Here is a 114,991-nt window from a genome sequence, read left to right on the forward strand (position 1 = left end):
GCGGGAAACCAGATCCAGGAAGTCATACGGCAGATGCGCCCAGCGCGCGGTCATGAAATCGATGGTTTCCACCGCCCGCAACGCCACCACATAATCGTAGCGGCGGCCATCGCCGGTGACGCCTACAGATTTCACTGGCAGGAACACGGCAAACGCCTGCGAAGTCTTGTCGTACAAGCCATGTCGGCGCAATTCCTCGATGAAAATATGATCCGCCAGCCGCAGCAGGTCGGCATATTCCTTTTTCACTTCGCCCAGGATGCGCACACCAAGCCCAGGGCCTGGGAACGGGTGCCGGTAAACCATCTCCGGCGGCAAGCCAAGCTCCACACCCATTACGCGCACTTCGTCCTTGAACAGTTCGCGTAACGGCTCAATCAGCCCCAGCTTCATGTTCTCAGGCAAACCGCCGACGTTATGGTGCGACTTGATCAAATGCGCCTTGCCAGTCTTGGCGCCAGCGGATTCGATCACATCCGGGTAAATGGTGCCTTGCGCCAGCCATTTGGCGGCGGTGAGCTTGGCAGACTCTTCATCAAAGATGTCAATGAACAGGCCGCCGATGATCTTGCGCTTTTTCTCCGGGTCAGTGACGCCCGCCAGTGCGGCGAGGAAACGCTCCTCCGCATCCACACGGATGACGCGCACGCCCATATGCTCGGCGAACATCGCCATCACTTGGTCGCCTTCACGGTAGCGCAACAGGCCGGTGTCGACGAACACGCAGGTCAGTTGCTCGCCAATGGCCTTGTGCAGCAGCGCCGCCACCACGGAAGAGTCCACGCCACCGGACAAGCCGAGGATGACTTCATCGTCACCGACTTTTTCCCGCACGCTGCGGATGCTGTCCTCGATAATGTTGGCGGTTGTCCACAAGCCGCCGCAACCGCAGATGTCGCGCACGAAACGTTGCAGGATGCGCTTGCCTTGCTTGGTATGGGTCACTTCCGGGTGAAATTGCAATGCATAGAAGCGGCGGGTTTCATCCGCCATCCCGGCGATCGGTGCGGAATCGGTGCTGGCCATCAGGGCAAAGCCTGCTGGCATGGCCGTGACCTTGTCGCCGTGCGACATCCACACATCCAGCAGCCCGAAGCCTTCCGGCGACACATGGTCTTCGATTTCCTTCAGCAAGGCGGTGTGGCCACGGGCGCGGACTTGCGCATAGCCGAACTCGCTGTGGCTGGAGGATTCCACTTCCCCGCCCAGTTGCACCGCCATGGTCTGCATGCCGTAGCAAATGCCCAGCAATGGCAGCCCCAGGGCAAACACGGATTCCGGCGCGCGTGGCGGGTCAACATCGGTCACCGACTCAGGCCCGCCGGACAGGATAATGCCTTTGGCACCAAACGCGGCAATGGCGTCCGCCTCCACATCCCACGGATAAATTTCGCAGTACACACCGACTTCGCGCACCCGGCGGGCGATCAATTGGGTGTACTGGGAGCCGAAATCGAGGATCAGGATACGGTCAGCATGGATATTCTGGGTCATTCCGTTACACCCGGTAGTTAGGTGATTCTTTGGTGATGGTCACGTCATGCACATGGGATTCGCGCATACCGGCGCTGGAGATGCGCACGAATTGCGGTTTGGTGCGCATTTCGTTCAAGTCCTTGCAGCCGACATAACCCATGCTGGAACGCAGGCCGCCCATCATCTGATGGATGATCGGCGCCAGTGGCCCTTTGTATGGCACGCGGCCTTCAATGCCTTCCGGCACCAGCTTGTCGGCGGCGTTTTCAGAGCCATCCTGGAAATAGCGGTCGCTGGAGCCTTTCGCCATCGCCCCGAGAGAACCCATGCCGCGATAGGACTTGTAGGAACGCCCCTGGAACAGCTCCACTTCCCCCGGCGCCTCTTCCGTACCAGCGAACATGCCGCCCAGCATCACGGAATGCGCGCCTGCCGCAATCGCCTTGGCGATGTCGCCGGAATAACGGATGCCGCCATCGGCAATCAGCGGCACACCCATGCCTTCCAACGCTTTCGCCACATTCATGACGGCGGAAACCTGCGGGACGCCGACCCCGGCCACAATCCGGGTGGTGCAGATGGAGCCAGGGCCGATGCCGACCTTGACAGCGTCCGCGCCCGCCTTGACCAAATCCAGCGCCGCTTCACCCGTGGCGATATTGCCGCCGATCACCTGCACCTGCGGGAAGTTGTCCTTGACCCACTTGACGCGGTCCAGCACGCCTTGCGAATGGCCATGCGCCGTATCGACCACAATCACGTCCACCCCGGCTTCCACCAGCGCGCCGACCCGCTCTTCGGTGCCGTAGCCGACCCCGACCGCCGCGCCAACGCGCAACCGGCCATGCTCATCCTTACAGGCACTGGGGAAATCGGTGGATTTTTGGATGTCCTTGACCGTAATCAGGCCGCGCAACTGGAACTTGTTGTTGATGACCAATATTTTTTCAATGCGGTGCTTGTGCAGCAGCGAAAGGATTTCCGCCTTCTCGGCACCCTCCTCCACCGTCACCAGCCGCTCTTTGGGCGTCATGACGGCGCTGACCGGCTCATCCATCCGGGTTTCAAAGCGCAGGTCGCGGCCTGTCACAATGCCCACCAGGCTTTCACCGTCCACCACCGGCACGCCGGAAATATTGTTGGCGCGGGTCAGGGCCAGCACTTCGCGCACGGTGGTCGTCGGCGTCACCGTAAACGGGTCCTTGATGATGCCGCTCTCGTATTTTTTCACCATCCGCACCTGATCGGCCTGCGCCTGGATGCTCATGTTCTTGTGGATGACGCCCATACCGCCTTCCTGCGCCAACGCAATCGCCAAACGGGCTTCCGTCACCGTGTCCATGGCCGCCGACAACAGCGGAATGTTCAGGCTGATTTCACGGGTCAGGCGGGTCTGCAGATTGGCATCGGCGGGCAAGACAATGGAATGCGCGGGTGCCAAAAGAACGTCATCAAAAGTAAGGGCTTCCTGGAGGATACGCATGGGGCTTATGTCCATCTGTGAGAAATAAGCGGTTCATTATAAGGTTTGACCTTAAGCCGGTAAACTGTTATCAATACGCCCCTGAGTAATTCAAAAATTTTGATTTAACTCATTGACATAAGTTCTAGGAGAGGAGGAAATCACTGATGAAATTGAAAGCGTTGTTCATTGCACTGACATTATCTGTCGCCACTTCCGCGTTTGCTGCCAACGATAAAAAAGCTGATGAAGCGAAACCAGCCGAAGCAAAAGCAACCGACGGCAAATCCGCCGAGGCCAAAAAAGACGAAGATAAAATCGCCCTTAAAGATAGCGTTTCCGCTGAAATCAAATCTGCCTACGAAGCTGCCGACAAAGAAAATTCGGCCAGCAAGAAAGCGGGTTTCGAATGGTTCATGGACGACAAAAACATGTCCCAGATTTTGGAAGATGGCGTCAAGGCCGCCAATGACGGCAAAGATGAAGACGCCATGAAAATCTTCAAGAAGGTTGAGGCGGCTGGCAAAGCCGGGCAGGAACAGGCGAAAACAGCCAAAACCGCCGCCCCGCACTTCTAAGCCTCCGCTGCATTTCAGGAAGCCGGGCAATGTCCCGGCTTTTTTGTTATGTTTCCCCCATGCAAGCAGAACGGACCATCCTCAGCATTTCCCAACTCAACCACGAAGTCGGCCAGCTTCTGGCGCAGGGCGTCCCCCCTCTGTGGGTGGAGGGCGAAATTTCCAATTTTGTCCGCGCGGCTTCCGGCCATCTGTACTTCAGCCTGAAAGACGCGGGCGCGCAGGTGCGTTGCGCCATGTTCCGCAACCGTGCCCAGTACCTGAAAACCAACCCACGCAATGGCCTGAAAGTGCTGGCGCGCGGCAAGGCAGGCCTGTACGAACCACGCGGCGAATACCAATTCATCCTCGAACATCTGGAAGACGCGGGCGAAGGCGCATTGCAGCGCCAGTTCGAGGAACTCAAACGCAAGTTGCAGGCGCAAGGGCTGTTCGACCCAGAGCATAAACGCGCATTGCCCGCTTTTCCGCGCTGCATTGGGGTGGTCACCTCCCCGACCGGGGCGGCCATCCGCGACATCCTGAATGTACTGAAACGGCGCTGCCCACAGGTTCCCGTGCTGGTGTACCCGGTGTTGGTGCAGGGGGAAGGTTCGAAGGAACAGATCATCAACGCCATCCGCCAAGCGGATGACGGGCAACGTTGCGACGTGCTGATACTGGCACGCGGTGGCGGCTCCATCGAAGATTTGTGGTCGTTCAACGAGGAAACCGTCGCGCAGGCCATTTATGCCTGCCAGACGCCAATAATCTGCGGCGTGGGGCATGAAATCGACTTTACCATCGCCGATTTCGTCGCTGATGTCCGCGCGCCGACCCCATCCGCCGCCGCCGAACTGGTCAGCCCGGACATGCCAGCCCTGCAAGCCCATGTGCAGCGCTTGTTCCAGCAATTGCAACGCAACCAGTCGCGCCGCCTACGGCAGGCTGAAGACGCTTACCGCCGCCTGCGGCAACGGCTGGGGAACCAGCGCCCCACCCAGCGCCTGCAACAGAAAACCCAGCGCCTGGACGAACTGGACATGCGCCTGCGCACCGCCCATACCCGCAGCCTGCAACAACAACGGGAACGGCTGGCAAGCCTGCATTCCCGCCTACACCGCCAGTCCCCGCTCCGGCGGATACGCCAGCAGCAGGAACAGCTCGTCCGCCTCCGCCAAGGCCTGACGTTGCGCATCCGGCAACAGCTGGACAATGCCCGCCACCGTTTGCACATGCAGGCTGGGCAATTGCAGGCATTCAGCCCGCTGGCGACATTGGGGCGCGGTTACGGCATTGTGCGCGACGCGCAAACCCACCAAATTGTACGCAGCGCCTCCACCCTCCGCCTGGGGCAAACCGTCAGCATCGAATTGCAGGAGGGTGGCTTCGACAGCGTGGTCGCCAACATCAGGTAAGCTGTTCCCAATCCGCGTGCTGGCGTCGCCAGAATTGCCAGGATGGCGCAGGCTGGCAATGAAAAATACGCCCGTCACACGCGCTCAGGCTGACGCTGAACCGGCCGCCCCTCACGCCCGCCAGCGCTGGCGCGAACCAGTTTTCTTCCAGGGCATCCAACGCCTGCCGCCAAGACTGCAAGTCATCACCCGCAGCGGGAACCAGCAAATCCTCCAGCACAATCCGGCAACCAGCGGAACCCAGCGTGCAATCCGCCAACCGGCTGGCCGCTTGCAGGCGGCTGCGGGTCGCCGCCGCCAAGATCTGCGCTGTCATGGATTGGCCAACGACATCCCCTTGGCCAGCCGCTGGCGGTGAGGGCAAGGCGGCGGGATTGGCCGCGCCCCACAGCCAAAGGGCGTTCACCGCCGGGACACCACCAGAATGCAGCAGCATCTGGATTTCATTCAGCAGGCGATGCCAGTAGCGCTTGTCCCCTTGTGGCAGCAACGGAAAAATGCCCTGCCCCAGCGCCTGGGAAAGGGGCGTTGTGCGCAGCCCCGCCTCCCCTGCCCTATCACCCAGCAGATACCAGCGTTGCGGATGTTTTGCGGCCAACTTCAGGCCGTCATCTTCCAAGTGCGGGTTGAGCAGTGCCAACAGCGCTGCCATTTCCTGCCCGGTCAACTGCGGCAATTCCGGGCGCAACAACACCTGGTCAATGCCGCTTTGCAGCCACACCGGGTCGGCGCACAGCAGCGGCTGTTCCGGCGGTGCCCCGAAGTCCAGCCAATAGCGGTAATAGGCGAAGGGCGTTTCGCCATCAATGGGGAATCCGCTGTGCTGGAACAGGGTGTGTTCCAGCCCAATGACGGGCAGGGCCTCCATCCTTGCATTGGCGCACAGGCGCAACAAATGCTTCGCTTCGGGCTGGAAGGCAAAGTCCTTGCGCCACAACTTCAGCGACTGGAACAAGCCAGGAATGAAAAAACAAAGGTGGGGTTTGGCGGACATGTCACTCACCCGCGTTGGCCGCCAACCAGGAATGGACGCTTGCCTCCACCTGCGCAAATTCCGCTGACAGCGCCTGTTGCACTTCCCCAGCGTCCAGCCCGCTATCGCCATCCTTGATCTGGCGCAGCAACGCCTCCAGTTTGACGGAGCCGAACAGCCGCACCGAACTGATCGCTTTGTGGGCATGGCGCGCCGCCGTTTCCCAGTCCCCAGCTTGCAGCGCATCACGCAACTGCTGCTCTTTCCCGGCAATGTACGGCAAGGAAAACTCAACAATCTCAATGGCTTTTTCGCGGCCTAACCGCCCCGCAATTTCATCCAGCACGATAAACATCTGAGGCATCATCTGTTCCCCTGCCCTTAATGCCGCCGTTGGGACGCAGGAAGGCCGCTGCTTTCTTCGTCTGGAATATGCAGGTAATACCCCTTGCCCCTGATGGTGCGGATATAAACCGGTTTGGCGGGATTTTTTTCAATCTTATTCCTGATCCGGCTGATATGGGTATCAATTGAGCGGTTGAGCGGGTTGTAAGGTATCCCCATCAGCTGTTCTATCAGCTCTTCACGGCTTAACGGCAGGCCCGCGTTCAGGTAAAACATTTGCAGTAACCGGCATTCCAAGGCCGTCAACAAGGATTCGCGCCCATCCCCAGTAGTGACTGTCTGGTTGACTTTGTCCAGGGTCAAACACCCCATCTGGATCAGCTTGTCCCGCGAATTGTCGCTTGCAGGACTGAGCAGGTTCTTGATCCTCAGCAACAATTCCCGGTCATGGAACGGCTTGACCAGATAATCCTGGGCACCGCACTCAAGCCCTTGCAAGCGTTCATGCGGCTGCACTTTTGCCGACGTGATAATGACCGGAACAGTCGGATAGTAACTCACGAGCCATTTCAACCAATACATGCCATCCTTCCCAGGCAGCATGAGATCCAGGATGACCAGCCGGGGGGAATGGTGCTCCATCATCTTCGGAATCCCCTCGCCCTCCAACAGCGTAATGACGCTATACCCCTCCTGCTGCAAGCTTTCTTGCAGGAAACGGCATAACACCTCATCATCTTCGATCAGCAGCAACTGCTTTCCCACGGGTTCCCTCAACATAGTAAATTCCATTGTTCATATTGGTTCTGGTGGATAAAAAATAGTGTAGTCGATTGCCTACCTGTACGAAAAACAAGAGTTTTTATTGGGAAAGCTTATCCGGTCGCGGTTCTCCTGCTCCAATGGCGGACTGCCGCCTCCAAGTGCTCAACTTCAAAGGGTTTGGTTAGGTAATCATCCATTCCCGCCTGCAAGCAACGCTCCCTCTCGCCAGCGATGGCATGCGCGGTCAGGGCGATGACAGGCAACCCTTGAAGGTGCCGGTCAGCCCGGATCAGCCGGGTGGTAGCATAGCCATCCAAACCCGGCATGCCAACATCCATGAACACCAAGTCGAAGTGCCGCTCCCGCAGCAAGCGCAACGCCTGTTCACCGCTGTCAGCGACTTCCACCTTGACGCCCAGTGAGCGGATCAGCTCACCGCCAAAGAAACGGTTCATTTCATCATCATCCACCAGCAATGTGTACAGGCTGCTGCGCTGGGACGATGGTGGGGCGGCGGGCGTTTCAGCCGATACGCCTGGTGCATCCTGTAACGGGAACCCCAATGTAAAGTAAAAGCAGCTTCCCTGCCGGAAACGGCTTTCCACCTGCAATTCCCCCCCCATGCGCTGCACCAGCTTGTAGCTGATGGCCAAGCCCAGCCCAGAACCGCCATATTGCCGCGCAGTGCTGCTGTCAACCTGCGAAAAGGGCTGGAATAGTTTTTGCTGGTCTTTTGCACTGATGCCAATGCCCGTGTCACGGACTTCAAACAGCAGCCGCGCCTCTGTCTCGCTGACCTCCAGAGGGCTGACCGTCAAGCTGACGACGCCCGCGGGCGTAAACTTGATGGCGTTGTTGAGCAGGTTCAGCAGCACTTGCCGCAGGCGGGTAGGGTCGCCCGTCAAGCGTTTTTTCAAGAGATGGAACTGGTTGCTGATGTCCAGCTTCAACTGCTTGCCATGCGCCTGCCCCACCAGCAACTGCTCGGCTTGGTGCAGGACATCCGCCAGCCGGAAGGGGATGCTTTCCATCCGCAACAGGCTGCTGTCCAGCCGCGCCAGATCCAGGATGTCATTGATCAGGGCCAGCATGTGTTGCGCGGAGGTGTTCAGGCGGGTCACATATTCGCCCTGCGCTCCGGACAACTGCGTCAGTTTCAGCAAACGGCCAGCATTCACCACCGCACTCATCGGCGTGCGCAGTTCGTGGCTCATGGTGGTGAGGAATTCATCCTTGGCTTGGTTGGCGACTGCGATGCGCTCGGCTTGTTCGCTTTTTATCCGCACCTGTTCGGCCTGGGTCAGCGACAGCATCACCAACGCCACCAACAGGATGAAATACATGCTGTCCGTCAGCATCGGCACATCACCGATCAGCCCCGCCCCCCGCAACAAGGTTGGGATGAAGCCCAGCAACACCAGCAGCACGCCCGTCCGCAGCATGAAGGGAAAGCGGAATCCCTGCTGGTAGCGGATAATCACCGCCACTGCAAACAAAGGCATCGCCAGCAAAGCCAACACCCCGGTGAAGGCGGTGCCGTATCCCAGCCACCATTGCGTTGGGATCAGCAACAAGCTCACCCAGAACACCAGTCGGGACAAACGGTAAAAGCGCGGCAAATGGCGGCGTGTTTCCATCCAGTTATTGGACAGGCTGATGCCAGCGGCAATCGCTATCAGGCCAAAAGCGTCGCCGGGTGCCGCCAGATATTGGGGAACAAAGCCGAAGTAATGCCAAACGCCAGAATGGCTGCCCATTTCCAACACAAACCCGAGAATAAAAACCGACAGGGCCAGAAAACTCCGGTCACGCAAGTAAAAGAAATACAGCAGATTGTAGAACGCCAGTGTCAGCAAGCCACCGATGACAAAACTGTATATGGGATACGTGAGCATGACTTCGGCCAGCATCTGCCGGGGCGAATACAGGCTCGGTTTGATCACCAGCGGTGCCTGCCGGTCTTGCACCCGGAAATACAGCCGCGACTCGGTGTTCGAGGGCAATAACAGCCGGTATTGGCTGAAACGGGAATACGCCATCCGTTGTTGCGGCGTGAATGTTCCCGCATCACCACCAACTGCGCCCAAGTACACCTGCACCTGCCGGGAAAGGGAACCGGGTATCCTGAAATACCAATCCTTTTTGGCCGACAGGTTGTGTATGTCCACCCGCAACCAGTAAGCGGAACGCGTCAGGAACAAGTCCAACCCGCCATCGCCAGGTTCAACCGGAAAAAACTGCTTCCCGACAGCCAGAACATCCGGCAAGGCCAGGTTTCCGGCGGGGTCTTCCAGCATGGCGGCATAATCCAGCAGCGACAACGATTCAGGTTGCTCCGCCAGCGCGTCGGTCAGCACCAGTTCCGGCGGTTCGGCAAAACCCGCCAGCGGCAACCACAACAGCAGCAACAGGCAATATCCGGCGTAGCGGGTCATACCATCCACATCCTGTTAGGAAACCATGGCAGTTCTTGCCGACAGGTTCTTTTGCAACATCACCTTTAACACCTCGCACTGAAAAGGTTTCGTCAAATAATCATTCATGCCAGCCGCCAAGCAACGCTCCCGTTCGCCAGCGACCGCATGGGCGGTCAGGGCGATCACGGGCAGCCCCCGGCAATATGGGCTGGCGCGAATCCGGCGGGCCGTGGCGTAACCGTCCATACCCGGCATGCTGACATCCATCAACACCAAGTCGAACGTTTGTTTCTGCATGGATTGCAGCGCCTGCTCACCGCTGCCCGCCAGGGTGACGGCGACACCCAACGACTCCAGCAGCTTGCCGCCGAAAAAGCGGTTCATTTCATCATCATCCACTAGCAGGACGCGCAAACCGGACAAGGATGGTGGCCGGGGGCTCCCCGCGTCAACTACTTGCTCAAGGTTGAGGGGCTGTAATGGAAACGCCAGGGTGAAAAAGAAACGGCTGCCACGTCCTGGTGCGCTTTCCACCTGCAACGTCCCGCCCATGCGCCTGACCAGCTTCAGGCTGATCGCCAGCCCCAGCCCGGAACCGCCATATTGGCGCGCGGTGCTGCTTTCCGCTTGCGCAAACGGTTGGAACAGCTTCCGCTGTTGCGCCGCTGACATGCCGACGCCGGTGTCACGCACCTCAAACCGCAGGACGGCGTTATCCGCCGACATGGCCTGCGGCGTCACCGTCAAACAGACCTCGCCCTGCTGGGTAAACTTGATGGCGTTGTTCAGCAGGTTTAACAGGATTTGCCGCAACCGGCCAGGGTCGCCCAGCAACTGTTTGTTCAAGGGGTGGAATGAGTTGTTGAACACCAGCTTCAGCTGCTTGCTGTGCGCTTGTTCCCCCAGCAATTGCTCAATCTGTGACAGGACATTGCCCAATTGGAATGGCCTGCTGTCAATCTGCAACAGGCTGTTATCCAGCCGCGCCAAATCCAGGATGTCGTTGATCAGGGCCAACATATGGCGGGAAGAAATGTTCAAACGCGCCACATACTCCTGTTGCAACCCAGACAGCGTGGTCAGCTTCAGCAACTGGCCAGCATTGACCACCGCCGTCATCGGCGTGCGCAACTCATGGCTCATAGTGGTGAGGAATTCATCCTTGGCCTGATTGGCAACGGCAACCCGTTTGGCCTGTTCCTGCCGCTGGCGCAGTTGTCCAGCCTGGACAAGCGACAACAACATGAGCGCCAACGCCAGACCCATGAGCGGCCATTCCGCCAGCTCCATCGACTCGGCGACCAACCCCAGTGTGCGCAACAGGGCAGGCAGCAGACCCAACAGGAATACCGAGCCTGCCAACATCAGGCCACGCGGCAAACGTACCCCGCGCCATTGGCACAGCACCAAGGTGGCGCACCCCAACAGCAGCAACGCAAACGCCCACACGCCCAGCAGTGCCAAGGTATAAGGCAACATTGGCGACGCCGCCGCCAAGCCAATACTTAACCAGAAAGCCACCCGCCACCAGACATCCAAGCCCGGCAGGTTGACAGGTGTCATCAACCATTGCCTGGTCAGGCTGACACCGCTGGCGCTACAGACAAAACCGGCGAGGGTTCCTGTTGCGGTGAGGTGGCTACGCGCCCAAGCGAACGCCTGCCATAAACCCAGATGGCTGCCCATTTCCAGGGCGAACGCCACGGACAACACTGCCAGCGCCAGAAAGCCCTGGTCGCGCAAGTGCAGGAAATACAGGAAATTGTAGAGCGCCAACACCAGCAGGCTGCCAAGAATGAAGCTGGGGGCGGGATAATATTGCATAGTCCAGGCCGCCAAGCTGGCGGCGGTGAAAAGCTCCGGGGCAATCGCCAGCGGCGTCTGCGTATCCTGCACCCGGAAATAGAGGGTGTGCGCTGATCCCGGTGGCAACGGCAGATGGAACTGGAAGATACGGGCATGCGGCAACGGCTCCAATTCCACGAAACCTGCGTCACCATGGGCAGCGCCCAAATACAGCCGGACGGAACGGTTCAGCGAACCCCATTGCATGAAATACCAGTCCGTTTCCTGCGAATAATTCTGCAAGCTGGCTCGGAACCAGTAAGCGGAACGGGTGAAGCCCGCTTCCCAGTGCCGCGCCGTCGTCGCCAGCGGCTGGAAACTGGCGGCGCGACCCTGCACGTCCTGCAACGTCAAGTCGCCTGATGGGTCAGCCAAAACTTCAAGGGCAGGATTCAAATCAAAATGGCCTTCTTTATCCGTCAGCTCAAGCACCGACGCATTGACGGTTGAAATTTTAAGCAACAAACCGACAATGAGCAAACAATACAGGCAGGAACGGATGAACATTTAATGTCTCATGGCGCTCTTTGGGATTTTCAGGGGCAGGCAAAAGCCGCTACACTCGGCTCAACCTGTTACTTGGATAGTGTAGAAGGAAAAAATACATGAGGGAGCCTTTTCTGGTTCAAGGATTAGCCAGCCTGTTTTTATTGCTATATTTTTCAACTGCCTGCGCAGAAACTGACCCACGTTTAGACCTGAAACCCACCGGCGTCAGCGTGGAGTGGTATCAGCACAAACTGGATTTGAACGTGACCGATGTCAAAACCAACCTGCCGGGCATCACCAGCGCCATGGTGGATTCCGTCAAAGGGCAGCTCAACACCACGGATGACGTCAAGCTCGCCAATGTCCGGTTGGACTATCAGTTACGCCCTTACCTGAATGTCTATGGCTCCATTGGCAAGATCACGGATGACACCCAGGTTGATTTTTCCAAGCTGGGGCTGGGCGTTTCCGACCTGACCGTCGACAGCAAGGGGACTGCCTACACCGTTGGCGCAATATTGGTTGGGAAATATGACCGGCTGTTGCCATCCCTGCAACTGATGCACAGCCGCATTGACCTGGAAGGTGATGGCGATGACGTCCAGGTGAACGCCTTAATACCGGCGGTAGGCGTCCAGACTGGTTATGGCATATTCAACACAAGCCTTGTTTATCAGTCGGTTAAGGCGACCTACTCCGGCACGGTCAGTGCGCCTTTCATTGGGGAAGTTCCCGTGACGGTCGACACCGAAAACAAGGATGACCTTCAGGTGATGGCGGGCTGGTACGGGCAGCTAGGCAAAGACCTATACCTGAGCACCAATGTTGGTTTGAATGGCCAGAAACAACTCCAGTTGCAGCTTAACAAGCGGTTTTAAGCCTGGATTCCGCTCAACTTCTAGGTTCCTGAAACCCGTTGGCCGTCACCGGTGCCGCCTATTCGCTGCCGCCAGCAATTTGGTTCAGCCTGTTTGCATCCAGGATACGGATGGCTTGGTGCATTTCCTCCACCACGTCCTCCCGCTTCCAGTGGGCAAACAAACGGCTAATGGTTTCGATGGTTAGCCCCAGCAACTGGGCGATTTCGAGACGGGAAAGCACCAGCGGCGTCCATTTGCCAGCGGGCGCATCTTCACACCAAGACAGCAGGAAACCGGCCAGCCGCTCGGCTGAACGCTTGGCCCCAAGCTCCAGCAAGCGTTCGTCGGCATGCTGCAATTCTTTGATGCAACGCACCATAATCAACCGCTCCACTTCGGAACGCTGTTCGCCCAACAAACGCAGGCGCCCGACCGGGATGCGGCAAACAGTGGCGTATTTGAGCGGAACGGCGCTGTGGTTGTAGAGAACATCGACCAGCCCATCGAAACCGAACAATTCACCGGGTTTGACAACACGGATAATTTGATCCTTGCCGTTCAAGGTGGTCTTGAACAATTTAACGTAGCCATCACGCACGATATAGAAATGTTGTGCGCTGGAACCCGCCCGATAGATGATTTCGGCTGCTGAGTAATTCAATGATTCACTGCCAACCGCTTTAAGCGCCTCACGGGATTGTTCCCCTACCCCGGCAAAAACGGCCAGCTCATCCACCGGGCAATACCTGCCTTGTTCCCCATTTGTCTGTCGTTCCATTGGCAATGTCCCTCTGTAACAGCCCTCCATGTTAGGGTTTGCGGATACCATCGCATTGCGAATCCGCAAACAGCCCAGGGTTTTATTGCCTAGCCTGACGCCTATATTTTTTCTGAAGATTAAGCCCATCCAGTTGGGGGATAAAAAAAGCGGCCTGTTGTTCAGGCAGGCCGCCAACCGGTCTCTCACTTCACGTGAGGCGTCAAACTCAAAAAATCATTTTTTCGGCGCGTAAATGTCCGTGCACGTCCCTTCCGCCACTTCCGCCGCAAAATTCAAGGTCTCGGACAGCGTCGGATGCGGGTGGATGGTCAGGCCAATATCGTGTGCATCTGCGCCCATTTCCAACGCCAGCACCGCTTCGGCAATCAGTTCGCCTGCATTCCTGCCTGCGATGCCCACGCCTATCAGCTGGCCGTTTTCCTTGTCGAACAATGCCTTGGTCAAGCCATTGCTGGCATCCATCGACAGCGCGCGCCCGCTCGCCGCCCACGGAAAGACGCCTTTCTCATAGGCCACGCCTTCCGCCTTGCACTGCTCTTCGGTCTTGCCCATCCAGGCCACTTCGGGGCTGGTGTAGGCGACCGAGGGAATGGCTTTGGCGTCAAAATACGACTTGCGCCCGGCAATGACTTCGGCGGCGACCTTGCCTTCGTGCGTGGCCTTGTGCGCCAGCATCGGCTGGCCCACGATGTCGCCGATGGCGAAGATATGCGGCACGTTGGTGCGCATTTGCCGGTCGACCGGGATGAAGCCGCGCGCATCCACAAACACGCCCGCCTTGCCTGCGTCAATCAGCCCACCATTGGGTGAACGCCCAACCGCAACCAGCACACGGTCAAACGTATCCTTTTCCGGCGCATCCTTGCCTTCAAACGAACACATCAGCCCCTCCGCCGTCGGTTCAATCGCGGTGACTTTGGTGTTGAGGTAAATATTTTCGTACTGCTTTTTGATCTGGTTGTGCAACGGCTTCACAATGTCGCGGTCGGCACCCGGCATCAGGCCCGGCGACAGTTCCACCACCGTAATGTTGGAACCCAACGCATGGTAGACCGTGGCCATTTCCAACCCGATAATGCCGCCGCCGACAACCAGCAGGCGTTGCGGGACTTCCTGCAAGGCTAGCGCATCGGTGGAGTCCATCACGCGCGGGTCGCCCCACGGAATAAACGGCAGCTTGGTCACGCGCGAACCGGCGGCGATGATGCAGTGGGCGAACTTTACGGTCTGCTTGCCGCCATCTCCCGCTTCCACTTCGATAGTGTTGGCTGAAGTGAAACGGCCATAGCCTTGCACGACCGTCACCTTGCGTTGCTTGGCCAGTGCCTTCAAGCCACCAGTCAGCTTGCCGACCACGCCGTCCTTGTGCGCGCGGATGGCATCAATGTCGATTTCCGGTTCGCCAAACTTCACGCCGTATTGGGCAAACTCCTTCGCCTCATTGATCACCTCAGCCGTGTGCAGCAACGCTTTGGACGGGATGCAGCCGACATTCAGGCACACCCCGCCGATATTGCTGTAACGTTCGATCAGCACCACTTTCTTGCCCAAGTCGGCAGCGCGGAAGGCAGCGGTGTAGCCGCCGGGGCCGGAACCGAGAACCACAACCTCTGTTTCCAGGTCAGCACTGCCACTAAATGTCGCCGCCTGCGGAGCCGGAGCCGCCACTTGCCCCTCCCCTGATAAGGGGAGGCTGGGAGGGGTTTCTTCCGAAGCTTTAGCTTCGCTAACTTCCAGCAGCAAAATCAGCGAACCTTCCGAAACCTTGTCGCCAACCTTGACCTTGACCTCTTTCACCGTGCCGGACAAAGGGCTGGGAATTTCCATCGTGGCCTTGTCAGACTCAATGGTGATCAGCGATTCTTCCGGCTCGATTTTGAAACCAGGCTCCACCAACACTTCGATGATTTCGACATTGTCGAAACTGCCGATATCGGGGACTTTGACTTCGACGATATTGCTCATACCAGCAGCCTCCGGATATCGCCCAGCATTTTCGCCAGATAGGTGGTGAAACGCGCGCCATCCGCCCCATCGATCACCCGGTGGTCATACGACAGCGACAACGGCAACATCAGGCGCGGCGCGAATCCCTTGCCGTCCCATACCGGCTGCATGTCGGATTTGGAAACGCCGAGGATGGCGACTTCCGGCGCATTCACGATTGGGGTGAACTTAGTGCCACCTATCCCACCAAGGCTGGAGATGGAGAAGCAGCCACCTTGCATATCAGCAGGTTTCAATTTCTTTTCACGCGCTTTGGTAGAGATTTCCTTCAATTCTTCGGAAAGCTGCATGATGGACTTTTTGTCCACGTCACGGATGACCGGCACCACCAGACCATCCGGCGTGTCCACCGCCACACCGACGTGGTAGTAGTGCTTGCGGATCAGGTTTTCGCCTTTCGCATCCAGCGAAGAATTGAAACGTGGGTATGCCTTCAGCCCGGCCACCACTGCTTTCATGATGAACACCAAGGGCGTGATCTTGACACCGGATTTGGCGTTTTCCTCATTCAACTGTTTGCGGAAGGCTTCAAGGTCGGTGATGTCGGCCTGATCGAACTGGGTGACGTGCGGAATGTGCACCCAGTTGCGGTGCAGGAATTCGCCGGTCAGCTTGTTGATGCGCGACAACGCAACCGTTTCGGTTTCGCCCCACTGGCTAAAATCGATTTCCGGCATCGGCGCCACGCCCAGCACATTGCTTGGCAACGCGCCCTTGCCCGGCACGCCGCCCAGGCTCATGACATCCTTGACATACGCCTTGACGTCTTCCTGGGTGATGCGGCCTTTGCGTCCTGAACCTGTCACCTTGTTGAGGTCGACGCCCAGTTCGCGGGCAAACTTGCGCACGGATGGCGTGGCGTAAGCCTTGCTGAAATCAACATCTTTCATGCTGCCCTGCATGGCGGATGTTGGGGAATCGGCCATTTGCGGGCGGAGAGCCGCCTTCGCAGCAGGGGCAGGCGTTGACACAGGTTCTGCTACGGGAGCCGGGGCTGGCGCGGCCGCTTCAGGCTTGTCCGCTTTCGCAACCTCTTCTTCCACATCCATCATCAAAATCAGGCTGCCTTCCGACACCCGGTCGCCCACCTTGATTTTCAGTTCCTTGACCGTGCCAGCAGCTGGCGATGGGATTTCCATCGAGGCTTTGTCCGATTCAATCGTGATCAGCGAGTCTTCCACCTTGACGCTGTCGCCGGGGCTGACCAGCACTTCGATGACTTCCACATTGTCGAAACTGCCGATGTCTGGCACATGTATTTCCTGGATTGCCATGTTGCGCCCTCCTTATGCCAGACGTGGGTTGGTTTTTTCAGGGTTGACGCCATACTTTTCCATCGCCTTGACCAGCTCGGCGGCGGGCAGGGATTTTTCATCCACCAGCGCCTTCAGGGCGGCAATCACGATGTAATGGCGGTCAACCTCGAAATGCTTGCGCAGATTGGCGCGGGTGTCGCTGCGCCCGAAACCGTCCGTACCCAACACGCTGTACGGCATCGGCAGCCAGGCGCGGATCTGGTCGGCGTACTGGCGGATATAATCGGTGGCGGCAATCGCCGGGCCACGCTGGTTTTTCAGCAATTGGGTGACATAAGGGACCCTGGCGTCTTCCAGCGGATGCAGCATGTTCCAGCGGTCAATGTCGCGGGCTTCGCGCGCCAGTTCGTTGAAGCTGGTCACGCTCCAGACATTGGCATCCACGCCCCATTCCTTGTCCAGCATCTCGGCGGCGGCGATCACTTCCCGCAGGATGGAGCCGGAACCGAGCAACTGCACTTTCTTGCGCTTTTTGCCTCCGCCGCTGAACAGGTACATGCCCTTGACAATGCATTCCTCAACACCGGCGGGCATGGCGGGATGCGTGTAGTTTTCGTTCATCGCGGTGATGTAGTAGTACACATCCTCCTGATCCTGATACATGCGCTTCAGGCCGTTCTGGATGATCACCGCCATTTCATAGGAGAAGGTCGGGTCGTAGGAAACACAGTTCGGGATCAGGCCAGCCTGGATCATGCCGTGGCCATCCTGATGCTGCAAACCTTCGCCTGCCAGCGTGGTGCGCCCGGCAGTGCCTCCGATCAGGAAGCCACGCGACCGGCAATCGCCCGCCGCCCAAGCCAAGTCGCCGATCCGTTGGAAGCCGAACATGGAATAGTAAATGTAAAACGGCACCATATTGACGCCGTGGGTGCTGTAGGCGGTGGCGGCGGCGATCCACGACGACATGGCGCCCGCTTCGGTAATGCCCTCTTCCAGGATCTGGCCGGACTTGTCCTCCTTGTAGAACATGACCTGATCCTTGTCCTGCGGCTCGTACAACTGGCCGACGGAGGAATAAATGCCCATTTGCCGGAACAGCCCCTCCATGCCGAAAGTGCGTGCCTCGTCCGGCACAATCGGCACCACATGCTTGCCCATGCCCTTGTCGCGCGCCAGCAGGGTCAGCAGGCGCACAAACACCATGGTGGTGGACATTTCACGGTCGCCAGTGCTGTCCAGCAGGGATTGGAAAATGGATAGGTCAGGCACTTTCAGCGGGACTGCATGCGTCTGGCGTTGCGGCAAGAAACCGCCCAGCGCCTTGCGGTGCTCCAACATGTATTGGATTTCTTCACTATCCGGGGCCGGACGGTAGTATTTGGCCGCAGCAGCGTCTTCATCACTCAACGGGATATTGAAACGGTCTTTGTAGGCGATCATTTCCTCGCCTGACAATTTTTTCTGCGAATGGGTGCGGTTCTGGCCTTCACCGGCGGAGCCCATCCCATACCCCTTGACGGTATGCGCCAGGATGACGGTCGGCTGGCCTTCGTGGTGGATCGCCGCATGGTAGGCGGCATAGACCTTGTGCGGGTCGTGGCCACCCCGGTTCAGCCGCCAAATGTCGGCGTCGCTCATCTTGGCGACCATTTCCAGCAGTTCCGGGTATTTGCCGAAGAAATGGTCGCGGACGAATTTGCCGTCCTTGGATTTGTAGTTCTGGTATTCGCCATCGACGGCCTCCATCATGCGCTGTTTGAGCAGGCCGCCCTTGTCCATGGCGAGGAGCGGATCCCAATAGGAACCCCACAACAATTTGATGACATTCCAGCCTGCGCCACGGAACACCGCCTCCAATTCCTGCACGATCTTGCCATTGCCGCGCACTGGGCCATCCAGGCGTTGCAGGTTGCAATTCACCACCCATACCAGGTTGTCGAGCTTTTCACGCCCGGCCAGGGAAATCGCCCCCAGGGTTTCCGGCTCATCCGATTCGCCGTCGCCGACAAACGCCCACACCTTGCGGTTGGCGGTGTCCGCCAGCTTGCGGTATTGCAGGTATTTCATGAACCGGGCCTGATAGATCGACTTGATCGGCCCCAACCCCATGGACACGGTCGGAAACTGCCAGTAGTCCGGCATCAGCCACGGATGCGGGTAGGAGGAAAGGCCGCCGCCATCCACTTCCTGGCGGAAGTTGTCCAACTCCGCCTCCGTCAGGCGGCCTTCGAGGAAGGAACGCGCATACATGCCCGGCGCGGCGTGCCCTTGCACATACACCAGGTCGCCGCCGTGCTGCGGGGAGGGCGCATGCCAGAAATGGTTCATGCCGATGTCGTAAAGGGTTGCGGCGGAAGCGAAAGTGGCGATATGGCCGCCCAGCTCCGCGCTCTTGCGGTTGGCGCGCACCACCATGGCGGCGGCGTTCCAACGGATGTAGGAGCGCAGGCGCGATTCAATGGTGCGGTTGCCGGGCGTGTGCTGCTCCAGATGCGGCGGGATCGTGTTGATGTAGGCGGTGTTGGCAGAATATGGCAGGTTGGCGCCATTTTGCCGCGCGGCGGCGATCAGTTTTTCCAGCAGGAAGTGGGCGCGGCCAACGCCTTCTTGTTCGATGACGGCTTCAAGCGAGTCTATCCATTCCTGTGTTTCCTGAAAATCAATATCTTGCAGTTGGCTATTCATTCCCATTCCTCATATTTCCTGCGGTGCGGCCGGCTTTGATCATCATATTTTAGTCACCGGATTGGCCAACATAGCATATCACTATCCATTTTGAAACAAGATGCAGGTATGGCTTTTTATTTATTTACTTTTCATGTGGTTATATACAATAAATCTTTTGGAAAAGATTTCTGTCCATTTGTTATCAGTTCCGCTAAGCTCTTGCCATGACCGATGATATAGAAATAATCCCTATAGGCGGACGCTTCCGTGGGTTCCTTCCTGTGGTGGTGGACGTGGAAACTGGCGGCTTTGACTGCCGCAAGGATGCGTTGCTGGAGCTGGCGGCGGTAGTGTTGCGTATTGACGAAAAAGGCGAGCTGTCCCGCCATCGCACCTACAACTGGCACATCGAACCGTTCCCCAACGCCAATATGGATCCGAAATCGCTGGAAGTGAACGGCATCAAGCCCTTCAGCCCATTGCGCATGGCGGTGCCGGAAGAACGGGCGATGGAGGATTTTTTCAAGGTCATCCGCAAGGAAGTGAAGGTCAACCGCTGCAACCGGGCGATCCTGGTGGGGCACAATGCGCCGTTCGACCTGAATTTCATCCACGCTGCGGCAGACCGCATCAAAACCAAGCGCAATCCGTTCCATCCTTTCAGCACCCTGGACACCGTGACGTTGGGCGCTGTGGTTTACGGCCAGACTGTGCTGGCGCGGGTTGCGCAAATGGCGGGCATGGGCTGGGATAGCGATTCGGCGCATTCAGCCGTGTATGACGCCGAAAAAACGGCGGATTTGTTCTGCCATTTCGTCAATACCTGGCAGACGCTGGACGCCGCCTTCAAAGCGGTCGAGAATTAAACCCTCTCCCACCTTCCCCATCAGGGAAGGCGGAAAGCATCCATCACTTGCCTGACTTCAGTTTTTCCCAATAGTCATTATAAAGTTTCATCGTCTCGCCCACGTCATTTTGGAATTCTCCTTTCTTGACCACCTCTGATGGTGGGAAAATCACCGGGTTATTACGGATCTCGTCCGGCAGCAATGCTTGCGCCGCCTGATTGGGCGTGCTGTAACCGAATTCCTCCACAACCTGCTTGGCGACTTCCGGACGCAGCATGTAGTCAATGAATTTGAGGGCGTTGTCGACATGCTCCGCCCCGGAGGGGACCGCAAAGCTGTCCACCCAGAAACTGGCGCCTTCCTTGGGGTAAATGTACTTGATGTCGGGGTTTTCCTTCTGCGCCATCACAACCTCGCCGCTCCAGATCATGCCCAAGTTCACATCACCCGCCAAGAAAGGCTCACGCGGCGCATCAGCATTGAACACCAGCACATTGGGCATCAACTTCTGCAAATCCTCGTAGGCAGTCTTGATTTCATCCGGGTTGGTGGTGTTGGTGGAAAAGCCGTTCTTTTCCAGCCCCATTTGGAACACTTCGCGCACATCGTCAACCAGCAGCAATTGCCCTTTCCACTTCGGATCCCACAGGTCGGCCCAGGCGGTGATGGTGGAGGGGTCGATTTCCTTGGCGTTCACGCCGATCCCCGTGCTGCCCCACAGGTAGGGGATGCTGTACTGGTTGCCGGGGTCATAAGGCTTGTCCATCAGGTCGGGGGAAAGGTTGCCCAGGTTTGCCAGCTTGGCGTGGTCAATCTTTTGCAACAAACCCTCATCGCGCATTTTCGACACCAGGTAGGTGGACGGCACCACGACATCGTAACCCTTGCCCTTTTGCAGCTTGAGCTTGGAGTACATGGTTTCATTGTTGTCATAGGTGGAGTATTCAACCTTGACGCCGGTTTCCTGGGTGAACGCCTCCAAGGTGCTTTCAGGAATGTACTCAGCCCAGTTATAGACCACCACCTTTTCTTCGGCGTGCGCAACGGTTGCCGCCAACAGGCACAGGGCGGCGGTCAGGGAGGCTTTATTCATGTCAGTGCTTTCTCCTTAGCAACAGGGTCGAGACAGTCACCATTAGCAGCGAAATCGCCAGCAACAGCGTCGCCAACACGTTCACTTCGGGGGAAACGCCCACTTTCACCATGGAAAACACCCGGATCGGCAGGATTTCAAAGCTGGGGCCGGTGACAAACGAGCTGATGATCACATCATCCAGCGAGAGGGTAAAGCTCAATAGCCAGCCGGAAACAATCGCCGGGAACACCAGCGGCAGGATAATCAAGCGGAAAATGCGGCCTTCCCCCGCCCCCAAATCCTGCGCCGCTTCCAGCAGGTATTTGTCGAAGCCCTTCAGTTGGGCGTAGACCGTAATGACCACAAACGGCAGGCAGAAGGTGATATGCGCAATCAACAGCGACCAGAATCCCAACTGGACGCCCAAGGCGATAAAAATCACCAGGAAGGTGATCGCCAGCACAATATCCGGCGACATCATCACCACGAACAGCAGGCCGCTGGCGGTGCCTTTCAGCGGAAAATGGTAGCGGTGCAGCGCCAGCGCCATCAATACGCCAATCAAGGTGGCGGCGCTCGCCGCCAGCGCAGCGATCAGCAACGAATGCAAGAACGCCTGCATCAGCGCCTCATTTTCAAACAGCTTGCCATACCATTTCAGGGTAAACCCTTTCCATTCATAACCATATTTGGAATCGTTGAAGGAATTGATCACCAGAATAATGATCGGCAGGTACAGCCAAGCGAAAATACTGCCGACAAAACCCCACTTAAAGGCTTTCATCATCCAACCCCCCTTGCCGGTTGATACGCCTGTTGGCGAGGAAATACAGCCACATCAGCAACGCCATGATGGCGATCAGCGCCACGCTGAACGCCGAGCCAAACGGCCAGTCACGCACCACCAGGAACTGGTTTTTGATGATGTTGCCAAGCAACAGGTTTTTCGCCCCACCCAGCAAATCCGCCACGTAGAACATGCCCATCGCAGGCAGGAACACGATCAGGCAGCCAGCGATCACCCCCGGCATGGTCAGCGGCAGGATAATATGCTGGAAACGTTGCCAGAATCCAGCTCCCAGGTCGTGCGCCGCCTCAATCAAGGTTTTATCCAGCTTGTCGAAGCTGGAGATCAGCGGCAGCACCATGAAGGGCAACAGCACGTAAGCCAGCCCGAAAATGACCGCAAACGGGGTGTACAGCAATTGCACTGGCTCGTCGGTCAGCCCCAGCGCCAGCAACAGCGTATTCACCAGCCCTTTGTTGCCAAGAATCAACTTGATCGCATAGGTGCGGATCAGGCTGTTGGTCCAGAACGGCACAATCATCAGGAACAGCAACACCCCGCGCCATACACCCGGCAATTTGGCCACAATCCAGGCGAACGGATACCCCAGCAGCAAGCAGATCACGGTCGTCACCGCCGATAGCCACAGGCTATACCAGAACACCTCGGCATACAGCGGTTCCAGCAAACGCCCCCAGGAATCCAGCGTCAGCGGCCATACCACCAGATGTTGCGGGTCTGGCGATAGGATGCTGGTCAGCACAACCAGCACATGCGGAACCAGCACAAACAACCCCAGCCACACCAGGGTCAAAATAATGGTGATGCGGCGGAAACTCATGGGCTTTCCATCCGTTCCGACGGGATGACGTGCTCCCAACCGGGAACCCAGTCCACCCCCACTTTCTGGTTGATGCTGTAGTCGAAATCGGGGTCATCTTCGTCAAAGAACTCATGGGCAATCACGCTCTGGCCATTTTCCAGCCGAATCAGCGAGTTGAGGGTCTGGCCGGTATAGTTGCGTTCCAGCACCACACCGGGAAACCCTTTACGCTCCACTGCATCATGGCGGCAGTCAATACGCAGGTCTTCAGGGCGCAACATCACATGCACTTTGTCGCCCACGCCAAAGCGGTGGTCACAGCGGATTTCACGCGCACTGCCATTGATGCTGGCCTGATAACGGTAGTCGCCCAATTCCTGCAAAATCTCGGCGTCGAACACATTGATTTCGCCAATGAACTGCGCCACGAACAGGTTGCGGGGGGATTCGTAGATTTCGCGCGGCGTGCCGACCTGCTGCGCTTGGCCATTGTGCATGACCATAATCCGGTCGGACATGGACAACGCCTCCTCCTGGTCGTGGGTGACGTACACGAACGTGATGCCCAACTGGCGCTGCAACTGCTTGAGCTCCAGTTGCATCTGCTGGCGCAACTTGTGGTCAAGCGCGCTGAGGGATTCATCCAGCAACAACACCTTGGGATAGTTGACGACAGCGCGGGCAATCGCCACCCGTTGTTTCTGCCCGCCGGACAACTGGTGCGGCTTGCGGGTCGCATAATCGGACAGGCGCACGATGGACAAGGCATCCGCCACCCGCACAGCGATGTCCTGCGCATTGACGCCCGCCATTTTCAAACCGAACGCCACATTGTCGAACACGCTCATGTGTGGGAACAACGCGTAACTCTGGAACACAGTGTTCACCGGGCGCTGTTCGGGCGGGATGCCGACAATATCCTCGCCATTGAGCAGGATACTGCCTTCGTTGGCTTGCTCAAAACCGGCGATCAGGCGCAACACCGTGGTCTTGCCGCACCCTGAAGGGCCAAGGATTGTGAAGAATTCACCATCCTCAATCACCAGACTAAAATCAGACAATACTTCCTGAGCCGCAAAACGTTTGTTAATGTTGCTCAGGGTCAGGATGGGTGGTCGGTTCAAGTAACGCTCCTGTCATCAAAAACCTGAATGTTGTGGGGGTGCGCAGCCATTATATTTCCCATGCCAGCACATTCAATGGATAATGCCACGAAAAAGAGGAACGCCTAAAAAACAATGAAGATTACCCAACGTTTACGCTGGCTGCTGGCGGGTGGCATCCTGTTGCTGACCCTGCTGGTGCTGGTATTCCTGTTTTTCGCCACCAAAAGTTTTCTCGACTTGTGGGATCGCCTGCAACAACTTCCGGAGTGGCTGTTTTACACCTACAGCGGGCTGATCGGGGTCGTCCTATTATTCAGCGGCTGGCTTATGTTCAAGCTGATTTTTGGCGGGCCGCGCGCCAAACCCATCGCAGATCCCGGCAAACCCAAATCCGTCACCGAAGTTTCCCTGACCCAGGAAATCAGCCAAATCAAGGAGGCGGGACTGGACACTTCCAGCCTGCAAGCCGAGCTTGACCGCCTGCATGCCCGCAAGGCGGCTGGTCAGGTCAATATCGCCTTGTTCGGCGATGTCAGCACCGGCAAATCGTCGATCGTCAAGGCGTTGTTGCCAGGAGCCGGGGTGGAAACCAACCTGCGCGGTGGCTCCACCCGCGACATCCGGGAATATGTCTGGAGCACGCCAACCGGCGACAAACTGCACATGACTGATCTTCCTGGCCGCAATGAAGTGGAAGGGACACTCAACGCGTTTGCCCGTGATGAAGCCATCCGCGCCCATATCGTGGTGTACGTGGTGGATTCCGACCTCACCCGCACCCAGTTTCAGGACATCCAGGAACTGATGGCGTTCGGCAAGCCCATCCTGATCGCCATCAACAAGAGCGACCAGTACACTGCACTGGAACAGCGCCAGATTGCCCAGCGTATCCAGGAACGCTTCAACACTATGCCGACAGCCAGAACCCAGCTCCCGGAAGTGGCCTTTATCCAATCAGGCGGTATGGAAGAAGTGACGCGCATTTATCCCGATGGCCGCGAAGAAACCCTCCAGCGCCCCCGCAAAGCCAACGTTTCCGAGCTGACCGAGTACCTGGAACTGGCAATCAACCAACATCTGGCGGCACTGGAACAAGGCCGTGATGACAGTGTGCTGAATCTGGTGCAAGAAAAGCTGGATTCGACCCGTGCCGATTATCGCCGCCAACAAGCTGAAAAAATTGTGCGCAGCTCCACCCACAAGGCCATACTGGGCGCACTCGCTTCCGTCAGCCCCGGCACAGATTTGGTGATTCAGGGTGTGATCGGCACGCGCATGGTACAAGAACTCTGCAAGCTATATGACAGCCCGGTCAGCCAGCTCGATATTGACCAGTTCCTGAGCTTCAGCCAGGGGCAGTTGAAAAAGAGCGTCCCGCTGCTGCTGGCGGTGGCTGGCAACGCCCTGAAAGCCTTTCCTGGTATCGGCACCGTCGCTGGCGGGCTGGTGCATGCAGTGGCCTACGGGCTGATTTTCGACGCGCTCGGGCATTCCGTCGCGCATACGCTGGAACAACGCGGCGCGCTCAAGGCAGCGCCCGCAGCCGCCACTTTTCAGGAGATGCTGAGTGGAAATTTGGAAGAACGTACAAAAACATTTGCCCGACTGGTTATTGAACAATATAAAACTCGGCAGGACAGCTGAAGAAGAGGTTCCCCCCGTACCCTCCTCCAATGGCGACGCGCATTTGCAACTGGCGACCGAGAGCCTACGCCAACTGCTGGATGATTCCCGCATTCCAGATGATGTCCGTGACAGCTTGCGCGACGATTACACCCAAGTGCGCGGGATGCTGGACAAGCTGGAGCATGGCCATCTGCACATCGCAGTGTTCGGGCGCGTCAGTGTTGGCAAATCCTCCCTGCTCAACGCTTTGCTGGGCAAACCGGTGTTCAGCGTCAGCGTGCTGCACGGTGAAACCCGTAGCGTCAACATGCAGCAGTGGCAGGAATACAGCGACAGCGGCATTTTCCTGATCGACACCCCCGGCATCAATGAAATTGACGGTGAGTCACGCGAAAAGATGGCGCATGAAGTCGCCAGCCGATCTGACCTAGTGCTGTTCGTGGTGGAAAGCGACCTGACCGACGTGGAGTTCCAGGCGCTGAAAACTGTCACAGCGATGCTCCGCCCCACCCTGCTGGTGGTCAACAAGGCTGACCGCTACACCGAAGACGAACAGCGCCAGTTGCGCGGCATCCTGCGTAGCCGCACCCAAGGGCTGGTCGCCCCGGAGAACATCATTTTCACCACCGCCCAAGCCAGCCGCCAGACTGTCATTTACGTGGACGAAAACGGCGAGGAACATGAAGGCGTGCGTGAACGCCCCATCAATATCAGCGCCCTCAAAACCCGCCTGTGGGATCTCGTCGAAGCGGAAGGCAAAACACTGGCGGCGCTCAACGCCTCCCTGTTCGCTGGTCATTTGAGCAAGGAAGTCGGCAAACGCATCCTTGCCATCAAACGCGAACTCGGGGAAAAGACCATCCGCCTGTATTGCTTGGGCAAAGGCATCGCCGTCGCCTTGAATCCAATCCCAGTCGCCGATCTGTTGGCCGCTGCGGTGATTGACGCAGGCATGATCATCCACCTTTCCAGGCTATATGGCCTGCCGATTTCCCGCAACGAGGCCAGCGACCTGATACGCACTATCCTGGCGCAAATGCTGTTGCTGATGGGGTCAGTGTGGGCAGTGCATCTGGTGTCTTCCGCCCTCAAGCTGGGTACTGGCGGGATTTCCACCTTGCTCACGGGTGCCACTCAGGGCGCTGTCGCTTGGTACAGCACACTGGTGGTTGGGCGCGTGGCTGAAGAATGGCTGGCCAATGGCAAATCCTGGGGGGATAGCGGCCCGAAACTGACGGTTGAGCGGATTCTGGATTCGCTGGATCGTGATTCGGTGCTGACGGAAGCCCGTGAAGAAATCCTGGTCTATTTGCGCAAGACCATCAATGGCTGACAGCCCAAATAAAACAGGGCAGCCAAAAGGCTGCCCTCACCTGCCCGTGTCAGACCTGTGTCTGTTTAGAAAAATGTAAATGGCGCCACAAAGCCACGTACATTATCCATACCTTCTTTGAGGCCGGAGGTATGGACTTGAATCTTGTCACCCGCCATCACGATAGGATCCTGCATTTTCCCCTGATTGATGTCTTCAAGGCGGACTGTGTAGGGTTTGTTGTTACGGAACAGCGTGATATTGTCCTTGACCGCCAGATGATCCAAGCCTTCAGCCAACGCAATCGCCTGGGTCACAGTCGTATCACCCGCCAATGGGTATACGCCTGGTTTTTTGACCGCTCCGGAAACAGTCACTGTATTGGCAGTGGACGCCTTCACCAGAACATTCACCTGCGGGTTATGCATGTAATCCTTTTCCAGACGGGAGGCAATTTGGCGCTCCAACTGGCTGGCCGACAAGCCTTCTGCATGAACAGTCCCGATCAAGGCCAAAGTGATATTGCCGTTGTCATCCACCCGCACCTCCTTGGAAAGATCTGGCACCTTGAACACGTCAATTTCCAGCAAATCCTGTGGCGCAATGCGGTCACTGCCAGAAGTGCCAGTAGGCAGGCTGCCACCAGAAGCTGCAACCGTGGCAGCTGGCAACGTGGAATAGGTAGGCGCGCCACCAGAACAAGCGGCCAATGCCGCAACCATCAGGAGGGTAAACAAATATTTCCACATCATTTTCATTGGGGGGTCTCCCTGATAATAATATTATTAACAATTAAGTTGGGATAAAAAGGGGGTTATGTTTATCCAGATACTACGTTTTTCCAGAACAACCTGCGAACCACTCCGGTGCAAGCGTCATCAATCCGCAGACAACAGGATTATAGGCTAATATTATTGCATCCATTAAAAATCTGTCACTGAAAATTTCAGCTGTAGCCAACAGGATTTTGCTGCTGCCAGTTCCAGCTATCCCGGCACATGTCCGCCAGCGTTTTCTCTGCCTTCCATTGAAGCGTCTTGCCCGCTAATGCGGGATCTGCATAGCAACAGGCAATATCTCCTGGTCGCCGGGCGACAATACGGTAAGGAATGTCACGTCCGCTGGCTTCGGCGAATGCCTTCACCATATCCAGCACGGAGTAGCCCTGCCCTGTCCCCAGGTTGACTGTCAGTAGGTTCGGCGTATCGCCGCGCAGAAAAGCCTGCAATGCTTTTACATGCCCCCTGGCCAGATCGACCACATGGATATAATCCCGCACACCGGTGCCATCATGGGTAGGATAATCACCGCCGAACACGGATAGGGACTCATACTGCCCAACCGCCACCCGGGCAATATAAGGCATCAAATTGTTAGGGACACCACGGGGGTCTTCGCCAATCCTGCCACTAATATGCGCACCCACCGGATTGAAATAGCGCAACAAAGCGATTTTCCATTCAGGATCAGCTTTATAGAGGTCGCCCAGCATTTCCTCAATCATCAGCTTGGAGCGGCCATAAGGGTTGGTCGCGGACAAGGGGAAATGTTCTTGGATTGGCGTTGTATGCGGATCGCCATAAACGGTGGCAGAGGAACTGAAAACGATATTCTTGACGCCGCCCCGCTGCATCGCCTGCAACAAGGCGACTGTACCCGCAACATTATTGTCGTAGTATGCCAGCGGCTTTTCCACGGATTCGCCCACCGCCTTCAGGCCCGCGAAATGAATGACACTGTAAACTTTGTTTTCCTGAAATATCTTATCCAATAGTCCAGCATCACGAATGTCGCCCTGATGGAAGGGGATATGTTCCCGGCCTATGATCTCAGCAACACGGCGCAGAGACTCCGGCGAGCTGTTGCACAGATTATCCAACACTACGACTTGGAACCCTGCCTCCAGCAGTTCAACGCAGGTATGGGAACCAATATAACCTGCCCCTCCTGTCACCAAAATGGTATGGTTTTTCATGTCAGCCCTCTAAAATTGACAGGCGCAAACCAAGCTGCGCCCGCCATAGGGTAACAAAAGCTGCTCAGGATTTGTCAGCTTTTGCTGTCTGCTTGTCCGGAGTTTTCTCGGATTTCGGCGCTGCTTCAGCTTTTTTACCTTGCTCACCCGTTTCGCCCGCCGCGCCTTTGGCCTTGTCGTCAGGTTTTGCGTCATCCTTGGCGGTTTTTTCCTGATCCGTTTTTTCAAGCGTGGAGGAGGCTGTCACATCGTCAGTCAGGGAAATATCCTTTTCAATCTTCTTGTAAATCCCATCGCCAATGCCTGGCACTTCCTTCAGTTCTTCCAGGGTCTTGAACTCGCCATGTTCAGTGCGGTAGGCAACAATGGCTTCAGCTTTCTTGGAACCGATGCCATCCAGCGCATCCAAAGCGGCTGCATCAGCTTTATTGATATTGACAAGCGACTCGGCCATAACTGCGGGGGCGATGAACAGGGAAGCGATTACGGTAGCGGCAAACACTGCTTTTTTCATGAGTTGTCCTTTTTTTGAAATTGTACTTGGGGTCACGATTGACGCACTAATTGTCTCCGTAAGCTCTTTTATACGCATCTTTTCCAGATAATCGGCAAAGAAGTCGATTCCAGCTAATCTGCGTTTTGTTTTGACCCTACCCGCGAATGACAGTCCTGAAAGCGAGTGCTCTGGTCAAGTAAAACCGGACACATTGTTAAGCGCATTTAGTCAGTTGTTGTGCCTCAAATTCAATCGGTGTTTTATCGCCGATGGTCGTATGCAACCGTCGTGAGTTGTAATAAGTGATGTACTCACGGACATCCCGATGGGCATCCTCCCTGATTGCATAGCGATTGCCATCCAGCCATTCGCGTTTGAGGCTGCCAAAGAGGCATTGTTAGTGGATCATTGTCCCAGCAGTTCCCCTTGCGGCCCATGGAGCGCGGCCACCCCCCATCACCTGACATAACACCGTGACAGGGTAAGCGGTACTTTGCCCCTGGATGAAACCGTATTTCACTGCATTTCTTTCGCAAAGAAGGCGCGAGCCTTTTTTAGGATTTCACGCTCCATCTGTAATTGTTTGTTTTCACAACGTAAACGGTGTGGTTCCGTACATTCTCCGGTGTCAGGCGTTCGCCACTGGCTTCCTCCTCGGCTATCTCAGTCCGGTGGAATTTGAGGCTAAATCTCTCGCATCTTAAGGTGTCCGGGATTGCCGGGTCAGATCATTCTTAGGGACAGCGGCCTCACCCACAGCAGGGGTCGCTTCAATCTTCACCTTCTCGGCAGGACCGTCACAGTAGCTCCAGATAGCCTCCCAACGTGATGGGAAGTTATTGTCCAGGAACTTGATCTGGAAACGCCCCCAGTATTTGGTCATCTTGCCATAGATGCCAGGGCGCTCGCTCTTGCATTCAACCTTGGACTTGTTTTTGGCCCAGTAGCCGTCATAAACATCGCGGTTCTGGTAAACCTTGGCCAGCCCCAGGAGATAAACCACGCCGGGATCTTCCTGCGGGCCATAAGCGAATACGGTGGTCGGGCCGATTTCATCCGCATAGATGATGCGGCCGACATTACTGTTCCAGACTTCATCAGCCCCGGCGGAATTGGCACCAGCCGCCAGCAACGCCGCCAGCCCCAGTGATTTCAACAGTCTGTTTTTCATTACGCTTGCACTCCCTTCATTAAATGTGGCCGAGGCATTATACCAAACTCTTGCTGACGATTTCGTACACATCAGCCGACAAACCGCTATGCGCCCGAATCCGCTCCAGTTGCGCTTTCATCAGGGCGCGGCGGGCTGGCTCGTAATGCCGCCAGTTCATCAGCGGACGCACCATGCGCGAGGCGATCTGCGGGTTCATCGCATCCAGTTCCAGCACATTGTCGGCCAAGAACACGTAACCATCGCCATCTTGGGCATGGAAATGCAGCGGATTGCGCATGGCGAAACTGCCGATCAGGGCGCGCACCTTGTTGGGGTTGCGCAGGTCGAACAGCTCATGCCGCATCAACTGCCGCACCTGCTGCAAGGTTCCCGGCAACGGCGCGGACGCCTGCAACGCAAACCATTTGTCCATCACCAGCGGATCCTGCTGCCAGCGGTCATGAAAATGCTGCAAAGCTTCCTCCCGCTGCGGGCAATCGATGCGGCTGAGTACGGACAGCGCCGCCATCGCATCAGTCATATTGCCTGCCTGCTGGTATTGCTGGAAGCACAGCTCATGGATGCTTTCATCCGGAATGCGCCCCAGATAGGCCAGACAGACATTTTTCAGGCTACGGCGGCCAATGCTGGCGGCATCCGGGGAATAGTCGCCCTGTTCATGCAATTCAGCATACCAGTGCTCGAAATCCAGCCGCAGCGCCTTCGCCAGCGTGGCGTGGATGAATTCGCGCACCTCATAGATCGCCGCCGGATCGGCTGGCTGTGCCACTTCTGCAATATCCGCCTCGGAAGGCAGTTGCAGCGCTTCGGCGCGCAAGGCGTGATCCAGCGAACCATCATTCAGCACTGCCTGGAACGCACTGATGAATTCATGCCCCAGCCCGAACGCTTCCTGCCGCTGATGCGCTTGCAGCAGCTCAAGGCTGGTTCCCATCGCCAGCCGCTGCCCGGCGTCCCAGCGGTTGAAAGCGTCGCTGTCATGTTTCATCAGGAACGCCAGTTCAGCCTCGCTGTAAGGGTATTCCAGCTTTACCGGCGCAGAAAAGCCACGCAGCAGGGAAAGCACTGGTTGTTCCGGCACCTTTTCAAACCGGAAGGACTGCTCCGCCGTACCCAAGCGCAGCACCTGCGTGCCGATGATGTCCCGCCCCTGGCCATCCAGCAAGCCGACCGCGACCGGAATCAGGAACGGCAGCTTCTCGGCGGCCTCCGGCGTCGGCGGGCAACTCTGGGTGAAATGCAGGATGCAAGCCTGCGCGGCGGCGTCATATTCCATCCGCACGCTTACCTGCGGTGTGCCCGCCTGGTCGTACCAGCGCTGGAACTGGCTGAGGTCGGTGGCATTCGCATCCGCCATCGCCGCCAGGAAGTCCTCCGTCGCCACCGCCTGCCCGTCATGACGCTGGAAATACAAATCCATGCCCTTGCGGAAACCATCGCGCCCCAGCAAGGTCTGGTACATGCGCACCACTTCCGAACCTTTCTCATACACGGTAACGGTGTAGAAATTGTTGATTTCCATATAGGAAGCCGGGCGGATTGGGTGCGCCATCGGGCTGGCGTCCTCGGCGAACTGGAAGGTGCGCAGCGCCCGCACATCCCCGATGCGCTTGACCGGGCGCGAATGCAAGTCGGAAGTGAACTCCTGGTCGCGGAACACCGTCAGCCCTTCCTTGAGCGACAACTGGAACCAGTCGCGGCAAGTCACGCGGTTGCCCGTCCAGTTGTGGAAATATTCATGGCCAATGACGGATTCAATGCTGACGTAATCCATGTCGGTGGCCGTCGCCGGGCTGGCGAACACCAGCTTGGAATTGAAGACGTTCAGCCCCTTGTTTTCCATTGCCCCCATATTGAAGTCATCCACGGCGACCACCATGTAGATGTCGAGGTCATACTCCAGCCCGAAGCGTTCCTCATCCCAACGCATCGCCCGTTGCAGCGATTGCATGGCGTGGTCACATTTGTCGATATTGTGCGCTTCGGTATAGATCCGCAGGGTCACGTCACGGCCAGAAGCGGTGATGAAATGGTCTTCCACATGTTGCAGGTCGCCCGCCACCAACGCAAATAGGTAGGCAGGCTTACGGAACGGGTCTTCCCAGCGCGCCCAATGACGCCCGCCCGGCAGATCCCCGCTCCCGGTCAGGTTGCCGTTGGACAGCAGCACCGGGTATTTCTGCTTGTCGGCCAGAATCTGGGTGGTGAACACCGTCATGACGTCTGGCCGGTCGGGGTAATAGGTGATCTTGCGGAAACCCTGCGCCTCGCACTGGGTGCAGAAATTGCCGCTGGACTGGTACAGCCCCTCCAACGAGGTGTTTTTCTGCGGATAAATGCGGGTGACCACCTCCAGCGTGCACAACGCGGACACATTGGGGATGCTGAGGCCTTCATCCGTCAGGGTGTAATCGCCCCCGTTGAGCGGCAGCCCGTTGAGGCGCAGTTGCAGCAGCTCCAGTTCCTCCCCGTACAACTCCAGCGGCGCATCCGCCGGTGTTCCTGGGTTACGCCGATAATTGGCAACGCTGGTGACGCGGGTGGCATCTTCGCCCAGTTCAAACACCAGGGAGAGCGCGTCAACGTTATAAGCTGGTGCAGCATAATCCCGCAGGTGAATGGTTTTAGGTTGTCCTTGTCTCATTGTTTATCTCTTTTGTATGACCAACATGGTACAGGCCATTGAGGATAGCAGCATATTCAGGATGTTGCGGCGTAATCAGCCCCATCCGCAGCAGCAGGTCAATATTGACCAGATTGCAATTGTCCTTGAAATCCTCAGTCGCTTCAGTCAGGTAGGCGATCTCGGCCAGCGGCAGCAGCTCAAAGCCGATCACCTCACCATCGGTGTTTTCCGGCGTAAAATCTTCCGGCAGCCACAGGTCGTAAACATGGATGGTGGAATTGTCCAACCCGCGCCAACCTTCCTGCCGGTAACCGAGGGTTCCCACCGCCAGCGCCTGCCGCGCCAGTTGCGCCGGAATATTCGCCTCTTCCTGCGCCTCCTTGATGACGTTTTCCAGCAAACCCAGGCCCACCGGCTGGCCGCCCGCCACCATCTGGTCGAGCTTGCCGGGCCAGAAGGGCTTGTCCAGGGAACGGGTCCCGACCCAGACGTGGACGCCATCCGCCTTTTTCACCAGGCCGTTCAGGTGCACGCCGAAGGTTTTCACACCCAGGAACTGGGTGGCGGCGCGCTCAATTTCCAGTTCCGCATGGCCGCCAAAACTGAGCGTGACCGGGTAGGCTTCCTCCACCCAAGTATCAATAACGCCAGTTTCATGGAGGGCGCGGAACACCGGGGCAACCGCCTCCGTGCGTGAGAGGTAATCATCCAACCGGGCGTTCAAGGCCACATGCGCCGCCGTTACCGTGAACACCTCCGGCCAGTTGGCGAGCCGTTCGGCGAAAGCCGGATGCACTTGGCCGTATGCCTTGCCGCCAATCAGCAAAGTCCGGTAATGGGTTTGGTCAAAATTATTGCAAGCCTGGATGCGTTCAAGGTAACTCATGGTGTATCAGCGGTTGTTCGCGGGAAAATTTGTTGAAACTGGAGTACATGGACCAGCTCAACCAGAGTACAGTCAGCAAGCTGAGGACTGCAAGCACCCGCCAAGTCTTGCGGGAAAGCAGGTTCAGGCGTTCGCGTTTCCGCATGTTGGCGTAGATTTCCCGGTGGATATAACCCTGCGCCTGGTTGAACCCGGCAAAATCGATCGTGAAGGTGTCACCTTCATAATGCCGCAGCAATTCCTCCACCAGCGGCGCTTCACGCACGTAGATGGAATGTGCCGATTCAATCGCCCCGTTCCTGTCCAGGTCAGTGACCCCGCTGACTTTGCGCAGGCGGCCATCGGCCTTGTCCTGCAATTGCCAAGTGATGGAGCCTTTCCCCGGAGAAACAGCGGTGTGCGCCACGGTCTGGATGGTGTAGGTTTTTGTCATTGTTATAAACCAGAAAGCCGAAAAACTGCCGCCATTTTAGCATGGGAAAGCGGGCTTTACGCCAGCTTGCGATGAGTTGCGCTACAGAATGGGCGTATCCAATCCCCCCCTATGGCTTGGCCCTCATGATGGGAATGAATCTGTCCGGCAGTTTTGACGGTGCCAGCTTCGGTGCCCAGGCATGGCCATACACCACTTCATAGGTCGCCGGGTAATGGCCATCTGCCAGACGAAAGCTTTCGTAAGCCTGCAAAAACGCCTGCAAACGCGCCTTGCCGGTCAGGCCGTGGTTACGCCCGGAGGTGGCGTTGTTGGCGCCGATGCCCTTGAGGTCGCGCAACAGCCCGCGCACATCGGCGTAGGTCAGGGTGACCATTTCCATATCCATCACCGGGTCGCGGAAACCGGCCTGCAACAGCGCGTCGCCGACATCATGCATATCAACAAAACGGCTGGTGTGGGTAAAGCCGTCCACCTGCCCCCAGCTTGCGCGCAATTCCTTTAGCGTGTCGGGGCCGAAAGTGGAAAACATCAACAGCCCGTCCGGCTTCAACACCTGCACGCATTCACGGAACACGGCGGGCAGGTCATTGCACCATTGCAGCATCAGGTTGGACACCAGCATATCGGCGCTCTGTGGCCGGAATGGCAAATGCGCGGCGTCAGCGCACACCGCCTGCGGCTTGCGGAACCAGCCGCCACGTTTGCGGATTTTCTGCGCCATGCCCAGGGAAAGGTCGACGCCGACAACCCGCGCCTGTTTGTAACGCCGGAGCAAATGCTCCGTCACGAAACCGGTGCCGCAGCCCAAGTCCAGCACGGTTTCCGGCTGCATGCGCACCAAGTCCAACCGCTCGGTCAGGCGTCCGCCGATTTCGCGCTGCAACACCGCGTTGGCGTCATAGGTGGAAGCCGCGCGCTCGAAACCACTGCGGGTTTTGCGTTTGTCCAACTGATAGGGGCTGGTAGTGTCAGACAGCATCCAGCAATGCCCCGCGATGGTTCATGAGAATCTCCAACAAGGTGACAAGCGGGGAAGTATACAGTGGTTAGAGGAAGAGAGGGATGCCCTGTCAAGCCTGCGCTTGCCCTCAATCAGCAACTCAGGCTGCTTTCGTCACAACAAAATCAACATGCACAGCATCATAGGGAAACTCAATTGCCCCTGCTGCCGTCTTGTTGAGGACGCCACAGGCCAGTAATGCCTGCACATCCGCATGGACAGCCCGTACATCACGGTTTAGCCGCCGCGCCAATTCACGAATGGCCATTGCCCCTGCCCCTGTCATCGTGCGGATGATGTCCCAGCGTTTGAGGGTGAAGGTTTTCCATAAGTCTTCTGCACTAGAAAAGGTGATAAAACTCCCCTGCTCCTGACCATCAAAAGCAGCCAGCATGCGCTCACGGGTTTTTTCCAACGCTGCAACTTCAATCGTAATGGTGTTCATGTGTCTGCCTCCAGTGTCCGACATCGGTAAGAAAATCATCAACCAACTGCCGCAGCCCTGTAAACGGGTATGGCACTTCCTTTTGACCCAAATGTTTATGGTTGCCTTTGCCAACTTCATTGTCATAGCGGAGAACACACTCACCATCCACCACAAGTGCCAGTCGATACTTGAAAGGGTGGTCGCTGCCAACAATAGGCTGTGGAACCTGCCAAATCACCAAATCGAGAAAGCTGGTTTCCGACAAAACACGGCGTTCATTGAGAAGTGATTTGGCTTTGGATTTCATGTTGCTCAGGATAGCAACACGCTAGTGTGTTGTAAAGGAAAGCAACATCATGGTCAGCTATTGCCATTAGCATCTGAAAGCATGGCTATTGAATTATTGCTTGCAATATTCATCCGGATCCTTTCCAAGCTTGTCAGCCAAACTTTTGCAAGTGTCCAAGAATGGCTCTATATGTGTTTCGGGGTCTTGGTCGCTTCAGGTGCTGGCGAGACAAGTATATCCCATTGATAATAAAGGTTTAACGATCATTGTCTTCGGCGGACTTTTTGCCAAGACCCCGAAACACATAATGAGCCATTACTTATTGAATTTTGCCAGCCCGAATACAGTAAAGATAAGCGATCTGATAATTTTTTGACGTGATTGGCATCACGCTTTGGGGGGAGGTGCGTAAAAAAATTCAGCCGTAGTGTCGTCAATGCTCATCCAAAAAAGCCCTGACATGTTCCATGAAAAGCTCCGGGTGGGTGACGAAGGGGACGTGCGCCGCGCTGTTCAGCAGCGCGATGTGCTTATACCCCATTTCCGGCAGCGCGTCAGCCAGCGAAGCCGGAATCAGCTTGTCGAGACGCCCCAGCATCCACAGGCTGGGTTGCCTGACCGGCATCTGCGAGAAATCAGCCGTACCCAGGATATTGAGGCCATCCTCCAGCGCTGCCAGGGTGGCGGGATGCGCCATAATGGTTTCGCGCAGGGCGTTGACCACGCGGGAATCAATTTTGGTGCTGAGAAATTGCAGGGCGAAAAAGCGCCTGACCGTTCCCAGATAATCGGTTTGCAGGCTTCTGCCGAAATTGCCGAGCAAATCAGCCGTCACCCCGTGCGGCCAGCCGCCGGACGCCACAAATTTCGGCGTACTGGCGATCAGCACCAGCCCTGCAACCCGCTCCGGCACGGCGTGCGCCAGCCCTTGCGCGATCAGGCCGCCCAGCGACCAGCCCATGATGAACGCGCCCGGCGGGATATGGTCGGCCAGTTGGTCGATGGCGGTTTCCAGAATGCCAAGCGGCAGTTTGCGGCTATGGCCGTGACCGGGCAGGTCGATGCAAGTCACCCGGGCGGACTGCGCCAGCACCGGCAGCACCGGCTGCCAGATGCGGCTGTTCATACCCCAGCCATGCAGGAGGACGACAGGCCTGCCCTGCCCGGTGGTGTTGGTATACAATGCTTTCACGTTTTAACCTGAATAATAAATGGATACGTCATGGCTTACCTGCTGATTGTACTCGCCTACCTGCTCGGTTCAATTTCAACTGCCATCATCACTTGCCGGTTGATGCGGCTGCCCGACCCGCGCACGGTTGGCTCCAACAATCCGGGCGCGACCAATGTGTTGCGGCATGGCGGCAAGAAAGCGGCGGCCATCACCCTGCTGGGGGACTTGCTCAAAGGGCTGGTTCCGGTGCTGGTGGCGCGTTTTGCGTTTGGGATCACCGATTATGGCTGGCTGATCCTGATCGGCATCGCGGCGTTCCTGGGGCATCTGTACCCGGCCTACTACGGGTTCAAGGGCGGCAAAGGGGTGGCGACCGCCATCGGCGTCTTCCTGGGCGTGAATGTGTGGGGCGGGCTGGCGTTCGTCGCAACCTGGCTGCTGATGGCGAAAGGTTTCAAGATTTCCTCACTGGCGGCGCTGATCGCCACCGCGCTCTCCCCGCTGTACTTCTGGCTGCTCACTGGCCACGGCTGGCTGACCGCAGGCGTGGCGTTCATGGCTGTGCTGATTTTCTGGCGGCATCAATCCAATATCCGCAACCTGCTGACGGGCAAGGAAGACAAGATTCAGTCGCGGGAAGGTGCCGAAGCTGACAGCGCCGCCGGGGAAGAGTAAGGGATAGCCTCCCGCAACAGGCGCTCCTGCAATTGGGAAGCAGGCGGCGTCGCCTGCCGTAGCGCCCGGCGCAGGGTGGTGCGGCTGGCGAGGATGTGAAGGCCCTGCTTCGCCCGCGTCACCGCCGTATACAGCAGTTCGCGCCCCAGCAGCGGCGAATCCTCGACCTCCGGCAAAATCAGCAACACTTGGGAAAATTCCGACCCCTGGCTTTTATGGATGGTCATCGCCCAGGCCGTTTCGTGCGCAGGCAAGCGCACCGGTGCAACCGCCCGGTACTGCCCCGCCTCCCCCGCCGGAAACCATACCCGCAACCCTGCATTGGCATCCGGCAAGGCGATGCCGATGTCGCCATTGAACAGGTTTTGCCGGTAATCGTTCTGGGTGACCATGACCGGCCTGCCGACATACCAGGGCTTTTGCGCCGCGTCATGGGCGGGCAGGCGACGCTGCATCACGCCATCCACCCAGGCATTCAGCGTCTCCACCCCCAACCGCCCCTTGCGCAACGGCGTCAGGATGCGCAGGGCGTTGAAGGCGCGGAACACCGCTTCCTTATCCCCCGCCCTGACCGCCGCCACATAATCCCGCCAACTGTGTTGCAGCCAGCCAGCATCCAGGCCAGCCTCTGCATCGTCCAGGGTCACATCGCCGTAAGCGGGTGAATCCAGCACTTCCAGCAAGCGCCCTTCATCCGCCTCACGGATGGCCTGTGCCAGTTGGCCGACGCCATCCCCAACGGCAAAACGGTAACTGGTCTGCAACGCCAGCATTTGCCCGGACAACGCCTCGCCGTTGCACAGGTCGCGGAAAATCGAGCCGGTTTCCACCGACGCCAGTTGGTCTTTGTCGCCCAGCAGGATCAGTTTGGCTTCCGGCGGCGTCGCCTCAAACAAATGCGTCATCAGGGAAATGTCGATCATGGAGGCTTCATCCACAATCACCACATCCGCAGGCAGCGGGTTGGCCGCATGATGGCGGAACCCGTTCCGGTTGGGGATGTAGCCCAGCATCCGGTGCAGGGTGCTAGCCTGGTCGGGGATGCAGTTGGCGATTGCGTCCGGCAGGGCCAGCCGCTGGCGGGTTTCACGGATGGATTCCTGCATGCGCATCACCGCCTTGCCGGTAGGTGCCGCCAGCAGGATGCGGGCGGGGTCGGCCCCACCTTCCAGCAGGTGGGCGAGAATCCTGGTGACGGTGGTGGTTTTGCCAGTTCCTGGCCCGCCTGCAATGATCAGGAAGCGGTTGCGCCGGGCCAGTTCGACGGCGCGTTGCTGCAAATCGGCAGGCGCGTCGTCCGCATTGGCAGGCACGCTGTCCATCCTTGCCCGAATGCAGCCTGCCAGGCGCTCTTCGTACAACCAGTAGCGGTATAACCAGGCGTGCGAGCCGCCCACAACCAGCGGCTTGTATTCCCCCTCGCCGCCCACCACCGGCGAGCCGCGCAAAGCGTCTATATCCGCGACCGGCGCATCTGCCAACGGCGCGGCGATCACACCGTCACGGGTACATGCGCTAACGTACTGGATCAGCGCCTGCAAGCTGCGCGTTTCCACATGCCCCCCATCCAGCCGGGACAGCAACCCGGCCAGATGTTCGTCAAGCGGATGCGACGGCGATTGGCTCAAAGCGTTTTCACATGCTCTTTGAGGAAGGCGTTGAAACGTGCGCCGATTTCAGGGTGGCGTGAGGCATATTCGATATTGGCGCGCATATAACCCATCTTGGAGCCGCAATCATGGCTCTTGCCAGTCAGGTGGAAGGCGTTGACCTGGTATTCGCGCATCAGCAAACCGATGGTGTCGGTCAACTGGATTTCATCACCAGCGCCCAACGGGGTGCGCTTCAGCCAGCCCCAGATATGCGGCGACAGCACGTAGCGCCCCACCACCGCCAAATTGGATGGCGCTTCATTCACCCGGGGTTTTTCCACAATGGCGCTCATCGCCACCGACTCGCCCGGTTCCAGCGCGTAGCCGTTAATGTCGACCACCCCATAGGAAGACACCTTTTCCATCGGCACCGGCTCGACCATGATCTGGCTGAAGCCAGTTTCATCGTAAAGCTCCAGCATCATGGCCAGATTGTCCTTGGCCAGGTCGCTGGCGGCGTCGTCAATGATCACGTCAGGCAGCACCACCGCCACCGGCTCATTGCCGACAATCGGGTGGGCGCACATGATGGCGTGCCCCAAGCCCTTGGCCTGACCCTGCCGCACATGCATGATGGTGACATCGACCGGGCAGATGGAGCGCACTTCATCCAGCAACTGCCGTTTGACGCGCTTTTCCAGCATGGTTTCCAGCTCGAAACTGGTGTCGAAATGGTTTTCGATGGAATTTTTACTGGAATGCGTCACCAGCACGATTTCCTTGATGCCTGCGGCGACGCATTCGTTGACCACATATTGGATCAGCGGTTTGTCCACGATCGGCAACATTTCTTTAGGGATGGCTTTGGTCGCGGGGAGCATGCGCGTTCCCAGGCCTGCAACCGGAATGACGGCTTTACGGACTTTATGTTTATTCATGAGTAAAACTCTCTGGCTTTTCCGAAACGATTGGCGGAGCATCATTTTAACATTGTTCTTCCCCTATAATGCCAAAACTTCTCCCCCGAACGGTTATCGTGGGCAAAACGCTTGGCCAATCCCTATTTTGTCTACAAAACAAAAGAAAAGCTTCATTTTTCCTGCAAAAACTGTATACTTAAGCCAGAGATTGTCAACAATCCACATGAGACCCTACTATGTTAGCACCACACACAATAGCAGAAGGCACCTTGGCGGATGTAGCTTCCACCAAACTGACGCAAGCCATCATTACGGGGGAACTGCTCCAAGGCCAAAAGCTCAACGAATCTGATCTGGCGGAACGCTATGGCATCGGCCGCGGCCCCTTGCGCGAAGCCCTGCGGCAACTGGAAGGCATGCGTCTGGTCAGGCGCATTCCCCATGCCGGTGCCCGCGTCGTGACGCTCGACCGGGAAATGATGGCGGATTTGTACGCCGTGCGCGAGGCGCTGGAAGGCATGGCCTGCCGCACCGCCGCACTGCGCATGACGGACGCCGAAATCGCCCACCTGCAAAGCCTGCTGGACAAGCACGCCGAGCAGATCGAAGCGGCTGAAGGGCAGATTTATTTCCAGAACGAAGGTGATTTCGACTTTCACTACCAGATCGCACTGGGCAGCCGCAACCAGATGCTGATCGACCTGCTGGCAGGCGAGTTGTACCAGTTGTTGCGCATGTGCCGTTACCGCACCAGCCGACTGGCGAAACGCACCCGCCCTGCCTTGCAACAACACCGCCAAATCGTTGAGGCGATCGCCGATCGTGACAGCGAACTGGCTGAAATGCTCATGCGCCGCCATATCAGCGGGGCATGGCGAAGTATTAGTGACATGATGGACAAGGAATATGACAGCAACACACTCTCTTACCCCCGGTCAAAAATTGCGTCAGGCAGTTGAAGACAACATCCCCCTGCAAGTTGTCGGGGCCGTAACCGCCAACAGTGCCATCCTGGCCGAAAAGGTTGGCCACAAGGCGCTGTACCTGTCGGGCGGTGGCGTGGCAGCTTCCTCACTGGGCATCCCGGATCTGGGCATCACCACCCTGCATGATGTGGTGGAAGACGTGAAGCGCATCACTGGCGTCACTTCCACACCGCTGCTGGTTGACATCGACACCGGCTGGGGTGGTGCTTTCAACATCGCCCGCGCCACCCGCGAAGTCGCCCAGGCCGGTGCTGCCGGTTTCCACATTGAAGACCAGGTTATGCAGAAACGCTGCGGCCATCGCCCCAACAAGGCCATCGTCAGCCTGGAAGAGATGGTTGACCGCGTCAAAGCCGCTGTTGACGCCCGTACTGATGACAGCTTCGTCATTATGGCGCGCACCGACGCACTCGCCGTGGAAGGCATGCAATCCGCCATTGACCGCGCCATGGCGTGTGTGGAGGCCGGTGCCGACATGATTTTCCCGGAAGCGATGAACAAACTGGAGCAGTACGCCGAATTCACCAAAGCGGTGAATGTGCCGGTGCTGGCCAATATCACCGAATTCGGCGCAACCCCGTTGTACACCACCACTGAGCTGGCAGGCGTTGGCGTCAAACTGGTGCTGTACCCACTGAGCGCCTTCCGCGCCATGTGCAAGGCTGCTGAAAATGTTTACCGTCACCTGCTGGAGGAAGGCACGCAGAAAAATGTGCTCGACACCATGCAGACCCGGATGGAACTGTACGACACCATCGGTTATCACGCATATGAACAAAAGCTGGATGCGCTTTTCGCTAAACAAGGTGCTGAATAAGGGATCACAGAGGAGAGAAAACATGACAGAGCAAGTTTTACCCAAGCCCAAGAAATCCGTCGCCTTGTCCGGCACTGCTGCTGGCAACACCGCCATCTGCACCGTTGGCCGCACCGGCAACGACCTGCACTATCGTGGCTATGACATCCTGGAATTCGCTGAACACGCTGAGTTCGAGGAAATCGCTTTCCTGATCGTACACGGCCACTTGCCCAACAAAGCCGAATTAAGAAGCTATAAAACCAAGCTCAAATCCCTACGCGGCCTACCGATGCCGGTCAGGCAAGCGCTGGAAGCACTGCCCCCCTCCACGCACCCGATGGATGTCATGCGCACCGGCTGCTCCGTCATGGGCGCTTGCCTGCCGGAAAAGGAAAGCCACCCGGAAGCCGAAGCCCGCAATATTATTGACCGCCTGATTGCCAGCTTTGGTTCCATGCTGCTGTACTGGCATCACTACGCCATGAACGGCAAGCGCATTGAGGTGGAAACTGACGACGAAACCGTTGGCGGTCATTTCCTGCATCTGCTGCATGGCACCAAACCCAAGGAAGAGTGGGTGCGCGCCATGCACACCTCGCTGATCCTGTATGCAGAGCACGAATTCAACGCCTCCACCTTCACCGCCCGGGTGATTGCTGGCACCAATTCCGATATGTACTCCTGCGTTACCGGTGCCATCGGTGCCTTGCGCGGCTCGAAACACGGTGGTGCCAACGAAGAAGCCCATCGCATCCAGACCCGTTACCACAGTGCGGATGAAGCGGAAGCGGATATCCGTGAACGGGTCGCCCATAAGGAAATCGTCATTGGCTTTGGCCACCCGGTTTACACCCTTTCTGACCCGCGCAACGTTGTCATCAAGCGTGTCGCCAAGCACCTCTCGGTTGGCAACCGCAATATGCAGATGTATGACATTGCTGACCGCCTGGAATCCGTCATGTGGGAACTGAAGAAAATGTTCCCCAACCTGGACTGGTTCTCGGCTGTTTCCTACGGCCAGATGGGCATTCCAACCGACATGTTCACGCCGATATTCATTATCGCCCGTGTCACCGGCTGGGGCGCACATGTCATTGAACAACGTCAGGATGGCAAGATCATCCGGCCTTCCGCCAATTACACCGGGCCAGAAAACCTGACCTTTGTGCCGTTGGAAGACCGGGTACAAAACTGATGTCACCTGCGCCACCCGTGAAACATCCTGTTAGCAGGATAGCGCGGGTGGCGCTCGTCGTTCTGATCTTCAAAGCCAATTAATTAGCCAATGCCCCTGTAAGGCAATGACCGCCATACAGACCCTAGGTGGACAAATAAATGAATACTGAATACCGCAAACCATTATCCGGAACTTCGCTGGACTATTTCGACACACGCGCAGCAGTCGAAGCCATCCAGCCCGGTTCCTATGACAAACTGCCTTACACCTCCAAGGTATTGGCAGAGCAACTGGTGCGCCGCTGCGAACCGGCAGCACTGACCGATTCCCTCAAACAACTGATCGAGCGCAAACGCGACCTGGATTTCCCCTGGTATCCGGCACGCGTGGTCTGCCACGACATCCTCGGCCAGACCGCGCTGGTCGACTTGGCTGGCCTGCGTGATGCGATTGCTGACAAAGGCGGTGAGCCATCCCTGGTCAACCCGGTCGTGCCTACCCAGCTGATTGTTGACCATTCACTGGCGGTGGAAGCCCCTGGTTTCGACCCGGATGCCTTCCGCAAAAACCGCGAAATCGAAGACCGCCGCAATGAAGACCGTTTCCATTTCATCGAGTGGACTAAAACCGCCTTCAAAAACGTCGACGTGATCCCGGCCGGTAACGGCATCATGCACCAGATCAACCTGGAAAAAATGTCGCCAGTGGTTCAGGCGCGTGAAGGCGTTGCTTTCCCGGACACCTGCGTCGGCACCGACTCCCACACCCCGCACATCGACTCGCTGGGTGTTATCGCCATTGGCGTAGGCGGTCTGGAAGCCGAAACCGTCATGCTCGGCCACCCTTCCATGATGCGCCTGCCGGACATCGTAGGTGTGAAGCTGGTTGGCAAGCGCCAGCCGGGCATCACCGCCACCGACATCGTGCTGGCTATCACCGAATTCCTGCGTAAGGAACGTGTGGTTGGTGCGTATGTGGAATTCTTCGGCGAAGGCGCTGACAGCCTCACCATCGGTGACCGTGCCACCATTTCCAATATGTGCCCGGAATTCGGTGCCACTGCCGCCATGTTCTACATCGATGGCCAAACCATTGATTACCTGAAACTGACGGGCCGTGAACCTGAGCAGGTCGCTTTGGTAGAAAACTACGCCAAAACCACCGGCCTGTGGGCTGACCAGATGACCAAGGCCGAATACGAGCGCGTACTGGAATTCGACCTTTCCAGCGTGGTGCGTAATATGGCTGGCCCTTCCAACCCGCATCGCCGCCTGCCAACTTCCGCCCTGACCGAGCGCGGCATTGCAGACGAAGCCAAACTGGCCTCCGGCAAGACCGAAGAAGCCGATGGCCTGATGCCGGATGGCGCTGTCATCATCGCCGCCATCACTTCCTGCACCAACACGTCCAACCCGCGCAACGTGGTTGCAGCCGGTTTGCTGGCCAAGAAAGCCAACGAGTTGGGATTGGTACGCAAACCGTGGGTGAAATCCTCTTTTGCACCCGGCTCCAAGGTTGCCGAACTCTATCTGAAAGAAGCCAACCTGCTGTCAGAGCTGGAAAAACTGGGCTTCGGCATTGTCGCCTTCGCCTGCACCACCTGTAACGGTATGTCCGGCGCGCTCGACCCGAAAATCCAGCAGGAAATCATCGACCGTGACCTGTATGCGACGGCAGTGCTGTCCGGCAACCGTAACTTCGACGGCCGTATCCATCCGTATGCAAAACAGGCGTTCCTGGCTTCCCCGCCGCTGGTGGTGGCTTACGCCATTGCTGGCACCATGCGTTTCGACATCGAAAACGACACGCTGGGCACCGACAAGAACGGTAACCCGGTTACCCTGAAAGATGTCTGGCCATCTGACGAAGAAATCGACGCTATCGTGGCGGCTTCCGTCAAGCCGGAACAATTCCACCAGATCTACATCCCCATGTTCGACCTGGGCGAAGTGGAAGCAGCCAAAAGCCCGTTGTACGACTGGCGCCCCATGTCCACCTACATCCGCCGCCCACCTTACTGGGAAGGCGCACTGGCGGGTGAACGCACCCTGAAAGGCATGCGCCCGCTGGCAGTCCTGCCGGACAACATCACCACTGACCACCTGTCGCCTTCCAATGCGATCCTGATGAACAGTGCGGCAGGTGAATACCTGCACAAAATGGGCTTGCCGGAAGAGGACTTCAACTCTTACGCAACCCACCGTGGTGACCACCTGACCGCGCAACGCGCCACCTTCGCCAACCCGAAACTGATCAATGAAATGGCAGTTGTCGATGGCGAAGTGAAACAGGGATCCCTGACCCGCGTTGAACCAGACGGCAAAGTCATGCGCATGTGGGAAGCCATCGAAACCTATATGGACCGCAAGCAGAACCTGATCATCGTTGCCGGTGCTGACTACGGCCAAGGTTCTTCGCGTGACTGGGCGGCCAAAGGTGTGCGTCTGGCAGGCGTGGAAGCCATCGTGGCGGAAGGTTTCGAACGTATCCACCGCACCAATCTGGTGGGTATGGGCGTGCTGCCACTGGAGTTCAAGGCTGGCGATACCCGCAAGACCTATGCTATCGACGGCACGGAAACCTATGATGTGGAAGGTGAAATTGCCCCACGCGCTGACCTGACGGTGGTCATGCACCGCAGGAACGGCGAAACTGTGCGCATTCCAGTCACCTGCCGTCTGGACACAGCTGCTGAAGTGCGTGTCTACAAGGCTGGCGGTGTGCTGCAACGCTTTGCACAGGACTTCCTGGAAGGAGCAGCGTAATGTCCCAGGTTCCGCAAATCAAAGTCCCCGCCACATATATCCGTGGCGGCACATCGAAAGGTGTGTTCTTCCGGCTGGAAGACCTGCCGGAAGTGGCGCAGGTTCCGGGCAAAGCCCGTGACCGCCTGTTTCAGCGTGTGATTGGCAGCCCCGACCCTTATGCTGCCCATATCGACGGCATGGGCGGCGCGACTTCCAGCACCAGCAAGTGCGTGATTTTGTCGAAAAGTTCACGCCCTGATCATGACGTGGATTACCTCTACGGCCAGATTGCCATCGACAAGGACTTCGTGGACTGGAGCGGCAACTGCGGCAACCTGTCCACCGCTGCTGGCGCTTTCGCAATTCATGCTGGGTACATTGATGCCGGGCGCTTGGCACAGGATGGTGTCTGCACCGTGCGTATCTGGCAGGCCAATATCAGCAAGACCATTATCGCGCATGTGCAGGTTCGCAATGGTCAAGTGCAGGAAACCGGCGATTTCGAGCTGGATGGAGTGACCTTCCCGGCGGCGGAAATCATTCTGGAGTTCATTGATCCGTCCGATGACAGTGAAGACGGCGGCAGCCTGTTCCCGACTGGCAATCTGGTCGATGAGCTGGAGGTCCCCGGTGTCGGCAGCTTCCCTGCCACCATGATCACCGCCGGTATTCCGACCGTGTTTGTGAATGCGGCGGATATTGGTTACACCGGCACTGAACTGCGTGAGGCGATCAATACCGACCCGGCAGCGCTGGAGCGTTTCGAGAAAATCCGCGTGGCGGGCGCTTTGCGCATGGGTTTGATCAAGACCCCTGAAGAAGCGTTAACCCGTCAGCACACGCCGAAAATTGCGTTTGTTGCACCACCGGCCGACTATGTGGCCTCCAGTGGCAAGACCATCAGCGCCTCTGAAATCGACTTGCTGGTGCGCGCCTTGTCGATGGGCAAGCTGCATCACGCCATGATGGGCACCGCAGCGGTTGCCATTGGCACCGCAGCCGCCGTACCGGGTACGCTGGTGAATCTGGCTGCCGGTGGTGGTGAACGCAATGCGGTACGCTTCGGGCATCCATCCGGCACGCTACGGGTCGGTGCGGAAGCACAACAGGTCAATGGTGAGTGGGCCGTCACGAAGGCGATCATGAGCCGCAGTGCGCGTATTTTGATGGAAGGCTGGGTGCGCATTCCCGGCGATAGTTTTTAAATAATGTAAATTTACTGCTACTTTAGAATTCCGGCCCCGCCTCCTGCTAGAAAGGCGGGGCCGAAGATTAAACCCGATGGAGGAGTTGACGATGAGTTATAAAGCCGAATATCAGCGGTCGATGGATGACCCGGAAGGTTTTTGGAAAGAAAAAGCCGAAGCCCTGAGCTGGTTTAAGTTTCCTGAGAAAATCCTGTCCCAGGATGAGCATGGCATTTACCACTGGTTCGCCGATGGTGAAATGAACACTGCCTACATGGCGCTGGATTATCACGTCGAAAATGGACGTGGCGACAATATCGCCATGATTTATGATTCACCGGTCACCGACACCAAAACCCAGTACACCTTTACCCAGTTGCGTGACGAAGTCGCCAAAACTGCCGGTATGCTGGCCGGATTGGGCGTGGAAAAAGGCGACCGCGTCATCATTTACATGCCCATGATCCCGGAAGCGGTCATCGGCATGCTGGCCACCGCCCGCATTGGTGCCATCCACTCCGTCGTGTTCGGCGGCTTTGCCCCGCCAGAATTGGCCGTCCGCTTGGAAGACGCCCAGCCGAAAGTCATCCTGTCCGCCTCCTGTGGCATCGAAATCAAGCGCGTCATTGAGTACAAACCGCTGCTCGACAAAGCGATTGCGCTCTCTTCCCACAAACCCAGCAGCTGCGTCATGTTCCAGCGCCCACAGGCGACCGCCACCTTGGTGGAAGGCCGTGACTACGACTGGAAAACCCTGCTGGAAACTGCCGAGCCTGCTGAGTGCACGCCAGTCAAGGGCACTGACCCGCTGTACATCCTGTACACCTCCGGCACCACTGGCAAGCCTAAAGGCGTCGTGCGTGAAAACGGCGGCCACGCTGTCGCCATGAACTACAGCATGGAAGCCATTTACAATATGCAACACGGCGATGTGTTCTGGGCGGCATCCGACGTGGGCTGGGTGGTCGGCCATTCCTACATCGTATACGCCCCACTGCTGCGCGGTTGCACCACGATCGTGTACGAAGGCAAGCCGGTCATGACCCCGGATGCGGGCGCGTTCTGGCGCATCACCGAAGAGTACGGCGTCAAGGGCCTGTTCTCTGCGCCAACAGCGTTCCGCGCCATCAAGAAAGACGACCCGAATGCTGACATGGTGGGCAAATACGACATCAGTTCGCTGGAATACATCTTCTCCGCCGGTGAGCGCCTTGACCCGCCAACCCAGGAATGGATGATGGAGAAAACCGGCAAGCCGGTCATCGACCACTGGTGGCAGACTGAAACCGGCTGGGGCATCACCGCCAACCTGCAAGGCATCGAACCAATGCCGATCAAGTTGGGTTCCTCCACTGTGCCGACCCCTGGCTTCAATGTGCAGATTCTGGATGAAAACGGCCATCATCTGGGCAAGAACGAGCAGGGCTACATCGCCCTCAAGCTGCCCCTGCCGCCTAGTTGCCTAGCAACCATCTGGGGCAATGTCGAGAAGTTCAAGGAAAGCTACCTGAACAGCTTTGAAGGCTACTACGCCAGTGGCGACGGTGGCTACATCGATGACGACGGCTACGTTTTCGTCATGGGCCGCGTTGACGACGTCATGAACGTTGCCGGTCACCGCCTGTCTACCGGCGAAATGGAAGAAGTCGTGGGCGGCCATCCGTCCGTTGCCGAATGTGCGGTTATCGCCCGTGATGACGACCTGAAAGGCCAGATTCCAATCGGTCTGGTTGTCCTCAAGACTGGTGCCGACGTTGACGAGGAAACCCTGTCCAAGGAACTGGTGCAGATGATCCGCAGCAGCATCGGCGCGATTGCCTGCTACAAGGACACCTACATCGTCAAACGCCTGCCGAAAACACGTTCCGGCAAAATCCTGCGTAAGAGTATGCGCCAGATGGTGAATGGCCAGCCGTATGCGGTGCCATCCACTATTGATGATGTGACGATCATGCCGGAGATTGAAGCGCAGTTGCGTGAGAAAGGTGTGATTAGCTAAACAGCCCTACGTTTTTCATTTGATCAGGTCGCCTCCTGAACAAGGGGGGCGGCCAAACATCAGATACACACCTCCCCCGAAAAGGGGAGGCGTGCGTATCGGTCAGTCTTCTTTGTATTCTTTGTGGCAGGCCTTGCAGGATTCGCCAACTTTGCCGAATTGTGGCTTGATTGCCGCCATGTCGCCGCCTTTGGCGACTTCAGCCAATGAGGCGGCCTCTATCTGGAAGGTTTCCATTTTTTTCTTGAAGTCGTCCATGTTCTCCCAGATTTTGGATTTGGCTTCCGTCTTGCCCATATCGCTGCCTTCGATGAAGCCGTTGATGGGAAACTTGCTTAGGGTGGCGACAGCCTCAGCGTTTTTCAGGAACTCCTCAGCGTTGAATTCCTTCTCCCCCTTGACCATGCCCGCCATCGGGCCAAAATGATACTTGATCATGTGGAAAGCATTCTGGCGGTAACCAATGGCCATTTCTTCCGGCGATTTTGCTTCGTCTTCATGCGCCATGACGCTGGAAACAAAACCAATGCTGATGACGGCGATAGTGATTGCTGCTGTTTTCTGAAACAGGTTCATGTTAGCTTCTTCCATTGTTGGTTTAAGGGTAGTCCAAATAATTTGGAGCCATTATTTTCGCAGTTTCTGCCGCATTTGTTCAATAAATGCGTATGCTGGCGAGTAATGGTTGTAAATTGGCGTCAGCTTCCCATTGAAGGTGCGCTTGAAGCGGTTGATGCCCTGCATGACCGGGTCGCTGGCGTCCACCACATATCCACCCCAGTCGTAGGTGTGGAAACCTGCCGCCTTGAAGTGCCGCATCCCTTGCCAATGCAGGCAGCGGTTGGCGAACCCCAACGCGCGGCGCAGATCGGCATTATCGCTGTAATTTTGATGGCCTGCGGATATCAGCAGATTGACCACGCCGGATGAAGGCGACAACAAGTAAAAATGGCAAATGACAGGCTTTCCCTGGTGATCCACACTGAAAATGCAGTAATTCTCCCTACCGATGGCGTTGGCGTCTTCTTCCGCAAAGCTGGAGAGTCCGCGCCGCTGCGCAAAGGCGTTATACAGCGGCATAAACAATTCCAGTTGGGTGGCCAGATTGAGCGTGAACTGTTGTTCCTGTTCGCAGCGCCGGATCTGGCTGCGGGTGTCTTTAGGAAAATTCTGGAAAATGCTCTCTTCAGGCGGGGTAAGGTCAGTCAACAGGGTATGCCGGTGCTCTGTGCGGAAGCAACGGGGCTTGGTTTCCGAATAGCAATCCATGTAGGCGGTAGGCAACAAATGCTCTGCCCAGTTGGAATGGCTGGCAGAGGCGAAATAGTGTTTCCGGATCGGGACGCCAAATTTTGTTTGTTCTACAAGCATAATTATTGTTTGAATAGTTGTTGAAATACATCGGATTTTTGTATTTGATCGGCCACCAGCTTATGCCCATTTCCGTTCCAATGCCAGTCCAATGGGACGAAGTCGACAGCTTGCCCATCTTGTTGCGCCTGATAAAACGTTGGGTGCATATCCAGCACTTCGTAGCCATGCCCCTTAGCTGCTTGCGCAAAATACTGGCGCATCAGGCCGAAATAGCTGTTGTCCGCCGCCTGTTGCATGGCTGGGTTGCGGACTTCACGCATGCCGTCCAGGACGAACAGGATTTTGTCCGGCGGCAACCCGCTCTTTTGGGGCAAGTATTGGAAAAACAGGTCAACCACCCGCTTGGAGTCGGCTAGCTTTTCCGCATCCACAATGGCGTCCACGCCACCGAAGCGCACCGGGGCTTGGGCTTTGGAGGCCAGTTTTTGCAGCATGTCATCAGGGCTTAACTGCATCGTCAGATACAGGTAGCGCACCAATGCGGAATGCCGCAGCAAGTCGCGCAGCGCCCCACGGCTACCGTTGTATTCCAGCAATTGGAGGCGGGCGTTGCTATTGGCTTTGGTGAACAGGTGCATGCCAGGGCTGGACAGCTTGCGGTATTTCAGCAGGCTTTCATCGAAATCATTGGCGATAACGGCAAACGCCATGGCTTTGGGCTGAAATTCCTGACGGGCAAAATCGGCGAAGGCAAGGTATTGGGAAAGCGGGGCGCTCTGAATGCCGATGCCATAAAACCTGCCCCGCTTGCCCAATTGCTGCTGGATCAGCGCCTGTGCAGTTGCGGTGTTGGCGACTTGCTGGGCTTCAACGAAACTGTCACCGATCAGCATCATCAGCGGTTTGTTGGTCGGCGCATAATCCTGGTCACTGAGGAAGCCGTAATTGTTGGCGTGTTTGTCCTGCACAACCTGGAAATTCCAGCCTGCGCTGTAGCGGACAGTGGAATTGGGTGGGTAATGGATAATTGGGTGGGCGGCATTGACCGGCATCGCCATGAAGGGATCCCGAACCGGCAGGAAATGCATGGCCAATTCCAGGCTTGCCAGCGCAACCGTCAGCCCGATCAATATGGACAGTAGCCGAAACAGCCATTCTTTTGGCGGCGGTTTGCCGTTATGCATGGATTCCATTCCCGTTGAGCGTTCTTAGCCACACAGCCTAAGCTGTGGAAGAAAAATCTCCCCGGCATCAATTGGATAGGTGGTAGCAAGGAGCGGATAAGGCCACTTTAATGCATAGGCTTACCCCCCTACACGGCAATTTATCTTGAAACTCCAGAGGTGTTTCGGAGACCTGGGTTTTACAAAACTTAACATTTCTTTCCTTGAACGAAAACTGAACGCAGGCTGATAATTGCGCGTGTCATTTTTGACCTACGTCATAAATTTATTTGAGGAGTTTGCAATGCAAGCAACAAGCGTTGACGCAACAGCCAACATGGAAGTGGCCGACATTATTGACAAAAAAAATCAGGTGTTTATTGACGCCAACAAGGCGCGCCTGGCCAACCTGGGCCAATACTCCACCGAAGCGTTGGAATGGCTGATGATGGAGCACTATCAATTTTCCTTTGCCAATGTTCACTTCCTCACCGACGCATCAGAAAAAACCGCTGCGTTTGACACGGATGCCGTCGCCAACGAACTGGTCCGTAACTGTGCCGAAGAAAACGGCCACGCCGCCATGTACCGCGCTGCATTGAAAAAAGTGGATTGCGATGTGGAGCAACGCGAAGACTTCGCGCCCACCACCCATTTCCTGGCCACCATTGACAAGCTTTCCAATGGTGAACCCTCTGCCGTGCTGGGCACGATGTTCGCCACTGAAACCGCCGCCATTTTCGAACATGAAGTCTTCCGCGACATTTCCAAGGAAGTCATCAAGCGCCGTAACTGGGGCGCTGTCGGTGACGACTTGGTTTGGTTCCATGATATGCACCTGGGCGGCGTTGAACAGAGCCACCGCGAAGAACTGGGCGTATTCCTGCGTGGCATCACACCGGCTCAAGGCATTGCGGCCAAAGACGGTGAGCGCCCAACCATTGACACCCAGAAAGCCCTGGCAGGTGCTGAAAAAGCGATTGAAACCATGAAGGTTTGGTGGATTGACCTGCTGGCCGAAGCCACCGCCATCAGCCAATCGCGCGCCCGCGCGGTCGCCTAACCCTGCCACCAGTGGAGGCAGGCCATCCGTCATGAAGCCACCCGCTGATCAGACTGTGCTTCAAAAAAACAGCTCTCCGCCTCAACAGGCGGGAGAGCCTGTTGTTGTGGTTGGGGCTGGAGCCGCTGGGTTGGGCTGCGCATTGGCGACTGCTGCCCGAGGCACCGAAGTTGTGTTGGTGGAAAGCAGCGCCAGTACGGGCGGCACTGTCAGCCAGGCATTGCTGCACACAATTGGCGGATTGTTTGACGACCAGGGCGGATTGCTCAACCCCGGCTTGTGCGCCGAACTGGTTGGGCGGCTTGTTCAGGCCAGCCCGCAGACCAAAAAGCGCCGCATTGGCAAAACGTGGGTGCTGGACGTCGACCCGGCCATCTACACCCAGGTTGTGACGGGCTGGGTCGCGGAAACGCCTGCCATCAAAGTGTTTTACCAAGCCAACATCAACAGTATCAGCATTGCTGACGGCTGCATCACCCAGGCCAGCATCCGCCACCACGAGGGTGCGGTTACCCTGCATCCACACGCCTTGCTTGATGCCACCGGCAATGCCGACATTGTGCGCCGCATTGACCCCAGCTTGGTCAGCGAAGGCTTGGCGCTGGCGGGTTACATCCTGCAAATACGGGGAGTTGCGCCCAATGCGCTCCAGTTTCCCCAAAGCATTGCGCTGCTACGGGAAATCCGCAAAGCAGCGGCGGCAGGGCAATTGCCGGAAGCATGCGCCACCGTCTGGCTGGATACGGGGGTTTACCCGGATGAAATTTACGCCAAGTTCAATCTCAGCGCATCCAGCTGGCAGCCAGGGCAGATGCAGCAGGCGGCGGCGCAATTGCTGGCGTTCCTGCACACATTCCCGGCATTCGCAAGCGCCGCCATTCACGCCCATGGGCAGTTGGGCATCCGCGATGGCGGGCGCATCCAGGGCGAATACTGCCTGACGGAAGCCGATGTCGTCACTGGCAGGCAATTTGCGGACGCCGCCTGCCAAGCTGCTTGGCCGATTGAGCACTGGCATCCGGACAAAGGCGTCACCTTGGAATACCTGCCTGCTGGGCAGTCCTACGCCATCCCCTTGCGCTGCCTGCAAGTCGCCGGTTTCCGCAACCTGTGGGCGGCTGGCAAATGCCTTTCCGCCGAGCCGCGCGCGCAAGCTTCAGCACGGGTGGTCGGCACCTGTTGGGCAATGGGCGAAGCCGTTGGCAAACACCTTGTTGGGAGCTCTGAATGAAACTGAATCTGGCCGAACATTTCTTTCATAAGGCGGAAACGCAACCGGATCATCCCCTGATCCTGGGCCAAGAAGCAGGTGACATCACCAGCTATGCAGGATTCCGGGATGAAATTCAGGGGCTGGCGGAACAATTGCGCAGCGCAGGCATCCGGCGTGGCGACAATATTGGCCTGCAATACCCCAGTGGCGGCCACTACATCGCTTTCGTCTATGCCGTCTGGACGTGTGGGGCTTGCGTGACCCCGTTGCCGCTGGAGCTGACCGCCGCTGAAAAACAGCAGGTGTTCGAACATGTGCACATGGACGCGGTGATTTCCCACAGCCGCCTGTTGGCGCAGGTAAAAGCCAACACACAAGGGGACGCAACGCCGCTCATGCACCAGGCTGTTTTCGTCCAGGCCCAATCCAGCTGTAGCGCACCGCCTGAACTGGCCGGGGTGAACGCCGCCTTTATCCGCTTCACTTCCGGCACTACCGGCAACGCGAAAGGCGTGGTGCTGTCGCATGAGGCCATCTACGAGCGCATTCACGCCGCCAACAAGGTGCTGAAGATCAATGAACAGGACAGAATCCTGTGGCTATTGTCGATGGATTACCATTTCGCCGTCTCGATCGTGGCCTACCTCAGCTTCGGCGCCAGCATTATCCTGCCCAAGAACAGCTTCGGCATTACCTTGCTGAACGCCGCCAGCAACCACAACGCCACCTTTATTTACGGCTCCCCCACCCACTACATGCTGATGGTGCAGGATGACAGTGGGGCCGTGTTGCCACCTGCCTTGCGGCTGGCGATTGTCACCACCACCGCCTTGCGCGCTGAAGCCGCCGACGCCTTTTACGGGCGCTTCGGGCGGGTGCTGAATGAAACCTACGGCATTATTGAGCTGGGCCTGCCCGCCATCAACACCAGCCAGTCACGCGACAAACAGGGTTCCGTCGGCCAGATCACCCCCGATTACGAGCTGCGCCTGGAATGCCAAGACGGGCAGGAACACGGCGAAATCACCGTCAGAAGCAAAGGTATGCTGGACGCTTACTATTCGCCCTGGCGTCCCCGTGCCGACATTCTGGCGGAACAGGGCGGCTGGTTCCATACCGGCGACCTGGGCAAGCTGGATGAGGATGGCTTCCTCTACATCGTTGGCCGCAGCAAGGAAATGATCAGCGTCGGCGGGATGAAATTTTTCCCGGAAGAAGTCGAGACAGTGCTGGAAAGGCACCCTGCCATTCAGGCGGCCTGCGTGTTTGGCGTCAAGAACCAGCAATGGGGTGAACCGGCCTGGGCGCACTTGGTGCTAACCGAAGGTGAAACTGCACCAGATAACGACGCCCTGCGCGCTTACTGCCGACAATTCCTGACCAGCCACAAGATTCCTGGCCGGTTCCAATGGGTCGGACAGTTGGCCTATACCGCCAGCGGCAAAAAGATCCGCAACCCCGACAAATTAAACCTTTCCCAATGAGAACGACCATGGACATACAGGAAACCCTACGCCATTACATTATCAATGAAGCGCTGAATGGCCAGGAGCCAGCAGGCTTTGATGATGATTATGACCTGATTGACTCAGGCACCATTGATTCGCTGTTCATGATGAACCTGGTGGCCTATCTGGAACAGGAGCACCACGTTGAGTTCGGCATGAATGACATGGTGCCCAAGCATTTCAAGTCCGTTAAGGCATTGGCTGAATTTGTGAAAAGCAAGACGAATTGAGGGCGTGACACATGCATCCTGACCATTATGATGTTGTCATTTGCGGCGCTGGCCTGGCTGGCCTGACCCTGGCGTTGCAACTGCGCAAACGGCTACCGGAAAGCAGCATCCTGGTGCTGGAAAGGACGGCGGGGCCATTGCCTGCGGGCATCCACAAGGTGGGCGAATCCACCACGGAAGGCGGCACCTATTTGCTGCGCGAACTCGCGGGTTTGAAGGAATACGTCGAATCCACCCACATCAAGAAACTGGGGCTGCGCTTCTTTGGTTCCGGCCACCGCCATGACGGTTTTGCCAAGCGTTTTGAGATCGGCGACACCCTGTTTGCCCGCAACACCTCGTACCAGTTCGACCGGGGCATCCTGGAAAATGATTTGCGCGTTTTTTGCCGTGATGCAGGCGTGCAGATTGAAGAAGGCGTGACGGTCAAGAACATCCGGTTTGAAGCCGACCAGCACACCGTCAGTTTTGCCAGACCGGAACAGGATGCACTGGCGAGTGTTACTTGCCGCTGGCTGGTGGATGCGACCGGCAGGCGCCGTTTGCTCCAATCCAAACTGGGCACGGCCAAACCATTGGCGCACAAGGCCAGCTCCACTTGGTGGCGTTTGCAGGGCGATTTTGATGTCGCCGCCATGGCACCCAAAGACGATACGGCCTGGCATGAGCGCGTGGTTTCCCGCCGCTGGTATTCCACCAACCACCTGTTTGGCCCTGGCTACTTTATCTGGATTATCCCGCTGTGTTCGAACATGACCAGTATCGGCATTGTCGCCGATGAGGGCATGCACCCAGTGCGTGACCGCCACACCATGGAAAAATCCCTGGCGTGGTTGGCCGAATACGAGCCGGATCTGCACAACTTCATCAAGGATGAAACGCCGCTGGACTTCCGCATGATGAAGGATTTTGCCTACACCACCACCCAGGCGTTTTCGGCAGACCGTTGGAGCTGCATTGGCGAAGCGGCGGCATTCACCGACCCGCTGTACAGCATGGGGACTGACCTGATTGCTGTGGGCAACCGCATCACCGCCCGCCTGATCGAGCTGGATGCGGCAGGCCAGTTGGATGAGGCCATCGCTGCGCAATACAACGCCTTCTACCTGTACGTGGTGGATACGGCGGCAGAACTGTTTACCGGCATGTACCCGGCGTTTGACAGCGATGAAGTGGTGATCCTCAAGATCATGTGGGACATCGGCTGTTACTGGGGCTTCTTCTCGCAGCTCAGTATCCAGGATTTTCTCTACCAGCCGGAATTGTTGCCGCAGTTGCTGGCGCTGGCCACACGCCTGCGGGCCGGCAACGCCAAGGTGCAACACGCATTCCGCCAGACAGCAGATGCGGCGCGCAGCCGGGACGACACCGCCAAGTCAGGCTTTTACAATTTTGGCGGCGTCTCGGGGATCACCGATATGCGCGCCAAAGTGACAGACCGGAAAAGCATCCAGGACATCGCCAACAACATCGCTTTCATGGAGCAGTTTGCCGTCACTTTGTGCCGCTTGCTGGAAACCGGCGAGGGTGAAAGCCCGTTGCCAGCCGCCAACGATGCAGATGACGCCGAAGATGCCGAAGAGCTGGAGATGTTGCTGGGCAAGCTGGCGACCTACCTGACGCCGGTTGGCCAGGTAAGCTTGCTGCCGGGCAGAGGCTACACCTGTTGATGCTGAAAGCACCATTCCTTGGTGATTTCCAAGGCCCGAATGCTTGGGGCTGGTGTGTTCACAACCCCCGTTTTATACAGAAAGTAGGTTAGTTAAATGTTAGTTTCTGAGAGTAAAGCAACCAACGCGCAGTACAGGGAAGCTCATTCGGCGCAAGAAATATTGCTGGCTGCCGGAGAATCTTTGCAAATAGCTAACAGCGCCTTTGCTGCGACGGTGACTGAGGGCTTCCAGCCAAGCATGTTGGCGGGCATTGCCAATGGGAAGATCCCTGCGTTGCATATGCAAAACGCAGTCGACCCGGCATGGTGTGATCAGGTGGCGGAGCAGTTCAAGCAACACCCTGCCACCCAAAAAGAGGGTGTGACCCCGCCCATTTATTCGTTGGGGACGCACCTGTATTCCTGCCCGAAAGGGGAAGAGGCGGCTTGCTACTTTCAGGGCCTCGAACAAAGGAATGAGGCGATTGCCAGTGTGTTGCCGGGTGGCTACGATCCGATCGTCTCTTTCCTGCAGGACGCTTGCAGATTGAATGACATCCAGTTTGAATATTTGTCCCATAACGGCGTCAGTGTGCGTCACGGCGCTTTGCGGATGTGGGGGGAAGGTTCGCAAACGTCAACGGATAGCCGCTGTTACTTTGCCGTTCCGCACGAGGACTATGAAGAAACCAACGCCGAGCATCCCTTGCCACAGATTCATGACGCCAACAATGTCTACAGCATCATCCTGTGCATTGATGCTGTGCCTGACAGGGAGCCGGAAACCATCGTATGGGACCGGCGCATGACCCTGGAGGAGATCCGCACGCCCCATAACAAACATGCCTGGGCTTCTTACGGCTACAATGAATCCCTGGTCGAAGGGGTGGATTCCATCCTGTTTCGGCTGAAAAAAGGCGATGCCGCGATTATTCCCGCCCACAACATACATGCCGTCATTGGTTACCCCGGTTTTCGCCGCTGCACTTACATGGCGTTTTTCCACTTCATCAAAACAACGCCAGCCGGATTCAGCAAAATGGTCTTTCGAACCTGATGTTCCCGTGTTGTAAACTAATCGTCCAAACCCCTTTTTTACACCAGTGAACAATCCTTACATGATGAATACACATTTGAAGTATCTGGAAGACACCTATGCCGATACAGGCGCAGGTGTTGTCGTGCGTGTTGGGCGCGATGAACGTGGCGCTTACCTTGTCCTGGACCAGACGGTCTTTTACCCCCAAGGCGGCGGCCAACCTACCGACACCGGCAGCATCCAAGCGGCACAGGTTGAGATGGAAGTTAGCTTCGTCGGTTTCAGTGAAGGCGAAGTGCTCCACTACCTCGCAACAGAACCTGCGGATTTTGAGGCATTGGTTGGCCAGTCCTGCGAGCTGCGCGTGGATCAGGCGCAACGCTTGCAACACGCGAAACTGCACACGGGCGGCCACCTGATCGCCGCCATTATCGATGCGCAACGCGGCCCGTTGCGGGCAGTCAAGGGTTTCCATTTTGCGGATGGCCCCTATGTCGAGTTTGAAGGCAAGCCGGAGGGCGAACCCGAACCCTTGCTGGCGGCGTTACAGGCGCAAATTGATGTGCTCATTGCCGAAGGCGCGCCGGTGACGGCTGAAATGGTGACTTACGATGAACTGAAGCAACGCTGCTGGAGCATCCCCTCCTATCTGCCCGAGGACAAACCCCTACGGGTCGTCACCATTGGGCAGATGGACGCGGTTCCCTGTGGCGGCACGCATGTGGCCAATCTGGCCGAACTGGGCAGCCTCTCCGTGCTGAAAATGAAAAGCAAAAAGGGCAACACCAAGATCAGCTACCGGGTGGGCGGCGAAGCTTAAGCCTGCTGTTGGCGCCAAGCCAATCGATTATTGAAAAACTTAGTGAGAGCAATATGTTAGACAAGATACTGGCGGTGTGGGGAACTCCACGCACCCGTTCCACCGCTTTTTTATGGATGATGAAACAGCGCGGTGACTTCCATACCTTTCATGAGCCTTTTGGGCAGTCCTACTATCTCAGTGAAGACCGGAAAAGCGAACGGGCAGCCGATCAGCCCCGGCAAGCCAACCTGAACTATCAGGCGATCCTGAGCATGCTCGAGTCCCACAATGGCTTGGAGGGGCGTTCGGTCTTCATCAAGGATCTGTCCTACCACATGAAAGGTGTGTTTGACACGGCGTTCATGTCCCACTTTCATAATGCGTTCCTGATCCGTGACCCGGCAAAAACACTGCCGTCGCTGTATTCCTTGCTGCCGGATTTCACCGATGAAGAAGTCGGCTACGACACGCAATACCAAATGTATGAACAGGTGCTTGCCGCCAACCCCGGCTCGCCTCCCGCCATTATTGACGCGGATGACCTGGTGGCCAACCCGGAAGGGATTGTACGGGCTTTTTGCGACAGCATTGGCATCCCCTTTATCGAAAAATCCTTGCAGTGGGACAATATCCCCCCTTCGACCAAGCTGACCTGGTGGATCGGCGGCGACAGCCATCACGACAACCTGAAAACCAGTACCGGTTTCAAGACCGAGCGTTTCAAAAAGTACTTCGATATAGCCGAAGTGCCCAAGTTGGCACAGGCTTATGACCAGTGCTTCCCCTACTATGAAAAGCTCCATGCCAACCGCCTGAAGCCATGATCCTGATCCCTGAGACAACCAAGGAAGCAATCCATGCCCCGTTTTGAAGTTGAATCCACGCTGGACCACCTGTGCAAACCTTCATTGGTGCAGCTCCAGCCCAACCTTTTTGCGGCGAAATTCGATCTGATGAAGATCGTTCCTGCGCGTTATATCGTCGAACAGGCATTGAAAAGTGGCGAGCTGAAGCCAGACGGGCTGGTGGTGGAAAGCAGTTCCGGCACGTTTGCGCTGGGTTTGGCACAGACCTGCGCCACGCTGGGGCTGAAGCTCACACTCAAGACCGGGTGGCTGGAGCCGATTGTGGAATGGCGTTTGCGCCATCTGGGTGCGCATATTGACACCGTCACCAACGATGCGGGCAATCTGCGCGAAATCCAGGAACAGCGGTTCGCGCTGGTGCAGAAAACCCTGGATGAAGTGCCTGGGGCGTTCTGGACTAGGCAACACGACAACCCACAACATCCGGCAGCTTACGAACCCATTTCACACGAAATTGGCAAGACCTTGGGCAAGGTCGACATTCTCGTCGGCACCGTGGGCAGCGGCGGCTCGTTATGCGGATTTGCCCGGCCACTGCGCGAGGCCAACCCCGACCTGAAAGTGATTGCGGTGGACCATAATATGTCCGCCATTTTCGGCCTGACTTCCGAACAAGTTTATCCGCTCTGCGAGGAAAACTGGCTGTCCATGCTGGGCATGGGTTCAGACATCATTTTCCCCAATGTCTGCCACGCCGCCTGCGATGAAGTGCATTGGGTGCCGATTGCGCAGATGATCAATGCCGTCCATGAACTGCACCGGACAACCGGCTTGTTTGTCGGCCCCACCTCTGGTGCCGCCTTGTCGGTGGCGAACTGGTGCGCCCGTAACCATCCGGACAGCCGGGTGCTGGCGGTATTCCCGGATCATGGCATCCGCTATATGGACACGCTCTTTAACCCAGCCTGGTTGAACGACAATGCTGCAGAACTGCGGCGCACTTGGGCTGAACCGGTGCTGTGCCAGTCACCTACCGAAGTGGCGGGTGAATGGGCCCGGTTCCCGTGGGGGCGCCGCACCTATGAGGAAGTCTTCGGCTATCCGCCAGCCCACCGGGAACGCCGCACAAGCGAGGACACGGCGGCATGAGCAAGCACCTGACATCCAGGATGAGGGTTCCGCGTGAACTGGAAATTGTCCTGAATGGGCCGATAGGCCCGCAGCGGTTACAAGATGACACCATTATCATTGATGAGGATGGTTGGTATCGCACACTTACGCCTTCGGCTACGTTTTCGAGTGTTTCCGCCGCCAACGAGATAATGTTTTGTAACCTTGACAGGAAAAATCCTGATCAGCATCTCGATGCAGTGATCGCCGAATATCAACAGCGTGGCCTCCCCCTTGTCTGGTGCGTCTATCCCTGGACGCAGCCGCAGGATTTGGGTGAGCGGTTGCGTGCGCGCGGCGCAAAAGGTTCGAAGGTGCGCGCGTACCTGGGGAACACTTCGCTACCGCTGGAAGTGATTGAGGGTGTGGAAATTGAGCGGGTCAATCCTGACTCAGCAGAATCGCTGGACACGTACCTGAATGTGTTATCGCCAGGTTATGAGCTTTCCGACGACGAAGCAGCGTTCAGGCGCAAGCGCTACCAACAGCTGTGTGCCGGTTCTGATCCGGTGATGCAGCTGTTCATTGCCCGCTGCAATGGCGTTGCGGCAGGCTGTTCCGGCATGGTGATCAAAGCAGAGTCAAATTCTGCGCATTTAACCAGCGCCAGCGTACTGCCGGAGTTCCAGGCGCGGGGTGTTTTCCAATCGCTGATCGCTTCATCGCTGGCGAGATTACGCGGCATGGGGATTGAACTCGCCAGCGGCCACTCAAACGATAAGTCTGCATTCTGGGTTGAACGTTTCGGTTTCAGGTTTATATTCGCATACGACCTTTATCAACTGGATAAGCCGTCGTCAACGAACGGATAACCCTCTCCTTTTTGAATTTCTTCCCTCATCCATTTAATTAAGGAGTAATTTGTGGAAAAACAGAGTGTCTATACAAGGGAATCCCCTTCCTTTGAGCTGGAATTGCGCATCAAGAATGATGATTTCCTGCCAACCCTACAGGATTTCCAGCAAGACTGGCTGGTGAACAAGCTCATGAACGAAGCCGCCCGCGACCTGGAGCAGACTTCCGAGTTGTCACGCCGGTTTGTGCACGGCACCAAACGCCCTGCCATGCCGGAAGACTGGGGGCAACAAGAAGTGGCGTATGACGACAAGCAACTGATGCTCAAAGGCCATCAGGTCATGCAAGCCTGGGAAGACCGCATCATGCTGGCGATGGCGGAAAACATCACGCAAACCCACGGCGACATCCTCGAAATCGGTTTCGGCATGGACATCTCGGCCACGCATATCCTGGAACAGGGTGTGCGTTCCTATACCGTGGTGGAGCCGAATGTGAATGTCATGAAAGCCTTTGAAAACTGGCGGGAAAAATATGCGTCAACCCCGGTAAAGCTGCTACGGGGCAACTGGCAGGATGTCAGCAACCAGTTCACTGAATACGACGGCGTATTTTTTGACCCGTATTTTGTGGCTGATCCGGGCTCGGTGGAAGTGGAGTCCAGCACGGCGGTGGGCAGCTTCCTGCCGCTAGTTGTGCCGCATATCCGGGAAGGCGGCGTGATGACTTATTTCACCCGTGAGATTGATTCTTTCAGCCGCGCCCATCAGCGTATGCTGTTCAAGTATTTCCGTTCGGTGGAAATCAAAAAGATTGCGGATTTAACCCCGCCGGATGATTGCAATTACTGGTGGGCGGATTCCATGATGGTGGTGAAAGCCGTCAAGTAATTTTGTTGAATTTTATGCCTGAGGTAGTGTGGACACTTCCATTATCCAACAGGATCGCCAGCATGTCTGGCATCCTTTTACGCAGGAGCAAACCGCCCCTGACCCCATTGAAATCACCTCCGCCAGCGGTATCCGCCTGCACACGGCGGACGGGCGCGAATTCCTTGATCTGGTTTCCTCCTGGTGGGTGAATATCCACGGCCACGCGCACCCGGCGATTGCGCAGGCAATTGCGCAACAGGCGCAAACCCTGGAACAGGTGATCTTCGCCGGTTTCACCCATCGGCCTGCCGTGCAACTGGCGAGCGGGCTAGTGAAACGTTTGCCGGAGGGCCTGAGCCGCGTCTTTTTCAGCGATGATGGCTCCACCGCCGTGGAGGTCGCCCTGAAGATGGCGCTGCAATACTGGCGCAATCAGGGCGAAACGCAGCGCTCCCGCTTCCTGGCCTTCGAAGGCGGCTATCACGGCGACACCGTGGGGGCGATGTCGGTGGGGCAAGGCTCGGCGTTTTTTGATACCTACGGCAGCCTGCTGTTTGAGGTTGGCTTGCTGCCCTACCCCGCAACTTGGGAGGGTGATGCCGAGGTCGAAGCCAAGGAGCAAGCGGCGCTGGCACGGCTGGACGAATACCTGCGTGGCTATGGCGAAACCCTGGCGGGCGTGATTATCGAGCCATTGGTGCAAGGTGCCTCGGGCATGCACATGTGCCGCCCTGAATTTCTGCAACAGCTGGCGGCGAAATTGCAGGCTGCCGGTATCCTGCTGATTTTCGACGAAGTGATGACCGGGTTCGGGCGTACTGGCAAGCTGTTCGCCAGCCTGAAAGCTGAGGTGACGCCGGACATCATCTGCCTGTCGAAAGGGATTACCGCCGGTTTCCTGCCACTTTCCGTCACGGTGACGCGGGAAGCCATCTACGCCGCCTTCCTGGGGGAAAACTTCGACCGCGCCTTGGTGCATGGCCACTCGTTTACGGCAAACCCGTTGGGTTGCGCGGCGGGTGTCGCCTCGTTGCAAGTGTTCGATAGCGAAAACACCCTGGCGAAGCTGCCGCAGATTGAAGCCTGGCACTGGGAGGAATTGCTGACGCTGGCGACGCATCCGCTGGTGCGGCGCGTTCGGGTGACAGGCACGATTGCGGCCTTCAATGTGGAAACCGCAGACGCCGGTTATTCGTCCTCAGTCGGCCCGCGCCTGAAGCAGTTTTTCCATGAACGCGGCTTGCTGCTGCGCCCGTTGGGCAATGTCCTGTACCTGTTGCCGCCGTATTGCATTACGGAAGACGAGTTGCGGCATGCATACGCGGTCATCCGCATAGCGCTGGATGACCTGGCGGCGGGCTAGTCTTCCTGCATGATGTAGCGGGCGATGGCGTCACAATGGCATTGGAGTGAATCAACGAGTGGGATGGGGCTGGAAGCGCCTTGCAACAGCAGCGGCAGTTCGGTGCACCCCAGAATCACGGCTTCTGCCCCTTGTTCGGCGAGGGCTTCAATCCTGTCAAGGCAGAATGCCCGGGTGCTGGCGTTAAAAGCGCCGACAACCAGTTCGTTGTAGATGCGCTCCTGCATTTCCTGCTGTACGTCGGCCTCTGGCACCAGCGTTTGCAGCTGATGCTGCGCAAACAACCTGCCTTTGATGAAATCCTGGGACATGGTGAAGCGTGTGCCCAGCAACCCGACCTTGCGTAAGCCAGCCTGTGCCAGTGGCGCACCGATGGCGTCCGCGATATGGATGATGGGGCAGGCAACCGCACGGCTTAACGGCTCAAAAACCTTGTGTGGCGTATTCGCGCATAAGGCCATGCCTTCCACCCCCAGCGCCTGGAGTTCGCGGGCGGCACCGATAAGGATGTCGGCAATGGCGCCCCAGTCATCGGCGCGCTGCAAATCATGAACCTGTTTCTGGTTCAGGCTGACAAGCCGCAGGGGCGGATTGGTGTTATCGCCATAACGTTCATTGACCCGCTGGTTGAGGGTGGTGTAGTACCCAACCGTCGAATGCCATGACAGCCCCCCGATCAGCCCGAACTTCCTCATCACCTGCCCCGCTTACGCTGCTTGCAGTTGGTGGAGGACGCGGCTGATGCGGGCAAAGGCTTCTTCCAGCACAGCCTTATCCTGCCCGAAGGCGATCCGCAGGTAATGGTCCATCCCAAAGGCGTCGCCCGCCCCCACAAACACGCCAGTTTCCCGGCAGAGCTGTTCCATCAACTGGGTGGAATTGATGTCCAGATGGTAGCGGATGAAGGTAATCGCCGATGCTTGTGGCGGCGTGTAACTGAACAAGCCTGCCTGTTCCTGCATCCACGCTTCCAGCACCGGGAACCCCTTCCGGACATAATCGCGGGTGCGCTGGATCAGTTGCGGGCGCACCGCCGGTGACAACGCCAGCGCCGCCAGCTTGTTGCTGAGGATGGTGGCGGAAACCGTGGTGTATTCGTGCCGCCGCCACAGCGCCTCAATGGCGTCCGCCGGGCCGGTGATCCAGCCAATGCGCAGCCCCGGCAGGCCATACGCCTTGCTCAGGCTGCCCAGGCAGAGCACCTTGCCGTAACGGCCATAGAAAGAAGGCGTTTCGTCTTCCCGCAGGCGTTCTGCTCCCCGGTAAACCTCATCTGCCACAATCCAGGCACCTACCCGGTCGGCGGCTTCGACCACAGCGTCCATTTCGGCTTCGGTCATGATGTAGCCGGTCGGGTTATTGGGGTTGCAGACCGCAATGATTTTGGTGTGGCTGGACAGGCCGTTGTGCAGGGCTTCCAGATCGAGCGCCCAACCGGCATCCGCCTGCAACCCAAAGGTTTTGACGGTGTGGCCGGTGTTCAGCGCCATCCCCCACAACTGCATATAGGTCGGCGTCTGGGTCAACAACTCATCACCGGGCTCCATTAGCGCCTGCATAATGATGTTGTTGGCCTCGGAAGCGCCGACGGTGACCAGCACATTGTCAATACCAGCGGCGGCTCCGCTGGCGACAGGGTAAAGGCGGGCAATGTTTTCCCGCAAGGCTGGAATCCCGTTGACGTGCGGATAGTTGAGTTCAGTGGCCAGCAACGCCCCCACCTCCAGTTCGCCGCCAGGAAACCCCAGCAACTCTTCCAGGCGTAACGGGTGGACGCCGCTTTCAACCAGATTGAATTCAACCTGCTGCTCCCACTTTGACTGGATGACTTCAATGTCAAAAGGCGTAAAAGACATGACTGCCCTCAAATAAGATTATGCAAACCGCCGCCATTTGCGCCGCCATCAGATCGCCTGGGTGACAATGCCACGGATACGCGCCAACTTCGGCGCCACCATTGGCACGGTCAGCATGGTGCTGGCGACCGCCATCAACAACAGCGCAGTGAAGGTGTCGGTCGTGATAATGCCTTTGTCCAGCAGGATGCTGGAGAAAATGATCATGATCAGCGCCTTGGTCTGCAACAGCCAGCCAATGATCGACGCTTCGCCGGGACGCCAGTTGAGGATTCTCCCGGCAATATGCACGCCAAGCAGTTTGCCCGCCACCGATGCACACAGCAGCGCCGCCGCCGCCACGAACACCGCTTCCCCGCCTACCGACCAGTTGGTGCGCAGCCCCGTGCTCAAGAAAAACACCGGCATGATCACCAGCAGGACATGCTGGCGCAGTTGATCCATCTGTTTCTGGTCGAACCAGTCGCTATCCACCACCGCCCCGGCCAGGAATGCCCCGACCATGAAATGCAGCCCAGCCCAATCGGCCCCGAATGCGCACACAGCCAGCCAGATCAACCCCACAAACCAGCGGTCACTTTCTGGCAGCCTGACCATCAGCTTGCGGAACCCGTAGCTGCACAGGGCGAAAACCAGCAGGAATGCACCCTGCCTGCCAACCCGTCCCCAATCCATCAGGATCAGGGCCAGCACGCCCCAAATGGCGATATCGTCCAGGCTGCCATAGCGCAGGATGCGTTGCCCAATCGGCTGGCGCAGGATTTCCAGCTTTTCCATCAGCAGGATCAGGATCGGCAAGGCGGTGACCGCGCAAGCCATGCCGACACCGAATATGAACTGCCATTTCATCCCGTTGGGGCCTATCCAGCCATCGGACGCCAGCATGCCAGCCGCGACGGCGCTGCATAACAGGAGCGGCGTGATCAGGGCGAATCCGGCAGTAATGCCGCTTTCCCGGCGGTACGCCCAGGCATGTTTCAGATCCAGCTCAATCCCAGCGATCCAGACAAACAGCATGACTGCCCACCAGGCGATGCCATTCAGCAGTTGGATAACCGATGGGGTAAAGACGAACTGGTAATAATCCGGGAAAACATTTCCCAGCACCCCCGGCCCCAGCAAAATGCCAGTGATGATTTGCACCACCACCAGGGGGGCGTAGTAATCAGTCTTGCCCACCCGCCAGATCAGGTACGGGACGGTGAAAATGATCCCTAAAGCGATCAGGAACAACTCCGATGTGCTTATCGTATGCATGGATTACAAACCTTTAGTCAAACGGACAAATTCAAGGGCTGGAAGCGTTCCGTAGGAGACCACTCCGTTATACGGCCGCCTGCTGGCGCTGCACAGCTTTCAGGCAAATTTTGCAATAATCAGTGACGACTTGCCCGGCGGCCGCTTTGGCTGCGGGAGTGACACAGGGTTCCGGAGTGAACAGCCATTCCAGCTCCATATCCATATCCATTTCCGTACAGAATTCAGCAAGTTTTTCCACCAGAGCCCGCAAGCCTTCATCGGGCAAACCCGTCAACCAGGCTTGTAACTGCGGCTCCTGCCCCAAGGCTGTTGCCGCCCATGCTTTAAAGGGGGTCACCGAATCTTTCCGGGACGGATGGAATGATGCTGTCATTTCTGGCCAAACTGCCTGTAGCTTTTCCTTCGGTCGGCCCAATGGGCGAATCACCAAGCCAGCGATCACGGCTACCACGACAATGGCGATAAGAATATGCATCCGGACTTTTCCATCTATCAAAAATTTAGTCTTGTTCCGGAATCTAGCATCAATCTGAATGCTGCCTGAAGAGAGCTGCAACATTTCTTAACAATTTTTAGTGAGGGGGGTGTGAGGCAGCCTATCAGGGCTGTTTTGAATTCAGCGCAATGCTTAACAATCTGGCGGTGATGTCCACCACAGGAATCACCCGCTCGTATGGCATCCGTTTCGGCCCGATGACGCCGAGCACGCCCAGTTGTTCGCCATCCACCATATACGGCGCGGTCACCAGGCTGCAATCATCAAACACCGTCTGGCCGGATTCGCGGCCGATGAAAATTTTCACGCCATCCGCTTGCAGGCATTTGTCCAGCAGGCTGAGGATGTCACGCTTGCGGGTAAAGGCGGCGAACAGTTCGCGCAGTTTGTGGATGTCGGACAGGTCATCGTAACCCATCAAGTTGGTTTCACCGGCAATGACGCAATCTTCATCCGGCTTGTCACCCAGATCGGCGACCGCCTTTTCGCCCAGTTCAATCGCTGACAGCATCATCCGGTTCATGTCTTCACTGTGCTGGCGCATTTCCTCCAGCAACGCGGCGCGGGCCTGTTGCAAATCCTTGCCGATCAGGCGTTCGTTGAGGAAATTGGCCGCCTGCTGCAATTCGCCGGAGCTGACGGCACCATCCAAGTGGATAATGCGGTTCTGCACCTCATTGCGGTTCATGACCAGGATCGCCAGCACCTGCCGTTCCGATAGGCGCAGGAATTCGATCTGGCGGATGGCGGAAGGGTTGCGGCGCGGCATGCTCACCACCCCGGTCAGGCGGGTGATGCCGGACAACAGGCTGGAAGCGGACTGGATCAACGCGCCCGGATCACGCTCCGCCTTCAACTGGCCTTCCAGGATGTGCAGGGCCTGTTGCTCCAGTGGCTTGATGCTGACCAGCGCATCGACGAACAAACGGTATCCCTGCGAGGTTGGCACCCGCCCCGCTGAGGTATGCGGCGCACGGATATAGCCCATTTCCTCCAGGTCAGCCATCACGTTGCGGATAGTGGCGGCGCTCAAATCCAGTCCGCTGGCGCGGGCAAGACTGCGGGAACCGACAGGTTGTCCATCCTGGATGTAGCTTTCCACCAGCACCTTAAGGATATGCCGGGCGCGCTCGTTCAATTCTGGAGGTTGTTTCATTGTCATGCTTTCATTTATAGGGGCAAACCTGTACAGGCACAAGTCTGTTTCACTTGCATTTTACGCGCGCCTTTGCCAGCCTTGCAGCTTTAAATCAGGTCAGAAACCGGTTATGAATCCGTTTTCCTACATTGGCATTTTCACCAAGCCCAATGATGTCCGGGTGGACAATACGCTGCGGCAACTGCATGAGTTCCTGTTGCAGCGCGGCCACCATGTGTTCTGCGACCAGAACGCAGGGCTGATCCTGGGTTTGCCGTCCATGCCTGCGGAAGAGCTCGCCCGCCGCATTGACCTCGCCATCGTGGTGGGCGGCGATGGCACCCTGCTGACCTCCGGGCGTTTGTTGGCGTTGCATGAGGCTCCCATCGTCGGCGTCAACCTTGGACGGCTGGGGTTTCTGGTCGATGTTTCGCCCGATGAAATGCACACGCAACTGGAGCAGATCCTGCAAGGCCATTACCAAGAGGAGCCGCGTTTCGTCCTGCATGCTGAAGTCAGCCGCGACGGGGAAACCATTGGCGGCGACGACGCGCTGAATGATGTGGTGCTGCATGTGCGCAATGAAATCCGCATGATCGAATTCACCACTTGGGTGGACGGGACGTTCGTCAATACCCAGCGGGCGGATGGCCTGATCATCTCCACGCCGACCGGCTCCACCGCCTATGCGCTCTCCAGTGGCGGGCCGATTATGCATCCCAGCCTGCAAGCGATTGTGTTGGCACCGATTTGCCCACATACCCTCAGCGACCGCCCATTGGTCATCAGCAGCCAGAGCGTGATCGAAATCCAGCTCTGCGAACAGCGCGACATTCCGGCGCGGCTGTCGTTTGATGGGCACAACAATATTGAACTGGAATCCGGCGACCGGGTGCGCATCCATACCCGCCCGGAAAAAGTGCGCCTGCTGCACCCACAAAACTACGATTACTACCATATCCTGCGCGCCAAGCTGCATTGGGGAGTCCAGCCTTGACATGCTGACACATATCCATATCCGTGATTTCGCCATCATTGAGGCGCTTGACCTCGAGCTGCTCCCCGGCATGACCGCCCTGACTGGGGAAACGGGGGCGGGCAAATCCATCCTGCTCGACGCCATCGGGCTGGTGTTGGGCGACAAGGCTGACAGCAGCAGCGTGCGCCATGGCGCTGACCGGGCTGAAATCACTTTGAGCGTGGACATCACCCAGACGCATTCCGCCCGAACCTGGTTGGAAGCACAGGAGATGGATGGCGGTGACGACATTTGCATCCTGCGCCGCGTCATTGCCGCCAATGGCAAATCACGCGCCTGGATCAACGGTTCCCCCGCCAACCTCACCCAATTACGCGAACTCGGCGAACAACTGGTCGACATTCACGGCCAGCACGAACACCAATCGCTGATGAAAAAAGACGCCCAGCGCAGCATGCTGGACGCTTTCGCCGGTAACGACGCCCTGCTGGCCAACACCCGTGATGCCTGGAAACAGTGGAAGGCGTTGCATGAACGCATCAACCTGCTATCCAGCCAGCATCAGCAACATCAGGAACGGCTTGATTTGCTACGCTTTCAGGCACAGGAACTGGGCGCGCTGCAAGTGCATGCTGACGAGCCTGCGCAGCTCGACGAAGAACTCAACCGGTTGGCCAATGCCGAACAGTTGCGCGCCACCGCTGCCCACGGCTATGACCAGCTTTACGACAGCGAACCTTCGTTGTACTCCATCCTTGGCCGCCTGATCCACGAACTGGAAGCTCAACTAGGCGTTGACACGCGCCTGCAAACACCTCACGAATTGCTGGCCAGTGCACAAATCCAAGTGCAGGAAGCCGCCATCGGGCTGCGTGATTACGCTGACAGCTTGGACTTGGATCCGGAACGCCTGCAATGGGTGGAAAACCGCATCGCCGACATCCGCAGCCTTGCCCGCAAGTACCGCATTGAACCGCACGAGTTGCCGGAGCGCCTCGCCCGGATCGAAGTCGAACTAGCGCAGTTGGGAAGCGACGATTACGACCTTGAGACGCTGGAAAAACAACTGCGTGAAGCCGCCGCCGCTTACCGCAAACAGGCCGACACGTTGAGCACTGCGCGCAGCCAAGCCGCCCGGCAACTGTCTGACAGCGTCTCCAGCGCCATGCAGGAACTTGGCATGCAAGGTGGTAAATTCGTCATTGTCGTGACCCAGGATCCTGACGCAAGCTTCCAGGCAATGGGGTTGGACAATATCGAGTTCACAGTCAGCGCCAACCCAGGCCAACCACCAAAACCGTTGGTGAAAGTGGCGTCCGGCGGCGAATTGTCACGTATCAGCCTTGCCATCCAGATGATCGCGGCGCAGAAAGTCACCCTTCCCGCCCTGATCTTCGATGAAGTGGACACCGGCATTGGCGGCGGCATCGCTGAAGTGGTCGGCAAACAACTCCGGGCATTGGGTGAAAACCGGCAGGTGTTGTGCGTCACCCATTTGCCCCAGGTTGCTTCACAGGCGCAGCAGCAATACAAAGTCACCAAACTCAAGGGCAGGACGCATACCAGCACCGGCATTCAGCACCTGACGCAGGAACAGCGGGTGGCGGAAATCGCCCGAATGATAGGGGGAATCGAAATCACCCCAACAACACGCGCACTGGCGGAAGAAATGCTGGGCGAGCCTTCATCCAAATGACAGATACAACGAAAGGCTGTCAGAATGAGGCTTCCAGTGGGGTTATAGGACGGGATGATATGGTATAAAACAGACAAATGGAGGCTGAACTCAGAATCGAACTGAGGTCTACGGATTTGCAATCCGCTGCATTACCACTATGCTATTCAGCCTGAGTGGTAGCAAAAGCTACTTGCAGAAAAATTGGAGCGGGAAACGAGGCTCGAACTCGCGACCCCAACCTTGGCAAGGTTGTGCTCTACCACTGAGCTATTCCCGCATTAAGCCAGATCAAAAGAACGGTGAAAATAAATGCTCTTTTGTAAAAATTGGAGCGGGAAACGAGGCTCGAACTCGCGACCCCAACCTTGGCAAGGTTGTGCTCTACCACTGAGCTATTCCCGCTAAACAGGCTGCGAATATTAAATATAGCAGCCGACAGTGTCAACCGGTGAAGCTATTTTTTTTAACCACCGCGTCACGAATGGCCAAGCAAAGCCGATAATCCGTCTTCGCCTATCACTTCCACCCCAAAATTTTGCGCTTTTTCCAGTTTGGAGCCTGCATTCTCGCCTGCAATGAGCGCTGTAGTCTTCTTGGAGACACTTCCTGCCACTTTGGCACCCAAGGATTCCAGATCAGCCTTAATCTCGTCACGCGAACGGCTGAGTGTGCCAGTAATGACATAGGTTTTACCCGCCAGCGGCAAAGCCTCCAGCGGCTTGGCTGCATAATCCTGCCAGTGGACACCCAGCTCACGCAGCTGCTGGATAGTGTCGCGGTTATGTGTTTCCTGGAAAAATTGCGCAATATTGGCGGCAACCACTGGGCCGACATCAGGAACCCGTTTCAGGGTTTCCTCATTGGCTGATTGCAAAGCTTCCAGCGAACCAAAATGCCGAGCCAGAGCCTTGGCTGTTGCTTCCCCAACTTCGCGGATACCGAGACCGAAAATAAAGCGTTCCAGTGTGGTGGACTTACTTTTTTCCAGCGCATTAACCAGATTCTCAGCAGACTTTTCACCCATACGTTCCAGTGCGGCAATCTGCTCCTTCTTCTCAATCAGGCGATATAAGTCATCAACGTGGCGAATCAATCCCTGCTCGAAAAATTGTTCCACCAGTTTGTCACCCAGGCCGTCAATATTCATGGCCTTGCGCGAGGCGAAATGTTTGATGGCTTCCTTGACCTGCGCCGGGCAATACAACCCGCCAGTGCAACGGAACACAGCTTCACCTTCAGGGCGTTGTACATCCGAACCACATACCGGACAGTGCGTAGGCATTTCAATCTGACGGGAGTCTGGTGGGCGGCGCTCCAGAATGACACGGGCGACTTCAGGGATCACATCCCCTGCCCGCCGGACAATGACGGAATCGCCAATACGCACATCCTTGCGCTCGATTTCATCCATATTGTGCAGGGTGGCATTGCTGACGGTGACACCGCCGACAAACACCGGCTTGAGGCGGGCAACAGGGGTCAGTGCGCCCGTGCGGCCAACCTGGAATTCCACATCTTCCAACACGGTGATTTCTTCCTGTGCCGGAAACTTATGGGCGGTCGCCCAACGCGGCGCGCGGCTGACAAAACCAAGTGCCTGCTGCAAGGCAATGGAATTGACCTTGTAGACCACACCATCGATGTCATAAGGCAAGCTTTCCCGACGGGCACCTGTATTGCGGTAGTATTCCAGACAACCTTGCGCACCCTGCACCAACCGGATGTCAGGGCAGACACGGAATCCCCACGCCGCCAGTTGTTGCAGCATGGCGTAATGCGTGTCCGGCATTGCACCACCTTCCACCAGACCAACTGCATAGCAGAAAATAGTCAGCGGGCGCTGCGCCGTAATGCGTGAATCCAACTGGCGCAAACTGCCTGCTGCGGCGTTGCGCGGGTTGACGAAGGTTTTCGTGCCTTCTTTGCGCAAGCGTTCGTTCAGGGCATTGAAACCGGCTTTGGGCATGTAGATTTCTCCCCGGACTTCCAGCACCTGCGGCCAGCCTTCGCCCATCAGGCGCAGGGGAATTGCCTCGATGGTACGCACGTTTTGCGTCACATCCTCGCCGGTTTCGCCATCACCACGGGTAGCGGCACGGGTGAACACACCGTTTTCGTACAGCAGGCTGATGGCAAGGCCATCCAGTTTGGGTTCGGCAGCGAATTCGATTTCCGCATCCGATTTCAGGCGGTCGTGGATGCGCTTGTCAAAGGCCAATAATTCTTCATCACTGAACACATTGCCCAGCGAAAGCATCGGGATCGCGTGGCGGACTTCACCAAATTCGCTCAGTGGCGTGCCGCCAACCCGCTGGGTGGGGGAATCGGCTGTGACCAGTTCCGGGTGTTCTGTTTCCAACGCCTGCAATTCACGGAACAGACGGTCGTATTCAGCATCCGGGACTTCCGGGTCGTCCAGCACGTAGTAACGGTGATTGTGATAGCGAAGCTGTTCTCTCAGTTTTTCAATTTGTTGTGTAATGTTTTGCATATTATTTCCCGAAAACGGCAATCGATTCGACATGCGAGGTATGCGGGAACATATCCATCACCCCTGCCCCCAACAATCGGTAGCCATGCGTATGCACCAGCTCACCCGCATCCCGCGCCAGCGTCGCTGGGTCACAGGACACGTAGACAATCCGTTTGGCCTTGAGCTTGCCAATATGTGCAATCACTTCTTTCGCCCCAGCGCGCGGCGGGTCAAGCAGGATTTTGTCGTAACTGCGTTTCAGCCACGGCTCGTGTTTGAGCGCGTCCTCATCCATCAGATTGCAAGCAAAATAATCAGTATTGTGGATGCCATTGGCTTCGGCAGCAGCACGGGCACGCTGCACCATAACATTTTCGCCTTCCACCCCAATCACCTGGGCAGCATGACGCGCCAGCGGCAGGGTGAAATTGCCAAGGCCGCAGAACAGATCCAGCACGGTATCGGTCGCTTCAGGAGCCAGCAATTCCAGCGCCCGCGCCACCATCTTGCGGTTCAGCGCCTGATTGACCTGCACGAAATCCAGCGGAGCGAAGTTAACCTTTGTGTTGAACTGCGGGTGCCCATAATACAATTCCGCGCCCTCCGGCCACACACCATGCACCGTATCCGGCCCGCCTGGTTGCAAATAAAGCTGGTAATTGAATTCGCGGGCAAAGTTCAGCAGCTTGGTGAGGTCACCTTCAGCAAGCGGCTCCATGTGCCTAAAAACCAAAGCCGTTGCATTGTCACCCACTGCGGCTTCAATCTGTGGGATCGAATCCTTCGCCTCCAAACTGCCAATCAGTTGCTGGAAATCCGTCAGATGTTCGCCCAGGGTGGGATGCAGGATTTCACAGCGTCCCAGTTCAGCCAGGAAGCCGCCATTTTTTTCGCGGAAACCGACCAGGGCTTTGTCTTTCTTGCGTACCCAGCGCGCACCCAGACGTGCCTTGCGCCGGTAAGCCCAGCCGTCAGCAGCCAGTGGTTCGAACACGGTTTCTGGTTCCACTTTGCCGATACGCCGCATCTGCTCAAGCATGGCCTGCTGCTTGTGCTGGATTTGCGCATCCAGCGCGATGTGTTGCCAACTACAACCGCCACAAATGCCAAAATGGGCGCATTTTGGATCAACCCGCTCCGGTGAAGGCGTAAGGACGGTTTCCACCTTGCCTTCGTCATGCTTCTGCTTGTGTGAGGTGTAGCGGAATGTGACCTGTTCGCCGGGCAATGCGCCATCAATGAACACCGTCTTGCCATCCACCCTGGCGACACCTTGGCCATCCAATGTCAGGGATTCGATCGTCGCTTCCATCAGAGGACTGTTTTGTACACCACGCGGCTTGCGTTTACGGCTCATGCACCCGGCTCCCACGCAGACTCAAAAGCTTGCAGGTGTTCCTTGCCGGAATGCTGGAGGTGTTTGCGCACCAGGGCACATTCCAGATCGTACTTTTCATGGGTGATATGGCCGCGCATCAGCTGGAAACGCAGGTATACCAGCCAGGTGTTGAGCACATCGGTTTCGCAGTAATTACGGATGTCGGCGATGCGCCCTGCCTGATACGCATCCCACACCTTGGAGCCATCCATGCCCATTTTGCCGGGGAAACCGAACAAGGTCGCCAGCTCATCCAGCGGCGCATTGGCGCGCCCGGTGTACATGGCCAGCAAATCCATCAGGTCGGTATGGCGGGTATGGTAACGGCTGATGTAATTGTTCCACTTGAAGCTCTGGTCGTCTTCGCCCATGTCCCAGTAACGTGGCGCAGAAATCTTGTGCAACATGGCACGGTAATGGATCACCGGCAGGTCAAAACCACCGCCATTCCACGACACGATGGTTGGCGTATAACGGTCAATGCCGTCGAAGAAACGCTGGATGATTTCCTTTTCATCGGCATTTTCATCACCCAGCGACCAGACCTTGAACTCGTCACCGCGCCCCCGGAAAGTGACCGAAATGGCGGCAACCCGGTGCAGGTGGTGCGCCAGGAATTCTGAGCCGATTTTCTGGAAACGCAGGTGGAACATGGCCTTGGCAATGCCGTCCGCATCCAGGTCGCCAAGGTTGTAAAGCTTGCGTCCACCCTCAATATCCGGGATGGTTTCAATATCGAAAACCAGTGTGTTCACAAATTTCTTCCCGTGTAAAAGGGGGTGATTATACCGATCCCTCCGCCCGAAAAGGAGAGACCGCAAGCTATGTTTCCCTCCCTTGCGGCATGCTTTCCTGCCTTGGCAATCCAGCCGTTGGCTACAAAATAACACCCGGAAGCCAACCAAATATTTTGTGCACCGCAACAAAATTCATGGAAACCTCATGAACTTTTCGCTAAATTGGGTAGTCGCAGCATGTATGCATACTGCATATTTAGATGTTCATGAGGTTAAATTATGAAAAATTACGTCATTATCGGCCACTTATGGTTACGCGCCATTGAATTCGTCAATGAAGAAAGGGCAGACGCCTACATCACCAAGAACTGCAACCCAGAGACAGAGTGCGGAAAATATACACAGGAAGAGTTTTACACTGAGTTCCAGGAGTTTTACCTTGAGTCCCATGAATACGGGGTCAATGAATATGGTGCATTGCGCTTGATTATCATCCGTGAGCCTTGACACACCCGCCAGACACACCATCCATTCCCCTCCCCATCCTCCAGATCAGGCAGGAAAGACTCCGGTAGAAATGTAACGGTCTCCACGGTCGCAAATGATGGCGACTATTGTGGCGTTTCTAAGCTCTTTCGACAGGCGCAAAGCAGCCGCCACGGCCCCCCCGGATGACACGCCGCAGAAAATGCCTTCTTCCGCCGCAAGACGGCGCATGGTGACTTCTGCCTCCTGCTGGCTCATGTCCATTTCACGGTCAATTTCATCGCGGTGGAATATTTCTGGCAGGTACTCAGGAGTCCAGCGGCGGATACCAGGAATCTGGTCGGATTGGGTGGCAGGCTGTACGCCGATGATCTGGATGTCAGGATTTTGGGCTTTCAGGAAACGCCCTGTGCCCATGATGGTGCCGGTCGTGCCCATGCTGCTGACAAAGTGCGTGACCGTGCCATGGGTGTCGCGCCAGATTTCCGGGCCGGTGCCTTCAGTGTGCGCGCGCGGGTTGTCGGGGTTGGCGAATTGGTTCAGCACCTTGCCCTTGCCGTCGCGCTCCATTTGCAAGGCAAGATCGCGCGCGCCTTCCATGCCTTCCGCCTTGGTGACCAACACCAATTCAGCGCCATAGGCTTTCATGGAGGCGCGCCGTTCTGCGCTCATGGTTTCCGGCATGATCAGCACCATCCTGTAGCCTTTGATGGCGGCGGCCATCGCCAGCGCAATGCCGGTGTTGCCGCTGGTGGCTTCAATCAAGGTGTCGCCGGGCTTGATTTCACCCCGCTCTTCCGCATGGCGAATCATGGAAAGCGCCGGGCGGTCTTTTACGGAGCCTGCCGGATTGTTGCCTTCCAGCTTGACCAAAATGGTGTTGGTGGTTTCGCCCGGCAGGCGTTGCAGGCGCACCAACGGGGTGTTGCCGATAAAGTCTTCGATGGTGGGGTAATGCATGTTTGTCGCTCTTGAAGTGGTTTCAAGCTAAAAAGCTTACCTGCCGTCTTGTTACAGCACAATCCTTGTTTCACCCCCTACCTAATAACCGATTTGGCTTGACCTTGTCGTGCATTAGTGACAGTTTAAGTTTGATAAATCAAAACAATAAACGAGAAAGCCTTTGAATCCTGCAACCACACCTTTGCATGATGAACCACGCCATAATGCTGACGCCCCTCCTGTCCGTTGGGTAGGCCGGATTCCGGTTTCTGCCGCCATGCATGCGCAAAGCGAACTGGATCTGAGCCGCCGTTCGGTCAGCGGCGTGTTTGTCTATGTCTTCGGCTGGCTTATTTTGGTGTTGGGGACGGACATCACCCAATTACAACCTGCTTTTGTTTATAGCATGGGCATAACCTTGCTTACGCTTGGCCTGTTGAGGGTTCTGTTGATGCGGCGCTTTCCAACACTCTACCAGGAGAAGCCTGGGGCATGGCGCTCGTTGTTCGTGTTCGGATTACTGTCCGCCTCCGGCTCATGGTCGCTGTTCACTGCCTGGGGATTGGTGAGCCTGGGCTTGACCGCCCAGGGCAGCATCATGCTGCTGCCAATGCTGATGCTCAGTGTCGGAGGCTCCGCCAGCACCGCGCCCAACCGCTTACTGCTGACCGTTTATACCAATCTCTTGCTGATGCCGCAGATCATCGTGTTGTTGGCGATGGGAACCAGCGCTGCCTACACGGCGGCGGCGGCGATGCTCATCTTCGGCATTTTCACCCTGATATTCGGCAACAGCATCCACCGCGATTATTACCAGTTGCTGTACAAGAACGACCTGCTGGAACAGCAAGCCGCCAAACTGGCGAAAGCTAAGGAAACCGCTGAAGTCGCCAATCAGGCCAAGAGCCGCTTTCTGGCCAATATGAGCCATGAACTGCGCACACCCATGAATGGCATTTTGGGCGCCAGCGAATTGCTGATCCCGTTGGCCTCAACAGAGGATCAGAAACGATACATTGCCATGATCCACCGCAGCGGCAAAACCTTGCTGTCGTTGCTGAACGACCTGCTCGATTTTTCCAAAATTGAAGCGGGAAAAATGGACGTGGAAGCAATCCCCTACGACTTCAGGGAGATGGCCGCCCATTTGCAGCATTTGCTGGCCATCCGCGCCCAGGAAAAAGGGCTCACATTCACCGTCAACATTGACAAGGCCATCGCCCTGCGCATCGTGGGCGATGAAACCCGCACCCAGCAAATACTTATCAACCTGCTGGGCAACGCCATTAAATTCACCGAAAAGGGGGAAGTTTCACTCAACGTTTTTTTGCGCAACGCCAACCAGCAGTTACGTTTTGAAGTCCGGGATAGTGGCATCGGCATCCCGGAGGAAAAACAGCCATTGCTGTTCCACAGTTTCCAGCAGATGGAAACCTCCACGGCGCGCAAATACGGCGGCACCGGGCTGGGCCTGGCGATTTCCCGGCAACTGGTCAAACTCATGGCTGGCGACATCGGCGTGGACAGCAAGGCCGGGGAAGGCTCCTGTTTCTGGTTTGAAATACCGTATCTGGCAGCAGCCAACACGCCTGAAAAAACCGCAGCGCCTGTGATCCCGCAGGATGTCCCGCTGCACCCCACCCATCGCATCTTGCTGGCGGAAGATAACTTCATCAATCAGGCCATCGTCAAGGCCATGTTGGAAAGCTTGGGGTTGCGCAGCATTGACACCGTCGAAAATGGCGAGCAAGCCCTGCAGAAACTGGCTGAAAAAGATTACGACCTGGTGCTGATGGATGTGCAAATGCCCGAATGTGATGGCCTGGAAGCCAGCCGCCATATCCGCGGAATGCAACCCAGGGCAGGAATGGCCCCAGTCCGTAACCCAGCCATTCCAGTCATTGCCCTGACCGCCAACATAATGCCGGAGGACATCAGGAAATGCCTGCAAGCGGGCATGGACAGCCATTTGGGCAAGCCGCTGGAGACGCAAGCCCTGGCGCTGGAACTGCGCAGATGGTTACGGGGCGATGGTTTGCCTGCCTGCCCCAAGCAACATAACAAAGGCGACAGCGTAGCGGCGCTCATCAGCGACTGACAGCTCCATTGCCCCCACCCCCAGCGCAGCGGCTGTCCCCTGAGTGACGCCATGCAGATGCAGCCAGGGTTTGCCGCGCGCATCATGGGCAGTTTCAATTTCATGCCAACGCGCATCTTTGCCAAAGCCGGTGCCAAGCGCCTTGACAACCGCTTCCTTGGTGGCGAAACGCTTCGCCAGCCAGGCAGCCTGTTTGCTCACCGATAAAAACTGCTCCAGTTCGGCAGGGTGAAGGATGCGTTCGGCAAAACGTTGGGGATGGCGCTCCAGCATCTGCTCAATACGCCCAATTTCCACAATGTCAGTGCCGATCCCAATAACATTCATGACGCTGCGCGCGCGCCCTGCATCAGCGCCAGCATTTCCGCCGTCGCTTGGCGGATGCCGACAAAAATGGCGCGGGCGACCATGGAATGGCCAATGTTAAGTTCACGGATTGGCGGGATGGCGGCAATCGCCTGGGTGTTGTGATAATCCAGCCCATGCCCGGCATTGACCTGGATGCCGAGGCTATCGGCAAACTCGGCGGCGTTACGGATACGGGCGAGTTCACGCTGTTGGTCAGCACCCGTGGCGTTGGCGTAAGCGCCGGTATGCAACTCAATCACTGGCGCGCCTATATCCAGGGCTCGCCGGATATGCTCAGGCTCCGGTTCGATGAACAGCGACACACGGATACCGGCGCTGCCCAAGCGCTGGGTGGCGTTACGGATGCGCTCAAACTGGCCGATGATGTCCAGCCCGCCTTCGGTCGTCAGTTCCTCACGCTTTTCCGGCACGATGCAACAGTCATTGGGCAAGACATCGCAGGCGATATCCACCATTTCAGCCGTGGCTGCCAGCTCCAGATTCAGGCGGGCGCTGCACATTTTGCGGATGGCGTAGGCGTCCGCGTCCTGAATATGGCGGCGGTCTTCCCGCAGGTGGATGGTGATCGCTTGCGCACCCGCATCCTCCACCAAGCGGACAGCTTCCAGCAGGTCAGGATAGGGTGTGCCGCGCGCTTGGCGGATCGTGGCGATATGGTCGATATTGACCCCAAGTTCGATCTTATTCATTGAGCAATTGTCTCGCATTCAAGGTTTTGCCGTTCAGCAGCATCTGGATCAGGTGATCAAGCAGTTGGCGTAATTCCCTGCATTGGCCAGCGTTCATCGTTTCCGGCTCACGCAAGGCGATCAGCAAACTGCCGGGAACCGGAACGCCCTTGCCCTCCCCTGCATCCGGATACAGGCCATGGTCAGGGCGAAAACGGTAACGCGCCAGCGGCAAAATATCACGCCCTCCTGCATCATCATGCCACAGGTTCAGAACATAGCCCGCAGCCGCCAATACGTCCAGTTCAAACAAGGGCAACGCCAGCAAATCTGCCGGAACCAGCAAGCGCGTCAAGGTGCGCTGATAATGGCCAAACAGTTCAGGTTGCGGCTGATCCCGCCAGAGTGCGCGCAATAACAGCTCATTCGCGTAAATGGCGCGGATCAAACCTATGCCTTTCAGCGCATAACGATGGGTTTCATCGGCATGGAACAGGGTAAACACCTCTCCCCTGCCAACCCAGTTGGCTTCCAGCAGGCGGAACGGTTCCAGCATTCCCCTGGCGCGGGTTCCCTTGCCCTTGGTGAATTTGGCCACACAGGTGATTTTGCCCGCTTCCCGGCTGAACATGTCCAGCAACAGGCTGGTGTCGCGGTAAGCATTGCGCCGCAGGATGAAGGCTGGGGAAAGTTCGGCTGGTACAGGCATACAACAACCTAACGCGGGGTCACATCAATGCTGCTGGTCGCCAGCTGAATTTCATACAGAAAGCACAGCAAGGCGCTCACCAACGCGAACATCGCCAGAATAAACAAGATGGAAATCACGTTTGACAAGTCCACCCCGATCATTGCACTGAGAAACAATGTGCCGATCACCACGCAAACCAGCAAGGCGCAGCCAGTGGAAAGGCCTATCGCCCAATGGATCAGGCGCGCCCGTTGCGACAATACCGACATTTCCTTGTGGATGAACGTTGTCGCCAGTTCCAAGGCTGTCGGCAACTGGACATCCAGGACGCGGAAGCGGTCAACGACCCGCGCCAGACGATTGACCAGCACGGATAACAGCGAACCCACCCCAGTCAGCAAAAAGACGGGGGCCACCGCCAATTGGATGACATGTGCGACATTGGCGATGACATCAACTTCCTGCATCAATGAGCCCATGGAATACCTTTTCCAGCACAAATACAGCCGTCAGGATGAAATGCCAAGGCTATGCAAGTGGCGCGGGCTGTTTTCCCAGTTTTCCTCCACCCGCACCCACAGCTTGAGCATGACCTTGCGCTCCAGGAAACCTTCCAGCGCAATGCGGGCGGAACTGCCGATGCGCTTGAGGGTTTCCCCCTTATGGCCAATCACAATGCCCTTCTGGTTGTCGCGGCTCACCCAAATGGCGGCGTTGATTTCGGTAAGCTTGGGGCTTTCCTTGAAAGCCTCGATTTCAACGGCGGTGGCGTAAGGCATTTCCTGATGCAAGTACTGCATCAACTGTTCGCGGATCAGCTCGCTGCAAATGAAACGGGTGGACTGGTCGGTAAGGTCATCTTCCTCATAAAGCCACTCCTGCGCAGGCATGACCTTGGCCAAGGCGGCCTTAAGCTGTTCTGTATTGACGCCTTTAACAGCAGACAGCGGGAAAACCTCCTGGAATGGGTGTTTCGCCAGCACTTCCGGCAACCAGCCCAGCAACCGCTGCTTTTCCTTTACCCTGTCAACCTTGTTGGCCGCCAGGAAAACTGGGCGGTTGATATGGGCAAGACGCTGCAACACCAGTGCATCTTCGTCTGTCCATTTCATGGCTTCCACAATCATCACGACGGCATCCACACCCTCGATCGCCGCCACAGCCTCCATATTGATGGTCTTGTTGAGCAGGCTTTTGGAGGTGCGGTGAATGCCGGGAGTGTCAACGAATATGATCTGGTTTTCGCCTTCAGTCAGGATGCCGCGTATGCTGTGCCGCGTGGTTTGCGGTTTGTTGGCGATCGCGGAAACCTTGAAACCGATCAGGTGGTTCATCAGGGTGGATTTACCGACATTGGGGCGCCCAATGATGGCAACATGGCCACAGCGCTTCATGGCGACACCTGCTCGAAGGCAAACCTGGCGGCCGCCTGCTCTGCCTTGCGGCGGCTGCTGGCAGTCCCTTGGGTGCGGATACCCATATCTAAAATGACGCACTCCGCCGTGAACGTCTGCCGATGGGCCTCCCCTTCCACATCCAGCAAATTGTATTCTGGCAGGGCATGGCCACGTGACTGAAGAAATTCCTGCAAGCGGCTTTTGGGATCCTTAAGGGTATCTTCGGAAGGCAGTTTTTCCAGTTGTTCACCGTAAACCGCCAAAATAAAGGCTTTCGCCGCTTCCAGACCCTGTTCCAGATAAATGCAACCGATCAGCGCCTCAAGCGCATCAGCAAGGATGGATTTACGCCGAAAACCGCCGCTTTTTAACTCTCCTGGCCCCAAACGCAGAAAATCGCCAATGGAAAGTTCAGCCGCAATGCTGGCCAAGGCATTTTCGTTGACAAGTGAGGCGCGTAACCGGCTGAGGTAGCCTTCGCTGGCTCGGGGAATGCGCTTATAAAGCTCCGTGGTGATAATTAGACCAAGCACGCTATCACCAAGAAACTCCATCCGCTCGTTATGTTTGCCATCTGCGCTGCGATGGGTAATGGCGCGGATGAAAGTGTCCGTCGCCATCAGTTCCCTGCCCAACAATCTAGTCAGTTTGTTCAAGTATCTCCAGCCTTTCCCAACTCTTTCGAATATTCAAATGTAGTCAAAAAATCAATATTGGCAATCCAATGTTTACGCACTTCGTAGTTGACTGCAAGCGCATGGACATTCTCTTTTCCCTCGACCTGCTCGATTGAAAAATTCTCCGGTTTGATGCCGTATATGCCATTGATATCAAGATAATCAGAAACTTTTCCCCGAATTTGTTGCGTTGATGCATTTCGTAGGGAGGAATCCATTGCAATCTTGTCCATCAATGAATGCACGGCATAAAACTCAATGTAGATGGGCGCTAGTTTAACTATTGTTATAAAAGCAAATATGACAACGCCCAGACCCGCCACCCATGAAATGAAAGTGGCACCTTTTTGTTTATGCATAATGAATACCTTTATTGTTATTAATTAATTTTTAGACAAAAAACCTACAGGATTAATTTATCGCCTTGCCAATCCGTGAAAATTTGAAGCCATCCCCCCCCATATTCAGGTGCATCCAGACATAAGTTGCTTTACCAACGATATTGGCTTCAGGCACCAATCCCCAGAAACGGCTGTCATTACTCATATCCCGGTTATCGCCCATCATGAAGTAATGACCCGCTGGCACCACAATGGAGCCGGTTCTTCCAGGTGTGTTAGGGATTATCAGAATATCATGAGCCACCCCCAACAAATCTTCCACTTGACGGGCGGTATCGCGTTTATCGTTATGCTGGTCAAGCGCCATATAACCGCCCGCATCAGTATGCTGCAAATCCACACCATTGACCCGGAGGGATTTATTGTCCCACTCCAGCACATCACCCGGAATGCCGACCACACGCTTGATGTAATCCACTTTCGGATTTTCAGGGTAACGGAACACCATCACATCACCACGCTGAGGCTCCCCCAGATTTAGGATTTTGGTGTGCAAAACCGGTAAGCGTAAACCATAGGCAAACTTGTTCACCAGAATAAAATCGCCAATTTCCAGCGTAGGCAGCATGGAGCCTGAAGGTATGCGGAAGGGTTCAGCCACAAATGACCGCAGCAGCAACACAATCAACAATACCGGGAAAAATGAACGTGCATACTCCACCAACACCGGCTCTGTGTCACCCGATCGCTTCCCGGCAAGCACAACGTACAACAGCCAGATGACGCCGGTCACTGAGGTGGCCGCAACCAGCCAGAATTCCAGATCAAAATCCATCTTTCGTCCTTATCAGTCGTTATTTGTCGCCTACTTTCAAAACGGCGAGGAAAGCTTCCTGCGGAATTTCCACACTGCCCACCTGTTTCATGCGCTTTTTGCCTTCTTTCTGTTTTTCCAGCAATTTGCGCTTACGGCTCACGTCGCCGCCATAACACTTCGCCAGCACGTCCTTACGCATCGCCTTGACCGTGCTGCGGGCAATAATATTGCTGCCAATGGCGGCCTGGATCGCAACTTCGTACATCTGGCGCGGAATCAGATCCTTCATTTTTTCCACCAATTGGCGACCGCGCGACTGGGCGAAATCACGGTGGAGCATCAACGCCAAAGCATCCACTTTTTCACCATTGACCAGAATGTCGACGCGCACCATCGGCGCAGGCTCAAACCGTTCCATCGCATAATCAAAGGAGGCATAACCACGGCTAACGGATTTAAGGCGGTCAAAGAAATCCATCACCACTTCCGCCAGCGGCAATTCGAAGGTCAGGGAGACCTGATTGCCCATGTATTGCATGTTTTTCTGCACACCGCGTTTTTCAATGCACAGGGTGATGATGTTGCCCACGTATTCCTGCGGGGTAAGGATGGAGCCACGGATGATCGGCTCACGGATTTCCTTGATCTTGTTCACCACCGGCATTTCTGCGGGGCTATGGATCATGGTGGTTTCGCCGTTGGTTTGCTCCACTTCATACACCACGGTTGGCGCAGTCGTGATCAGGTTGAGGTTGTATTCGCGCTCCAGCCGCTCCTGCACGATTTCCATGTGCAACATGCCCAGAAAACCGCAACGGAACCCGAACCCCAGCGCCTGCGAAGTTTCCGGCTCATAGAACAGCGCGGAATCATTCAGCTTGAGCTTGGACAAGGCTTCGCGCAGGTTTTCGTATTGGTCGGATTCAACCGGAAAAATGCCTGCGAAAACCCGTGGCTGGATTTCCTTGAACCCCGCCAAGGGCGTTTCCGCCGGTTTTTGCGCCTCGGTAATCGTGTCACCGACTTTCGCCGCCGAGATTTCCTTGATGCCCGCGATCATGAAACCCACTTCACCTGCCCGCAGCACATCCAGATCTTTGGTCTTTGGTGTGTAAACGCCAACCCGCTCCACCTGGAAATCACGCCCACTGGACATGAAGCGGATTTTCATTTTCTTCCGGACTTCACCATCCACCACCCGCACCAACACCACCACACCGAGGTAGTTGTCAAACCATGAATCAATGATCAAGGCTTTCAGCGGCGCATCCGGGTCTCCCTGGGGCGGTGGAATGCGTTCCACCAGCTGCTCCAGCAGGTCTTCGATGCCAATGCCGGTTTTGGCGCTGACGCGCACGGCGTCAGCGGCGTCAATGCCGATAATCTCTTCAATTTCTTGGCAGACGCGTTCCGGGTCAGCAGCGGGCAAATCAATCTTGTTGAGCACCGGCACCACTTCCAGGTTCAGGTCAATGGCGGTGTAACAGTTGGCGACGCTTTGCGCTTCCACACCCTGGGAGGCATCCACAACCAGCAAAGCCCCATCACAAGCCGCCAGCGAACGGGAAACTTCATAGGAAAAATCCACATGCCCCGGCGTATCGATGAAGTTCAAATGAAAGGTTTCACCATTGCGCGCCTTATAATCCAACGAAACGCTCTGCGCCTTGATGGTGATGCCGCGTTCACGCTCCAGATCCATCGAATCCAGCACCTGAGCTTCCATCTCGCGATCCTCCAGGCCGCCGCAATGCTGGATGAAACGGTCGGACAAAGTCGACTTCCCGTGGTCGATGTGCGCAATGATCGAGAAGTTGCGGATGTTCTTGTTCGCTTCACCCATGCTGTAATGCTTGCCTCAAAATCGCTTCGTCGAAGAAATGCCGGAACAGAATCCGATCCGCTAACGCCACTACAGGAATATCCGCATTAAAACGTTGCCGTAACACAGGGTCTGCGTCGATATCCACCAGCACAAAGCCAAAATTCAGTTCTTCCTGAAATTCAGCTAAAAGGGCTGTCATCTCGTCACACAGATGACAGCCCTGGCGATAATACACGGTCAGATGGAGTTTTGCTTCACTCTGTTGCATTTGCCTCAATCTTCATGGCCAGAAAACGTGCGGAACCGCCACGTTGCACCAGCACTGCGGCTGTTTTTCCAGTTTCCAAGGCACTGGCGATTTTTTGTAATTGCTCAGGGGAGTTAATTGTTCGGCCATCCAATTGGGTCATAATATCCCCCTCCATTACCCCCGCTTTGCGGGCAGGTTCGCCAATCACAGCGTCAACCCTGACACCTTCATTATTTTCAATGCCCAATGCTTGACGGGTCGCCTCATCGAGGGCAGACACCTGCATGCCAAGGGTGCCAGTGACCGGCGCGGGCGGTGCAGGGGCGTTTTCCGGCGTGGCCTGCGTTTGCGCCTCCCTGTCTGTTGGCAATTCGGCGACTGTCAGGGAGACGTTCTCCCGTTTGCCATGACGCAAGACTTCAACCCAAACAGACTGGCCCAATGGAGCCCCCGCAACAATCGGCGGCAGCGCGGACGCATTTTCAACCGGCTTGCCATTAAAGCGCAAGATGACATCACCCTGGCGCAAAACGCGTGCAGCAGGCCCGTCCATGAGCACTTGGGCAACCAATGCCCCTTCTGGCTTGGCCATTTTGAAAGATTCTGCCAAGTTGGCGTCAATTTCCTGCACATAAACACCGATCCAGCCGCGCGAAACCGAGCCTTTCCGCTTCAACTGCTCAATGACGCCACGGGCAACATCAATGGGAATCGCAAAAGAAACCCCCATGAACCCACCTGAACGGCTATAAATCTGCGAATTGATGCCGACCACTTCACCGTCCAGGTTGAACAATGGGCCGCCAGAGTTACCAGGGTTGATCGCCACATCGGTCTGGATAAATGGCACATAGTTTTCATCAGGCAGGCTGCGGCCTTTGGCGCTGACAATCCCGGCCGTTGCGCTATGGTCGAAACCAAAAGGTGAACCAATAGCCAACACCCATTCACCAACCTCAAGGTTTCGGGATGTGCCTATTTTCAGCACCGGCAGGTGATCAGCTTCGATCTTCAGTAGCGCAATGTCGGAGCGCGTATCACTGCCGACAATGCGCGCTGGCAGCTCCCGCCCATCGCTCAACTTGACCTTGACTTCAGTTGCGTTATCAACCACATGTTGATTGGTGACGATATAACCATCAGCGGAATAAATAAAACCCGAACCCCGTGAGTTGCTATCAAAATTAAACGGGGCTCCCCCACCATTGCCATGATCAAGAAAACGCTGCATCAGCTCGTCAAACAGCTCTTCAGCTTCCGGGGTTTGCAGCTCCTCAGGCAACATTTTTTTCGGGGAAAACGATTGGCGCGTACTGATATTGACGACTGCTGGGCTGTTTTTCTTCACCAAGCCAGTAAACTTAGGCAAATCACGCGATTGCGCCACTCCGCCCACCAACAAAATCCACACGCAAATTGCCGCTTGCAGCACCCGCATCAACATGCAAGCCCCTCTCCATTAAAACGGTGGAACACTATGCCATTACCCCAAGAAGCAATGATGAATATTATGCAAGCGGAAGTATTTGTGTGTAAGCGGGCTGTCTGGCCAAACGCAGAATAACCGGCTGGGAAACACTGGAACGGAAAGAACAGGAAACCACAAAATTGGCCAGCCGCAACCCTCCCAGCAACCCGGCCACACCACCCAAGATGGAACCGGGTTCGGCTCCCACCCCCAGCCAAGCGAAAGCGGCTTGCCCGATGATCGCCGCCAGGATCAAGCCCACCAACGGCAACAAATAAGCCAACAAGGAATAAATGACCAACGCTTGCCCCTGAACGCCAACCACCACGCTATCGCCTGGACGCGCATAGACAGGATTCAGGACACGCATCTTTTGCGGCTCCCGATGCAAAAACGCAAAAGGTGATGAAGATGAACAGGACGATTTTCCGGCACAGGCGGCGCACCCGCTAGCTTCTGCGCCTCCTTGTTGCGGGATTACCCATGCCTGCCCCGATTCAACACTAACCACCAACGCTGTTTGTTCGATCATCCCTGTATCCCCTTGTGCTATTTTATCCGCATAATAACTTGGGGAGCTTGACTTAAACTTAACCATCCTGAAATTGCCATCACTGGACATGCCGTAGCCCTTCGCCAATAGTCTTCAGTGTGGCCACAGGCACTTCACCCACCAACGCCACGCTATATTTATCCACCTCGGTCGTATAAATATTCGTAGCACCTGCCGAAAATTCCAAGCTTTCCAACACGCCGGGGGTGCCGGGCGGCGCAACGAACACCGATACGGAGGTCATGCCATCGGAAAGGATAAGCTGCCTTAACGGCGTTTGCCCACTGCCAGAGCTTTGGTGCAAATCCTGCACCAACTGAAAACCAGCCGGAAGGGTTCCAAACACCCAATCAGTGCTGGAAATCGCGGGCGGCGCATTCCCTGATGGACGTGCATCAGCACGGAACTGAACGGGATCCCCAACGGTTGGCGCAATATCCAGCGACGTGAACATCAACTGTTCGACAGACTGGTGGGAACGGTCAATCAAGGAATATTTCAACAGCATGCCACTGGCGGGGTCAATACAGTAACGTTGCAGGTAACGCATCTTGTCACGGGGGCGGGCAACCACTATCTGGCAGTTGCGGTTGGCAACAAACTCCTGCCCGCCCATGTCCAGTGAATACACCTGCTCCATTTGTGGCTGCACCTGCTGGAGCTTGGCCAATGAAAAGCTTTCCACCTCTTCAGAAACAGGATCCTTCCCTTGTGCAAGGCGGACTACGCTTTCCCTTTCCGCCCCATTTTCAAGTTTATGGCTGATCTGATAGGTGGAAAGCTCATTCCCCTGAGCATACACCAATGTGCCCGAATAATTGAGGGTGTGGACAGCGCTCCGCATTTGCGCCAGCAAATCCATCGCCTCATCCGCCATGCCAGCCGCTGACCATACCAGCGCGCCCGCCAACACCGCAAAAGACAAGGGCTTCTTAACGTTCATTGGCATAGGAAATCGCTCTGATCGAAGGCGCAATCACTGTGGTGGAAGCATATTTCACATGCTGCGCCACATATTGTTTCAGGATGTCGCGTGTTTGCGGGTTGATCCGCCCAAGCTGCTGGATGCGCGCATCGGTCGCCGCTGCGTCAGCAACCTGTGTCGCCGCTGCCGGAGCAGATGGGGGAGGCGTCTGCGCAACAGCCACCGCTGGAGCAGGATTGCTCATCGCTGTCTGGACTTGCGGTTCCGGATGCTTGAGGAACAGCATCCCGCCCACTGCAACCGCCGCCACCGTTGCAGCCATCCCCATTCCGGCCCATTGCCACGGCCGCACCACTGGTGCTGGAGGCGCTTGCTTCTGAACCGGCATTTGCACGACAGCTTGTTCATAAGCGGGTTCATCCGCCAGTTCATCCTGGATGCGGGACAACAGGGAAGTTCCTGTGCTCATACGCTGGCCTTTGCCTGTGCGCATGGCTTCGCCAATCAGGGCGTAACGGGAAAAAGTCTGGGCTAGCTCCCCATCCTTTCCCAATTCATCCAGCAAACGGCGGCGCTCAAATTCGCCAGCCTCGTCGTCAAGGAATGCCGACAAGAACTCTTCTTTACTTGTGTTCATATCACTTTCACCTGCACCTGAGACACTACTCTCGGGGGTACTTAGCCTAGTAGTGGCCTCAATACTTTATCAATCGACTCACGCGCCCGGAAAATCCGAGAACGTACAGTACCTATTGGACATTCCATTGTCACTGCGATTTCTTCATAACTCATGCCTTCCAGCTCACGTAAAATGATGGCGGTGCGCAAATCTTCCGGCAGCCCATCAATCGCTTGGGTGATGACTTCCTGAATTTCCGCCGTCAACATTTCACGCTCGGGCGTGGCATATTCCTTTAGAGCGGATTCACCGCTAAATTGTTCCGCCTCATCTGCATCAATATCGATGTCAGGTAAACGGCGGCTTTGCGACACCAAATGATTTTTAGCGGTGTTGATCGCAATCCGGTAAAGCCAAGTATAAAATGCGCTTTCCCCACGGAAGTTTTTCAACCCCCGGTACGCTTTGATGAAAGCTTCCTGCGCCACATCCTCAGCAGTATCATGGTCATGGACGTACCGCAGCACCAGGTTGATGACTTTGTGCTGATATTTTATGACCAGAATATCGAATGATTTTTTATCCCCCGACTGTACCCGCTGCACCAGTTCGAGGTCAGTTAGACTAGCGCCCATCAGGGCTTTTCTCCTTGGTTATTATCTCACAAGGATTATATGCTACATGCCATAGTGCGGCATTAGAATAGTTGGACTTGATGAATTCCACTCCGGAAGTGAGAGGTGAAAGATGTACGATGTACTGATCATCGGCAGTGGCGCCGCTGGCCTGACCCTGGCGTTGAGCCTGCCAGAAAGCTGCCGGATCGCCGTGTTAAGCAAGGATGTCATTACCGAAGGCAGCACAGTTTACGCGCAAGGGGGAATTTCTGCGGTGCTGGACGCCACTGACAGCGTGACCTCCCATATCGAAGACACGCTCAACGCCGGAGCAGGCCTATGTGACACCAAGGCCGTCCGTTTTACCGTGGAAAATGGCGCTGAATCCATCCATTGGCTGCTGGATGCCGGAGTTCCGTTCACCCGCGAAGAACATGACGCCAGCCGCCTGCACCTGACCCGTGAAGGTGGCCACAGCCATCGCCGCATCGCCCACGCCGCCGATGCCAGTGGCGCTGCGATTGAAAACACCTTGGTCGCCCAAGTGCGCCAGCGCGCCAACATCACCGTTCTGGAACACCATATCGCCGTCGACCTGATCACCTCGCGCAAACTTGGCCACCGCAGCAACCGTTGCATTGGTGCCTATGTGCTCAACCGCAAAAGCAAGCGCATCAACACGTTACAGGCCCGTTTCACCGTGCTGGCGACAGGCGGGGCAAGCAAGGTTTATTTGTACACCAGCAACCCGGATGGGGCCAGCGGCGACGGCATCGCCATGGCATGGCGGGCAGGCTGCCGGGTCGCCAATATGGAATTTATGCAATTCCACCCGACCTGCCTGTATCACCCGCACGCCAAATCCAGCCTGATCACCGAAGCCGTGCGCGGTGAAGGCGGGCGCCTGCTGTTGCCGGACGGAACCCGTTTCATGCCGACATTCGACCCGCGCGCCGAACTGGCACCCCGCGATATCGTGGCGCGCGCCATTGACCACGAAATGAAGCGGTTGGGGCTGGAATGCGTCTACCTCGACATCAGCCATAAACCGAAGGATTTTATCCTCAGCCATTTCCCCAACGTTTATGCCACTTGTGAAAAATTTGGCTACGACATGAGCACGCAACCAGTGCCGGTTGTTCCCGCCGCCCACTATACCTGCGGCGGCGTCATGGTCGACCAGGATGGGCGCACAGATGTGGATGCCCTCTATTGCATCGGCGAAGCTTCCTGCACCGGCCTGCACGGCGCCAACCGCATGGCCAGCAATTCTTTGCTGGAGTGTGTTGTGTACGGCAAATCCAGCGCCCAGGACATCAGCGCGCGGCTGGACGAACCGCCGCTTGACCTGCCCATCCCGCATTGGGACGAAAGCCGTGTCACAGACTCGGACGAGCGGATTGTCATCACCCACAACTGGGACGAAATCCGCCGTTTCATGTGGGATTACGTGGGCATTGTCCGCACCACCAAGCGCCTGCAACGCGCCCTTAACCGCATGGAGTTGTTGCTGCGGGAAATCGATGAGTATTACGCCAACTTCCGCGTCACCAGCGACCTGATCGAATTGCGCAACCTAGCGCTGGTTGCCTGGCTGATCATCCGTTCCGCACTGAACCGGCCGGAAAGCCGTGGGCTGCACTACACGCTGGACTATCCCAAACTGGATCACAAACTGGATAGCGTCCCTACCGTTTTGGACCCGATTACCACCTACCATCCTTATTGATTTGCTGTAAACTCACGTGTTTCACCCCTTGCGCTCCTTTTTTCCCCAGAAAAGGAGCGGAGGAATGACTGTCAAGCTTTGTATCAGGATACGGCATGGAACTTTCTGCACTGACCGCACTTTCCCCCACTGATGGGCGCTACGCCAGCAAAACTGCGGCATTACGCCCCTGGTTCAGCGAATACGGGCTCATTTACCACCGGGTGCTGGTGGAAATCCGCTGGCTGCAAATGCTGGCGTCCCATCCGCAGATTGCCGAAGTCCCCCCGTTTTCTGCCGAAGCCAATGCTTTTCTGGAGGGCATCCTCAACAACTTTGCCGAAACTGACGCATTGCGGGTCAAGGCCATTGAACGCACCACCAACCATGACGTAAAAGCGGTCGAGTACTACCTGAAGGAAAAGATCACCGGCCAGACGGAACTGGAGGCGGTCAGCGAATTCATCCACTTCGCCTGCACCTCCGAAGACATCAACAACCTTGCCTACGCCCTGATGCTGAAAGGCGGCATGGAGCAGGTCATCCAGCCGGAAATGGCCGCTGTCATCGACGCCATCCGCGCCATGGCGCACGCCTACGCAACGATTCCACTGCTGTCGCGCACCCACGGCCAGCCAGCCTCCCCCACCACTTTGGGCAAGGAAATGGCGAATGTGGCTTACCGCCTGCAACGCCAGCAAAAGCAAATCCTTGCAACGGAATATTTAGGCAAGGCCAACGGGGCGGTCGGTAACTACAACGCCCATCTGAGCGCCTACCCGGACATTGACTGGCAAGCGACCGCCGAACAGTTTGTCACCTCGCTGGGCCTGAACTGGAACCCATACACCATCCAGATCGAACCCCACGACTATATCGCGGAAACCTTCGACGCCGTGGCGCGTTTCAACACCATCCTGATCGACTTTTGCCGCGATGTATGGAGCTATATCTCGCTGGGGCATTTCAAGCAGAAGGTGGTCGCTGGCGAAGTCGGCTCCTCCACCATGCCGCACAAGGTCAACCCGATTGATTTCGAGAATGCGGAAGGCAATCTTGGCATCGCCAACGCCCTGATGACGCATCTGGCTCAGAAACTACCCATTTCCCGCTGGCAACGCGACCTGACTGACTCTACCGTATTGCGCACCCTCGGCGTTGGCTTGGGGCATTCGTTGATCGCCTACCAATCCGCCCTGAAAGGCATCGGCAAACTGGAAGTGAACACCGCCAGCCTTGCGGCTGACCTTGATGCCAATTGGGAAGTGCTGGCTGAACCGATCCAGACCGTCATGCGCCGTTATGGCGTCGAACAGCCTTACGAAAAGCTCAAGGCGCTGACCCGTGGACAACGCATTACGCCGGAAGCGTTGCGCGAATTCGTCAATACGCTGGCAATACCGCAGGACGCGAGGGACGCACTGATCGCAATGACACCTGCCAGCTATATCGGCAACGCTGCCGCACAGGCCAAGGCGATCCGGTGATGGCGGGAATGTTTGGCGAGATTTCTGTTGAAGAATTCCTGCGGGATTACTGGCAAAAAAAGCCGTTGCTGGTACGGCAGGCGTTTCCCGGCTTCCAGTCTCCGATCACGCCGGACGAATTGGCGGGTCTGGCTTGCGAAACTGACACCGCCCGCATAGTCATCGAAAAAAGCGGCAAGCATCCATGGGAAGTCCGCCACGGTGCGTTCGATGAAGACGACTTCGCCCACCTTCCAGCGACACACTGGACATTGCTGGTCAATGACACCGACCAGCACCTGCCGGAGCTGAACGCGGTGATGGAACCGTTTCGCTTCATCCCTGACTGGCGCATTGATGATCTGATGATCAGTTTTGCGGTGGAAGGCGGCTCAGTTGGCCCGCATGTGGATGAATACGATGTCTTCCTGATTCAGGCGCAAGGGCAGCGGCGCTGGCAGATCAGTACCCGCCCTACTCCGCCAAACAATTTCCTGCCTGATTTGGAGTTGCGCATTATGCGCGAATTCCAAGCTGAACAGGAATGGGTCGTCAACCCTGGCGACATGCTGTATCTGCCTCCCAACATGCCGCACTACGGTATGGCGCTGAATGAGTGCATGACTTACTCCGTCGGTTTTCGGGCACCTTCCCAAAAGGACATGTTGGAAAGCCTGATGGAGGATTTATTGGAAGAACCGCGCCTGAAGCAGCGTTTCAGTGATGCAGGGCGCCAACTTCAAGGCAATCCCGGTGAACTGGCACCAGCAGATATAGAACGGCTAATTGATTTTGTGGTTGATGCGCTCCCACAGGACGAGCATTCACTCCAGCAATGGCTGGGAAAATACCTTACCGTGCCAAAAAACCAAGGCATATTGCCTGAAGCCATTCCCGTCAGCCGCACTGAATTAAGCAAACTGCTAGGGCAGAAAAAGAAGTTCGAGAAAACATTGGACTCTAGGCTTCTCTATTTTCTAACGAATGATACTGTATATTTATTTGCCAATGGCAATAGCTATAGCCTTTCAAGCATCCATATTCAATTTGTTCAATATCTATGCAATTCCGCAAAACTCCTGCATAGGGAGTACCATCAATTCTTTGCGGACAAGGATTGTTTAAACCTTTTTCATGATTTGCTCGCTAACGAGGTTTTTATCGTCCAGAAATAATGAAAAAATATAATTATACTCGCGATCAATTTTTATATTTATCATTATGATAAAACTTGATGATGGTAAATATTCATCGAACATTCAGTTTTGAGTGATTAATATGCAGGCTATAATTTTTTCGTCTCTCAATTAGAGACAGCTTCTAGTTTTTTATGTAACAGGGGAAAACTTATGGATTTCAAAAGATCCATATTTGCTGCTTTATGCGGCATTATGATAGCGGGCATAGGTAATATCATCTTGCCTGGCACAGCAAAAGCTGAGGACAGTGAAAGGAAAATTTCCTTGCAACGTTCCAATCCATCGGAACCAATAGGGCGGGATGCAGTTCTTTCCAAAGTCAAGTCTGAATATAAGGGTCGAGTATTGTCAGTCCAGGAAAAGCCGCTGCCTGGTTACCCAGACTGCCATGTGGTGCGGATGTTGTCACTAAATGGCGAATACTTAACCATCAAGGTGGCTTGCAGTGACTAAGTAACCATCACTGACCCATCGAATAGTGGTCGAAATTTTTGCTTAAAAACCTGGAGGTTCGCAGAGGGCTTCCGGGTATTTTTTTATAAATTTTATTAATATTTCGTATTGATTGTTTTTTATTCCTGCGAAGCTAGTGTATCATTGCCTCTCAGGCTTGCTGGGACAGATGGGGCACACATAGCGCCACACCCAAGTAAGCGATTGAATAACAGGAAAATTTTATCATGCGCGTACTAATAATAGAAGACGAAAATATTCTTCGCGAACAAGTGGCTGAAGATCTCAAGAAAAGTGGCTTTACTGTTGATGTGGCTGCGGATGGCTCCCAAGGGTTATATGTTGCGTTGGAGTATCCCATTGATGTTGCGGTCATTGACCTTGGCCTGCCAAGCTCAAAAGGAACCCCCGTCAACAACGAACTCGGCTTGGATATTATCCGCACCATCCGTGCCAAGGGCTTGGATTATCCCATCATTATCCTGACAGCCCGTGACCGTTGGCAGAACAAAGTGGAAGGCCTGGAAGCTGGTGCTGATGACTACGTCACCAAACCCTTCCACACCCCAGAGCTCATTGCCCGCCTGCGCGTCCAGTTAAGGCGCACTGGCCGGTGGACACAGGCAGAATTCAGTTGCGGCCCTATCCGCTTAAACACTTCCGAACAACGCGTGTATGTAAATGAGCAGGAAATAACCCTGACGGCCTATGAATACCGCGTGCTTGAGCACCTGATGTTGCATGCAGGTGAGGTCATTTCCAAAACGCGCCTGACGGATAGCCTGTACGAAGAAGACGCGGATCGCGACAGCAATGTGATTGAGGTGTTTATTCGCCGCCTGCGCATCAAGCTGGATCCGGATGATACCCTCAAGCCAATAGAAACGCTGCGTGGCCGCGGCTACCGCTTTACGCTTGCACGCAACTGACACCTAACCACGTCACGGCACAGCTTATGCTCAGCTCATTACGCAGTCGTCAGCTCATCAGCGGTTTTGGCGTCATCATGGTCGGCATCCTTATGCTGGGCAGTATGCTGCACTGGTTTTCCTATCGCTATAAGATTGATCAGGAAAAAAGCGAACTGACTGAAATTTCCTACAACATCCTGGGCTTTTTAAGTTTCGAAGACGGCAAGTTCGATGTCCTCAAAGACAGCGACATGCAAGAAAAAGCCAAACAAATGATTGAGGACTATGACCTGAATGATGTTGAGCAAAACCGCTTTGCTTATGTCATTGACACCGCAACTTCAGATATTATCTGGAGCGCTTCCAGCTTCGGCAAACCCAGCAATTTGGTTGACCCGGATTACTACCTTTATTTCAACCTGGGCCGTGACCAGGAAGCCAGTTTCAAACCCTTTTTCGCCCAATTGAAACCACGGGCACCACAAGATCCTTCCATTTTGGACTCTGACCCGACCATTAAACAGAAATACAACCAGGAATACCTGCTGGCCGCCCAGAATTTTTTCCAGGATCCTTACGGGCATTTCCAGTTTATCGTTGGTGAATCCATAGCCGATATTGACAAGGAAATGCAGGACATGCGGCAGAAATTTGCCATCCTGCTATTTTTATCAGCCGTTTTGGTGTTAATCGCCCAATTGGCACTGAGTTTCTGGGTAGTCGCCCCCATCAAGGAATTTGAAAATGAAGTCAAATCCATTGAGGCTGGGGAACGGGAAAGCATCGATGACCATTATCCGGAAGAATTGATCCCGGTCAAAAACGCCCTGAACGGCTTGTTAAGCTATGAAAAAGGCCAGAAACAGCGCTACAAGGATTCATTGGACGATCTGGCGCATAGCTTGAAAACACCTCTGGCCGCCATGCAGAACCAACTTGACCTGTTGGCGCGTGAATTTATCGACGAAAGCCCGGCCAGCACCAGCATCAAGGTGTTCGACGCCCAAATTGCGCGCATGCGGGAAATCATTTCCCACCAATTACGCCGCGCCATGGTCACCAATCAGGGCGCAATGATCCTCTCCCAGCCGTTGCGTCCGGTATTGTTCCGGCTGCGTGACACCCTGCAAAAAGTTTACCGCGACAAACCGTTCGAATTCCGCATCAACGTGGACGAATACGCCAAATGCCGCATGGACGCGGAAGACATGATGGAGCTGCTGGGCAACCTGGTAAACAACGCCTGCCGCTTTTGCCAGGATATCGTAGAAATTTCCGCCTACCATGAAGGGAATATGTTGGTGGTGGACATTGACGACGACGGCATGGGGTTCCCCACCGACAATCCGGCCAAGCTGCTGCAACGCGGTATCCGCGAAGACAGCAAAAGTGAAGGGCAAGGCATCGGCATGGCGGTCAGCACCGAAATCGTGTCGGCCATCGGCGGCAAAATTGAGCTGCTGGTTTCCCCCTATGTGGGCGCGCGGGTGCGGCTGCATCTACCGGTGTGAAGGACGCAAACCAATAAATGCCCACTACTGGCTGACAACCCGGATTGGCAGTTTGTCCACCGCACCGGCGGCGTCAAACACCGTCAAGTCATAATCCCCTGCGCGCGTGAAGGTATAGCGTAAACCGCTACGTTCCCGGTCAACACCCGCCGGTTCGCCATTGACCAGCCAGAAATACTGCCCTTCCCCACCCTGCGCCTGCAAATCCACCGTCACACCTTTGCCGGATTCCTTGGGCAAATACAGACGGGTGCTCGCGTCCAAATTACGAATAGCCAGTTCCGCGCCTCCTGCATATCGCTGGGCAGGCGGGCAAGCGGGATCAAAAGCGGGCAACTGCATCTTTGCCAGCACACTGCTGGGCAACCACGGCCATAACTCCAGCGGCCATAGCGCAACTTGGCGGGAAACCCTGTCAGGTGCCGAGCACGCCGATGTCACCCGCAGGCCAGTCGCCGGATTCACCCAATACGTCTGCAACCCGGCTGACCAGGAGCGCTGCTGCAAGTTCGGCAAAGTAGGCGGAACCCGTTCATCCAGTAGCCACGCCTGTTGGCGCATATGGCAATTTTCCGGCGCAGTGGCGTCGGCACGCCCCCCTAGAGGCCAACAAATGTCCGCACGAATGACATTCGCCGGACGGCGACGGACATTGCTGCCCGCCTGTTCAGGCAAAGCGCGAAAAATGTCAAACAAGATCGGGCCAGCAGCGTATGCGCCAAAACTGCCCGGCAATGGCGTGCCATCAGGGCGCCCTGTCCACACGCCGACAGTATAGGCATCGCTTACCCCTACTGCCCAAGCATCACGGAAACCGTAACTGGTGCCGGTTTTCCACGCAATGCTGGCATGGTTGACGCTGCCTTCCGGCGGGGGAACTTCCCGTAAAATATCCTGGATGACCCACGCTGCCCCAGCCGACAGCATGCGCCGCTCCACCATCGGCTCCTGCGGCAAAAAGCGCGGCTTGATGCTGACGCCCGCGCGCGCAAATGCGGTGAAACCACGCACCAGATCTTCCAGGCTGGTTCCCGCCCCTCCCAAGATGACGCTCAGATTCGGTTCCGTCTGCTCAGGAAAGGTGATGGTGACGCCGCCATTGCGCAACCTGTCCACGAAAACGGCTGGCTTAATCCACTGCAAAACCTCAACTGCCGGAATGTTCAGGGATTCCTGTAAAGCCTGCGCCATACTGACCGCCCCGGAAAAATGCCGAAAAAAATTCTGCGGCGCATAACCATCCAGCTTTACCGGCGCATCGCTCAGTAGGCTGGCGGAATCCAACAAGCCGTCATCCAGCGCCATGCCATACAAAAAAGGCTTCAGGGTGGAGCCGGGCGACCTCAGCGCCTGCACCATATCCACATGCCCAAACCGGTCTGCGTCGAAAAAGTTAGCCGATCCGGCATAACCACGCACATACCCCGTTTGGTTCTCCACGACCAGCACGCCAGCGGAAGCCTTGGCAGGCAAACTCCCAGTGCGGGCGCGCAACACATTTTCCACTGCCCACTGGATATTGGCGTCCAAGGCAGTTTGCAGGCGTGCCTGATTGCCTGTAACGGCCTGTTCCTTCATACGCCGGGCAAATAACGGGGCCATCATTGGCTGGCGAAACCGCGAACGCACAACCGGCTCACGCATCGCGTCTTCCACGATTTCCGGTGCCCAGACGCCCTGGCTGGCCATACGCCGCAACACCTTGTCGCGGTACTGCTGCGCCACCTCCGGATAACGGTCTGGACGCAACCGGGAAGGCGCTTGTGGCAACACCGCCAGCAGCGCCGCTTCCGCATAACTCAATTCGGCAGCCGGTTTGTGCAACCAAGCAAAACTGGCCGTTTGCACACCCTCAATCGGCCCGCCGAAAGGTGCCAGGTTAAGATAAAAAGTGAGGATTTCATTTTTGCTGTAACGCCATTCCAACTGCAAAGCGCGGAACGCCTGCCATAGCTTGCCGCTAAAATTACGTTCATGCGGCTCCAGGATGCGCGCCACTTGCATGGTCAGGGTGGAACCGCCGGAAACAATCCTGCCGCCTGTCAGCCACTGCCACCCTGCCCGCGCCAACGCCAGGGGGTTGACGCCAGGGTGCCAGTAAAACCAGCGGTCTTCATATTCCAACAACGCTTCGACGTAGCGGGGGGACACTTCATCCAGCGTCACCGGATAGCGCCATACCCCCTGGTCATCGGCAAACGCCCGCAAGGGCGTGCGGTCTTCCGCCAAGACCAACACGCTGCGCATCCTGTCCGGATCAGGCAGCGGCCACAGACGATCCGCCAGCAGAAACAACAGCAGGCAAGCCACGCCTATCGCCAGCAGGCGTAAGACATGACGGCCTACATGTCGCCACATCACAATTCCGGAATCATCAGCTTGTCAGGTGTTGCGCCCACCCCGTTCAGTTCAGGGCGATACATATCCTCGGCATAAGGCGGCGGAACCACGAAATCACCTGCGGACACAACCCTCACCATATAAAACAAATGATGGCGCGTTTTTGCCTCCAACGGCAACGCGGCCAGATAACGGTCATCGCGGAACTCCTGGGTGCGGGGCGAGCTGCTGTTCAACAACTCCGTGACGGGCTTGTCCGTCCCGGTCAGTTGCAGGCCTTCCAGGCTCTCATTGCTTTGCAAGTTGGTGTTTTCAATCTCGAAACCTGCTGGCAACAAGTCAACGACAAGCGCGTCATTAATGTCCACCGCGCTTTCTATAGCCAAATGAACCAGCAGCAACGCACCCGGCTTGACATCTTGGGGCTGCAAGAGCTTGCCGTCCATGGTGTGCCAACTGCGCTGAACCTCAATCGGGTCACTGTCCGGTGCAGGGGCGACAATAGGATAGCCATGCACCATCAAAGCTGCGTATAAGGGCTCCTGTTCTTTGGCCAGCACACTGACCCCTTTCTGGAAATCTTCTGCCGTCAAGGCGCTGTAGTGGACACCCTTGCCGGACAAGTCAACCGTGCTGTCGCCAATTTTCAGGCCAGCCTGCCAACCGGATTTCAGCTTCGCCTCCACCTTCAAGCCAGCCAGCAGTGTGAACAATTGCTCCTGGGTGCTGAAATAACTGCGGTTATGCAGCAAGTCCGCCAGTTTGTTGATGTGGGTGGCCTGCTGGGGAATTTCCACCTTGTAACGCAACAACAGGTAAAGCATTGCGGCTTGGTCACGCAAACTGCTGCCATAATCGCCCAGATATTTCTGTTCATCACGCACCATGTCCAACCCGCGCTTGATGGCGTCATCACCACGTTTACCGTCACCTATCGCCCGCAAAGCCAACCCTAGGTGCACCAGCGGCAAACCGGAAGCAGCTTTGCCCGCATCCTTTTCATACATGACTTTCAGCGTTCCGGGCGACACCCGTTTCACCCGGGAAAGCACATACGCCGCATAAGCCCGTGTCGCCAAGTCAAGGTGGTTCGGCACATCCGCAAAGGCATAACGGCTTTCCGCATCGCGTTCGCCCTCTTGCATCCGCTCCTCCAGATTTTGCAGGGCGCGCTGCAACAGCCATTCAGGCACCGCAAACCCCTGCTCTTTTGCATCCAGCAGGAAATCCGTCACATACGGCGTAAGCCAATATTCCTCTTCGCCATAATTTCCCCATAACGTAAAGCCGCCATCTGACAATTGCATGCCTGTCAGGCGCAGCAAGGCGGCATTGACCCGGTCATTGCGGGTTTTCATCTCCATCGGCTCCAGCCCCAATTGCTCTGTAACGCTGGCGTCCAGGAACAAATACGGCCAAGCGCTGCTGGTGGTCTGCTCCAAACAGCCATAAGGATATTGCAGCAAACCTTGTAACGCGCTGCGCAGAGGCAAGGGGGGCGTGGCGGCAAGGCTCAGGCTGGCGTTCAATCCGGCAGGCAGGAATCCCTGGATGGTGGAACTGTCCAGCACCAGCATTTCCCCCGGCTTCAACTCCCGACTCAAACTGAGATGGCCTGCTGGATAGGCAGGGCGCACTGCAAACTGGAGTTGGCGGCGGGAGGTGAAATCCTTGCCGACAAGCTCCAGACTGACGCTCGCCGTCCCAAACGATTGCCGGGCGGACAACGGTAACCGCAAGGTTTCCCGCTTGCCTGCCGCCAGGGTGAATTCACGTTCCAAATCCAGATTGTCCAGCAAGGGATTGGCGCTGATTTTCAGTTTCACCGGCTGGGGTTCTGTGGTGGTGTTATTCATGTCCACGGTAAGGAAACTGCTATCGCCACCAGCCAGGAAGCGGGGTGCCGCCAGCGTGGCCACCACAGGGGAGGCGACCTTCATTTCCCGTTCCGCGCTGCCAAAACGGTTGGCAGACGCAGCCACCGCCATTAACCGCAATGACCCGTCAAAACCCGGCAAAGGCAGATCAATTTTCGCTTTCCCGTCAGCGTCGAACGCCACCGCCCCGCTGTACAGGGAAACAATCCTCACATCCGCCTGCGCCTGTGGGCCGCCCCGCCGCCCCCCCATGGCGTCGCCGCCAAAACGTTGCCGCAACGGCGCACCCTCAACGTCCTCAATGATTTTGCCGTAATCGTCATACAAATTGACTTCATACTTGTGCTGCGAGAAATAGAAGGCAAACGGGTCTGGCGTCTTGAAACCCGTAACATTCAACACCCCTGAGTCAACCGCAGCCAGCGTCACCAACGCATTTTCACCTTTGAGGTTGTCAGAACTTACCGTCACGCTGACAGTTTGTTCCGGCAGGACTTTTTCCGGCGCATCGATACTCAGGCCCAAGCGCCGATCCTCCCTGTCCAAGGGCAGGAAAATAACGCCCAACGCCCGGTTCGGGGCAATCTTCTGCTGGCTGCTGGCTGGCCGGAAAGACGTCACCGTGGCGTACAGGTCATGCCGGTTCCAGGCTTTATCTAATGGAATCTCGACGGTGGTGCCATCAGCAGGCAGGCTGATCCGTTGCGACCACAGCATCGATTCCCCTTCCACCGCGACAATGGCCTCGCCAGCCGCAGGCGGGGTAATTTTCAATTTCACGGCATCGCCAGCTTGGTACATGGGTTTGTCGAGTGCCAGCTCAATCTGGTCGGGGCGGGCGGAGGTATTGGCTGCCTGTTCCCAATCCCAACCGGCGTGAAAGGGATAGACCGTTTTTAAACCAGTGTCCGTATCCTCCACTTCCAGCCGGTAATAGCCGTCCTGTACGGAAAACACCGCCTTGCCATGCGCCTGGGCGTCCAACGTGACTTTTTGTTGCACAACCGGATATTCACTGGCGTTTTCCTTGCGTTGCCAGCCTTCGCCATCGTTGTATTCCCAGAAATACTCCCGGTCTTCCCGCACCAACGTGACGGCCAGCGGTTGTCCAGCCGGTGCTGGCTGCCCTTCCGCATTCACCCGGACAAGTTCGAAAGCCGCGTCGCTATGGTCTGCGACAGTGTCCTTGCCAAACAAGGGGCGGAGCCCCACCAGGTTTTGGGTTGGCCAGAACGGCACGTCCACCTTGCGCACAACGCCCCGCCCGCCTGCTTCATGCAGTTCGCCGACGATGCTTACGGTCAATGGGGAATTGATCTTGCCCTCCAACGGCGGAACCTCAATGAAACCAGCCCCCGTTTCATTCAGCGCCAGTTCCGGCAGGTTCTCCCTGCCAATCAATTTACCATCAGCTGGATCGCCAAAATAATATTCCTTGAACGCGTCCAACGGATGGCGGTTGATGCTGACTGCGCGCGCTGCTGTCAGTTTGTTGCCACTGGCAGGCGCGCCGTATAGGTAATCCCCCTGCGCCGCCACAATCAGTTTTTCACCACTGCTCAGTAGCTTGTCTTCGGCCTTGAGGGAGAGCTGCATGCGTTCAGGCATGAACTCTTCCACATGGAATGTAAAACTGCTGACTGGCGCATCATCCTTGGCGTTGATGCGGACTTCCGCCTTCCAGCTTCCGGTTGGCGCATCCGCAGGAATGGGCAATTGCCAGGAAAAAAAACCTAGCCCAGGGTTCGCAGCGGCGAGATTTTCTTCCAACAGCAATTTGGTGTCAGGCCGGACAATCCGCAGGTTCAGGCTTTGCCCCGAAACAGTCTCCCCATCCCGGTTGCGTAGCAAGATGGATAAGTCCAAGGTTTCACCAGGACGAAACAAATCCCTTGTGCTGTAAATAAACGGCGCTATCGGCTTGTCAGGCAAACCTTCCACCGGGTATTCCGAAAGATCCAGCGCCGCTTCCCGCAAATCCAGAAACGCAAATTGCCCGTCCAGATTCGCGGTCAGCAGCAAATCCCCTTGAGGCCGGTGCGCAAAGTTAACGTGCCCACTATTATCCGTTTCCAGCGTCAGGGTTTCCTTTTCGCCGTGCAACTTCAGCTGCACATCCGCCAATGGCTTGCCAGTGTCAAGCGCATTGGCGAACACCTCCACACTTCTGGGATAAAGCCGCACATGCAAGCCGACATTGGTGACTACGAATTGGGTAATCCGGTAAGCGTCATCACTGAAACGCCCTGGTTCCCGCATGACCGCAAAATACAGGCCCGGTGTTTTCAGTTCTGGTATGTTTTCGACCGGAATCAACAATGAGGTGCGCGCATTCGGTTTGGTGCCTGTCACATAACGCTGGGAGTGGACACTTTGCGTCGCCTCATGGATATCCTCCAGTTGCCACTGGGAAAGACGCTCTCCCAGCGAAACTGTTTTCAGCATCTCCGGCAACTTGTCCGGCTGCACCCGCAGGAACTCAATGTCCAATTCCGGAACATTGACAACCCTAATGGGCAATCCACCTGTCAACCGGGTAGGCAAGATGCTGCCACTGGTGGCGAAATCAAATGCAGGCTTAATGTCGCGGGTTTTAACCGTGTAATCCACCGGCTTTTGCAGTTTCAACTCATTCCGGCTGCTGACCCCTGGCCTGATCTGTATCCGGTATTCGGTTTGTGGTTTGATATTGTTGAAAAACAGCCGCCGAGTTTCACCTGCCATGATCCAGCTCCCTTCCGCCATCTTGCCGCTGCTGGTCAGGGTGATGAAGGCATTATAATCCCCCATTGGGTCAAGATCCTGGGAAAAGGTAATAGCGAGGGCTGGACTGTTATCAAGTGAACGCTCTGACACATCAACCACCAGCATCTGGGTCAGCAGTTCTTCATTGGTGTAATGCGGAGCCACCGCCGCTGGCGCGGAATCTTTCGGAGCTGCGGTGGAAACTTCCGCCAATGATGTGGGCTCATCCGCCCTGACCAGCATAACCTGCCACAAACATGCCAATAGCATGGCAAACCAGAAAACAGGAAATATCCGGCGAAGGTGATTACCCATTATTATTCTCCATCCCTATATAAGAAAATACCTGACAGATCGGCAAACGCAGACTTTCACGGTAAGGGAAAGCAATCTCCAATACAAGGGATATGGTTCAGAATGGGAAGATGAAGAGAGTGGCGACCCTACGGGGATTCGAACCCCGGTTACAACCGTGAAAGGGTCGTGTCCTAGGCCTCTAGACGATAGGGTCGCTGATGTAAAACCTATATAAACTATGCAAGTGCTTGGAAAGTGGCGACCCTACGGGGATTCGAACCCCGGTTACAACCGTGAAAGGGTCGTGTCCTAGGCCTCTAGACGATAGGGTCGCTGATGTAAACTTCCAAATTCACTTATTATCACTGTCTCTTGGGGAGAACAGGACTATGGTGGACAATCCGGCAAAAAGAAGTAAAAAACCGAATGGTACCGCCATCAAAAATATTTTCGCCAATTCATCGCTGTCTGCAAACATAAAGCCAAATCCAAACACCAATCCAGCTATTGTGATTGCCAGTCCAGCTATAAAGCTGTAACGACCAATGCGATCCATACTAAACCTCTCGCAGCGGCCAAAATTGGTGGAGCTAATCGGGATCGAACCGATGACCTCTACAATGCCATTGTAGCGCTCTCCCAGCTGAGCTATAGCCCCACGGCGAAAGAGAGGCGAATTCTGATGGAATCCGCTGATGCTGTCAAGAGCCTTTCAACGAATTTGCAAAGATCGCCTTATGCACATCTCCTAAACTGATAATACCCATCAGTTTGTTTTCCTGCACTACCGGAATACGGCGAATTTTCTGTACGCACATGATGGAAACCGCCTTCATCACGGGCATATCCGGGCTGGCAGAGGCCACCAGTTTGCTCATGATGTCGCCCGTTTTCAGTGTCAATGCATCACTGTAATCTTTTTCCATTTTTTCGAAATCAGGCCGCCCCTCCTCACGCGCAACCTCAGAAATGTCAGGAAACATTTTACGTAACACATCTTTTTCAGAGACCACTCCCACCACGTTATTGCTGTCATCCACCACTGGCAAACCGCTGATTTTGTTAAAGCACATAACCTCGACAATATCCCGTACTGGAGTATCCGCCTTGGCTGTTTTAACATTTGTTGTCATAATCTCTTTAACTTTCATGCATCCTCCTCATATAAAAGATTAAACTTTATACCCATGCTGCCTTTTCCCTGACAGCCGGAGAATGAACATAGCATGAAACAATGTTGCTCCATACTGGCCTTTAGGGGGGGATTCAATCCGCCATCATCGTACTGCCGATAAAGCTAATGGCGTGGCAAATGCGTTCCAAAGCGCGCCCACGCCCAATCAGTTCCAGGGTGATTTCCAACGATGGCGAGGAAGCCCCTCCAGTGGTTGCAATACGCAGCGGCGGCCCCACCTTGCCAAGTTTCACACCTAATTTTTCACAAGCTGAATGGATGGCGGCATGGATAGGTTCCCCTTTCCATTCGGCAATGCCCACCAGCTCGTCATGCACAACCTGAAGGTTAGCGGCGGTATCAGCCTTGAACTGTTTTTTTACCGCCTGTTCGTCATAACTGTCGAAATCTTCGTAGAAATAACGGCTGATGGCGACCATTTCAACGAGGGTTTTGGCGCGGTCGCGTTGGGCGTTGATCACATCCGTCAAAGCAGGGCCGTTGGCGACGGATAGGTTCTGAGCCTGCAAATGCCATTGCAGCTGCCTTTCCAGTTCCTCCACCGGCAAAGTTTTAATGTAGTGTTGATTCAACCATAGCAGCTTGTCAGCATTGAAAGCGGAAGGGGACCGATTAATCCCCTCCAGCGAAAACAACGAAACCATTTCCTCACGGGAGAAAATTTCCTGATCGCCATTTGACCAACCTAGGCGCACCAGATAATTAAGCAACGCCTGCGGCGTGTAGCCATCATCACGGTACTGCATGACGCTGACCGCCCCATGCCGTTTGGAGAGACGCTGGCCATCGCCCCCCAAGATCATCGGCACATGGGCAAATTTAGGCGGGTCAAAACCCAGCGCCCTCATGATATTGATCTGGCGGGGCGTGTTATTGATATGGTCATCGCCCCGAATGACGTGGGTCACGTTCATGTCGATGTCATCCACCACCACCGTCAGGTTGTAGGTAGGCGTACCATCGGAGCGGGCAATGATCAGGTCATCCAGCTCCTTGTTGCTGACCGTGATTTTGCCACGCACCAGATCATCAAACTCCACTGCCCCATCCTGCGGGTTGCGGAAACGGATGACCGGCTCAATGCCTTCCGGCGCATCTTCACGCCCGAAACAGCGCCCGTCATAACGCGGCTTTTCCTTGCGCGCCATCTGCGCCTCCCGCATCTGCTCCAGCTCCTCCCTGCTGCAATAGCAACGGTAAGCATGGCCGCTGTCCAACAACTGCTGGATCACATCCTTGTAACGGTCGAAACGATGCGTCTGGTAGAACGGGCCTTCATCGTGTTCCAGCCCTAGCCAATCCATTCCCTGCAAAATGGCGTCGACAGATTCCTGGGTGGAGCGTTCACGGTCAGTATCTTCGATCCGCAAAATAAAAACCCCGCCCGTCTTGCGGGCGTACAGCCAAGAAAACAGCGCTGTACGCGCACCACCAATATGCAGGTAACCAGTTGGACTGGGGGCAAAACGGGTTCTGACGTTCATGACATTCCATGTAGTGTTTTTGACAAGACTGGAGAGCTTAACAGTTCATTAGCCCGAAACAAACCTTAAGAATAACTGAATGAAAAACAAGCATTTTATTCAGTTCCAATTCAGTGCCTCCCTTGCATACTGCCTCACGTCCAAGGGCTAAAGGGGCTGTAAAGGGCTAAAGGGGTCAAGATAACAATAACAGGGGCTTCAACCCCTCCTTTTCTTTTGCCTTAAACCGAAGCGCCCAATAGTAATAACAAGCTTCAGATAACAATAAAAATATACATCCTAAAAAGCCTTCCCAATGGAAGGCTTTTTAGCGCCTCATCCAGCAAACTGCCGCGCCAATAATTGCAAGACCAGAAAAGCGTAAATCCCTGCCAGAATATCATCCAGCATAATGCCCAAGCCCCCCTGAAGGTCACGGTCTATAACCCTGATCGGCCAAGGCTTCCAAACATCGAATAGGCGAAACAGGAAGAAACCCGCCACAACCCAAACCCAACCGGCAGGAGCGGCGGTCATGGTCAGCAGAAAACCGGCAAATTCATCCCAGACAATCCCGCCGTAATCGTGCACGCCCAACCGGCGGGAAGACTCCCCGCAAATCCAGACGCCCACTGCCGACACCACCAGGACTGCCAGCAAATAAGCCCATAGCGGCAATGGTGCCAATAATAGATATAACGGAATGGCAGCTAGCGTCCCCGCAGTGCCAGGCGCAAACGGCGACAAACCACTGCCAAACCCAAACGCCAGAAAATGCACCGGGGAAGAAAAAACCGTCTTTGCCTGCACTACCTTTTGCATCACAACCTATCCAACCAATAAAAATCTGTAAAAGCCAACCCCATTCACTGCACTTAATCAACGTTCCCGGGCAATCGGTGCCGCAACGCCCTTGCACAACGCCAGCAGATCCGCCGGGGCAAGCTCTATATCCAGCCCTCGCCGACCACCACTGACAAAAATGCTGGCGAACTGCAAGGCGGAATCGTCCAGCACAGTCGGCAACAGCCTCTTTTGCCCCAAAGGGCTGATGCCCCCCACAATATAACCGGTGCTGCGTTCGGCATCCTTCGGATTGGCCATGTCCACCGTTTTCACACCCAAAGCTGCGGCCATCTGCTTGAGGTTAAGGAATAGCTCAACAGGGACAATACCCACCGCCAGTTTCTTCCGGTCGCCATTCAACGTCACCAGCAAGGTCTTGAACACCTGCGCCGGGTTCAGCCCTAGCGCCTGTGCGGCTTCCAAGCCATACGCCTCGGTTCGCGGGTCGTGTACGTATTCATGGACCTGAAAAGGGATTTTTGCCCTTTTCGCTTGCTGGATCGCCGGAGTCATATCTGCTTGTCCTCGGTGTTTTTTGCCCAAGTATAATTTTATCCTGGTGATGGTGCCGTTATAATTGCGCCATTTCACGGAGGCACATCATGCCGGATTACACATTCATTTTCGATATTCATGGCATTGCCGACTTTGAAGGGCGTGTCCTCAATGCATCCCGCAAAAACCCGGTCTTAGTGGATTTCTGGGCTGACTGGTGCGGCCCATGCCTGTTTCTCGATCCTGTCCTGAAATCTGTCATCCCTGAATTTCATGGCAAGGTTTTGCTGGCCAAACTGGATACCGACGAAGATGAAAACATGAAACTGGCGGGCCGCTACCAAGTGCGCGGTTTCCCAACCGTTTTATTGATTGAAAACGGTGAAGAAATAGCCCGATTCACTAGCGCCCAAAGCAAGCCTTTTGTACGGGAATTTATTGCTGCCAATAGCAGGTTGCTGACAAAAACAAACATTGCCCAACCATAGAACTGGCACCTTGTTATAGGTCGTGGCATCATCCCAAAACAACAATCCTATAAATATAACTTTGCGAAGGAGGCCGCAATCATGAAAGTTGATACGCTTTCTTACACGATTGAAAATGGTTTTTCAGCAAGCTTGCCTGAAATTAACACCCCAACGCTGCTTATTTTGGTATTCGGAGATTCCAGTTTTCTGGAGCATCCACAGCCTTTTGTCCTGCTCGCAGAAAAATACCCCCAAGCCCAACTGATGGGGTGCTCCAGTGCAGGTGAAATCCGGGGCGGATCAATTCAAGATCACAGCCTCGTCATTGCTTTAGTGCAATTCGAATCCGCCTCCCTGCGCATGACCTGCACCGACATCAATGACCCACTGGAGTCCCGTCATGTTGGCCGCCTGCTCGCAGGCAGGCTAAACCGTGAAAACCTGCAAGGAATTTTCGTGCTGTCTGATGGATTATGTGTCAATGGCAGCGAGCTGGCCCATGGCTTCAATGACATCACCAACGCAAACACTATCGTCACCGGCGGCTTGGCTGGCGATGGGGAGCGCTTCAAAACCACCTGGGTGCTACAGGACGGCAAACCGGCAGGTGGCGTGGTGGCGGCACTTGGCCTTTATGGCAATGCCCACATCCAGCATGGCTCAAATGGCGGCTGGAAACCGTTTGGCCCTGCCCGTAAAGTCACCCGCGCTGAACACAATATCCTGTACGAACTATCGGGAAAACCTGCCTTAGCGCTTTACAAAACCTATCTGGGTGAGCTGGCGGAAGGCTTGCCCGCCACAGGCCTGCGATTCCCATTGGCGCTTAGTCAGCCGGGCGAAACAACAGAAGTGGTCCGCACTATCCTGGCGGTTGATGAAGCCAACCAATCCCTTATTTTCGCTGGCGACATTCCGGAGGGCGCACAAGCCCAGCTGATGCGCGCCAATCTCGATCAATTGGTTGAAGGGGCGGAAAACGCGGCGCTCATGAGCGCCACAGACACCGATAAAAAAGTGCTCTGTATCGCCATCAGCTGCATTGGCCGCCGCATGGTGCTAGGCACAGACGCCGAAGAAGAGGCTGAAGCAGTGCTCGCCAATTTGCCGAAGAACACTTCCCAACTTGGTTTTTATTCTTATGGGGAACTGTCCCCTTTCTCCACAGGCGAGTGCGGCTTGCATAACCAAACCATGACAATCACCACTATTTATGAGTGAATTTCCTGCTGTAAACGCTTGTATTGTTGTTCATCCTGTGTTGTTTTGGCTGATCTATATTGGCATGGGTTAAAACAGATAAATTTATTTTCATGAAAATCATGTAAACCTTATCTGCAAAACTGCGTTAATAGGATACTTTAATAATAGCTAAATGCGTAAACAGGGGCGTAACATGAAAAATACAACTCAATTGCCAATCCTCGCTTCCTTACTGGTGTTCACCATGCTGGGTACGGAAATATCCGCTGCACAACCTGCCATTGACCCCGATTTCGCCGCACTTGACACCAATGGCGATGGCCTGATTTCTTGGCCAGAATACGCCGCCAAACACCCGGTTTCAGGCAGGCTCAACCCCCGCTTAATTTTTGACAATGTGGATCGCAACCGGGATGGCTACATAGACCCAGACGAATTCACCGCCATGAAAAAGCGCCGCCGCAGGTAAAAGCCCCTATCCCGCATGGAATCTGGCGTTTATTTATTTCGGCCAACAGGTAGAATGTAATCATTGGAACCAATAATGAGGACGATCCCAATGAGTGCATTAGAGCGTATTGATCAGGCGGTTAAAGATAATCCGGTCATTATTTTCATGAAAGGCACGCCGCAAATGCCACAATGCGGCTTTTCCAGCCGTGCGGCGCAGGCATTGATGGCTTGTGGCGAACAATTCGCCTACGTGAATGTGTTGCAGGATCCGGAAATTTTTCAAGATTTGCCACAATACGCCAATTGGCCAACATTTCCTCAGGTTTACATCAATGGCGAACTGATTGGCGGCTGCGACATTACGTTGGAAATGTACCAAAACGGCGAGCTGCAAAAGATGGTCAAGACCGCAATGCAAGGAAAGGCTAGCGAAAATGCCTGACTTATGGAAAGGCATACTAATAAGCGCCACATTGTTGGGCAGCGGCAATGCAATGGGGGAAGAATCTGACGCCGCCAAACCTGCCAATGCGGTGACGGTCAAACAAATCTCAATGGAACTGGCGTTGGATATTGCCCGCGAGGCAGTGTTGGCTTGCCGGGTGAAAGGCTACAACGTCGCCGCTGTGGTGGTTGATCGCAGTGCAAATGTCCAGGCGCTGCTGCGGGACACCATGGCGAACCGTTTCACCTTAGAGATTGCAGAAAAAAAAGCCAATGCAGTGATCCTGTCAGGCGTCAATTCCAGCGAATTCCGCGCCAACCGCGCTGACATCAAGGATGAAATGAATGAAGTCGATGGCGTGATGGTGTTGGATGGCGGCTTGAAAATTGAGGCGGCGGGTTCACTATTGGGGGCTATCGGCGTCAGCGGCGCGCCAGGTGGTGACAAAGACGCTGAATGCGCCCAATCAGCATTAGATAAACTGGCGGAGCGACTTGAGTTCGCGGAGTGAAGCGGAAGCCTTAAACAATGTCAGGCAATCAAGCCGAGAACCTTACTCGGCTTGATTGTTTCAGGCCGCATCTTTATTAGTCTTTTGAACTTGGCTGTTATGCAATGCTTCATTAATCGCATAGCCGTAAGCGCAATCCACCTCTATACGGACTCTCATCAACCCCTCGTCACGCTCATCTAACATTACTGCCAAGGGCGTTCGACGTTGGAAACGGCGATGTGGTTTGCGTAGCCACAACACCCGCATCTGGCTGCTGAACGGGAACGTCGTGCGCAATGCGTCTGCGATCCCCACAATATGATCAATCCTATCCATCATCTCAGGGGTTTGCGGAAACACTTTGCCGCCATTCCTGTACATGGCGAGATGACGGGAGCGAACATCACCCTCTAGACCCAAAATTGCGAGCATTTCATCGCTACTGATGCTCCACTCATCCATATGGCGGATAACCGCCTGGGTCAGCGCGCCCATTTCTTCCGTTGAATACTGTTGCATGGTTAATCCTTGCTTCTTAGCCCTTGAATCGGGATAACATTCGCAGTGCGCGGTTCATCAGTGAAATGCGGACGGTCACGGATGTCAATACCTGCCGCTTGGGCAAGCTCACGTTCACGCGCTGAAATTAGGTCAAAACATTTTTTCACATCTTCGACCGTATCATCTGATAACGGATAACGCAGCGCCGCATCAGAAGGCGTCAGATCACGGACAATTTTTGCCAATGTTTTGCGCATCGCCATCAGGATACGTTTTTCTTGTGAAAAGTGTTCTTCCGACATGACTCTGTGGCCTATGAAAGCTGAAAACCGCTACGGTATCCTATCACCGGCAGCAATTCCATACCACCAAGGTGGGGATTGGGGGGAAGAACCGGCTCAAGCGCTTAACGCCGCCGCAAATAAACCAACCGTTTCCAGCAGCACGATAACCCCGCCAATTGCATCCCAAGTAAGGCCATTGCAAGCTTGCATCATGCGAAGACGGGCCAACAGCAACGTGATAAACATGACCAGCATGGGGATGCCCGCCACCAAGGCAATCGGCACAGCCATCAGCAGCCAAATAAAGAGGGCAATGTAGGGAAATTCAATGCGGAATTCATGAGCCAATGTTTCACGCGAGGCAATCGGGGTAAACCCAATCAGGGCAACCACCAGCAAACGCGCCGCTGCTGGAGCCATCATGATATAAGCCCACACCTTGTATTCGATCAAAACCGCAAGAGCTGAAAACTTAATCATCATGATCAGCGCCATCACCCCCATCACGCCCAAATGCGGGGAAGGAGGACGAAAATCACCTTCGGCCACCTCATCCGGCATCCAGCTTCCCCCAAAAAACCAGGAGCTAATGCTACGTGCGAGCGCATCCAGATGATGAAGTTCACTGGTGAACATCCAGACCGTCAATATAATGACAGACGCCAGCATTGGTTCAAGCGTTTCCAGCTTCCAGGCAATCGCTGCCAACACCAGCCCCATCAACATGCCGATAATAGGAAACCAGATCAGGCCACGGCCTTTTTCTTCAGCAGAAAAACTATTAACGGAAGGGACAGGCAATAATGTCAAGACTGACAAAGCAACCAGTAAAGAACGGAGAAATGCTTTAACCATGCCCGTCAGCGCCTGCATAAAATAATGATCGAAAATATACCAGCCACGTCTACGTTTCTATAGGCCGTCGACTAGAAGTCCAGCGCGCTATCACACAGAACCAGAAACACCCTCAACAGCCGTGGGCGAGCAAACTCGCCCACTCACCGCTACGGTCACGCAAGACGCGCAAACGCGTCAATGCGCCATATTCGATATTGAGCGCCAACAGGCGCTCATCCGGCATTTGCAGCACATACGCCATAATCACCCGGATCACCCCAGCATGAGTCACGGCCAGCACCCTTTCACCCCGATAGGCATTCGCCAGTTCCGCCCAAACATCCAACACCCTGGCACGGAATTCGCCGAAATTTTCGCCGCCCGTCGGGGCTGATTGGGCTGGGTTCAACCACCATTGCGCCAATTGTTCCGGATGGACAGCCATCACCTGCTGAGGGGAACACCCTTCCCAAGCCCCAAAATGGATTTCGCGCAAACGTTCGTCACGCACTAGGGGCAGGTCATATTTCTGGGCGAACCACTCGGCAAAGGCGGCGCACTGTGTCCTAGGGGAGGTAATGACAGCATCCCATTCAGCAGCGCCACGCC

General features: G+C 56.0%; 107 protein-coding genes, 6 tRNA genes and 1 pseudogene (2 of these 114 only partly in view). 40 read left to right on the forward strand and 74 right to left on the reverse strand.

What is annotated here, in order from left to right; all coding sequences use genetic code 11:
- Positions 1–1,494 carry the 5' portion of a glutamine-hydrolyzing GMP synthase gene (guaA, locus tag VSS37_RS17060; protein WP_324697148.1) on the reverse strand. The gene continues 84 nt to the left of window position 1, outside the view, so 1,494 of the gene's 1,578 nt are visible here — the first part of the coding sequence; its start codon is at positions 1,492–1,494; its stop codon lies beyond the left edge, outside the window.
- 4 nt (positions 1,495–1,498) lie between these two features.
- A complete protein-coding gene (guaB, locus tag VSS37_RS17065; RefSeq protein WP_324697149.1) occupies positions 1,499–2,959 on the reverse strand; it encodes an IMP dehydrogenase in 1,461 nt (486 codons plus the stop codon).
- A 146-nt stretch (positions 2,960–3,105) separates the two neighbouring features.
- Here guaB and VSS37_RS17070 point away from each other — a divergent pair, with 146 nt between their 5' ends.
- Together VSS37_RS17070 and xseA are read left to right on the forward strand one after the other, a co-directional pair.
- Positions 3,106–3,516, forward strand: coding sequence for a hypothetical protein (locus tag VSS37_RS17070; RefSeq protein ID WP_324697151.1), 411 nt, complete (start codon positions 3,106–3,108; stop codon positions 3,514–3,516).
- A 59-nt stretch (positions 3,517–3,575) separates the two neighbouring features.
- Complete coding sequence (gene xseA, locus VSS37_RS17075; protein ID WP_324697152.1) at positions 3,576–4,913, forward strand: exodeoxyribonuclease VII large subunit; 1,338 nt, start codon at positions 3,576–3,578, stop codon at positions 4,911–4,913.
- Here xseA and VSS37_RS17080 read toward each other — a convergent pair.
- From VSS37_RS17080 to VSS37_RS17100, 5 genes are all read right to left on the reverse strand, one after another.
- Positions 4,906–5,907, reverse strand: a complete 1,002-nt coding sequence (locus tag VSS37_RS17080) for a hypothetical protein (protein WP_324697154.1) — start codon at positions 5,905–5,907, stop codon at positions 4,906–4,908. The two genes, xseA and VSS37_RS17080, sit on opposite strands and share 8 nt — an antisense overlap.
- Before the next feature lies 1 nt (position 5,908).
- Entirely contained in the window at positions 5,909–6,253 is a 345-nt protein-coding gene (locus VSS37_RS17085) for an Hpt domain-containing protein (protein ID WP_324697156.1), read from the reverse strand.
- A gap of 14 nt (positions 6,254–6,267) precedes the next feature.
- On the reverse strand, positions 6,268–7,011 hold the full coding sequence (locus tag VSS37_RS17090) for a response regulator transcription factor (RefSeq protein ID WP_324697157.1): 744 nt from the start codon (positions 7,009–7,011) through the stop codon (positions 6,268–6,270).
- A 95-nt stretch (positions 7,012–7,106) separates the two neighbouring features.
- Positions 7,107–9,431 (reverse strand): hybrid sensor histidine kinase/response regulator, encoded by a 2,325-nt coding sequence (locus VSS37_RS17095; protein WP_324697159.1) that lies wholly within the window; start codon positions 9,429–9,431, stop codon positions 7,107–7,109.
- A gap of 15 nt (positions 9,432–9,446) precedes the next feature.
- The gene (locus tag VSS37_RS17100; RefSeq protein ID WP_324697161.1) at positions 9,447–11,765 is read right to left on the reverse strand and encodes a hybrid sensor histidine kinase/response regulator family protein; all 2,319 of its coding nucleotides are present in this window, start codon (positions 11,763–11,765) and stop codon (positions 9,447–9,449) included.
- Positions 11,766–11,863: 98 nt separating this feature from the next.
- Here VSS37_RS17100 and VSS37_RS17105 point away from each other — a divergent pair, with 98 nt between their 5' ends.
- Entirely contained in the window at positions 11,864–12,625 is a 762-nt protein-coding gene (locus tag VSS37_RS17105; RefSeq protein WP_324697163.1) for a hypothetical protein, read from the forward strand.
- Between the two features lie 58 nt (positions 12,626–12,683).
- On the opposite strand, the gene VSS37_RS17110 is transcribed toward VSS37_RS17105, so the two are convergent.
- The 4 genes from VSS37_RS17110 to aceE all read right to left on the reverse strand — a co-directional run bounded on the left by VSS37_RS17110 (position 12,684) and on the right by aceE (position 19,339).
- Positions 12,684–13,385 (reverse strand): Crp/Fnr family transcriptional regulator, encoded by a 702-nt coding sequence (locus VSS37_RS17110; protein WP_324697165.1) that lies wholly within the window; start codon positions 13,383–13,385, stop codon positions 12,684–12,686.
- Between the two features lie 216 nt (positions 13,386–13,601).
- Positions 13,602–15,353, reverse strand: coding sequence for a dihydrolipoyl dehydrogenase (gene lpdA, locus VSS37_RS17115; protein ID WP_324697167.1), 1,752 nt, complete (start codon positions 15,351–15,353; stop codon positions 13,602–13,604).
- Positions 15,350–16,669 (reverse strand): dihydrolipoyllysine-residue acetyltransferase, encoded by a 1,320-nt coding sequence (aceF, locus tag VSS37_RS17120; RefSeq protein ID WP_324697169.1) that lies wholly within the window; start codon positions 16,667–16,669, stop codon positions 15,350–15,352. Before aceF ends, lpdA begins: the two co-directional genes overlap by 4 nt.
- A 12-nt stretch (positions 16,670–16,681) precedes the next feature.
- Entirely contained in the window at positions 16,682–19,339 is a 2,658-nt protein-coding gene (gene aceE / locus VSS37_RS17125; protein WP_324697171.1) for a pyruvate dehydrogenase (acetyl-transferring), homodimeric type, read from the reverse strand.
- A gap of 206 nt (positions 19,340–19,545) precedes the next feature.
- Here aceE and rnt point away from each other — a divergent pair, with 206 nt between their 5' ends.
- On the forward strand, positions 19,546–20,187 hold the full coding sequence (gene rnt, locus VSS37_RS17130) for a ribonuclease T (protein ID WP_324697173.1): 642 nt from the start codon (positions 19,546–19,548) through the stop codon (positions 20,185–20,187).
- A gap of 43 nt (positions 20,188–20,230) precedes the next feature.
- Here rnt and VSS37_RS17135 read toward each other — a convergent pair whose 3' ends face one another.
- From VSS37_RS17135 to potA, 4 genes are read right to left on the reverse strand one after another with little or no spacing between them, the layout of a single operon-like run.
- Positions 20,231–21,262, reverse strand: a complete 1,032-nt coding sequence (locus VSS37_RS17135) for an extracellular solute-binding protein (protein ID WP_324697174.1) — start codon at positions 21,260–21,262, stop codon at positions 20,231–20,233.
- A 1-nt stretch (position 21,263) separates the two neighbouring features.
- Positions 21,264–22,031, reverse strand: coding sequence for a spermidine/putrescine ABC transporter permease PotC (gene potC, locus VSS37_RS17140; RefSeq protein ID WP_324697176.1), 768 nt, complete (start codon positions 22,029–22,031; stop codon positions 21,264–21,266).
- Positions 22,015–22,872, reverse strand: coding sequence for a spermidine/putrescine ABC transporter permease PotB (gene potB, locus VSS37_RS17145; protein ID WP_324697177.1), 858 nt, complete (start codon positions 22,870–22,872; stop codon positions 22,015–22,017). Before potB ends, potC begins: the two co-directional genes overlap by 17 nt.
- Positions 22,869–23,978 carry a spermidine/putrescine ABC transporter ATP-binding protein PotA gene (potA, locus tag VSS37_RS17150; protein ID WP_324697178.1) on the reverse strand — a complete coding sequence of 370 codons (1,110 nt, stop codon included), beginning with the start codon at positions 23,976–23,978 and terminating at the stop codon, positions 22,869–22,871. The genes potB and potA overlap by 4 nt, the downstream gene beginning before the upstream one ends.
- Before the next feature lie 114 nt (positions 23,979–24,092).
- Between potA and VSS37_RS17155 the strand changes: the two genes are divergently transcribed.
- Both VSS37_RS17155 and VSS37_RS17160 read left to right on the forward strand, forming a co-directional pair.
- Entirely contained in the window at positions 24,093–25,604 is a 1,512-nt protein-coding gene (locus tag VSS37_RS17155; protein WP_324697180.1) for a GTPase, read from the forward strand.
- Positions 25,528–26,919: a YcjF family protein gene (locus VSS37_RS17160; protein WP_324697181.1), complete on the forward strand. Its 1,392-nt coding sequence runs from the start codon at positions 25,528–25,530 to the stop codon at positions 26,917–26,919. The genes VSS37_RS17155 and VSS37_RS17160 overlap by 77 nt, the downstream gene beginning before the upstream one ends.
- A 65-nt stretch (positions 26,920–26,984) precedes the next feature.
- On the opposite strand, the gene VSS37_RS17165 is transcribed toward VSS37_RS17160, so the two are convergent.
- The 12 genes and pseudogenes from VSS37_RS17165 to bioH all read right to left on the reverse strand — a co-directional run bounded on the left by VSS37_RS17165 (position 26,985) and on the right by bioH (position 37,399).
- Positions 26,985–27,656, reverse strand: coding sequence for a polysaccharide biosynthesis/export family protein (locus tag VSS37_RS17165; protein WP_324697182.1), 672 nt, complete (start codon positions 27,654–27,656; stop codon positions 26,985–26,987).
- 188 nt (positions 27,657–27,844) lie between these two features.
- Positions 27,845–28,873 (reverse strand): UDP-glucose 4-epimerase GalE, encoded by a 1,029-nt coding sequence (galE, locus tag VSS37_RS17170; RefSeq protein ID WP_324697183.1) that lies wholly within the window; start codon positions 28,871–28,873, stop codon positions 27,845–27,847.
- Positions 28,874–28,937: 64 nt separating this feature from the next.
- The gene (locus VSS37_RS17175) at positions 28,938–29,465 is read right to left on the reverse strand and encodes a ComEA family DNA-binding protein (RefSeq protein ID WP_324697185.1); all 528 of its coding nucleotides are present in this window, start codon (positions 29,463–29,465) and stop codon (positions 28,938–28,940) included.
- A 118-nt stretch (positions 29,466–29,583) separates the two neighbouring features.
- Positions 29,584–29,751: pseudogene (locus VSS37_RS21880) on the reverse strand (IS3 family transposase); the annotation flags it as partial.
- Positions 29,752–30,069: 318 nt separating this feature from the next.
- Positions 30,070–30,540, reverse strand: coding sequence for a hypothetical protein (locus VSS37_RS17180; protein WP_324697186.1), 471 nt, complete (start codon positions 30,538–30,540; stop codon positions 30,070–30,072).
- Between the two features lie 37 nt (positions 30,541–30,577).
- Complete coding sequence (gene pepN / locus VSS37_RS17185) at positions 30,578–33,187, reverse strand: aminopeptidase N (RefSeq protein WP_324697187.1); 2,610 nt, start codon at positions 33,185–33,187, stop codon at positions 30,578–30,580.
- On the reverse strand, positions 33,168–34,055 hold the full coding sequence (locus tag VSS37_RS17190) for a DUF4743 domain-containing protein (protein ID WP_324697189.1): 888 nt from the start codon (positions 34,053–34,055) through the stop codon (positions 33,168–33,170). Before VSS37_RS17190 ends, pepN begins: the two co-directional genes overlap by 20 nt.
- Positions 34,042–34,488 carry a hypothetical protein gene (locus VSS37_RS17195; protein ID WP_324697190.1) on the reverse strand — a complete coding sequence of 149 codons (447 nt, stop codon included), beginning with the start codon at positions 34,486–34,488 and terminating at the stop codon, positions 34,042–34,044. The genes VSS37_RS17190 and VSS37_RS17195 overlap by 14 nt, the downstream gene beginning before the upstream one ends.
- A 109-nt stretch (positions 34,489–34,597) precedes the next feature.
- Complete coding sequence (gene bioC / locus VSS37_RS17200; protein WP_324697191.1) at positions 34,598–35,470, reverse strand: malonyl-ACP O-methyltransferase BioC; 873 nt, start codon at positions 35,468–35,470, stop codon at positions 34,598–34,600.
- A 121-nt stretch (positions 35,471–35,591) separates the two neighbouring features.
- Positions 35,592–35,936: an HVO_A0114 family putative DNA-binding protein gene (locus tag VSS37_RS17205; protein ID WP_324697192.1), complete on the reverse strand. Its 345-nt coding sequence runs from the start codon at positions 35,934–35,936 to the stop codon at positions 35,592–35,594.
- Positions 35,917–36,225, reverse strand: coding sequence for a toxin-antitoxin system TumE family protein (locus VSS37_RS17210; protein WP_324697193.1), 309 nt, complete (start codon positions 36,223–36,225; stop codon positions 35,917–35,919). Before VSS37_RS17210 ends, VSS37_RS17205 begins: the two co-directional genes overlap by 20 nt.
- Before the next feature lie 415 nt (positions 36,226–36,640).
- Positions 36,641–37,399 carry a pimeloyl-ACP methyl ester esterase BioH gene (bioH, locus tag VSS37_RS17215; protein ID WP_324697194.1) on the reverse strand — a complete coding sequence of 253 codons (759 nt, stop codon included), beginning with the start codon at positions 37,397–37,399 and terminating at the stop codon, positions 36,641–36,643.
- A 30-nt stretch (positions 37,400–37,429) separates the two neighbouring features.
- Between bioH and plsY the strand changes: the two genes are divergently transcribed.
- Positions 37,430–38,056, forward strand: a complete 627-nt coding sequence (plsY, locus tag VSS37_RS17220; RefSeq protein WP_324697195.1) for a glycerol-3-phosphate 1-O-acyltransferase PlsY — start codon at positions 37,430–37,432, stop codon at positions 38,054–38,056.
- Here the strand turns inward: plsY and recD are convergent.
- Positions 38,008–39,684 (reverse strand): exodeoxyribonuclease V subunit alpha, encoded by a 1,677-nt coding sequence (gene recD, locus VSS37_RS17225; RefSeq protein WP_324697197.1) that lies wholly within the window; start codon positions 39,682–39,684, stop codon positions 38,008–38,010. The genes plsY and recD overlap by 49 nt on opposite strands.
- On the reverse strand, positions 39,681–40,586 hold the full coding sequence (gene galU / locus VSS37_RS17230; RefSeq protein WP_324697198.1) for a UTP--glucose-1-phosphate uridylyltransferase GalU: 906 nt from the start codon (positions 40,584–40,586) through the stop codon (positions 39,681–39,683). Before galU ends, recD begins: the two co-directional genes overlap by 4 nt.
- A gap of 218 nt (positions 40,587–40,804) precedes the next feature.
- Between galU and VSS37_RS17235 the strand changes: the two genes are divergently transcribed.
- The 6 genes from VSS37_RS17235 (at position 40,805) to VSS37_RS17260 (ending at position 49,463) form a co-directional block, all read left to right on the forward strand.
- Positions 40,805–41,527 carry a GntR family transcriptional regulator gene (locus VSS37_RS17235; RefSeq protein WP_324697199.1) on the forward strand — a complete coding sequence of 241 codons (723 nt, stop codon included), beginning with the start codon at positions 40,805–40,807 and terminating at the stop codon, positions 41,525–41,527.
- Complete coding sequence (gene prpB, locus VSS37_RS17240; RefSeq protein ID WP_324697201.1) at positions 41,475–42,371, forward strand: methylisocitrate lyase; 897 nt, start codon at positions 41,475–41,477, stop codon at positions 42,369–42,371. The genes VSS37_RS17235 and prpB overlap by 53 nt, the downstream gene beginning before the upstream one ends.
- A gap of 22 nt (positions 42,372–42,393) precedes the next feature.
- Positions 42,394–43,548, forward strand: a complete 1,155-nt coding sequence (gene prpC, locus VSS37_RS17245; protein WP_324697203.1) for a bifunctional 2-methylcitrate synthase/citrate synthase — start codon at positions 42,394–42,396, stop codon at positions 43,546–43,548.
- Positions 43,549–43,688: 140 nt separating this feature from the next.
- Complete coding sequence (acnD, locus tag VSS37_RS17250; protein WP_324697205.1) at positions 43,689–46,295, forward strand: Fe/S-dependent 2-methylisocitrate dehydratase AcnD; 2,607 nt, start codon at positions 43,689–43,691, stop codon at positions 46,293–46,295.
- Positions 46,295–47,482, forward strand: coding sequence for a 2-methylaconitate cis-trans isomerase PrpF (prpF, locus tag VSS37_RS17255; RefSeq protein WP_324697207.1), 1,188 nt, complete (start codon positions 46,295–46,297; stop codon positions 47,480–47,482). Before acnD ends, prpF begins: the two co-directional genes overlap by 1 nt.
- Before the next feature lie 91 nt (positions 47,483–47,573).
- Positions 47,574–49,463 carry a propionyl-CoA synthetase gene (locus tag VSS37_RS17260; RefSeq protein WP_324697208.1) on the forward strand — a complete coding sequence of 630 codons (1,890 nt, stop codon included), beginning with the start codon at positions 47,574–47,576 and terminating at the stop codon, positions 49,461–49,463.
- A gap of 102 nt (positions 49,464–49,565) precedes the next feature.
- Here VSS37_RS17260 and VSS37_RS17265 read toward each other — a convergent pair whose 3' ends face one another.
- Genes VSS37_RS17265 through VSS37_RS17275 form a run of 3 tightly spaced genes read right to left on the reverse strand, consistent with a single transcriptional unit; the run spans position 49,566 to position 51,961 of the window.
- Entirely contained in the window at positions 49,566–50,039 is a 474-nt protein-coding gene (locus VSS37_RS17265) for a c-type cytochrome (protein ID WP_324697209.1), read from the reverse strand.
- 51 nt (positions 50,040–50,090) lie between these two features.
- Positions 50,091–50,834, reverse strand: coding sequence for a GNAT family N-acetyltransferase (locus tag VSS37_RS17270; RefSeq protein ID WP_324697210.1), 744 nt, complete (start codon positions 50,832–50,834; stop codon positions 50,091–50,093).
- A 2-nt stretch (positions 50,835–50,836) separates the two neighbouring features.
- Positions 50,837–51,961 (reverse strand): alginate O-acetyltransferase AlgX-related protein, encoded by a 1,125-nt coding sequence (locus VSS37_RS17275; RefSeq protein ID WP_324697211.1) that lies wholly within the window; start codon positions 51,959–51,961, stop codon positions 50,837–50,839.
- 283 nt (positions 51,962–52,244) lie between these two features.
- On the opposite strand from VSS37_RS17275, the gene VSS37_RS17280 reads away from it, so the two are divergent.
- The 12 genes from VSS37_RS17280 (at position 52,245) to bioA (ending at position 64,452) form a co-directional block, all read left to right on the forward strand.
- A complete protein-coding gene (locus tag VSS37_RS17280) occupies positions 52,245–53,003 on the forward strand; it encodes a hypothetical protein (protein WP_324697213.1) in 759 nt (252 codons plus the stop codon).
- 106 nt (positions 53,004–53,109) lie between these two features.
- Positions 53,110–54,234 (forward strand): FAD-dependent oxidoreductase, encoded by a 1,125-nt coding sequence (locus VSS37_RS17285; RefSeq protein WP_324697215.1) that lies wholly within the window; start codon positions 53,110–53,112, stop codon positions 54,232–54,234.
- Positions 54,231–55,700, forward strand: a complete 1,470-nt coding sequence (locus tag VSS37_RS17290) for a class I adenylate-forming enzyme family protein (protein WP_324697217.1) — start codon at positions 54,231–54,233, stop codon at positions 55,698–55,700. Before VSS37_RS17285 ends, VSS37_RS17290 begins: the two co-directional genes overlap by 4 nt.
- A gap of 8 nt (positions 55,701–55,708) precedes the next feature.
- Entirely contained in the window at positions 55,709–55,954 is a 246-nt protein-coding gene (locus VSS37_RS17295; RefSeq protein ID WP_324697218.1) for an acyl carrier protein, read from the forward strand.
- 11 nt (positions 55,955–55,965) lie between these two features.
- Positions 55,966–57,624: an NAD(P)/FAD-dependent oxidoreductase gene (locus VSS37_RS17300; protein WP_324697220.1), complete on the forward strand. Its 1,659-nt coding sequence runs from the start codon at positions 55,966–55,968 to the stop codon at positions 57,622–57,624.
- Between the two features lie 183 nt (positions 57,625–57,807).
- Positions 57,808–58,662: a hypothetical protein gene (locus VSS37_RS17305; protein WP_324697222.1), complete on the forward strand. Its 855-nt coding sequence runs from the start codon at positions 57,808–57,810 to the stop codon at positions 58,660–58,662.
- Between the two features lie 61 nt (positions 58,663–58,723).
- A complete protein-coding gene (locus tag VSS37_RS17310) occupies positions 58,724–59,464 on the forward strand; it encodes an alanine--tRNA ligase-related protein (protein ID WP_324697224.1) in 741 nt (246 codons plus the stop codon).
- A 53-nt stretch (positions 59,465–59,517) separates the two neighbouring features.
- The gene (locus VSS37_RS17315) at positions 59,518–60,270 is read left to right on the forward strand and encodes a sulfotransferase-like domain-containing protein (RefSeq protein ID WP_324697226.1); all 753 of its coding nucleotides are present in this window, start codon (positions 59,518–59,520) and stop codon (positions 60,268–60,270) included.
- Positions 60,271–60,303: 33 nt separating this feature from the next.
- A complete protein-coding gene (locus VSS37_RS17320) occupies positions 60,304–61,401 on the forward strand; it encodes a pyridoxal-phosphate dependent enzyme (protein ID WP_324697228.1) in 1,098 nt (365 codons plus the stop codon).
- A complete protein-coding gene (locus VSS37_RS17325) occupies positions 61,398–62,234 on the forward strand; it encodes a GNAT family N-acetyltransferase (RefSeq protein WP_324697230.1) in 837 nt (278 codons plus the stop codon). Before VSS37_RS17320 ends, VSS37_RS17325 begins: the two co-directional genes overlap by 4 nt.
- 51 nt (positions 62,235–62,285) lie before the next feature.
- Complete coding sequence (locus VSS37_RS17330; protein ID WP_324697232.1) at positions 62,286–63,107, forward strand: class I SAM-dependent methyltransferase; 822 nt, start codon at positions 62,286–62,288, stop codon at positions 63,105–63,107.
- 28 nt (positions 63,108–63,135) lie between these two features.
- Entirely contained in the window at positions 63,136–64,452 is a 1,317-nt protein-coding gene (gene bioA, locus VSS37_RS17335) for an adenosylmethionine--8-amino-7-oxononanoate transaminase (RefSeq protein ID WP_324697234.1), read from the forward strand.
- On the opposite strand, the gene VSS37_RS17340 is transcribed toward bioA, so the two are convergent.
- The 5 genes from VSS37_RS17340 to hrcA all read right to left on the reverse strand — a co-directional run bounded on the left by VSS37_RS17340 (position 64,449) and on the right by hrcA (position 69,220).
- The gene (locus VSS37_RS17340) at positions 64,449–65,147 is read right to left on the reverse strand and encodes an aspartate/glutamate racemase family protein (protein ID WP_324697235.1); all 699 of its coding nucleotides are present in this window, start codon (positions 65,145–65,147) and stop codon (positions 64,449–64,451) included. The two genes, bioA and VSS37_RS17340, sit on opposite strands and share 4 nt — an antisense overlap.
- Before the next feature lie 12 nt (positions 65,148–65,159).
- Positions 65,160–66,308, reverse strand: coding sequence for an aminotransferase class I/II-fold pyridoxal phosphate-dependent enzyme (locus VSS37_RS17345; protein WP_324697237.1), 1,149 nt, complete (start codon positions 66,306–66,308; stop codon positions 65,160–65,162).
- 48 nt (positions 66,309–66,356) lie between these two features.
- Entirely contained in the window at positions 66,357–67,565 is a 1,209-nt protein-coding gene (locus VSS37_RS17350) for a cation:proton antiporter (protein ID WP_324697238.1), read from the reverse strand.
- 67 nt (positions 67,566–67,632) lie between these two features.
- The gene (locus VSS37_RS17355; protein ID WP_324697239.1) at positions 67,633–68,127 is read right to left on the reverse strand and encodes a hypothetical protein; all 495 of its coding nucleotides are present in this window, start codon (positions 68,125–68,127) and stop codon (positions 67,633–67,635) included.
- A 40-nt stretch (positions 68,128–68,167) separates the two neighbouring features.
- Positions 68,168–69,220 (reverse strand): heat-inducible transcriptional repressor HrcA, encoded by a 1,053-nt coding sequence (gene hrcA / locus VSS37_RS17360; RefSeq protein ID WP_324697240.1) that lies wholly within the window; start codon positions 69,218–69,220, stop codon positions 68,168–68,170.
- Positions 69,221–69,332: 112 nt separating this feature from the next.
- Between hrcA and VSS37_RS17365 the strand changes: the two genes are divergently transcribed.
- Together VSS37_RS17365 and recN are read left to right on the forward strand one after the other, a co-directional pair.
- Positions 69,333–70,199: an NAD(+) kinase gene (locus VSS37_RS17365; RefSeq protein WP_324697241.1), complete on the forward strand. Its 867-nt coding sequence runs from the start codon at positions 69,333–69,335 to the stop codon at positions 70,197–70,199.
- A 1-nt stretch (position 70,200) separates the two neighbouring features.
- On the forward strand, positions 70,201–71,877 hold the full coding sequence (gene recN / locus VSS37_RS17370; RefSeq protein WP_324697242.1) for a DNA repair protein RecN: 1,677 nt from the start codon (positions 70,201–70,203) through the stop codon (positions 71,875–71,877).
- Between the two features lie 78 nt (positions 71,878–71,955).
- Here recN and VSS37_RS17375 read toward each other — a convergent pair.
- The 6 genes from VSS37_RS17375 to VSS37_RS17400 all read right to left on the reverse strand — a co-directional run bounded on the left by VSS37_RS17375 (position 71,956) and on the right by VSS37_RS17400 (position 76,465).
- Positions 71,956–72,029 (reverse strand) — tRNA-Cys (locus VSS37_RS17375).
- Positions 72,030–72,061: 32 nt separating this feature from the next.
- A tRNA-Gly gene (locus VSS37_RS17380) sits at positions 72,062–72,136 on the reverse strand.
- A gap of 50 nt (positions 72,137–72,186) precedes the next feature.
- Positions 72,187–72,261 (reverse strand) — tRNA-Gly (locus VSS37_RS17385).
- 73 nt (positions 72,262–72,334) lie between these two features.
- On the reverse strand, positions 72,335–74,350 hold the full coding sequence (ligA, locus tag VSS37_RS17390) for an NAD-dependent DNA ligase LigA (protein ID WP_324697244.1): 2,016 nt from the start codon (positions 74,348–74,350) through the stop codon (positions 72,335–72,337).
- Position 74,351: 1 nt separating this feature from the next.
- The gene (gene rlmD, locus VSS37_RS17395; protein WP_324697246.1) at positions 74,352–75,689 is read right to left on the reverse strand and encodes a 23S rRNA (uracil(1939)-C(5))-methyltransferase RlmD; all 1,338 of its coding nucleotides are present in this window, start codon (positions 75,687–75,689) and stop codon (positions 74,352–74,354) included.
- Positions 75,686–76,465: a 3'-5' exonuclease gene (locus VSS37_RS17400; protein WP_324697247.1), complete on the reverse strand. Its 780-nt coding sequence runs from the start codon at positions 76,463–76,465 to the stop codon at positions 75,686–75,688. The genes rlmD and VSS37_RS17400 overlap by 4 nt, the downstream gene beginning before the upstream one ends.
- 261 nt (positions 76,466–76,726) lie before the next feature.
- Between VSS37_RS17400 and VSS37_RS17405 the strand changes: the two genes are divergently transcribed.
- Positions 76,727–76,954, forward strand: a complete 228-nt coding sequence (locus tag VSS37_RS17405; protein ID WP_324697248.1) for a hypothetical protein — start codon at positions 76,727–76,729, stop codon at positions 76,952–76,954.
- A gap of 45 nt (positions 76,955–76,999) precedes the next feature.
- Here the strand turns inward: VSS37_RS17405 and cysM are convergent, their stop codons facing one another.
- A complete protein-coding gene (gene cysM, locus VSS37_RS17410; RefSeq protein WP_324697249.1) occupies positions 77,000–77,893 on the reverse strand; it encodes a cysteine synthase CysM in 894 nt (297 codons plus the stop codon).
- Between the two features lie 163 nt (positions 77,894–78,056).
- Here cysM and VSS37_RS17415 point away from each other — a divergent pair, with 163 nt between their 5' ends.
- Complete coding sequence (locus VSS37_RS17415) at positions 78,057–79,973, forward strand: ATP-binding protein (protein ID WP_324697250.1); 1,917 nt, start codon at positions 78,057–78,059, stop codon at positions 79,971–79,973.
- Here VSS37_RS17415 and acpS read toward each other — a convergent pair.
- The 15 genes from acpS to rpoE all read right to left on the reverse strand — a co-directional run bounded on the left by acpS (position 79,896) and on the right by rpoE (position 91,208).
- Entirely contained in the window at positions 79,896–80,300 is a 405-nt protein-coding gene (gene acpS, locus VSS37_RS17420; protein ID WP_324697251.1) for a holo-ACP synthase, read from the reverse strand. The genes VSS37_RS17415 and acpS overlap by 78 nt on opposite strands.
- Positions 80,297–81,031 (reverse strand): pyridoxine 5'-phosphate synthase, encoded by a 735-nt coding sequence (gene pdxJ / locus VSS37_RS17425; RefSeq protein WP_324697253.1) that lies wholly within the window; start codon positions 81,029–81,031, stop codon positions 80,297–80,299. Before pdxJ ends, acpS begins: the two co-directional genes overlap by 4 nt.
- Positions 81,024–81,719 (reverse strand): DNA repair protein RecO, encoded by a 696-nt coding sequence (gene recO / locus VSS37_RS17430; protein WP_324697254.1) that lies wholly within the window; start codon positions 81,717–81,719, stop codon positions 81,024–81,026. The genes pdxJ and recO overlap by 8 nt, the downstream gene beginning before the upstream one ends.
- An 8-nt stretch (positions 81,720–81,727) precedes the next feature.
- The gene (locus VSS37_RS17435) at positions 81,728–82,180 is read right to left on the reverse strand and encodes a DUF2721 domain-containing protein (protein ID WP_324697256.1); all 453 of its coding nucleotides are present in this window, start codon (positions 82,178–82,180) and stop codon (positions 81,728–81,730) included.
- A 30-nt stretch (positions 82,181–82,210) separates the two neighbouring features.
- Positions 82,211–83,095: a GTPase Era gene (gene era / locus VSS37_RS17440; RefSeq protein WP_324697258.1), complete on the reverse strand. Its 885-nt coding sequence runs from the start codon at positions 83,093–83,095 to the stop codon at positions 82,211–82,213.
- On the reverse strand, positions 83,092–83,754 hold the full coding sequence (rnc, locus tag VSS37_RS17445; RefSeq protein WP_324697259.1) for a ribonuclease III: 663 nt from the start codon (positions 83,752–83,754) through the stop codon (positions 83,092–83,094). The genes era and rnc overlap by 4 nt, the downstream gene beginning before the upstream one ends.
- Positions 83,751–84,134, reverse strand: coding sequence for a DUF4845 domain-containing protein (locus tag VSS37_RS17450; RefSeq protein WP_324697260.1), 384 nt, complete (start codon positions 84,132–84,134; stop codon positions 83,751–83,753). Before VSS37_RS17450 ends, rnc begins: the two co-directional genes overlap by 4 nt.
- Positions 84,135–84,186: 52 nt before the next feature.
- On the reverse strand, positions 84,187–84,951 hold the full coding sequence (gene lepB, locus VSS37_RS17455; protein WP_324697261.1) for a signal peptidase I: 765 nt from the start codon (positions 84,949–84,951) through the stop codon (positions 84,187–84,189).
- 19 nt (positions 84,952–84,970) lie between these two features.
- The gene (gene lepA, locus VSS37_RS17460) at positions 84,971–86,776 is read right to left on the reverse strand and encodes a translation elongation factor 4 (RefSeq protein WP_324697262.1); all 1,806 of its coding nucleotides are present in this window, start codon (positions 86,774–86,776) and stop codon (positions 84,971–84,973) included.
- On the reverse strand, positions 86,769–87,026 hold the full coding sequence (locus tag VSS37_RS17465) for a glutaredoxin family protein (protein WP_324697264.1): 258 nt from the start codon (positions 87,024–87,026) through the stop codon (positions 86,769–86,771). Before VSS37_RS17465 ends, lepA begins: the two co-directional genes overlap by 8 nt.
- Positions 87,013–88,452: a Do family serine endopeptidase gene (locus tag VSS37_RS17470; protein ID WP_324697265.1), complete on the reverse strand. Its 1,440-nt coding sequence runs from the start codon at positions 88,450–88,452 to the stop codon at positions 87,013–87,015. Before VSS37_RS17470 ends, VSS37_RS17465 begins: the two co-directional genes overlap by 14 nt.
- Positions 88,453–88,516: 64 nt before the next feature.
- Positions 88,517–89,008 (reverse strand): SoxR reducing system RseC family protein, encoded by a 492-nt coding sequence (locus tag VSS37_RS17475; protein ID WP_324697267.1) that lies wholly within the window; start codon positions 89,006–89,008, stop codon positions 88,517–88,519.
- Between the two features lie 79 nt (positions 89,009–89,087).
- The gene (locus VSS37_RS17480) at positions 89,088–89,978 is read right to left on the reverse strand and encodes a MucB/RseB family sigma factor regulatory protein (protein ID WP_324697269.1); all 891 of its coding nucleotides are present in this window, start codon (positions 89,976–89,978) and stop codon (positions 89,088–89,090) included.
- A complete protein-coding gene (locus VSS37_RS17485) occupies positions 89,962–90,591 on the reverse strand; it encodes a sigma-E factor negative regulatory protein (RefSeq protein WP_324697271.1) in 630 nt (209 codons plus the stop codon). Before VSS37_RS17485 ends, VSS37_RS17480 begins: the two co-directional genes overlap by 17 nt.
- A gap of 41 nt (positions 90,592–90,632) precedes the next feature.
- Positions 90,633–91,208, reverse strand: a complete 576-nt coding sequence (gene rpoE, locus VSS37_RS17490; protein WP_324697273.1) for an RNA polymerase sigma factor RpoE — start codon at positions 91,206–91,208, stop codon at positions 90,633–90,635.
- 112 nt (positions 91,209–91,320) lie between these two features.
- On the opposite strand from rpoE, the gene nadB reads away from it, so the two are divergent.
- Positions 91,321–92,919, forward strand: coding sequence for an L-aspartate oxidase (gene nadB / locus VSS37_RS17495; RefSeq protein WP_324697274.1), 1,599 nt, complete (start codon positions 91,321–91,323; stop codon positions 92,917–92,919).
- 95 nt (positions 92,920–93,014) lie between these two features.
- Positions 93,015–94,385, forward strand: coding sequence for an adenylosuccinate lyase (gene purB / locus VSS37_RS17500; protein WP_324697276.1), 1,371 nt, complete (start codon positions 93,015–93,017; stop codon positions 94,383–94,385).
- Here the strand turns inward: purB and VSS37_RS17505 are convergent.
- Positions 94,343–94,630 (reverse strand): hypothetical protein, encoded by a 288-nt coding sequence (locus tag VSS37_RS17505; protein ID WP_324697278.1) that lies wholly within the window; start codon positions 94,628–94,630, stop codon positions 94,343–94,345. The genes purB and VSS37_RS17505 overlap by 43 nt on opposite strands.
- A 6-nt stretch (positions 94,631–94,636) precedes the next feature.
- On the opposite strand from VSS37_RS17505, the gene VSS37_RS17510 reads away from it, so the two are divergent.
- From VSS37_RS17510 to VSS37_RS17525, 4 genes are all read left to right on the forward strand, one after another.
- The gene (locus VSS37_RS17510) at positions 94,637–95,539 is read left to right on the forward strand and encodes a JmjC domain-containing protein (RefSeq protein WP_324697280.1); all 903 of its coding nucleotides are present in this window, start codon (positions 94,637–94,639) and stop codon (positions 95,537–95,539) included.
- A gap of 174 nt (positions 95,540–95,713) precedes the next feature.
- On the forward strand, positions 95,714–96,016 hold the full coding sequence (locus VSS37_RS17515) for a hypothetical protein (RefSeq protein WP_324697282.1): 303 nt from the start codon (positions 95,714–95,716) through the stop codon (positions 96,014–96,016).
- A 227-nt stretch (positions 96,017–96,243) separates the two neighbouring features.
- Positions 96,244–96,945 carry a response regulator transcription factor gene (locus VSS37_RS17520; RefSeq protein ID WP_324697284.1) on the forward strand — a complete coding sequence of 234 codons (702 nt, stop codon included), beginning with the start codon at positions 96,244–96,246 and terminating at the stop codon, positions 96,943–96,945.
- Between the two features lie 26 nt (positions 96,946–96,971).
- A complete protein-coding gene (locus VSS37_RS17525; RefSeq protein ID WP_324697285.1) occupies positions 96,972–98,438 on the forward strand; it encodes an ATP-binding protein in 1,467 nt (488 codons plus the stop codon).
- A 24-nt stretch (positions 98,439–98,462) separates the two neighbouring features.
- Here VSS37_RS17525 and pbpC read toward each other — a convergent pair whose 3' ends face one another.
- The 10 genes from pbpC to ybaK all read right to left on the reverse strand — a co-directional run bounded on the left by pbpC (position 98,463) and on the right by ybaK (position 109,714).
- On the reverse strand, positions 98,463–100,796 hold the full coding sequence (gene pbpC / locus VSS37_RS17530) for a penicillin-binding protein 1C (RefSeq protein ID WP_324697287.1): 2,334 nt from the start codon (positions 100,794–100,796) through the stop codon (positions 98,463–98,465).
- Positions 100,796–105,715 (reverse strand): alpha-2-macroglobulin family protein, encoded by a 4,920-nt coding sequence (locus tag VSS37_RS17535; RefSeq protein ID WP_324697289.1) that lies wholly within the window; start codon positions 105,713–105,715, stop codon positions 100,796–100,798. The genes pbpC and VSS37_RS17535 overlap by 1 nt, the downstream gene beginning before the upstream one ends.
- A 120-nt stretch (positions 105,716–105,835) precedes the next feature.
- Positions 105,836–105,911 (reverse strand) — tRNA-Glu (locus VSS37_RS17540).
- Positions 105,912–105,953: 42 nt separating this feature from the next.
- Positions 105,954–106,029, reverse strand: a tRNA-Glu gene (locus VSS37_RS17545).
- 20 nt (positions 106,030–106,049) lie between these two features.
- Positions 106,050–106,253 (reverse strand): hypothetical protein, encoded by a 204-nt coding sequence (locus VSS37_RS17550; RefSeq protein WP_324697291.1) that lies wholly within the window; start codon positions 106,251–106,253, stop codon positions 106,050–106,052.
- Between the two features lie 26 nt (positions 106,254–106,279).
- Positions 106,280–106,355: transfer RNA gene (locus VSS37_RS17555), tRNA-Ala, on the reverse strand.
- Positions 106,356–106,398: 43 nt separating this feature from the next.
- On the reverse strand, positions 106,399–106,848 hold the full coding sequence (locus VSS37_RS17560; RefSeq protein ID WP_324697292.1) for a CBS domain-containing protein: 450 nt from the start codon (positions 106,846–106,848) through the stop codon (positions 106,399–106,401).
- Positions 106,849–106,963: 115 nt separating this feature from the next.
- Positions 106,964–108,376, reverse strand: a complete 1,413-nt coding sequence (gene gltX / locus VSS37_RS17565; protein WP_324697293.1) for a glutamate--tRNA ligase — start codon at positions 108,374–108,376, stop codon at positions 106,964–106,966.
- A gap of 315 nt (positions 108,377–108,691) precedes the next feature.
- Positions 108,692–109,177: a phosphatidylglycerophosphatase A family protein gene (locus tag VSS37_RS17570; RefSeq protein WP_324697294.1), complete on the reverse strand. Its 486-nt coding sequence runs from the start codon at positions 109,175–109,177 to the stop codon at positions 108,692–108,694.
- A gap of 57 nt (positions 109,178–109,234) precedes the next feature.
- Positions 109,235–109,714 carry a Cys-tRNA(Pro) deacylase gene (gene ybaK, locus VSS37_RS17575; RefSeq protein WP_324697295.1) on the reverse strand — a complete coding sequence of 160 codons (480 nt, stop codon included), beginning with the start codon at positions 109,712–109,714 and terminating at the stop codon, positions 109,235–109,237.
- A gap of 89 nt (positions 109,715–109,803) precedes the next feature.
- Here ybaK and VSS37_RS17580 point away from each other — a divergent pair, with 89 nt between their 5' ends.
- From VSS37_RS17580 to VSS37_RS17600, 5 genes are all read left to right on the forward strand, one after another.
- Positions 109,804–110,184: a thioredoxin family protein gene (locus tag VSS37_RS17580; protein ID WP_324697296.1), complete on the forward strand. Its 381-nt coding sequence runs from the start codon at positions 109,804–109,806 to the stop codon at positions 110,182–110,184.
- An 81-nt stretch (positions 110,185–110,265) separates the two neighbouring features.
- Positions 110,266–111,387, forward strand: coding sequence for an FIST signal transduction protein (locus VSS37_RS17585; RefSeq protein ID WP_324697298.1), 1,122 nt, complete (start codon positions 110,266–110,268; stop codon positions 111,385–111,387).
- A gap of 175 nt (positions 111,388–111,562) precedes the next feature.
- Entirely contained in the window at positions 111,563–111,838 is a 276-nt protein-coding gene (locus VSS37_RS17590) for an EF-hand domain-containing protein (RefSeq protein WP_324697300.1), read from the forward strand.
- 90 nt (positions 111,839–111,928) lie between these two features.
- Complete coding sequence (gene grxD / locus VSS37_RS17595; RefSeq protein WP_324697302.1) at positions 111,929–112,264, forward strand: Grx4 family monothiol glutaredoxin; 336 nt, start codon at positions 111,929–111,931, stop codon at positions 112,262–112,264.
- Positions 112,257–112,778, forward strand: a complete 522-nt coding sequence (locus VSS37_RS17600) for a GlcG/HbpS family heme-binding protein (RefSeq protein WP_324697304.1) — start codon at positions 112,257–112,259, stop codon at positions 112,776–112,778. The genes grxD and VSS37_RS17600 overlap by 8 nt, the downstream gene beginning before the upstream one ends.
- Positions 112,779–112,838: 60 nt before the next feature.
- Here the strand turns inward: VSS37_RS17600 and VSS37_RS17605 are convergent, their stop codons facing one another.
- The 4 genes from VSS37_RS17605 to cobC all read right to left on the reverse strand — a co-directional run.
- Entirely contained in the window at positions 112,839–113,279 is a 441-nt protein-coding gene (locus VSS37_RS17605; protein WP_324697305.1) for an antitoxin Xre/MbcA/ParS toxin-binding domain-containing protein, read from the reverse strand.
- 2 nt (positions 113,280–113,281) lie between these two features.
- On the reverse strand, positions 113,282–113,563 hold the full coding sequence (locus tag VSS37_RS17610; RefSeq protein WP_324697306.1) for a segregation and condensation protein A: 282 nt from the start codon (positions 113,561–113,563) through the stop codon (positions 113,282–113,284).
- 96 nt (positions 113,564–113,659) lie between these two features.
- Entirely contained in the window at positions 113,660–114,418 is a 759-nt protein-coding gene (locus tag VSS37_RS17615) for an adenosylcobinamide-GDP ribazoletransferase (protein ID WP_324697308.1), read from the reverse strand.
- A gap of 94 nt (positions 114,419–114,512) precedes the next feature.
- Positions 114,513–114,991: the 3' portion of an alpha-ribazole phosphatase family protein gene (gene cobC / locus VSS37_RS17620; protein WP_324697309.1), read on the reverse strand. The gene runs 127 nt beyond the window's last position; 479 of the gene's 606 nt are visible here — the last part of the coding sequence; its start codon lies beyond the right edge, outside the window; it ends in the stop codon at positions 114,513–114,515.

The organism is Candidatus Thiothrix phosphatis (assembly GCF_035668035.1).
Lineage (GTDB): Bacteria > Pseudomonadota > Gammaproteobacteria > Thiotrichales > Thiotrichaceae > Thiothrix > Thiothrix phosphatis.

What these genes read in the sequence shown, in the direction of transcription:
- guaB (WP_324697149.1), bottom strand. Translation starts at nt 2,959, where the DNA reads ATGCGTATCCTCCAGGAAGCCCTTACTTTTGATGACGTTCTTTTGGCA.
- VSS37_RS17070 (WP_324697151.1), top strand. Translation starts at nt 3,106, where the DNA reads ATGAAATTGAAAGCGTTGTTCATTGCACTGACATTATCTGTCGCCACT.
- xseA (WP_324697152.1), top strand. Translation starts at nt 3,576, where the DNA reads ATGCAAGCAGAACGGACCATCCTCAGCATTTCCCAACTCAACCACGAA.
- VSS37_RS17080 (WP_324697154.1), bottom strand. Translation starts at nt 5,907, where the DNA reads ATGTCCGCCAAACCCCACCTTTGTTTTTTCATTCCTGGCTTGTTCCAG.
- VSS37_RS17085 (WP_324697156.1), bottom strand. Translation starts at nt 6,253, where the DNA reads ATGATGCCTCAGATGTTTATCGTGCTGGATGAAATTGCGGGGCGGTTA.
- VSS37_RS17090 (WP_324697157.1), bottom strand. Translation starts at nt 7,011, where the DNA reads ATGTTGAGGGAACCCGTGGGAAAGCAGTTGCTGCTGATCGAAGATGAT.
- VSS37_RS17095 (WP_324697159.1), bottom strand. Translation starts at nt 9,431, where the DNA reads ATGACCCGCTACGCCGGATATTGCCTGTTGCTGCTGTTGTGGTTGCCG.
- VSS37_RS17100 (WP_324697161.1), bottom strand. Translation starts at nt 11,765, where the DNA reads ATGTTCATCCGTTCCTGCCTGTATTGTTTGCTCATTGTCGGTTTGTTG.
- VSS37_RS17105 (WP_324697163.1), top strand. Translation starts at nt 11,864, where the DNA reads ATGAGGGAGCCTTTTCTGGTTCAAGGATTAGCCAGCCTGTTTTTATTG.
- VSS37_RS17110 (WP_324697165.1), bottom strand. Translation starts at nt 13,385, where the DNA reads ATGGAACGACAGACAAATGGGGAACAAGGCAGGTATTGCCCGGTGGAT.
- lpdA (WP_324697167.1), bottom strand. Translation starts at nt 15,353, where the DNA reads ATGAGCAATATCGTCGAAGTCAAAGTCCCCGATATCGGCAGTTTCGAC.
- aceF (WP_324697169.1), bottom strand. Translation starts at nt 16,669, where the DNA reads ATGGCAATCCAGGAAATACATGTGCCAGACATCGGCAGTTTCGACAAT.
- aceE (WP_324697171.1), bottom strand. Translation starts at nt 19,339, where the DNA reads ATGAATAGCCAACTGCAAGATATTGATTTTCAGGAAACACAGGAATGG.
- rnt (WP_324697173.1), top strand. Translation starts at nt 19,546, where the DNA reads ATGACCGATGATATAGAAATAATCCCTATAGGCGGACGCTTCCGTGGG.
- VSS37_RS17135 (WP_324697174.1), bottom strand. Translation starts at nt 21,262, where the DNA reads ATGAATAAAGCCTCCCTGACCGCCGCCCTGTGCCTGTTGGCGGCAACC.
- potC (WP_324697176.1), bottom strand. Translation starts at nt 22,031, where the DNA reads ATGATGAAAGCCTTTAAGTGGGGTTTTGTCGGCAGTATTTTCGCTTGG.
- potB (WP_324697177.1), bottom strand. Translation starts at nt 22,872, where the DNA reads ATGAGTTTCCGCCGCATCACCATTATTTTGACCCTGGTGTGGCTGGGG.
- VSS37_RS17155 (WP_324697180.1), top strand. Translation starts at nt 24,093, where the DNA reads ATGAAGATTACCCAACGTTTACGCTGGCTGCTGGCGGGTGGCATCCTG.
- VSS37_RS17165 (WP_324697182.1), bottom strand. Translation starts at nt 27,656, where the DNA reads ATGAAAATGATGTGGAAATATTTGTTTACCCTCCTGATGGTTGCGGCA.
- galE (WP_324697183.1), bottom strand. Translation starts at nt 28,873, where the DNA reads ATGAAAAACCATACCATTTTGGTGACAGGAGGGGCAGGTTATATTGGT.
- VSS37_RS17175 (WP_324697185.1), bottom strand. Translation starts at nt 29,465, where the DNA reads ATGCGTATAAAAGAGCTTACGGAGACAATTAGTGCGTCAATCGTGACC.
- VSS37_RS17180 (WP_324697186.1), bottom strand. Translation starts at nt 30,540, where the DNA reads ATGAAAAACAGACTGTTGAAATCACTGGGGCTGGCGGCGTTGCTGGCG.
- pepN (WP_324697187.1), bottom strand. Translation starts at nt 33,187, where the DNA reads ATGAGACAAGGACAACCTAAAACCATTCACCTGCGGGATTATGCTGCA.
- VSS37_RS17190 (WP_324697189.1), bottom strand. Translation starts at nt 34,055, where the DNA reads ATGAGTTACCTTGAACGCATCCAGGCTTGCAATAATTTTGACCAAACC.
- VSS37_RS17195 (WP_324697190.1), bottom strand. Translation starts at nt 34,488, where the DNA reads ATGACAAAAACCTACACCATCCAGACCGTGGCGCACACCGCTGTTTCT.
- bioC (WP_324697191.1), bottom strand. Translation starts at nt 35,470, where the DNA reads ATGCTGTCTGACACTACCAGCCCCTATCAGTTGGACAAACGCAAAACC.
- VSS37_RS17205 (WP_324697192.1), bottom strand. Translation starts at nt 35,936, where the DNA reads ATGAACACCATTACGATTGAAGTTGCAGCGTTGGAAAAAACCCGTGAG.
- VSS37_RS17210 (WP_324697193.1), bottom strand. Translation starts at nt 36,225, where the DNA reads ATGAAATCCAAAGCCAAATCACTTCTCAATGAACGCCGTGTTTTGTCG.
- plsY (WP_324697195.1), top strand. Translation starts at nt 37,430, where the DNA reads ATGGCTTACCTGCTGATTGTACTCGCCTACCTGCTCGGTTCAATTTCA.
- galU (WP_324697198.1), bottom strand. Translation starts at nt 40,586, where the DNA reads ATGAATAAACATAAAGTCCGTAAAGCCGTCATTCCGGTTGCAGGCCTG.
- VSS37_RS17235 (WP_324697199.1), top strand. Translation starts at nt 40,805, where the DNA reads ATGTTAGCACCACACACAATAGCAGAAGGCACCTTGGCGGATGTAGCT.
- prpB (WP_324697201.1), top strand. Translation starts at nt 41,475, where the DNA reads ATGACAGCAACACACTCTCTTACCCCCGGTCAAAAATTGCGTCAGGCA.
- prpC (WP_324697203.1), top strand. Translation starts at nt 42,394, where the DNA reads ATGACAGAGCAAGTTTTACCCAAGCCCAAGAAATCCGTCGCCTTGTCC.
- acnD (WP_324697205.1), top strand. Translation starts at nt 43,689, where the DNA reads ATGAATACTGAATACCGCAAACCATTATCCGGAACTTCGCTGGACTAT.
- prpF (WP_324697207.1), top strand. Translation starts at nt 46,295, where the DNA reads ATGTCCCAGGTTCCGCAAATCAAAGTCCCCGCCACATATATCCGTGGC.
- VSS37_RS17260 (WP_324697208.1), top strand. Translation starts at nt 47,574, where the DNA reads ATGAGTTATAAAGCCGAATATCAGCGGTCGATGGATGACCCGGAAGGT.
- VSS37_RS17265 (WP_324697209.1), bottom strand. Translation starts at nt 50,039, where the DNA reads ATGAACCTGTTTCAGAAAACAGCAGCAATCACTATCGCCGTCATCAGC.
- VSS37_RS17270 (WP_324697210.1), bottom strand. Translation starts at nt 50,834, where the DNA reads ATGCTTGTAGAACAAACAAAATTTGGCGTCCCGATCCGGAAACACTAT.
- VSS37_RS17275 (WP_324697211.1), bottom strand. Translation starts at nt 51,961, where the DNA reads ATGCATAACGGCAAACCGCCGCCAAAAGAATGGCTGTTTCGGCTACTG.
- VSS37_RS17280 (WP_324697213.1), top strand. Translation starts at nt 52,245, where the DNA reads ATGCAAGCAACAAGCGTTGACGCAACAGCCAACATGGAAGTGGCCGAC.
- VSS37_RS17290 (WP_324697217.1), top strand. Translation starts at nt 54,231, where the DNA reads ATGAAACTGAATCTGGCCGAACATTTCTTTCATAAGGCGGAAACGCAA.
- VSS37_RS17295 (WP_324697218.1), top strand. Translation starts at nt 55,709, where the DNA reads ATGGACATACAGGAAACCCTACGCCATTACATTATCAATGAAGCGCTG.
- VSS37_RS17300 (WP_324697220.1), top strand. Translation starts at nt 55,966, where the DNA reads ATGCATCCTGACCATTATGATGTTGTCATTTGCGGCGCTGGCCTGGCT.
- VSS37_RS17310 (WP_324697224.1), top strand. Translation starts at nt 58,724, where the DNA reads ATGATGAATACACATTTGAAGTATCTGGAAGACACCTATGCCGATACA.
- VSS37_RS17315 (WP_324697226.1), top strand. Translation starts at nt 59,518, where the DNA reads ATGTTAGACAAGATACTGGCGGTGTGGGGAACTCCACGCACCCGTTCC.
- VSS37_RS17320 (WP_324697228.1), top strand. Translation starts at nt 60,304, where the DNA reads ATGCCCCGTTTTGAAGTTGAATCCACGCTGGACCACCTGTGCAAACCT.
- VSS37_RS17325 (WP_324697230.1), top strand. Translation starts at nt 61,398, where the DNA reads ATGAGCAAGCACCTGACATCCAGGATGAGGGTTCCGCGTGAACTGGAA.
- VSS37_RS17340 (WP_324697235.1), bottom strand. Translation starts at nt 65,147, where the DNA reads ATGAGGAAGTTCGGGCTGATCGGGGGGCTGTCATGGCATTCGACGGTT.
- VSS37_RS17345 (WP_324697237.1), bottom strand. Translation starts at nt 66,308, where the DNA reads ATGTCTTTTACGCCTTTTGACATTGAAGTCATCCAGTCAAAGTGGGAG.
- VSS37_RS17350 (WP_324697238.1), bottom strand. Translation starts at nt 67,565, where the DNA reads ATGCATACGATAAGCACATCGGAGTTGTTCCTGATCGCTTTAGGGATC.
- VSS37_RS17355 (WP_324697239.1), bottom strand. Translation starts at nt 68,127, where the DNA reads ATGTTGCAGCTCTCTTCAGGCAGCATTCAGATTGATGCTAGATTCCGG.
- hrcA (WP_324697240.1), bottom strand. Translation starts at nt 69,220, where the DNA reads ATGAAACAACCTCCAGAATTGAACGAGCGCGCCCGGCATATCCTTAAG.
- VSS37_RS17365 (WP_324697241.1), top strand. Translation starts at nt 69,333, where the DNA reads ATGAATCCGTTTTCCTACATTGGCATTTTCACCAAGCCCAATGATGTC.
- recN (WP_324697242.1), top strand. Translation starts at nt 70,201, where the DNA reads ATGCTGACACATATCCATATCCGTGATTTCGCCATCATTGAGGCGCTT.
- ligA (WP_324697244.1), bottom strand. Translation starts at nt 74,350, where the DNA reads ATGCAAAACATTACACAACAAATTGAAAAACTGAGAGAACAGCTTCGC.
- rlmD (WP_324697246.1), bottom strand. Translation starts at nt 75,689, where the DNA reads ATGAGCCGTAAACGCAAGCCGCGTGGTGTACAAAACAGTCCTCTGATG.
- VSS37_RS17405 (WP_324697248.1), top strand. Translation starts at nt 76,727, where the DNA reads ATGAAAAATTACGTCATTATCGGCCACTTATGGTTACGCGCCATTGAA.
- cysM (WP_324697249.1), bottom strand. Translation starts at nt 77,893, where the DNA reads ATGCATTACCCCACCATCGAAGACTTTATCGGCAACACCCCGTTGGTG.
- acpS (WP_324697251.1), bottom strand. Translation starts at nt 80,300, where the DNA reads ATGAATGTTATTGGGATCGGCACTGACATTGTGGAAATTGGGCGTATT.
- pdxJ (WP_324697253.1), bottom strand. Translation starts at nt 81,031, where the DNA reads ATGAATAAGATCGAACTTGGGGTCAATATCGACCATATCGCCACGATC.
- recO (WP_324697254.1), bottom strand. Translation starts at nt 81,719, where the DNA reads ATGCCTGTACCAGCCGAACTTTCCCCAGCCTTCATCCTGCGGCGCAAT.
- VSS37_RS17435 (WP_324697256.1), bottom strand. Translation starts at nt 82,180, where the DNA reads ATGGGCTCATTGATGCAGGAAGTTGATGTCATCGCCAATGTCGCACAT.
- era (WP_324697258.1), bottom strand. Translation starts at nt 83,095, where the DNA reads ATGAAGCGCTGTGGCCATGTTGCCATCATTGGGCGCCCCAATGTCGGT.
- VSS37_RS17450 (WP_324697260.1), bottom strand. Translation starts at nt 84,134, where the DNA reads ATGCATAAACAAAAAGGTGCCACTTTCATTTCATGGGTGGCGGGTCTG.
- lepB (WP_324697261.1), bottom strand. Translation starts at nt 84,951, where the DNA reads ATGGATTTTGATCTGGAATTCTGGCTGGTTGCGGCCACCTCAGTGACC.
- lepA (WP_324697262.1), bottom strand. Translation starts at nt 86,776, where the DNA reads ATGGGTGAAGCGAACAAGAACATCCGCAACTTCTCGATCATTGCGCAC.
- VSS37_RS17465 (WP_324697264.1), bottom strand. Translation starts at nt 87,026, where the DNA reads ATGCAACAGAGTGAAGCAAAACTCCATCTGACCGTGTATTATCGCCAG.
- VSS37_RS17470 (WP_324697265.1), bottom strand. Translation starts at nt 88,452, where the DNA reads ATGTTGATGCGGGTGCTGCAAGCGGCAATTTGCGTGTGGATTTTGTTG.
- VSS37_RS17475 (WP_324697267.1), bottom strand. Translation starts at nt 89,008, where the DNA reads ATGATCGAACAAACAGCGTTGGTGGTTAGTGTTGAATCGGGGCAGGCA.
- VSS37_RS17480 (WP_324697269.1), bottom strand. Translation starts at nt 89,978, where the DNA reads ATGCCAATGAACGTTAAGAAGCCCTTGTCTTTTGCGGTGTTGGCGGGC.
- VSS37_RS17485 (WP_324697271.1), bottom strand. Translation starts at nt 90,591, where the DNA reads ATGAACACAAGTAAAGAAGAGTTCTTGTCGGCATTCCTTGACGACGAG.
- rpoE (WP_324697273.1), bottom strand. Translation starts at nt 91,208, where the DNA reads ATGGGCGCTAGTCTAACTGACCTCGAACTGGTGCAGCGGGTACAGTCG.
- nadB (WP_324697274.1), top strand. Translation starts at nt 91,321, where the DNA reads ATGTACGATGTACTGATCATCGGCAGTGGCGCCGCTGGCCTGACCCTG.
- purB (WP_324697276.1), top strand. Translation starts at nt 93,015, where the DNA reads ATGGAACTTTCTGCACTGACCGCACTTTCCCCCACTGATGGGCGCTAC.
- VSS37_RS17515 (WP_324697282.1), top strand. Translation starts at nt 95,714, where the DNA reads ATGGATTTCAAAAGATCCATATTTGCTGCTTTATGCGGCATTATGATA.
- VSS37_RS17520 (WP_324697284.1), top strand. Translation starts at nt 96,244, where the DNA reads ATGCGCGTACTAATAATAGAAGACGAAAATATTCTTCGCGAACAAGTG.
- VSS37_RS17525 (WP_324697285.1), top strand. Translation starts at nt 96,972, where the DNA reads ATGCTCAGCTCATTACGCAGTCGTCAGCTCATCAGCGGTTTTGGCGTC.
- pbpC (WP_324697287.1), bottom strand. Translation starts at nt 100,796, where the DNA reads ATGTGGCGACATGTAGGCCGTCATGTCTTACGCCTGCTGGCGATAGGC.
- VSS37_RS17535 (WP_324697289.1), bottom strand. Translation starts at nt 105,715, where the DNA reads ATGGGTAATCACCTTCGCCGGATATTTCCTGTTTTCTGGTTTGCCATG.
- VSS37_RS17550 (WP_324697291.1), bottom strand. Translation starts at nt 106,253, where the DNA reads ATGGATCGCATTGGTCGTTACAGCTTTATAGCTGGACTGGCAATCACA.
- VSS37_RS17560 (WP_324697292.1), bottom strand. Translation starts at nt 106,848, where the DNA reads ATGAAAGTTAAAGAGATTATGACAACAAATGTTAAAACAGCCAAGGCG.
- gltX (WP_324697293.1), bottom strand. Translation starts at nt 108,376, where the DNA reads ATGAACGTCAGAACCCGTTTTGCCCCCAGTCCAACTGGTTACCTGCAT.
- VSS37_RS17570 (WP_324697294.1), bottom strand. Translation starts at nt 109,177, where the DNA reads ATGCAAAAGGTAGTGCAGGCAAAGACGGTTTTTTCTTCCCCGGTGCAT.
- ybaK (WP_324697295.1), bottom strand. Translation starts at nt 109,714, where the DNA reads ATGACTCCGGCGATCCAGCAAGCGAAAAGGGCAAAAATCCCTTTTCAG.
- VSS37_RS17580 (WP_324697296.1), top strand. Translation starts at nt 109,804, where the DNA reads ATGCCGGATTACACATTCATTTTCGATATTCATGGCATTGCCGACTTT.
- VSS37_RS17585 (WP_324697298.1), top strand. Translation starts at nt 110,266, where the DNA reads ATGAAAGTTGATACGCTTTCTTACACGATTGAAAATGGTTTTTCAGCA.
- VSS37_RS17590 (WP_324697300.1), top strand. Translation starts at nt 111,563, where the DNA reads ATGAAAAATACAACTCAATTGCCAATCCTCGCTTCCTTACTGGTGTTC.
- grxD (WP_324697302.1), top strand. Translation starts at nt 111,929, where the DNA reads ATGAGTGCATTAGAGCGTATTGATCAGGCGGTTAAAGATAATCCGGTC.
- VSS37_RS17600 (WP_324697304.1), top strand. Translation starts at nt 112,257, where the DNA reads ATGCCTGACTTATGGAAAGGCATACTAATAAGCGCCACATTGTTGGGC.
- VSS37_RS17605 (WP_324697305.1), bottom strand. Translation starts at nt 113,279, where the DNA reads ATGCAACAGTATTCAACGGAAGAAATGGGCGCGCTGACCCAGGCGGTT.
- VSS37_RS17610 (WP_324697306.1), bottom strand. Translation starts at nt 113,563, where the DNA reads ATGTCGGAAGAACACTTTTCACAAGAAAAACGTATCCTGATGGCGATG.
- VSS37_RS17615 (WP_324697308.1), bottom strand. Translation starts at nt 114,418, where the DNA reads ATGCAGGCGCTGACGGGCATGGTTAAAGCATTTCTCCGTTCTTTACTG.